The sequence below is a fragment of the Parabacteroides sp. HGS0025 genome (genome assembly GCF_000969845.1).
In the GTDB taxonomy this organism is placed as follows: Bacteria; Bacteroidota; Bacteroidia; order Bacteroidales; family Tannerellaceae; genus Parabacteroides; species Parabacteroides gordonii.
Genome location: NZ_KQ033902.1, coordinates 583386 through 698728, shown reverse-complemented (window position 1 = coordinate 698728; position 115343 = coordinate 583386). Strand labels below are relative to the sequence as shown.

The following is a 115343-nucleotide window of genomic DNA, read 5'->3' as shown; positions in this document are numbered from 1 at the left end:
TTTGTTGACGAGAATAAACGACCGTTATTTCTAGTCATGTACTTTACTTCATTCACTCCTTACTTTTCAATATATAATATAGCTTTTTAGTCTAGGTAATTCACAGGAGAATTATCATATGTATATAACAATGTACGTGCGTACATTAATATATAGGATCGATTAATAAGTACTTGTTTTCCAAAGGATTTAGGGCTACTTCTGTTGTTATGGGGAGAACTAAGCATTTAGGGCAGCATTCCTAAGGTTTAAAGACGGGACAATTATTGGCTTTTCTCAGGACTTTTTAAAAAGAAAGGATAGCATTACATATACGCAAGGCATGCCTTACTTTTATGTAAAGTTAGCCTTACATATTCGTAACAATAGCCTTACTTATTTTAATATTAGCACTTTCATGCTTAGATATCATATACTTTGACCTTAAAGATAAGGACGTTTGGGCTTAATTGTTACAGAGTTGATATAAAAAGGACTAAGGAAGTCCATAAGTAAAACAAAAGAAGCCATCCCTGGGTTATGCCCGGGACAGCTTCTTCAGCCATATTTCATTCCCTAAAAGGAGTAAAAGGGAACAAAACAGGATTACTTCTTAATAATACGGACAGTCTTCGCTTCACCGTTATCCAGAACGATACGAACCAGATAATAGCCGCTACGCAGCTGGCTCAGGTCGATTACCTGCTCCGGATTCTTTATTACCTTCTGTATTCTACCGGCCGCATCGATCACGACGATAGCGTCTACAGGAGAATTGGAAACTACTGTTGCATTATTTTCAACCAAAGTAGGATACAAACCTACGCCCTGCAGGGTGATCGATTCGTTACCCACAGTTCCCAGTTTCACATTGAAGGTGACAGAGTCACGATGTGACAGGTGGTTGGTCGACTCAGGCACTGTGATGTACAACTTCGTTAGACCTTCGTTTTTACCGATCACGTGTACACCTTCGATATGATTTCTTGTACCGGCGACAGCTATATTTTCAACAGTATAGCCGATCGTTGCCGGAGATTCACAGGAAGCGTACAGCAGGACGGAGTCGCCCACGGTAATCGATGTAGATTCGACAGACCATTCAAGTCCGGCATCTGCTTTCGCGATATTCAGCTTACCGGGAACCAGGGTTACGGCGTAGTTGTCTTCATCTGAGCTCAGACAGTCGATAACCAGGTCGTAAGCACCTGCGTTAACAGGGTTAACCAAAGTCTTTACAGTATAGATGAAGTTAAGAGCATCCGGATTATCACTGCCTACGAAACCGCTATAAGTAGGTTTCAATTCCGGTATTTCATCTCCGTAAACGATATCTACCGTACCTGCGCTGATCGTCAGCATGGCTTTCGACACGGTCAGGGTTCCGGTTTCACCAACGATTGTATAGTTTTCGCCCGGATCGCCACCATCGATATACAGGGTGTAGTTGCCTGCTTCCGTTATGGTACCAGCTACTTTTACCGAAGGAGCAGAAGCGGCTTTGAAGTCGTCGCTGCCGATGAAGCCCGAATATGTATATTCGAATGGTTCAGGCAATGCTTCGCCATAAGCGATCAATGCGTCTTTCGGTTTTACGATGACTTCACGCGGTTTGATCTGCATCTTTTCTTTGCGGACAAGCAGGTCGGAACCGTTATGTTTTACAAAGATGGAGATGTTGTACATACCGGCGTTGACAGGCAGGTCGTAATCACCGTTGTAAGTGATGATCGGAGTGTAAGTTGTGATACCCTTCAGGTCGGTCAGTTGCACGTCGGCTGCTTTTCCGTTACCGTCATAGTCGAATACCATGTTGCCCAGGATCACGTTGAAGTCTGCTTCATTCTTCAGACGCAATACTTTGAATACTTCCGATTTCAGGGCTTCCTGCTGTCCGGACTCTGCATTGTAGCGGGCGGTGATCGTTACACCTTCGTCGCTCGTCAATGCTTTTGCACGCAGATACCAGATGCTTTCCACCTTCTCCACCTGGATCAGAGCCGGGTTGGAAGATTCGTACACGATCTGGGAGCCTTCGGCAATTACGGTAGAACCTTGCTTAACGACTGCATTCAACCGCACAAGGTCACCTACGATCAGTTCATTCTGTATCGGAGTCCAAACCATTACATAGCTGTTATCCGGATATACCTGATAACGGGGCTTGCCTACAATGGTGATCTCATAATTGGTATTTTCCTTGTTGATGGCAGAGATGCCGGTCAGTTCGTAGGTACCTACCGGCAGCACGCCTTCCGGACGGTTGTTGATAACCAGGTTCTTGATACGGTTGCCGACAGCTACGGTAGCCGTAGAGTCGAGACTGTTGGCCGATTCATCCAGCTTGAAACCTTCGTAAGAGATAAACTCTTTCTGGACGTCGGCTTTGTTGAATTCAGGATCAGCCGAACCAAATGCTCTCTTGATCGTATCCAGACGGATAATCAGCGGAGCTTTCGCCACTTCCAGACGTACGCTGTCGTTCGTCATCGTACCCGGAACCAGTGTATTCATATTGAGTTTATAGTTACGATCCTTTGCCTGGAACGGCGGCTGGATAAACTTGTCTTCCGTAACGACCTTGATATGCAGGGTATCGTTGTATGAACCGGCATGCAAGGTATTGTCGGCGGCAACCGGTTTAACGACTACCTTCGGCATAAAGTCGATGATGTCGTCGGGAGTTGTTGTTGTCTGGTACTTAGAATCGAAGCTGGCGAGGCCACGCTGTTTAGCGGCATCGTTCGGTTCAAATGTCCAAGTAGTATCCTTATCGGCTTCACCGTATACGCGGTCTACGATCACTTTCCAGATAGCCAGCTGACGCTGGTTGATCAGGAATGAACCGTCAACCGTTTTGAATGCGTAGTTCAGAGAAGATACTTTATCGGCGTTGTCCACTTTAGCGACATACACACTGTCTTCCTTCTGATTCGGCTTCTCACGTTTCAGGCTTGCTTCCGTCTTTTCGGTTGCCTTACGGCCTTCATAGTCGAAGTATCCGGCAAGCGGGGCTACCTTGAAACCTCTGTCGCCTTCGGCTGTTGCGGAGATATAGTTCACTGCCTCAGCTGCTTTGGAGAAAGCATAGGAAGGAGCTACCGCCGCCGGTTTCTCTGCTCTCTTCTTCAACCAGAAGAAGCCGTCAGGATTAGCTTCGCCATAGATCTTCTGCATTACTTTCACCGGCTTTCCATCTATGGAAACTTCCGAATAGGCGTCGAATACAGTGATCGTGATCGTATCTTTCTTCACTTCGTATTTACCGGCAGTGATTACCTGGATATCGTAATTCGATAATCTCCATTTAACATCACTTACCGCCGCTTCCGTCAGTTCGTAGCTGTAAGTACCGACATCACTTTTCGGCTTATTCACCGCTGCCGATATTGCAGTATGGGTAACAGCCAGGTTGCCAGTCAGTAATCCGGCCAATGTCTGATCGTTCTTCAGTACACCATCGGTAATAAGAAGCTCACTACCCGGAATAGTCTGGATATTGGCTTCATCATACAGACGGGCACTGTCGGGAACAGCCAGGGTAAGAGGAGCTCTTTTAACTGTAAGCAAACCTCTTCCTTCGGGCCATGTATCCGACCAGACCTGCAAGTTCAGCGTATAGTTAGCAGCCTGTCCCCCACTAAGTCCGATCACAAAAGAACCGGGAAGAGAAGCTTTATTGGCTCCGCCATACGTTACGTCCGGCAGGACATTCACTTGTGAATTGGAAAAGATCGCTTCCGTATCGCCATTCACAAAACCGCTAAACACAAAGTCTTTAGCAGACCAAGGTGTTGCGGGGTTTTCATCCCCGTAGAAACGGCTGGTGTCGCGGGCTGCAATATTCAACGTTGCTTTGTTGACCGTCAACGAACGGGAAAGGGTTGCACCGCTCCGGTTGCTGACAAAGAACACAACATCATTGGTATTAGAAGGAAATTGAAAATAATCTGAAAGATTATTAGCCACGAACCCCAGCGTCTGTCCTCCACCAACAGTAGGTGTAGCAGAGAACTTCAGGATATCGCCGGCAGCCTTACCGGGTTTATAAAGTATGTTTCCACCGGTAGGTGTCTCTTCTTCTCCCGTACTCTTCACATGCCAGTAGCTGAAACTCGATCCGTCTATGCCGGAAGCAGTTATTACCGTATTCAGTTCCTCCCCATAAGTCATGGTGACCGGAGTTGCGGCTGCGAAACTTACATACACAGTATCGGGTACAGCCGTTTGCGCCTGGATGATACCGCCTGAAACAAGCATCAGGGGAAGCAGCATAAGCTGCTTCCTCGATGTTAATATTGATTTAATATATTTCTTCATACTAAATTAGTTTTACAGGTTACTTCTTAATGATCTTCACAGATTTGAAGGTTCCGTCTTCCAATGTGACATTGAGCAGATAGATACCTGATCCAAATGAGGACAGATCAATAACAGATCCCGGTTTGCGAATAACTTTCTGTAATGTTCCGTTCACGGACAGCAACTCTACTTGCTTGATCTCAGAAGGAGCAGCCACTGTTACGTTGTGGGTGAACATTCTCGGATATACATCGATCTGATCAGCTACGACAAGGTTTTCATTGCCTACCGACAGATAGTCGTCGTCTACCATGATCGTCACTGCTACAGGTTCAGCACCGAAGTAGTTCTTGTTACCGTGCTGCATAGCTGTAATCGTTACGATACCGGAAGTAACCGGAGTCAGCCACCAGTTGTCACCAATCTGGTTCACATAGGCAACTGCATCGTTGGATGAACTGAAGGAAACCGGAAGTTTACTTGATGCACTGGCAGTAAGTAATACATCGCCGCCATCCACATCGATTGTTGTTTCCGGACTCCAGCTGATCTTCTGTGAAGCAGGAACAAGAATGTATTTACCGTCAGTGTAAGTCACTTCGTAGTTGTCGGAAGTGTAGTTATCAGCAAATGTGATCGGATAAGTACCTGCATCGGAAGTTCTTGTCACAGTCGAGCTGATACGCGGAGCAAAGCCGAGGTCTTTCAGCGATTCACCGTTCACGAAACCAGTAGCCGTATAGGTCAGGTCTTCCAGATCCTTGCCATACACCGTTTCCTTGTTGTCCGCCACGATAGACAGAGCCGCTTTGCTGACAGTCAGCAATCCGGAAACATAGGTGATCACGTAGTTACGTCCGAAGTCCTGGGCAGAGTACGGAGTCAGTTTATAAGAACCGGCCTTGCCGCTGTATGCTTCCACACGAACCACCGGAGCCTGGCCTACCAGGAAGTCTTCGCCGTTCATGAAGTCATTCTTATTATAATCGTACGCATTTGCATAAGAAGGCATTGCGTCGCCATACTTGATGCTGAAGCTGCGGGCAGTTACCACTACCGGCTTCGGAGCGATAACCATCTTGTTCTTCGCCGTGTAAGCATAAGTTACCGAGCCAAGCGTCGCTTTTACCGTTACATTATATATACCTGCATCCACCGGAGCATCCTGGGTAGAAGGATAAAGTGTCGGAACAGAGCCGAACTGGTCGCCTTCGTAATAGATACTGAAGTCAGGGATCGCCTCACCCGTTTCCACGTTCGTTGCTTTTACGCTTACGGCTCTCGGAGTGGCATCGTAAATGCTGGTCACGTTGGAAACGATTACGTTGATCTTCGCTGCATCCCCTTCCGGAGCGATTACCTTGATCGTACCTGTTACAGGAGTGGCATCTTCGTATGTATCGTCGCCGTCGGCAAATACAGTGATGGTCACAAAGTTGTCACCTTCCGTACGCACATGGCCGGTTACAGAATAAACGCCTTTCGATACTTCAGACAGGATCACGCGTTCGCGATCGTTGCCCGACAGTTCGTAACGGATATCGTAGATAGACGGTTTGCCGTCGGCTTCCGATTTCAGGTAAGCAGACAATTCCACTGTTTCGCCTACCGGGATTACCAGGTTGCGCTGGTCTTCCGGCCAGATGATAGAACGTTTGATCTTATCGATCGACAAGGTTCCGTTTTTGTGGATCACCGTATAGTTACGTGCCTCACCTTCTGTTGTGAAGTAGATGTCGTAAAAACCACGGGAGTCTGAGCGTGCATCTGTCGCCACCTTCGGCATGACAGAGAATACATCCGCCAGATTTTCATATTCATTGTTCTTCAAACCGATATATTCGATCTCAAGATCCGGGTTACCACCACCGTACGGACGGCTGTAGCTACAAGCGCGTACTGTCAGCGGAGCCTTTGTTACCGTCAGGCCTGCATTAACCAATGTAGCACTTGCGATATTGAAGTTCGGCAGCAATGCTGCGATCTGTGCAGCGGCTGAAGAAGTAAAGCGCAATTCGTAAGTACCGACATCCGTTTTCTTATTAACACCGGACAGGTCGAGCCAGCTTGTACGGGTCACCTTATCGGCATTCAGTAATTGGGTGATCTCTGCCTGGAAGGCTTCCGACAATTCACCTGCAACAGCCACATAAACATCGGCATCTGTCGTTTCTTCACCATATTCGCGCACAACGGAAACAGTGATCGTTGCGTCGGTTGCAGTCAGCGGAGCCGGAGTTACCGTTACAGTCGCCTGTGTTTCACTGGCAGCAAACTTAACACCGGTTACCGGAGTAAGCATACCCTTCACCATCGCTTCAACGGCACGGATCTGGTAGTCGCCTACCGGAGCATCCGCTTCGTAGACATTTGCCTCAACAGGCAGGATTGTTTCGAACAGGTCGATCACATTCTTGTCTGCCAGTAATTTAGCGGCAGTCAACTTCGGTTCTGTAGCAAAAACAAGTTTAGCACTCAGGTCGGAGTCTTTTGTTACCTCTGTTCCATATACCTTCGTATAAGTATCCTTCGCAGCTTTCACTTCTACGGTTGCCGGAGTTACTTTGAGGTTGGCCAGATCGGTATCCAGTTGGATCTCGAAGTTACCGATAGCAGCTTTCAGGGTGGAAGCGTCTATGATACGAAGTTTGAATGTTCCCTGGGTTACATTATTCTTAACCGAGTCGACTAATACACTATTCAGCGTATTGCCGTGGAACTGAAGTTTATCGTTGCGGTACAATGCCCAGTGCAGTTTATTCGTACTGAATAGCTTATCCCAACGGACTTTCGTCATTGCAGCGGTCGGGTTTTCCGGATCTTCCACCAGGGAAACCAGGCTAAAGCCGTAATCATCAGCCGCCAGCGTCAGGTTAGTCAGATCGTAAACAGGGGCACCGCTCACAATCGTCCAGATACCTTTAAGCTCTTTCTCGTTGAATGTCACTACAACACCCGGAGCAACAACCTTCACTGCATTAACGGCAGTAACGACTTCCGTATCAGGTTCAGTTGTAACTTCCGCACCTTCAATTGCATAAACGAAGGTATAGTCGGCAGATGTCAGATTGACTGTATAGTTGTAATCACCGATCACCGGATTCTGTTTATCCAGTTGAGCCTTGGTAGTAACCAGGTCGACAACCAAGGTATAGTCACTCTTGATCTTGCTACCGTTCAGAGCCACGATATCATCATAGATCTGCTGAACGATCTGGTCTTTTGTCGCCTTACCGAAGGTGAATACTGCTTTCGCAGCAGTTCCTTCTTCGGCTGTTGCAGCCAGATAAGTAGGCAATGTGATAGTCAGTTTACGTTGACCGATCTGCACAGAGTTCTGTACATTATGGAAGTTGCTTCCGAATTGATTGTCAAGCTGGAAGTTTGACAACAATGCCGGGTCGAGCACATCCACTCTGTAACCGTAATCACCGTTCTTCGGCATCGTTTCCGTTGCTTCCGCAGTACAATCGGCAGTTGTCAGCATCACCTTGAACAGGTCTGCCGGATTTTCGAAACAACTATAACTGCTTAACAAACCTTCGTTGGCAGCCAGGAACTGACTGAGGATGTCTGCTTCGATAGCCGCTTTCCGTTTACCATAACGGTAAGTGATATCCGTCGGGAAGGTGAATACCACCGGAGCTTTGTTTACTACCAGTGTCTTCGTGCCGGTTTCTCTTATTTCGATATTATCGGTTACCTTCTGAACGAATGCTACTGAATAAGTATAGGTCTTAACAGCCGTCGTACCTTCTTCTTCTATATTATTAATGGTAACAGTAAAGCTCTTCAGTGGTTTCACACCAGCTTTAGTTACCAGTTCGAAGAATTCTTCGTTTGCCGGGTCTTCCAATACCGCTTTCTTTACAGAATCGAGCAAAGCTACTTTTGTATTGATGTCATTATAAGTAACATTTACCGTAGGCAAAGTGAGCGTACGTTTCGCTTTCACGATACGCAGGGCCAGCTTGGCAATTACATCGTTACCATTCTTGGTCAGATGGATACTGCTTGGTGCCGTATAGTTTAATGTATAGTATTGTGAGAACTGCGTATTTGAGCCTGTCACCACTTCGTAACCATACAAGTCGGAAACCTGCGGATAGCTTTCGCCGGCAATACGTACCGGGACATCGCCTGTAGAAGTTTCGTTATTGATCAGATAGGTTTTTACGCCCCAGTTATTCAGGTCGGGAACCGTTACACGGTCTGCACCCGGAGTCAGTCTGAAGTCATTTATCAGATCCAGTGCATACTCGTCGGCAGTCTGTCCGAACGGACGTTCCCACAGAGGCAGTTGTACGTTGATCGGCAGCGGATATTCGGCCAATGACTGTCCGTTATCTGTCAACCGTACGGAACGGAGATAAGTAGCGGTTGTATAACCGAACATTGTTATCGGAACGATAATGCCACCATCTTCATTCGTCACTTCAATCTTCTGGATATTATCATTAGGATTGAATACCACCGAATAAGAGTAGAGATCTCTACCGATTGCCGGAACTAATGTTACGCTGGAAATATAAGCCCCCTTCATATCCGGGTTCTTCAACAGCAGGTCAGCCATGATCGCTTTTTCGATCATTTCATTAGAAGCGCCTTCCTTCTTGAACTCATACTTGTAAAGTTTCACTTGTGCGATCGGACGCGGAGTGATGTTTACGGTTCCATTGAATGTAGTCGAGCTATGCGGTTGTCCGTTCACCGTTACTTCCGAGAACAGGAGATCCAGGTCTGCACTTAACGTTACCCGATAAGTAGCCGTACCCATATTTTCCCTGATCCGGTTATTCGTGATCTGTACATTCGTTATGTACTCCGCTATGTACGGATTTGCCAGATAGATGTATTCACGAACCTTATCGGCCACCTGTGCTGGGGTCATATCTTCCACATACTGAACGGTATATTCACCGAATGTGAAATCGATTGTCGGACGGGGAACGATTGCAATACTTCTTGAATAAGTGATCTCGATAGTTGTCCCCTTATCAACGACATTGATACGCTGATTAGCCGGAGTTTCTATTTCCTGCAAAGTTGCGCTCTTTGTGATGATGATCTTATAACCGAACGAGTCGTCCGTTTCCGCTATCGCATTCTTATTACCCAGGTCATTCGTGATCAGGCGAACAACAAATGTTTCATTACCCAAGACACCTGCATTACGAACCAACAGATCGCTCTTGATACGGCGGATAACCGCATTCGGAAGCATATCTTTTTCGTAAGCGATCTGGTAGTTACCCGGATAAGCCAGGGAATGCGTAGTAGGCAATGTAGTTACAAACAACAAAGAATTATTGAATGTACAAACATTACCGTTAACAATCTGGTTGGAAGAGGAAACATTTCCATCTGTAACAAAGTTCAGATTTGTCTTTGTCAGGTCGCCCTGTACAGTTACCTTATATCCTAACTGGCTATTATCGGCCATGCCGGCAGAAACAGTACCACCGGTCACCTCGACCTGAGGAACCAGGCTCTGATCGACCATATCCGGATTTATATCCTGGATCAGTCGCTTCAGCATGGTAGCTACAGCCGCATTATCCGTATAATCACCTATGCGGATCGGACTTGAAACAAAGTCCGGCAATTTAACCGACAATGTATTCTTTTCAACTGTAATCGCATTGACGATATCATAACTATGCTGCGATGTATTAAAGTTTATGGTTGCCCCTCCCACACCGGCAGAGACATTATTTCCTTTGCCATAATTCGGTAAAAGCACAACACGATAGCTATATACCCCTCCCGGAGCCAGTCTGCCGGCTGTTACCTCATTACTGAAATTAGCATCGGAATATACTTTTATCTCCGAGACAAAATCGGAAGGATTAATATTGTTACCGATCAGGTTCTTCGCCCTGTTCAAATTAGTATTGACAGCCATCTTACCCAGGCCGCCCACATCTTCTAAAAATACAGGGAATGTAGTATTAGTGATCGGTTTTTCTTTCACTTTCAGCTTTACTGTCGAGATATAGGAGCCAACAGCCAGCTGTGTACAATTACTTAAAGCCGGAGTATAGGCAAACTGTTCTGTCGGAGGAAACGTAAGTTGCACGTCGTATTCTCCTGCATCCAGACTATTATTACCTGTATATAATATAGACGAACCGTCTTTAACCAGATAAACCGAAGCATCATTAAATGAAACTCCGGCCATACCCAATACCTCAATTTTAGTACTCAGGTCGTTGACCGGCGTACCATACACATAATTCCCCCAGTTTGACGGGAAATTCAAATTACCGACAGATTGCCGGGCTTTGATCTCGATGGCATTTGAAACTACCACCTGTTCATGATCCAGTGTACCGTAAAGCGTGGCGGGGTTTATATTACCCGTACCGATCGCCCGTTCAAAATTCAACGTAATGGTGCTGGTGGAAGTCACTTTAAAGGTATAGTTATAACTTCCGGCAGCCAAATCGCCGGTCTGATCGCCACCACCACCTCTGATAGTAACATCGGATATCGTTGCCGTCTGATCACTCTGGTCGACAGCTTCCTGCAATAAACTTTGGATATGGGATTTCAGCTGCTCCGCATTTGCGTTACTGGTTCCTTCATAAACTGACAGGACATCTTTTACGGGGACATAGATGTCGGCTGCAACTGCTTGTGTGATATACCCTCCCAATAATAGTATCAATATAAGTAGTCGCCTACTCACATCGATTAAGTATACTTTGTTCATACGCAATTATTTTAATTAGTTTATACTTCAATCAATAGACAGTAAGTGCTTATAATCAAGTTGTATAACATAAATACAAACCCTGACAAAAGAAAACTCCGCCAGGGTTTGTATCCGCTTTCATTCTTCACAGAGCTAGGGCGGAAGAATTTATATTTCATTACTTTAGTATTAATACCCGCTTTTTCGTCCTCACGGATTAGTTGGTGTCAGGTAGAGGCATACTTCCGTACGCCTCTACATCCGCCACGCGGTTATTTGAATTTAAATTATTGATTATAAACTTCTTTATATCAATAGTTATTCATCGTCTTACTTAACGATTGCCTTAACAGCTGTTTCACCTTCGATCGTTACAACAACGATTCCAGCAGGAGCGTCGAATGTAACCTTGTCGGATGAAACTACCGAGTTAGCAATAGTCTGACCTAATACATTGCTGATAATAACTTTCTTGTTAGTAGCATTCAGGATCGTTACCTTACCCTGGCCACCCAGAACTGTTACAGCAGTTGTATTGATAGATTCGTTAGAAACCGGATTATGCTCATCAGCTTCATCGAAGTAGATGTCACCCGTAGAGGTAGCAGTCTTAGATGTTGCGAAGTCATAGAAGTCTTCTGACGGAATCATTTCCTCACCACCCACACATTCGTTGAATGCACGTACACGAGCCGTGTAAGCTGTTTGCGGGATCAGGTTATGAACAGCTATTGAAGTTGAGGAAGGATCAACCTTGAACGACTCTTCACCGTCGAAGTTGATATCATCCTGCCATTCGTAATAAGCAGTCGGCAATGAACCTACTTCGGTTCTCCAGTCACCTGTATTGAACTCACCACCGTTGATTGGCATACCCTGAACAGGTTTTCTAACCATCCATGTTGCAGGAGTATCGAACAGATAGATATCGATCTGGTGTTCGTCAGTCTGGAATCCTTCCATCAGGCGGATCGTATATTTAACCGGTTTCGTGATGTCGGTAGTCAGTTCCATGTTGTCCATCTGGTGGGCAATCGGAGCATAACCCCAGTTTCTGTCGATCGGTTCAGTATTACCCTGCAGTTTGAAGTTGTCTACGCTAACCTTAGTAACTTCTTTCTGCGGTTTACCTGCTGCATCTGTATATTCTTTAGTTACTTCCAACCAGTAGTTCACTTTGTTATCACGGTGGATCACATCGCCTGTTGCGTTGAACAATTCAACCCAGATAGTCTTGCTAGCATCGTCGGCACGAACTTCAGACATGAACACATCTTCAGAAGTGTACTTCGGAGTGAAGCGACCTACAGCAACCTGATAATATTGAGCACCCGGAGTGGCTGTCCACTTGATACGAGCATCGCTACCACCTACGTCACCCGGTTCCATATCCTTGATATAAGGCATTTCAAGACCGGCAGTGAATGCCAGCGGCAAGTTTTTCTGTACATCACATACAGCAGCCAGAGACAATGCGTTTTCTACATCGCAAAGGTCTTCTACGTTCGGAGTTGCACGAACATCGATCTTAGCAGCTACGTCACCACGAAGAACATTGTTCACCAGGTCGTTTTCGCCACCTTTATAAGTATAAGGAGCTTCTTCTGCTGTTGCAGCCAGTTCCATAGATTTCTCACGGATGAACAGTTTCACTTCTTTTGCTTTGTTTGTTCCGAATGTGAACAAGTCAGAAGCGCTCAACAAGTTGATTTCCTGTTCAATCTTAGATTCTTCACCATCAACAGTAGTACCGTAATGCGGCAGGTCACGACCCTGGATATAGAATACAGAATCTTTAGATGCGCCACCGTTTACAACACCGAACTGGAATGCTTCGATCTTATTCTTACCTGCTGCGTCAGAGCTGAACCATACTTCAGGAACTTTCACGTCACCCTTGATACCGGCTGTCAGCGTATCGTTTACGTTGATTCCGTAAGGAGCCCAGATACCGAATTTCGCCCATCTTTCGTCATTGAAAGTCAGATTACGTTTGTAATCATCCAAGTCGAAGAAGTATACGCGGTTGTAAGCTTCTGCTTCAGCAGCACGCTGTTGCGGAGCCAGACGGATAGAGTCTTTCGCATAGTAGCGAGCCCACATACCCTTTTCAGAACCACTAGTGATTGTATCGATAGTCATTTCAATACCGTCGCGATCTTTCGGATCGAACTTTGCAGAAACAAGAGCCAATACTTCACCGTATTTGTTCGGAGAAATCTGAACCTTTGTACCTACTGTATCTACCTGACCATAAGCTTCACCGTTCAGGTCGCCCAGAACTGTTACTTCATAACCGAATGCACCGGCCTTGTTAGAGAATACTTCCATATCCACCGGATCAGTGATGTTCAAACCAGCGATGATGAACTGACCGTCGCGTACCGGATAGCAAGTATTTACATAACGAGTCTTGTAATCCTTACGGAACATTTCGTTATAGATGAAGTTAGGAGCAGGAACCCAGTTTTCGCTTGAGCTACCACCATCCGATACATAAACATTAGGAATGCTACCGCCACCGCAAGAGTTGCAGTTACCGAACTGTTGAGTCAGGAATGAATAGAAGCTAGTATAAGAACCGATGATCTTATCTGCATTCATTGTAGTGATCAAACCTCTGTCAGTAGTACCGAATGTATAGAATTCGTTCCAACCTTTATTGTTAGCTGTAGTTGCACCGAACTGAGCTACGTGGTTGAATACATTAGGAGTACCTTCGAAACAAGAATTCCAGCTTTCAGCTACGATCGGAACCAGGTTCACGTCATTGTAAGGAACATACTTAACAGTCATTTCAAGACCGTTTTCTTCTACATACTGTACAGCATAGTCGTCATCCAGATCAACCTTGTAAACCAAAGTATCACCAACGCTCATACCGATAAACTTACCGAATGTAGCACCGCTGTATTCTTCGATCGGTTTTTCCTGAGTACCTTTCTTCACATATACTTTCGCAAAGTCAAGGCTTTCACCTGTGAATACGAATGCATTTGTATGATAAACTGCATCGTCTACACCTTCAAATGTCTTAGAGAACTGTTCTTTGAAGATCTTGATAGAAGCAACTGTTCCACCTTCTACGTCCGGTTTCAAACCTGTAGCAAATACCTTCACTGTGTGAGGTCTTGACTCATATTTGTAATTATCCCATTCGTCATACGGAGCGAAGAAGAAGTCCTTACGGTCGATCTTTTCGAAGTATTTCAGTAATTCAGAGCTCATTACGCCCATAGCGTGGCTTAACAGAGACTGGTCGGTATCCTGGAACCATACGAATGTATTGTTTCCGAAGATCTTGATCGGGCCTGTATAAACTGCGTCACCTACTTTGTTGATCAGATCCTGACCGCTGTAAGTATAAGTCGTACCAGACAGTACATCTTCATTTACATTATATCTTGCAACAGAAGCATCGTAAACCAGACGCGGAGCGATTGTATATGTTTCGTTTACATATTTAGACTCGTCGTCACCGATGTTCACATCACCACGGTGATATTTGAAGATTGCATTGATACTGATGATATCCGGATTGATATTACCTGCGCAATCAATTACATCAAGTTCCGCATAATTACCAACTTCTTCAGGGTAATCACTAATACAACATTCAGCACATCCATTTTCTTCCAACCATGATTTCCAGTCGGTATAGCTATATCCTGTAAGTGACATCGGCAAGAAACGTCCTGCATAATAAGTTGAGTCTTTCGAACCTCCTTCATTTACAAACACGATCTTCCAACCTTTGATATTCACATCGTCATCATAACGTCCTGTTGACTGTTTCGGAGCTTTGGTACGATTTTCCAAAGTCAGACCACCAAACAGAGATTCCGGCAATGTATAAGTAGTTGTACGACCAATTACCGAATTGAAGTAAGGCAAGTTCTTGAAGCTAACCTGTGCAGTCTTGAAATCCAGATATTCGTCGAAATGAAGATCGTTCAATTCGTTATATTCAGGAATAGAAGTAGCCTGAAGTTCGTAACGAGCTGTGTCTGAAGCTTCAGCAGTGATTGTAGACCAGATATAATTATCTTTGTCAAATGCTTTAACTTCCTGCGGAGCGAAGAAATAAGTAAAACGAGCACTTGATTTGCAATCGCGGTCGTCTGTAGCATCTGTCTGAACGAAATATTCACGAGGAATCAGATAAGTAACTTTCTTATCCTTACCAGGTGTACCCGTTCTACCGATCTTACCGTCAGCAACCATCTGATCCAAAGAAACCCAACCCTGAACTTTTGTCAAATCGCTTTCCTGAGAAATTTCCATTTCGTCAGCAATAAATGGATATTCAACATTCAATTCGTAATATGCCAGTTCTTCTTTCGGATCTCTGTCTGCTGCATAAAGACCATCACGATCAACACCACTGAAAGTAGCCGTATATTCATTGTTAGTCTTATTATTTTCATACAATGTGTTCCAGAACTCCACATTTGTAACCAACGTGTCAGCAGCACAAGCTGTATTACGTCCGGCACCCGCTTCAAACACTTTCGTATTTGCAGCACCAAAAGCAACATCAGGACGATTGAACGCCAAACGAGCATTTGTAAATACTGTCAATGGTTCTGTGTTCTTTGAGCCTGTAGAAGAAACTGCATCGTCAGCAACCGATTTAGCTCCCTTGAACATAACAAGAATGATCTTGTTATCCAGAGAACCTTGTTGCCAGGAATTAGCATTTGTATTATCAGCATCAGAAACATGCGCTTTAATATGATGTGTATGCGCTGTAACTACTTCATGATTGCTTGCCGTGAAAATTGCACGGTCACTAACCATCTGACCTACATATTCACCAGACATATCATAAACATATACGTCATATGTCCAGTCGATCTTACGATTCACCAGATCAATATTACCAAAAGCACGAACGTCCATTTCAACACTTTCAACACCTGTCAAGCCTTTAGTGCTATACAGAAAGTCTACACGTGAACTGGCTGTCTGATTCTGATAAATACCCAAACCGGTATTGCCTTTATCATCTGTAAATTTCAGATATTCGGCAGTGTTCATTTCTTCGTGATTCTTAATATCCGAATAAGCCATTTCCAGATACTTTCCGGTAAATGGTTTCAAATAGTTAGGAGTATCACTGTCATCCAGGTTAAAGAAGGTAACAAAAGCACCATTCATTAAACCTGCATCCATCTTTGTGAAATCGATCAACGACTCATAGTTACCATAAGAAGTTGAGTTAGCTTCCCAATGATTGTGCACATTTACCTTGTCGAGTGGCTTGAAATTATACAAACCGTCACCAACCAGTGTCGCTTCATCATCCCACGCGGCTTCGGTGCTCACACCTTCATACCATTTTGCTTTTATATTAGCATAGTCTTCCCCTGCTGCATTCAGCATCGGAGACAAGCCATAAAAAGCCATAGCACATAAAAGAGCGGCCGACCCGCCTTTTACCAAAGTACTTTTTCTCATACGTAAAACATTTAATTAATAAAATTATGATCTATACTCAAATTGATTATCATCTCATCATTTAGCCCATTTCAGCGATCTAACTGTGTAAGCCACAGGAAAAAGTCAATTAAGGGAACCGGTAAAAGCCTGTAAACAGGCATTATTTTAATCCTCAGCCAACCCAAATGGCGAGTTTAAAGGTTCCTTTTTTCTAGTCATGCGTTTAAGATTTGTTCACTTTTGTAACGAGAAGCGGGGATTTTGTCCTCATTTCCGTATCGTACTGATAAGAAAGCAGATAGAAAAGTGAAAAAAGTTCTGAAAAGGATTGTAGGTTCGAAAGGAATGCTTATTTTTGCTGCATGGAAAAAAGGAACGTTTTTTTTAGTCAGTCCATAATGCACCTCTCCTGTTAATTTTCAAAGCATACATAATCATTCGGATTACCAGTTAAGTGGGGTAGAAAATAGGTACTGCTAGCGGGCGAAAGGTCTTTATAATAACGTACCTGTACATTAATATTAATAAATAGAAATCCAAATTTAGCCAATTAGCCAATCCGCTTGTTCTAAACTTTCTTAGAATTATATAATCATAAGACTGCCATCTATTCATTTTCAAATCATCTGTCCCTTATTTTCCTATTGCCCCAATCAAAATTACATGCCGAAGTAAATAGACATGTATATTTAGATACGTTTTTTAACACCCCCCTCCGCACCCTTATAAACCATCTTTCCTGACAATGTGAAAGCCGGAAAAAGCCGTTTTGGAAGATTGCTGTTGTTTAATACAAATCCCTTTCGTACTTTTGTATTCTACTAGAAGGATAAAAATGAAACAGTATTTAGATTTGCTAAATCGCGTATTAGCTGAGGGAGTTAGGAAGGAAGACCGCACAGGAACAGGTACCCAAAGTATTTTTGGTCATCAAATGCGATTCAATCTGGAAGAGGGGTTTCCTCTCCTTACGACAAAGAAGCTACACCTGAAGTCAATCATATACGAATTGCTCTGGTTCCTGCAAGGGGATACGAATGCGAAGTATCTGCAGGATCACGGCGTACGTATCTGGAACGAATGGGCGGATGCAGACGGAAACCTGGGACATATCTACGGATTCCAGTGGCGTTCGTGGCCCGACTACAAAGGCGGCTCCATCGACCAGATCAGCGAAGCCGTTGAAACGATCAAACATAATCCTGATTCACGAAGGATCATTGTCAGTGCCTGGAATGTGGGCGACCTCGGAAATATGAATCTTCCGCCCTGTCACGCCTTCTTCCAATTCTATGTGGCGAACGGACGCCTGAGCCTGCAAATGTATCAGCGTAGTGCCGATATATTCCTCGGTGTTCCTTTCAATATTGCTTCTTATGCGTTGCTTTTACAAATGATGGCACAAGTTACAGGACTTAAAGCCGGAGATTTTGTTCATACGCTGGGGGATGCCCATATATACACTAATCATTTCGATCAGGTAAAATTGCAGCTTACCCGCGAACCGCGTCCTCTTCCCCGGATGGAGATCAATCCGGATGTAAAAAGCATCTTCGACTTTCAATTCGAAGACTTCAACCTGACCGGCTACGACCCTCATCCGCACATCAAGGGAGAAGTGGCCGTTTGAGATGTTGAAGATTAAAGACTGAGTATAATATTACTATATAAATTGATAAGTTTATGAGTACAATTTCAATCATTGCCGCTATTGCAGAGAACAACGCGATTGGTAAAGACAATAAGTTGTTATGGCGTCTGCCTGCAGATATGAGACGTTTTAAAGATTTGACAACCGGCCATGCCGTGATCATGGGACGTAAAACGTTCGAGTCGCTGCCAAAGGGCCCGCTTCCCAACCGTAAGAATGTAGTCCTGACAACTTTGCCGGAAGCAGGTTTTATAAACTGTTTCGCTTGCGAGTCGATGGGTTCGGCTTTGGATATTTGTGAAAAAGAAGATGAAATATTCATTCTGGGTGGTGCGTTGGTTTATCGCCAAGCCTTACGTATCGCAGATAAAATGTATATCACACGTGTACACGGAGAGTTTAAGGATGCAGATACCTTCTTTCCGGTTGTAAACTGGGATTTATGGGAAGAAGTAGAACGCCAGGAGTTTCCTGCCGACGCAAAACATGCTTATCCATATACGTTCCTGACTTACGTTCGTAAAAAATAAGTTTATCCCGTATTAGGGTTCATGGGTTCATATAGTAGCATAACCTTCTGGTTGTATGCATCTTACTATATGAACCCATTTTCTTTTGCCTTCATTCCGCTTTCATAGTGCTTTCATATCCATCCTGGCCTGTACCTTCGTTACGACACATGATCCATCTATATTATCAAGAAAAAAAAGAATATCTTTCCAATTGAACAATCCCTACAACAAAAGTTTTTCAAAATAAATCCTTCAATCCTTCAGCATTGCTGTTATCTTTCTTATAATCATTATTCTACAGCTGAAGGATAATAGTTTATATGAAGGATTTATCTTGAATCTTGAATTTTGACTTTTTGCATACTCAATTCTAACACATGAGTGCAGGCCTTTTAGTTCAATAGTCCTTTCTTCTTTTCTGTTTGTCAATTGTCGAACGCTTGTTTGACATATGTCAAACGCTTATTCGACAACTGTGAAACAAGCGTTCGACAGTTGACAAATAATAAATAGGTTATATCTTTCATGTTAACAGGTCGTTATGTACCTCATTCTTACTTATTAATCCTACTCTTATTCTTTGCCTGAAAGAGTGGACTAAAACAAGTATTAATTTCAGACTGGAGTATGAAGCATTTATCTGAAAATGCAAACAGCTTCCTTCATACAGTAGAAAATCATTCAGCCGTAAACATTAGATAATCAAATATATAGCCTTACACTGAAGGATTGAAGGATTTATTCTGAAAAACTTTTGTTGAAGTACTTAGGGAAAGGATGTATGCCAACTCCACCTGTGACACTATAAACAGACTCAAAACTAGGAAGTTTTGAGCTATCTGATTAGTGACTGATGGTAACTGGCTCCCCTCTTGAGAGGGGGTAGGGGGTGTGTAAATGCCAGTAAATAAAACCGGCAAAAAACATATGTATGGCTTAAATATATGAATGTGTTATTAATTAAGGCCCGTTTATAGGCGGGATTATAACACACCCCCTTCCCCCTCTCAAGAGGGGAGCCAGATACAACCGGTCGCTATTATCAAAGACTCACCTCTGTCAAGAACTGAAACATTAAGTGAAAACCTTGAAAGCTAAATGAAGCCCCTATGAAGGCTGAACGGCTTTCAGCACACTTTTTTCAATAGTTATTAATCTGAAAGAAATGCAGGAGAAGTCGTTTTAATGTTTTAGGATTTGTCCTTGTGTCCCAAGCCATAACAATATAGACTTTATCATTTCGGATATAATAGTAAATCTTATTCTTTTTGTTTACCACTAACTCACGTATAACTATATCTAACGGTTTATTGGCCAAATATACCTGACCGATTTCAGGAAAACTCTCTAGCAAAGCTATATCTTTCTGAATATTCCCCCAGGCAGTTGCAGCAATCGTATCTCCCCAACATTTCCTGATAAAAAGGAGTAAATTAAGCACACTCTCTTTTGCAAAGTCAGTCCAGATTATTTCCATCCCATCTTCTTATCTATATAATCCGTCACTTCAGTTGTGGAATACAATGGGCCTTCACTTTCTGCCACCTTCATTGTGTACTCGGCTACAGATTGTATCAAATCATCAGGCATTACATATTCTTTCGCCTCTACTTCTTTCTGGGAAGTTAAAGCTTCAATGTAATCATGTACTTTCCGAAGCTTATCCTCACTTAGATTCATTACTTCCCGGAAAATACTTACTTTTAACGCATCTGTATTCATTACATCCATTCTATTTTGGTTCTATATCTACAAAGATAGAGATTATTTCTTTTCTACTCCATTATCGATTGAAACTTTAAGCAACTCTTTATCATAAGGGAACGCCCCTTCCACTATTACACCTTATTAACGATCACTTTACAACTTTTTACTCTTTCTTTGTATCTATATAGCAAACGATGTTGTTTAACAAGTAAATCCGTATAGATATGAAGATAAGAGCAATTTTGATTTCCGCGCTGATCGTATGTTGCATTTCGGCAGCGTTCATGTACACAAGAGCGGCACAATCAACAAATGAAAGTAAAATGATTGAAAGAGCCATTCAAGGCAAGAATACATCCCAACTGATCAAAGCATTGATCGGTAAAATGAAAGACCAGTTAGAAGTGAACGATGATGACTTCCCTGCGCTTATCAAAGAAGTGGAAAACTATGCAGCCGAATGTAAAGCCCCGGCTTCCGCAGCCGTATTGCATTCGATGGTAGCGGAAATGTATAACAACTACTACATGCAGAACCGTTGGAAGATCAACCAGCGGACAGACCTGGTCGGTTACGTTCCCGAAGATATACGGGAATGGACTTCCAATCTTTTCACCCAAAAGGTCAAAGAAGAGCTAACCGCCTCCCTGCAACCGGCCGAGCTGTTACAGCAAACGCCGGTATCCGATTTCAAGGCAATCCTCGAAACCGGGAAAGACACCCCTACCCTGCGCCCCAGCCTATACGATTTTCTGGCATTCCGTGCACTGGATATAGCTCCCTCGACAGAGATATATGAAAAGCTGATTGCCTGGCTGAATACACAGCCGGATAAGAAAGCGGTAGTCCTTACCACTCTCGATTATCTGCAATTCAAATATTCTTCCCTGCAACAGGATAAAGAAAGAAAAGAATATCAGGCCGCCCTCGACAGCCTGATGAAAGTATATGCCGATAAAGATTATTCGGTGGAGATCGTGGCTGCCCGGTTGAATTCATTTGGATTTGCCTACAACTATAACGATCCCGAAAAAATGGATTCTATCAAGGCAATAGAATACAACCTTTGTAAAGAAACAATCGCCCGTTTTCCGAACTACGACCGGATCGGCCTGATAAAAAACAGACTGGCACAAATGCAAAATCCGTCACTGCGGATCAATACGGAAAATAATATCTATCCAGGAAAAGAACTGACTCTTAAGGTGAATTACAAAAATGTCCCCGAGATCACAGTCAGTATATACAAAAGCCTGAAAACACCTCAGCAGACAACATATTATAATGAAGCAGATACGAGTAAAGCGCTGGGTGCACTCGTTAAAAAGGTCACTTTCTCTTTATCACAACCGAACACATACACCGACTTGGATACAACCCTTGTTATCCCGATGGAACACATGGGGCTCTATGAATGTATCGTCACCGTACCCGGCAAAGGGCTAAAGACAAACAATCTGTTTAGTGTCAGCCGCCTGGCTGCTGTTTCACGCAATATGCCGGATGGTTCCACAGAAATACTGGTGACGGGCTATCTGAGTGGCAAACCGGTAAGCGATGCTTCCGTGACTTACTATTCCGGCAAACGCCGTAACCTGCAAAAGCAGGGTAGCGTAAAAACAGACCGCGACGGATTAGCCGTTCTTCCCCGTCAAAGTGATATGATGGCTTATCAGGTCACACACCGCGAAGACGCCTATTCCATGCTGACGCTTTTTTATCCGAACAGTCGGGAAATGCAGAATAAAACAAAAAAACGTCCTCAACTCTCACTGTTCACCGACCGGGGTCTATACCGTCCGGGACAAACATTATATTTTAAAGGTATTGCTTACGTCAACGATACGCAAACACCTTATGCCGTTGAAGGAGAAAGCTATAAAATAACTTTACGGGATGCCAACTGGAAAGAGGTGGCTACCAAAACACTGAAAACAGATAAGTTCGGTTCCTTCAACGGAGAGTTTACACTGCCGCAGCAAACACTTAGCGGAATGTTCACGCTTTCCACCGAATATACAAGTACCAGCGTTCGTGTGGAAGAATATAAACGCCCGACGTTCTTTGTCGAACTGCTTCCGATTAAAGGTGATATCTCTTTCGGCGACCGGGTAACGATCGAGGGTAAGGCACAAACCTTCTCCGGCGTTTCCCTGCAAAGCGGTGAAGTGACTTACCGTATTAATAAGCGACCTTTCTGGTTGCGCGGTTATTTTGGAGGAAACACGAACGAGCAAGTGGCAGAAGGAACTACAACCATCAACAGTGACGGCACATTCTCCGTTGATTTCCGTCCGGAGAAATCAACAGATGGATACAGCTTCTTCCCCTACCAGAGCTATGTCGTTACAGCAACCCTGACCGACAGTAACGGAGAGACACAGGAAGCTACATACACTTTCTCTGTTGGTGAAACCGGTATCGTCCTGAGCACCAATATTCCGTCGCAGATAGATAAAGATTCTGTCAATGCAACCGTTTCGGCACAAACCCTGAACGGGGAAAAGCTGACTGTCAACGGTACTTATACGATCTATAAACTGGGCGATACTGGCAAAGAGAACCGATACGGACAGGAAGAATATAAAGAAGAGCAACAAGTTGGAGCCGGTAATTTCATTTCCGGTCAGACGATCGACAAAGAAGTATTCAAAAAACTTCCGGCCGGCCGTTATCGCATCAAGCTGGAAGCAAAAGACAGTAAAGGCCGTCCTGCCACTGCACAAGACGACTTTATCCTATACAGCCTGCGCGACAAAAGACCGCCGGTATTCACTCACCTGTGGTTACTGAATGAAAAGACAGATTGCCAGCCGGGCGAAGAAGCCCGAATAGTGTTCGGTACATCGGATAAAGATGCACATGTGTTATACGAACTTTACCAGAACGGCAAATGTATCTCACGCAAACAAATGGTATTGAATAATGAGAACCACCTCTTCCGTATCCCATTCCTGGAAAGTTACGGGGAAGGTATTGTTGCCAGCTTCACCTTTGTAAAGAACGGTAAGCTGTATACTACACAGTCGCAGATCAAACGTCAGCAACCGGATCGTCGCCTGACCATCCGGCCGACAACATTCCGTGACCGTCTGCTGCCGGGTAGCCAGGAAACATGGAAGTTCCGTATACTGGATGCCGACTCTGTTCCCGTAGCCGCCGAAATTCTGGCAAGCATGTATGATGCTTCACTGGACAAGATACTGCCGTTCAACTGGTTCTTCAATCCGGAACGTTTTGTTTATCTGTATGCTCCAACCTTTAATACAGGCACAAGCATGGATCAGCGGACAATGTATGATGCCGGAGAGCTGAAACTAGCCAATATTCCTGATTACCAGTACGACCGTTTAAACTGGCAAGGTATTATGGACTTCAGAAACTATAGGATCCGTGGCGGAGGTATTATGATGAAATCTGCTGCCGCTCCAATAATTGCAGAAGAGGAGGTTGAATCAACAGGAATGGCAACCTACTCTCGTGCTACCGATAGCATGCTGGCAGAAAACACCGTAGAAGCATCGGCCGACATGGCTGCCCCAGGTGTCGATAACGGCAATAACCTACCACAAACTTTACCTGTTCAGCAAATTCGTGAAAACTTCAACGAAACAGCCTTCTTCTATCCTTCCCTGCTGACAAATGCAGAAGGAGACGTTATGCTGCAATTCACATTACCCGAAAGCAATACGACCTGGAAATTCCAGGCTTTGGCTAACACTGCCGATATGAAATATGGTATGCTGACCAAAGAGGTGATCAGCAGTAAGCCGTTGATGGTACTGCCGAATCTTCCACGCTTTATGCGCCAGGGCGACGAAGTATCCGTCAGTACACAGGTGATAAACAACTCGAAAGAATCTATCTCCGGACGCGTTAGCCTCGAATTGTTCGATCCGGCAACAGACCAGCCTGTGATCTGCCTTACCAAATCGCAGAAGGCCTTTACATTGTCGGCCGACAGCATCACGACTGCTTCATGGACATTCCGCGTGCCGGAAACGATCAATCTGATCGGTTGCCGTATCATAGCCGACTCTGACTCCGGCAACGATGGCGAACAACATTTAATCCCGGTTCTCTCCAATCAGATACTGATCACGGAAAGTACTCCGTTCTACCTGATGGGAGATAACGAACAACAGATCCGTTTGTCAGGAAACAAGGCTACCGGAACCCGTAAGCCGTTCAGCATGACACTGGAACTGACCGCCAACCCGATCTGGTATGCCGTACAGGCGCTGCCGACATTGACACAGCCGGAAAACGACAATATCATTTCCTGGTTCGCTTCTTATTACAGCAATACGCTGGCTAATTACATTGCCACAGCCAACCCGCGCATCCAGCAGGTGATCAGCCAGTGGAAGGCACAGGGAGGAACAGCATCCACCTTATATTCGAACCTGGAAAAGAACCAGGAACTGAAGAATATCCTGCTACAGGAAACGCCGTGGGTATTGGCTGCCGACAACGAAACAGAACAGAAACAACGCCTGTCGTTGTTGTTCGACATGAACCGTGCCGGCCAGCAACGCGAACTGGCTTTGCAACAGTTGCTGAAACAACAGAACGAAGAGGGTGCCTGGGGCTGGTTCAAAGGTTTCTACCCGAGCCGTGAAATCACCCTGCATATCCTGAAAGGTATGTCGCAACTGGTCGAACTGGGTGCCGTTCAATACGGACAGGAAGAAAAAGAAATGCAGATGAAAGCATTGAAATTTCTGGATAAACAGATGCAACTGGATTACGAACGCCTGCAAAAAGCCGATAAGAACTGGCAGACAAGCGTACCTAACTCCCTGCAACTGGAATACCTGTTCGTCCGCAGTTCCTACCGCGATATCCCGGAACTGGGAGACGCCCGCGAAGCGATCCGTTTCTATACGGCACAGGCAGAGAAAACATGGAGCAAACAGGGCCTTTACGGTAAAGGTGAAATTGCCCTGCTGATGCAACGGAACGGAAAGAAAGAAGTGGCAAACAATATCCTGGCATGGTTACGCAAAACGGCAACCGTTTCCAACGAACAGGGTATGTACTGGGCTAACAACCGGAGAGAAAACAGTTTCTTTATCTCTCCGATCGATACGCACTGCCTGTTGATGAAAGTGTTCAATACGTTATCACCGAACACCAAAGATACCGACCGCCTGAAACAATGGCTGCTGAACCAGAAGCGTACCCAGAACTGGGAATCGGTTCCCGCCACGATAAACGCAATCTATGCATTGCTGCTGACCGGAAGCGACTGGCTGAATGAAAACAATACCTGCACCGTCAACTGGGGAGGTAAGACATACAGCACCGCCGAAGGTGAAACGGCAACAGGTTATCTGAAGGTTGTACTGGGTGAAAAAGAAATTTCTTCCGAAAGCAATTCCGTTTCCATCCGGAAGGAAGGAAATGCGCCTGCCTGGGGAGCTGTTTACGAACAGTATTTCGAGAACATCAATAAAGTGGATAAACAACAGGGTGTACTCAATGTGGAAAAGAAATTATTTATTGAGAGCAACAGCGGAACAGGCCTGCAGATACAACCGGTAACAGAAGGCAAGCTCCGTGTGGGTGATAAAGTGGTTGTACGCCTGACCATCCGCACAGACCGCGAAATGGATTATGTATTCCTGAAAGACCTGCGGGCAGGATGTTTTGAGCCGGCCAACCAGATCTCCGGTACGAAGTTCAGGGATGGAGTGATGTACTATCAGTCGCCGACGGATGTATCAGAAAACTTCTTCTTCAACCGTTTGCCGGCGGGAACCTTCGTGATCGAGTATCCGGTTTACGTAACACGCACCGGTGATTATGCCGGAGGATTCAGTACAATTCAATGCCTGTACGCTCCCGAGTTTGTTTCACATACAGAAAGTGAGGCAATATCTGTCAGTTTTTAATTCTTATTCTCTATCTTTGTAACATAAACAATAGCTAAATAAAAAGTAAAATGAAACAGATTATTTTTATTTTTATGGCAATCCTGCTTGCTACAGGAATGGCTTCTGCTCAGAAAAAAGCAGTTATTTCTGCAGAACAAACCTCTCACGACTTTGGACAAATTAAAGAAGCCGACGGAAAAGTATCTGCAACATTCGCAGTCAAAAATACAGGTGATGCTCCGCTGGTTATTACTCGCGTAATTGCTTCCTGCGGATGCACGACACCGGAATGGACTAAAGAACCGATCGCTCCCGGTCAGAGTGGAGACATTAAGATTACATACGATCCGAAAGGACGTCCCGGCCCGTTCTCTAAAACGATTTCAGTTTACAGCAACGGTAAAACGGGTAGTTTTATCCTGACCATTCGGGGAGAAGTTCTTTAATACCAAACAAGCAAAACTAAAAACAAAGAATGCTGAATATAAAAAGACTGTGCTTTATTCTGTGCTGCATATTCCTGTTCACAGCGAATATAGCCGCACAGAACGGAGCTCAGATAAGTGCAGACGAACTGACTTACAACTTCGGAACGATTGCCGAAGCGGACGGATTGGCCAGTCATACTTTTGTCGTTAAAAATACGGGAGACAGCCCATTGGTCATCACCCGTATCACTGCATCCTGTGGTTGTACGCAACCGGAATGGACAAAAGCACCTATTGCCCCGGGAAAGACAGGAAACGTGAAAGTAACCTACAATCCCAAAGGACGTCCGGGCCCGTTCTACAAAACTGTTTCTATATTCAGCAACGGTAAAAAAGGCAGCTACACGCTGGCTATCAAAGGGAACGTTACACCTAAACCGATTCAGCCCGCATTTATCTATCCCTACTCGATCGGTGACCTGAAGTTGCAGACCAAAACGGTTCTGTACAGCAGTATCCGTCCGGACGAGACATTGGGCGAAAAGATCAGTGTAAAGAATGAAGGTAAAACCACCCTGACTATCCAACAGGGAAAAGTTCCCCATTTCCTGACTGTGGAGATACGTCCTACTCAACTGGCTCCGGATGAAGTCGGTGAAATAACCTTATTGCTGGATGCCAAAGCAACCAAAAGAAAAGGACGGGTTACAACAGAAATTCCTTTAACGGTTGAAAGCATCGGACAAAAAGAAATTTCCGGCAAAATACATGTTGCTGCCAATATTATCGATAACTTTGGAAAATTATCGGCTGCAGAAAAGGCGCAAGCTCCTGTTGCACAGTTATCGGGAACATTGCTCGACTTCGGTAAACTACCGGAAAGGGGCGGCTTCATCCCATTGATCGGAGGAAAAGTGACCGGAACTGTCGACATTACCAATACTGGGAAATCACCATTGATTATCCATAGTATCACGTGTGATAATGAATTGGTAGATATCTCCGGAGGTAAGAAAGAGATTAAACCGGGAGTAACTGCAACTTATAAGATTTCAGTCCGTCCGAGAGAGATCAAGACGAAACTGGAAGCGCTTATCAATGTTGTATGCAACGACCCGAACGGCCCTGTTCGCCTGATAAAAGTAACAGCAGAAAAATAATTATTCATTATGGAACATCCCGAAAACGACGATCTTTACAGAGGATTAAAGGTAAACAAGGGAGTAGCCGACGTACCGACTGTAAACCCGTATCTGAAAAAGAGACTCCAACGTAAAGAATATACCCCTTCCGAATTTGTAGAAGGGATACTGAAAGGTAACATAACCATTCTCAGCCAGGCAGTAACCCTGGTCGAGAGCGCTAAATACGAGCATCAGCAACTGGCTCAGGAGATTATCGAAAAATGTCTTCCTCATGCCGGTAAATCGGTGCGTATCGGTATTACCGGTGTTCCCGGTGCCGGAAAAAGTACTTCTATCGATGCGTTCGGTATGCATCTGATCAAGGAAGGACGCAAACTGGCTGTATTGGCCATCGACCCGAGTAGCGAACGTTCCAAAGGCAGTATCCTGGGAGATAAAACCCGCATGGAAGCCCTTTCACGGGAGAAGAATGCGTTTATCCGCCCTTCACCCTCGGCCGGTTCGCTGGGTGGTGTTGCCCGCAAGACACGCGAAACGATCGTACTGTGCGAAGCTGCCGGCTTCGATACCGTATTCGTTGAAACAGTGGGTGTCGGACAGAGTGAAACGGCCGTACATTCAATGGTCGACTTCTTCCTGCTTATCCAATTGGCCGGAACCGGGGATGAACTGCAAGGTATCAAGCGCGGTATCATGGAAATGGCGGATGGTATCATCATCAATAAAGCGGATGGCGATAATATCGATAAAGCCAAACTTGCAGCTGCACAGTTCAAGAACGCTCTGCATCTTTTCCCGCCTGCCGACTCAGGCTGGTTCCCGAAAGTGTTGACTTATTCCGGTTATTATAATCTAGGGATCAAAGAGATCTGGGACATGGTCGGTGAATACATGGAGTTTACTAAAAAGAACGGTTATTTCAATTTCAAACGAAATGAACAGGCCAAGTATTGGATGTATGAAAGCATCAACGATACATTACGTGAAACATTCTATCATAATCCGGCCGTAGAAAGTATGCTGGCACGGACAGAACAGCAGGTGCTGAACAACGAGATCAGCTCGTTCGTTGCTGCCAAACGGATGATGGATTTGTTCCTGGAAAATTTATCAAAGAAATAAGGTTTACCCTAAAACGAATAAACCCCGCCGGATCATTTCCTGCGGGGTTTATTTATGTCTGACAACCGGATGTTTAGATAGAAGACACGCGAAGTGTATTCAGTAAATCACGGTTGATCGGTTTATCATTCTTAATGGCTTTCGAGAACGGAACATATACGATCTGGTCGTTCTGTATACCCATCATGACATTACGCTGGTCGTCCAGCAATGCATCGATCGCGGCAACTCCCATACGGGTTGCCAGAATGCGATCCTGAGCCGTAGGCGATCCACCACGCTGCAGGTGTCCCAGAATAGAGACACGGACGTCGAACTGAGGATATTCGTTCTTTACACGTTCGGCAACTCCCATTGCGCCACCGGTCACTTCACTTTCAGCCACCAGAACGATACTACTGTTCTTCGACTTACGGAAACCGTTTTCGATCATTTCGGCCAACTGGTCTTTTTCCATAGAGATCTCCGGAATAATAGCCGCTTCAGCTCCGGAAGCAATCGCACCGTTCAATGCCAAGAAACCGGCGTCGCGTCCCATCACCTCGATGAAGAACAGACGGTCGTGCGAAGTGGCTGTATCGCGGATCTTATCCACACACTCCATAATCGTGTTCAAAGCGGTATCGTATCCGATCGTTACATCCGTACCATACAAGTCGTTATCGATCGTTCCGGGAAGACCTACTATAGGATAATTAAACTCCTGTGCGAAAATACGAGCTCCGGTCAATGTACCGTCACCACCGATGGCGATCAGTGCATCGATTCCTTCTTCCATCAGCTTATCGTATGCCTGCTGACGGCCTTCGGGAGTTTTGAACTCCATACAACGAGCTGTTTTCAATATTGTTCCACCACGCTGGATGATGTTACTTACATTCTGAGTCCTGAACTCTTCAATTTCACCTGTAATCAATCCTCTGAAACCTCGGAAAATACCTTTAACCTTTATCCCGTTATAAATAGCGGAACGCGTCACTGCACGGATGGCAGCGTTCATTCCGGGAGCATCACCTCCGGACGTTAAAATGCCAATACATTTAATAGTAGACATAGCGTCTTTATTTTATATTATTCGCGGCAAAAATAGTAATTATTTGCCAACAACCTTTCATTTTCTCTTAAACTTAATGAAATCTTAATCATTCTATCAACGACCTGCATTGAGCTCCTGAATACGAACAGCCACCTCTTCCATCAACCATTTCGGAGTAGAGGTCGCTCCACAAACACCCACCCGGCGCACTCCGGCCGGAAGCGGTTCGGTGATCTCCTTCACTTCCGATATAAAGATGGTATTGGGATTTGCCTTACGGCATTCTTCCAGCAACATTTTACCGTTCGAACTTTTTTTACCTGCCACAAAATAAATCCAGTCGTGGCTGGATGCAAACGCTTTGATATTGGGGAGGCGGTTGGCTACCTGACGGCAGATCGTATCATGATATTCAAAACGGGCATTTTCTGCCTTCCGTCGATATATCTCTTCCACGATCTTACGGAATCCGTCCAGCGACTTGGTAGTCTGGGAAAACAGACAAATGTCGCGACCAAAATCCAGGCGATCCAGGTCTTCTATCTTTTCCACCACAATTGCCGTACCTTCAGTCTGTCCCACCAGGCCGTTCACTTCGGCATGTCCTTTCTTTCCGTATATGACCAGCTGGGTATTATTAATACGGCTTTCCTGATAGCTTTTATGTATTTTACGTTGTAATTGAAGAACTACCGGACAAGTGGCGTCGACTATTGTAATATCGTTCTGCCGGGCAACTTCGTAAGTTGAAGGAGGTTCGCCGTGGGCACGAAGCAAGACCTTTTTTCCTTTTAATGCAGAGAACTCACGATGGTCGATCGTTCGCAGGCCATGTGCCTGTAGCCGTTCAACCTCCAGGCTATTGTGTACGATATCACCTAAACAATACAAAATATCCGTATTGTTCAGTTCACGTTCGGCACTTTCAATAGCTGTCACTACCCCGAAGCAGAAGCCGGAGCCTTTATCTATTTCTACTTCAATCATTGTAACTGTTACCTAATTAGAGATAGCTCTATTGTATTGAACAAGCAACCAGGCTTTTTGTTCAGCAATGGTCATGTTCGAGTTATCCAGCACCAGGGCATCATCCGCCCGTCGGAGAGGGCTTTCCTTACGTGTGGAATCTATATGATCGCGGGTCTTGACATTCTCCAGCACTTCTTCATAGGAAGCAGCTTCTCCCTTTGCTTTCAGCTCGTCCAAACGACGTTGTGCACGAACTTCCGGACTGGCGGTTACATAGATCTTCAGTTCGGCATCCGGAAAAACAACTGTTCCGATATCCCTGCCATCCATGATGATCCCTTTTTCTTTCCCCATTTCCTGCTGCATTGCCACCAAGGCACGGCGCACAAATCCTAATGTAGCCACAGGGCTTACCCAGCTTGCCACTTCCATTCCACGGATTTCTTTTTCTACCTTAACGCCGTTCAGATAAGTATCGGGGCGTCCTGTCTCCGGATTAAAGCGGAGCGAGATATGGATATCACCCATCGCCGCCTGCAATTTTTCCTCATCGATCTGATCTCCTTTGAACAGATTATGCTGAATACAATATAATGTTACCGCGCGATACATGGCTCCCGTATCTATATAAGTATAGCCAATTTCTTTTGCTAAGTCTTTTGCCATAGTGCTCTTCCCCGTAGAAGAAACACCATCTATTGCAATTACTATCTTTTTCATTCTTGTCTTAATTATATTTTCAAGGTTTAAAATCGGCCAACGTAGTTGAAACACTAACCATCATCGACATCGCCGAAGGATGGTATTTGGCGAAAGAGACACCAACATCAAACATTTTGATCTTTACACCTGCACCGGCAGAGAAACCGGACAGTCCGCTACCTCCTCCCTGCAGTTTCATATCCATCTTGGTTTTCGGGTTAAAGCCTACGCCGATCCAGAAATTTTCACTGGGTATATAATCTACACCAAATACAAAATGCTTAAACAAGGCCTGAGCGAAATTATCTCCCTTATAGTCGGGATCCGCCTTGTCGATATAATCGAATTTCCAACGGTTCAGATGCATGGCTGTAACAGACAAACGGAAAGGCGCATGATTCATCTTCTTTGAAATTCCCATCTGGATGTCCCAAGGCATCTTCTGACGATCATCGTTATAAGGCTTCAACTGTGCACCGATATTTTTGAATACAAAACCAAACGAAAATTCCTTTTCCGAATTGTAATAGCTCAAACCGGCATCTACCGCGAGCCCTACTGAAGTATAGATATCATAATTGGAATAAAGGAACTTCATAGAGACACCACCACGCCAGCGCTCCGACAGGTCATAAGAGAAGAAACCGTTCACTGCAATATCGTTCGCAGTAAAATCGGCTGTCGGCTGATTATTCTCATCCATCCCTATAAATTTACCATTATGGAAATAATTGACCCCGACACCCCAGGCTCCGCGTTCACGGAATGCCTTCGTGAAAAGGGCACTTCCCACATTCACATCAGCTATATAATTCATATAGTTCAAGTTTATCATACCGTCCATTTCACCACCCAGTAAAGCCGGATTATGAAAAATAAGGGAAGGGTCTCTTTCTATCAGGGACACGGTATGTCCCCCAAGAGCATTAGCCCTGGCTGATGAAGGATAATTCAAAAACGTAAACACCTGCTCTCCGGTTTGTGCCGCGACAGACTGCAAAAAAAACGAAAGGAACAGTACAGATAATATATTTCTCATATTTTTCAACAAAATGCGTACAAAGATATTAATACGGTTATAACATATACCATAAACAGAAACGGAAAAAACAAGAAAAAGGTATATAATCGCTGTTATTTTTCTTCCGGTTCAAAAAAAAATGAAAATACAGAAGTATTTTTCCCTGTTTTTTATTGATATATAAAATAATTTGTATTTTTGCGTACTGGAAAACACATATTTAAACATTATAAAGAGTATGGAAATTAAGAAATCACCGAAAGCGGACTTAGAAGGGGGCAAAACACTCGGTATCCTGATGGGTATGGTTGTTGGTCTGGCCGTTCTATTCGTTGGGTTCGAATGGGGAACCCGTGATATCCAGATCGTCCAAACAGAAGGCGTAGCAGATATCATCGCTGAAGAAGAAATTGAAATTACAAGACCGGAGGACACACCTCCTCCACCTCCTCCACCACCAGCACCTGCTGCAGTAGAACAACTGAACATTGTGGAAGATGATGTCGAACTGGATCAAGTGGATCTTATCTCATCTGAGGACGACCAGAGCTCAGCGCAGGTTGAAGCTTACGTTGCACCCGCAGTTGTAGAAGAAGAAGAAGAATCCGCTCAACAGATCTTCACCGTTGTAGAAACAATGCCGGAATTCCCAGGTGGACAAGGAGAATTATTGAAATACCTTGCAAAATCAATCAAGTATCCGGTTATTGCACAGGAAAATGGTATTCAAGGTCGTGTAACTTGTTCGTTCGTTGTAAACCGTGACGGTTCTATCGTTGACGCAGAAGTTATCCGTGGTGTAGACCCATCTTTGGATAAAGAAGCCTTGCGTGTGATCAACAGTATGCCGAAATGGTCTCCTGGTAAGCAGAGAGGTAAACCCGTACGTGTAAAATATACAGTACCTGTAACCTTCAGATTACAATAATAATTTTTAAACATATTAAAAAGGCTGCTGTAAACTTGCAGCCTTTTTTTATTTTGTCTTATCCATAATTCAATATCTATATGTTATCTTTCAACGAGATCCTGCAAAAAATAGAAAACGAAATCTCTCAACTCAGTTTCGAATATCCTCCTAAAAGCTTATATGACCCGATCGAATATATCCTGTCATTGGGGGGGAAAAGGATCCGTCCGGCATTAGCATTAATGGCCTGCAACTTATATAAGGAAAATGTAGACAATGTGATCAATCCGGCATTGGGAATAGAAGTATTCCATAACTTCACCCTGTTGCATGATGATTTGATGGATAAAGCGGATAAAAGAAGAAACAAACCGACAGTTCATAAAGTATGGAACGACAACACAGCGATCCTTTCGGGAGACGCTATGTTGATTGCCGCTTATCAACTGATCGGAAAAACAAAACCGGAACACCTGAAAGAAGTGTTCGACCTGTTCACTGCCACAGCTCTCGAGATCTGTGGAGGTCAGCAATATGATATGGAGTTTGAGTCACGGGCTGACGTGACCGAACCGGAATATATGGAAATGATCCGGTTAAAAACAGCTGTTCTGCTTGCTTGCAGCTTAAAAACAGGAGCCATCATCGGAGGGGCTTCTAAAGAAGATGCGATCCATCTTTATGAATTCGGAATAAACATCGGCTTGGCTTTCCAGTTACAGGATGATCTGCTGGACGTTTATGGAGACACTGCCACATTCGGTAAAAATATCGGTGGAGACATTATCTGCAACAAAAAGACATTTATGCTGATACATGCCTTCGAACTGGCCTCTGCCGGGCAAAAAGCAATTTTAAACAACTGGATCAGCAAAGATACATTTGTACCTGCTGAAAAAATCGAAGCTGTCACTACTATATATAATGAATTGCTTCTGAAAGATATTGTCACTGCTAAAATGCAGAAATACTACGACAAGGCTATGGAACATCTGGCAGAATTAAATGTACCAGCTGAGAAATTAACGATATTAAAAGAAGTTACTAATCATTTAATGTATCGCCAGTCTTAATCGTATGAAGTTAATTGATACGCATAACCATCTGTACCTGGAGGAATTCGACCCGGAGCAAGATGCACTGGTTGACGCTGCCCTGAAGTCAGGTATCGACACACTGCTTCTGCCGAATGTAGACCTCACAACAATAGACCGGATGCATAATTTATGCGACCGATTCCCCGGTTTCGCCTATCCTATGATGGGATTACACCCGACAAGTGTGGACGAACACTATGCCGAAGCCCTGAAAAAGACAGAATCATATCTCGGTAAACGGCCTTATTGTGCTATCGGAGAAATAGGGATCGACCTGTATTGGGACAAGACATACCTGAAAGAGCAGAAAATTGTATTCGAAGAACAGTTGAAATGGAGTATTGACCTGAGGCTTCCGGTGGCAATCCATACAAGAGACGCCTATCCGGAAGTGCTGGAAAGCATCCACAAAGTCGGAGCCGATAAACTGACAGGAGTTTTCCATAGTTTTACCGGAACAATTACAGATCTGGAAGAGATTAAGAAATTGAAAAAATTCAAATTGGGTATTAACGGGGTAATCACCTTTAAAAACTCAAAACTGTCGGACACAATTTTATCTACCGACATTAACAGCATAGTACTCGAAACAGACGCTCCATACCTGGCTCCCGTCCCCTACAGAGGGAAAAGAAATGAGCCTGTATATATATGGAAAACGGCTGAAAAGGTAGCGGACACATACGGCCTGACACTGGACGAAACAGTAGAATTAACAAGAAAAAACGCGCTGGATTTATTTAAAATTACTAATAAACATGCATAGTTTGACTTTTTCAGCCGATAGACAAAATTTATTCTGTCAGATATTGTGTATATGTCAAGCAAAAACTTTAGATTTGTGCACTGAAACGTTTGGATATGCGATTTTTTTCGTATTTTGCGCTCGTTTTAGAGGAGGCAGGGGCTGAAAATTGGAGAGATGCTCGAGTGGTTGAAGAGGCACGCCTGGAAAGCGTGTAAACCCCTAAAGGGTTTCGCGGGTTCGAATCCCGCTCTCTCCGCTTTAAATACCATGAGGATATTATTAACAACAAAAATAAAAACAAATAAGAGAATTATTAATCTTAAAAATTAAACACACAATGAAAAAGTATTTTGCAAAAACATTCTTGGGTATTTGCGCCCTTGGAACTTCTACCGTAGCATTCGCTCAGGAAGCTACAGAACAAGTTGTTGAAGGTGGCATGTATCAGGCTTTAAAAACAAAGTTTATTGAAGGTGGCGCCGACTTCATGAGTTTGGTTGCTATCGCTTTGATTTTCGGTTTGGCTTTTTGCCTTGAAAGAATTATTTATCTTAATTTGGCTGAAACTAATGCAAGTAAATTATTAAAAGGTATTGAAGATGCACTTGACAAAGGTGATGTAGAAGGAGCAAAAGCTATCGCTCGTGACACAAGAGGTCCTATCGCATCTATCGCTTATCAGGGATTAATGAGAATTGACCAGGGTATCGACGTTGTTGAAAAATCAATCGTATCTTACGGTGGTGTACAGGGTGGTCTTTTGGAAAAGAACATGTCTTGGATCACATTGTTTATCGCTATGGCTCCATCTTTAGGATTCTTGGGTACTGTAGTAGGTATGATCATGGCGTTCGATAAAATCGAACAGGTTGGTGATATCAGCCCGACGGTTGTTGCTGGTGGTATGAAAGTGGCCTTGATCACAACTGTAGGTGGTTTGATCGTAGCTTTGATCCTTCAGGTATTCTATAACTATTTGTTGAGCAAACTGGAAGCTATCTTAAACCAGATGGAAGATGCTTCAATCACATTGATCGACATAGTTATCAAATACAACCTTAAATTCAAAAAATAATTTAGAATTATGGCAGTTACTAAAATAAGAAAAATGTCCAGCTGGACACTGTTAATCGTTTCGGTTATCAGTCTCGTAGTACTGGGTATGTTCTATGCAGGGGGCGTTGTAGACGCATCTGTAGAAATGAAAGAACCGATTTACACCGGTTTATTGATTAACTGGACATCTGTATTATTCTTTGTCACAATTATCAGTACAATACTATTTGCATTGTGGCAATTTATAACTCTGCTTCAGACAAATGCAAAATCAGCTATAACATCTTTGGTTGTTGTTGTTGTTTTTGCAGCAATTCTATTCATTACTTACTCTATGGGAGATGCAACTCCGCTGGGAGGAATGAATGCAGATTCTCAAAAATACAACATCCCTTTGTGGTTAAAAGTAACAGACATGTGGATTATGTCCACTGCAGTTCTGATGATTTTAATCATTGCTGCTGTAGTTTGGGGTTCAGTAAGAAAAATGCTTAATAAATAATAGTAATAACGAATTGATAAAACAAGAAAGAAATGGGTAAAAAAAGAAAGACACCGGGAATCAATGGTTCTTCTTCAGCCGATATTGCTTTCATGTTGCTTATCTTCTTCCTTATTACTACTTCAATGGATACAGATAAAGGTTTGGCAAGACGTTTACCACCTCCTGTACCCAAAGACCAGAAGAAAAACGAAGAAATGGATATCAAAAAGAGAAATATCATGGTCGTGCTGATCAACAGTAACAACCAGATTCTCTGTAATAATGAATTCATTGATATTAAGCAATTGAAAGATAAAGTTAGAGAGTTCATTGAGAATCCTTATAACGACGAGCATAAACCGGAAAAAGTAGAAGTAGATGTACCGTTCTTCGGAAAACAAATGGTAACGAAAAATCACGTTATCTCTTTGCAGAACGACCGTGGTACTGAATACCAAGCTTACATCGACGTTCAGAACGAATTAGCAAGAGCCTATAATGAGCTGAGAGACGATGTTTCAAGAAAGAAATTTGGTAAAGCTTTCGCGGATCTGGAAGAAGAACAACAAAAGGCTGTGCAGATGATTTATCCTCAAAAGATATCTGAAGCAGAACCTAAAAATTATGGAGGCAAATAATAATGGGAAAATTTAGTAAAGCAGGCGGCAGAGAGATGCCTGAATTAAACACCTCATCATTACCTGACTTGGTATTTGCCTTCTTGTTCTTTATCATGATGGTAACATCTATGCGTGAAGTAACTTTGAAAGTAGTATTCCAGGCTCCTCAGGCTACAGAGCTTCAGAAGTTGGAAAAGAAATCATTGGTAACATTCATCTATGTAGGTAAACCGACTCAGGAATTGAGAGCTAAAATGGGTTCTGAAACCCGTCTACAGCTGAACGATCAAATCGCAGACGTAGATGAAATCCAGGACTACATCGCTCAGGAAAAGTCAAGTATGAAAGAAGAAGACCAGCCGTTTATGACTGTATCTATCAAGGCGGATAAAGAAACCAAGATGGGTGTTATTACAGACGTAAAACAAGCGCTTCGTGAAGCATACGCATTGAAGATTAGTTACTCAGCAAGACAAGCGGTGGATTAATTAATTCAATAATAAACAAAAAAGGCAGGACTTTACGTTCTGCCTTTTTTATTGGAGTAAACCGACCTTGATCTACTTAACACCATATACATACCGGTGAATACAAGATTTCACCTCTTCGAAAGCATCTTGTAGATCAATATTACCATAAGTCATCAGACGCATTTCCAGAAACTCCTCTCCCTGGCGGTAAGGCGGCTGATAGTAGACATGATTATCCAGGACATACCCCAGGCGCTCATAGAAGCCGATTCTGCGCTTACTCATCTCCTCCGCAGGCATTTCCACCTCCAGCACAACCGGAAGATCACATAAGGCCATAAACTGCTTCATTGCCTCTGCCCCTATTCCTCCGTTGCGAGCAGACTCGTCAATGGCAAAATGTTCAACATAAACAAAAGAGTCAAATTGCCACGCAGTAATAAAGCCTGCATAAACCTCATTCCTGAATAATGTGTATACAATAAAACGAGACTCCGCCTTCACCAGCTCTCTTACCAAAGAGAACGCTCGTCGTTCGGCCTCCGGAAAGGAGTCATTATATGTCTTTTCTACTTTATCCAATAAAGGATCGGAAAAATCTTTCACCGGCCTGCATTCGATTACCCTACTTAAACTCATACTCTTATAATATTGATTGATTAATAAAAGAAAACTTACGAAATAAAATAATTGGGCGAATTATATCGCCTAATCATTATAGTTTGACTATATTTGTATCTAATTGTAATTTACATAAAAAACAGAAATACAAATATACAGAAATTATGGCACACCATCAACTTGATGAATTAGATGAAAAAATATTGAAACTGATCATAGGAAATGCCCGAATGCCTTTCCTTGAAGTTGCCAGAGAGTGTAACGTATCAGGAGCAGCCATACACCAGAGAATTCAGAAACTTACAAATCTGGGTGTCATCAAAGGTTCTGAGTTTATTGTTGACAACACAAAAGTCGGATATGAGACTTGCGCTTATATGGGATTATTCCTGAAATCACCGGGACAATTCCCCTCCGTAACAGAAGCATTAAAAAAGATCCCCGAAGTAGTGGAATGCCATTACACCACAGGACAATATGACCTGTTCATCAAAATATACGCTAAGAACAACCAGCATTTGTTGAATATCATACACAATAAACTTCAACCTCTGGGATTGGCCCGAACAGAATCGCTGATCTCTTTCAAAGAGGCTTTTAAAAGACAGATCCCTATCGATCTGGATGACGAATAGATAATAAAAAAGGGCTTTTCAAATTGAAAAGCCCTTTTTTATTAGGAAAAACTCCCGACATGAAAGCCGGGAAGTTCTATTTAAAATTCTGCATTGTTCGGAGTTCTCGGGAAAGGTATTACGTCACGAATGTTTGTCATACCTGTTACGAACAGCAACAGACGCTCAAATCCCAGACCAAAGCCCGAGTGAGGCGCTGTACCGAAACGACGGGTATCCATATACCACCAGATATCCTTTTCAGGCACACCCATTTCAGAGGCACGTCTGGCCAACTTTTCATAATCCTCTTCACGCTGAGATCCACCGATGATCTCCCCGATCTTCGGGAACAGTACATCCATAGCACGAACAGTCTTTCCATCCTCATTCTGCTTCATATAGAAAGATTTGATCTCTTTCGGATAATCGGTCAGGATTACAGGACATTTGAAATGTTCTTCCACCAGATAACGTTCGTGTTCTGAAGCAAGGTCGGCCCCCCAAAATATCGGGAATTCGAACTTGTGTCCTTTTGCCACTGCCTCTTCGAGGATCTTAACACCTTCGGTATAAGGCAGACGGATAAAGTTATGTTTCAGAACGAATTGCAGACGCTCGATCAGCTCTTTATCAAACATATTGTTCAGGAACTGGATATCATCCATACAGTTATCCAGAGCCCACTGTATACAATATTTGATAAAGTCTTCAGCCAACTGCATATTCTCTGCAATTTCATTGAAGGCAACTTCCGGTTCGATCATCCAAAACTCGGCCAGATGGCGTGGTGTATTGGAGTTTTCAGCACGGAATGTCGGCCCGAATGTATAAATAGCTCCCAAAGACATGGCTGCCAATTCACCCTCCAACTGACCAGATACTGTCAGGCTGGCCTGCTTTCCAAAGAAATCGTCTTCGTAGACGATAGAACCGTTTTCATCTTTCTTCAGGTCATACAGATTCATTGTTGTTACCTGGAACATCTGTCCGGCACCTTCACAGTCTGAAGCAGTAATGATCGGAGTATGGAAATAGAAGAACCCTCTCTCATGAAAGAACTTGTGGATAGCGATCGCCATATTATGACGGATACGGAACACAGCACCAAACGTATTGGTACGTGGACGTAAATGAGCTATCTCACGCAGGAATTCCAATGAGTGTCCTTTCTTCTGCAACGGATAAGTAGCAGGATCGGCCGTACCGTAAATCTGAATTTCAGTAGCCTGGATCTCTACATTCTGTCCCTGTCCCTGAGATTTTACCAGTTCGCCGTTCACACTGATACAGGCACCGGTAGTGATGGGCTTCAGATATTCTTCACCCAGTTTTTCCACATCCACAACGATCTGAACATTATTTATTGTAGAGCCGTCATTCAGCGCGATAAAGCTGACCTGTTTACTACCACGACGGGTACGTACCCATCCTTTCACGTTAACGGTTGTACCGTAAGCTTCACTTTTCAGTACATCTACAATTTTTGTTCTAGTAATTGTTTCCATGTTTATATGTTTATTCTTAGATAATCAAAACAAGATAGCCGGTATTGACTACCGGCTAATCTTACTATTATTCAAAAGCACCCATTCGGAGTGCGTTCACCTCACGTTCGTTCAGGTAACGCCATTTACCTCTTCCCAGGTTTCTTTTTGTAAGTCCGGCAAAGTATACACGATCCAGTTTCGTCACATGATATCCCAGTGATTCGAAGATACGGCGTACGATACGGTTGCGGCCCGAGTGGATTTCGATACCCACCTGGCTCTTGTCGTCTTCGCTGGCATAGCTGATTGCATCTGCATGGATTTCGCCGTCTTCCAGCTCCAGTCCGTTAGCAATCTTTTCCATGTCTTCGATAGAGACATTCTTATCCAACCATACGTGGTAAATCTTCTTTTTCTTGAATGACGGGTGAGTCAGCTTGGAAGCCAGGTCACCATCATTAGTAAGAAGCAATACACCGGTTGTGTTACGGTCCAGGCGGCCTACCGGATAGATACGTTCCTGGCAAGCATTCTTCACCAGATCCATTACGGTAAGACGTTCCTGAGGATCGTCGGATGTAGTTACGCAGTTTTTCGGTTTATTCAATACGATATATACCTTGCTTTCGATCTGCACTGTTTTTTCGTTGAATTCCACTTTGTCCTGACGAGTAATCTTAGTACCCAGTTCAGTAACTACCACATCATTTACTTTTACATTACCTGCTGTGATAAATTCATCAGCCTCACGACGTGAACAAACACCTGCATTAGACAAGAACTTGTTCAGACGGATCGGTTCGTTAGGGTCAGCCAGTACTTCTTTATACTTCAACTGTTTCTGGAAGTTGTACTTGGCATTCGGGTTGTAATCGTTAGTACGGCGCTGCTGGCCACCCGGACGTCTGTTTCCATATCCGCTGTTGTTGCCATATCCACCGCCACGGTTATTATTACCGTACGAAGGTCTGCCGCCACCGCGATTGTCGCGAGAGTCGTAAGAGTTGACACGAGTGTCGCCTACTCTCGGTCTTCTTTTCTTCATGCCGTCGCCTGCAGCATCCCCTTCCGGAGAAGCAGAATAGGCTCTGCCCGGTCTTTCGTCATAGTTAGGACGAGAAGGACGGTTGAAACCACCGCCACCGCCATAAGAACGATCGTTGTTTCCATAAGAAGAGCGATCATTGTTTCCGTAAGAAGGACGATTGTTGCCATAAGAAGGGCGATTGTATCCGCCCTCACGGTTAGAACTATAGCCTCCTTCACGATTCGAATTATAACCTCCTTCACGGTTATTGCTATAACCACCACGATTATTGTCGCGATTATTGTAAGAAGGTCTGCTGTTATAACCACCACCTTCACGGTTGTCATACGTACGAGGACGACTCGGACGGTCTCCGTAAGATGAGCGGTTATCCCCATAAGAATTATAACCGCCGCGGTCATCCCGGCTTGGGCGGTTATATGGTCTCCGTTCATAGTTGTTTCCCTCAGGTCTGTTGTAACCTTGATTGTAAGGTTTTCTTTCACCTTCCTGATCTGTGTTTTCCCGTCTGATACTTGGTATCACCTTTCTAGGACGCGGTTGAGATTCATCTCTTTCTTCTGTGCTCATTGTTGTAAATTAATAATAATTAATTAATTGGTAACCTCACGGCTACACTTTCTTTCTCACACTAAATACCTGTATAATTATGCGGCGTAATCGCCTTTAATTCAGCTTTTACTGCATCACTAACCTGCAGCGTTTCAATAAAGTCACTGATTGATTTTTCAGTGATTCCTTCATTCGTACGGGTTAAGGCCTTCAGGGCTTCGTAAGGTTTCGGATATCCTTCGCGACGTAATATCGTTTGGATACCTTCCGCTACCACCGCCCAGCAATGATCTAAATCCCGATATAAAGCGTTCTCATTTAATAACAGTTTACCCAGCCCTTTTGTTAAGCTTTTGAATGCGATTTCGATGTGAGCCAAAGGCACACCAACGTTGCGCAACACGGTAGAGTCTGTTAAATCGCGCTGTAAACGGGAGATAGGCAACTTCGTAGCCAGATGTTCCAGGATCGCATTTGCCATGCCCAGGTTACCTTCTGCATTTTCAAAATCGATCGGGTTTACCTTATGAGGCATTGCAGATGAACCGACTTCACCGGCTTTGATCTTCTGTTTGAAGTATTCCATCGAAATATACTGCCAGAAGTCGCGGTTCAGGTCGATCAATATCGTGTTCACCCGTTTCAAACCATCGAAAATAGCAGCCAGATTATCATAGTTTGAAATCTGCGTTGTCCATTCCTCACGGCTCAGACCCAGTACTTCGTTCACAAAGTTATTACCGAAAGCTCTCCAGTCGTAGGCCGGATAAGCTACGTGATGTGCATTGAAGTTGCCGGTTGCACCCCCAAACTTGGCAGAAACAGGAATTGATTTCAGCAAAGCCACCTGCTGTTCCAGACGATAAACGAACACCATTATTTCTTTTCCCAAACGAGTAGGAGAAGCCGGTTGCCCGTGTGTCTTAGCCAGCATAGAAACATTGCTCCAGTCTTCGGCATATTTTTTCAGCATGTCGATCACTTCCTGGATGCCCGGATAATACACTTCATTCAAGGCATCTTTGATAGACAAAGGCACAGAAGTATTATTAATATCCTGTGATGTCAACCCGAAATGGATAAATTCTTTGTATTCCTGCAAAGCCAGCAGATCAAATTTTTCTTTGATAAAATACTCAACAGCTTTTACGTCATGGTTGGTTACGCTCTCGATCTCCTTGATACGATTTGCATCTTCTACTGAAAACTCCTGGTAAATTTTACGCAATGCTTCCTTGTTTTCCACTGTAGCCAGGCTATTCAATTGTGGAAGAAACTCAGCAAGAGTAATAAAATACTCTATCTCTACCTGCACTCTATACTTGATAAGTGCATACTCCGAGAAGTAAGCCGCCAGGTTTTCGGCTTTATTTCTATATCGTCCATCCACGGGCGATATGGCAGTTAGTGTCGAAAATATCATATTCATTTAGTTTATACACCGATAACCCTGAGTGTACGGGCGATATGCCAGCCATATCGATTACTTCATGTACATTAATAATATAGAATTGCAAAGTTACTATATTTCTTCATACTAAATGGCAGTAATGAATTTTTTTTCGACTTTTTTGCCGAAATGTTTGGAGGTAATAAAAAAAGCCGTATCTTTGCAGCGCTTTAGAGAGATAAGGCGTACAAAATTTACTGAAGTAATGAAAGGGCGTTTAGCTCAGCTGGTTCAGAGCATCTGCCTTACAAGCAGAGGGTCGGCGGTTCGAATCCGTCAACGCCCACTAAATAAAAAGTCCGTTAGTCGAAAGATTAACGGACTTTTCTTTTATATCACATTTATACATCACCTTCTTTTCGACAGAGGCACAGAGATAAACCTGTCTATCGAGAATTTACCCGGCCCGGTTATATACATTAATATAAATACGACCAAATAAATAAAGGCAAGCTCTTTTACCGCAAAAGCATCATTACCGTGAATAACGAAAAATGCCATACACATGGTAAAGATCATCGGGATCATAGCCAGGCGGTACAAGGCACCAAAGATAAATCCTATCGAACAAGCCAGTTCCCCAAAGATAGCAAGCCCCAGTGAAACCTGGCTACCAACTCCCAGCGGATCAGGGAATACAGCCGACATTTCCGAATAGTTAGTCCATTTCTGGATACCATGAGTTAATAACAATCCTCCGAAAAGGATACGTAACGCCAATAACAACAGTGAAATAGTTGTTCCGTCCGGCTTAGACGGGAATAAAAATCTGTATATCGCCAACATATTATCTAGTTTTTACATAAGATTAATAACTATATATAAAACAAAGGAAGTAAAGAAATGTTCATTGCTTCCACTCCTTGTAACCTAATAGCTTTCTAACTACAAATGATACACTATAAAATACAAAAAGCGACACCCTGTTAAAGATGTCGCTTTTGTTTACTGCCGTTTAATGTGACCCGGGAGGGATTCAAACCCTCGACCTTCAGAACCGGAATCTGACGCTCTATTCACTAAGCTACCAGGCCAAAGACGGTGCAAAAGTAAATATAATATCGCAGGAAAGCAAATGTAGGGGCTAAGAGTTTTTGCTTTCTTTCTTTTTCTGTTGCACAACATATGTTTTGATATTTTGCAACTCTCTTAGCCATATATCCTGCCATTTTGCAAATAAAAGAGACATCTACATTGCTATTTTGCCATTAATCATTATCTTTGCCACGCATAATTTACAAACACAAAGCACAACAAGTATATGAGCTATTTAATTAAACCTGCAGGATATAAAGCTTTGCTTAACCTATCCCAAACAGAAATGGGGATCAAGAAAATCAAAGATTTTTTCCAGCAAAACTTATCTTCCGAACTACGGCTGCGCCGTGTTACGGCACCTTTGTTCGTACTTAAAGGGATGGGTATCAATGATGACCTGAACGGTACCGAACGCGCCGTAACATTCCCTATCAAGGATTTGAACGACTCCAAAGCCGAAATCGTACATTCACTGGCCAAATGGAAACGTCTTACGCTGGCCGATTATAATATAGAAGAAGGTTACGGTATTTACACCGATATGAACGCGATCCGTTCGGACGAAGAACTGGGCAACCTTCATTCGCTCTATGTCGACCAGTGGGACTGGGAACGGGTTATGAGCCCCAGCGAACGCAATATTGAATACCTGAAAGAGATCGTACGCCGTATCTATGCCGCTATGGTGCGCACGGAATATCTGGTTTACGAAATGTTCCCCAATATCAGGCCGACACTTCCCCAGCAGATTCATTTCATACACTCCGAGGATTTGTTACAAAAATATCCTACCTTTACACCGAAAGAACGGGAAGACGCCATTTGCAAGGAATACGGAGCTGTATTCATTATCGGTATCGGATGCAAACTGAGCAACGGGGAGAAACACGACGGACGTGCTCCGGACTACGACGACTGGTCGACTGTGGCAGAAAACGGTCAAACCGGACTAAACGGCGACCTGCTTGTCTGGGATGAAGTACTGAACCGCTCGCTGGAACTATCTTCTATGGGTATCCGTGTAGACAGGGAAGCGATGGAACGTCAGCTTGCGATCTGCAATGCCGAAGAAAAGAGAGAACTATACTTCCACAAACGCCTGCTGAGCGGCGAACTGCCTCAAAGTATCGGTGGTGGTATCGGACAAAGCCGACTGTGTATGTTCTATCTGCGCAAAGCTCATATCGGAGAGATCCAGGCAAGTATCTGGCCGGAAGAAATGCGTCAGGAAGCCCGTGCTGCTGGTATGCACTTGATATAATATAAAACTATGGATGTAAAGATTGAAGAAAGCTGGAAAGAACGGTTAGCTCCTGAATTTGAGAAAAGTTATTTTAACGAGCTGATCAACTTTGTCAAACAGGAATATAGCCAGGGAGCCGTATATCCTCCCGGCCCTTATATCTTTAATGCTTTCGAGCATTGCCCGTTCGACAAGGTCAGAGTGGTTATATTGGGACAAGATCCTTACCATGAACCGGGACAGGCGCATGGACTTTGTTTCTCTGTACAGGATGGAACGCCTTTCCCCCCTTCTCTCCTCAATATATTCAAGGAGATAGAAAGCGACCTGGGAAAACCGATGCCTACCAGTGGAAACCTGTTGCGCTGGGCTGACCAGGGAGTGTTACTACTGAACGCTACGCTGACTGTGCGTGCCCACCAGGCCGGTTCACATCAGAACAGGGGATGGGAGACATTTACAGATGCCGTTATCCACAAACTGGCGGAAGAACGCAGCCATATCGTTTATATCCTTTGGGGATCGTATGCACAGCGTAAAGGGGCGTTTATCGACGCTTCGCGTAATATGATTTTAAAGTCGGCACACCCTTCTCCCCTTTCCGCTTACCGCGGGTTCTTCGGGAATAAGCATTTCAGCAAGGCGAACGATTACCTGATAGCGACAGGCCAGACACCGATTGAATGGTAAAAGGCTAACAGAATATAAAAGAAAAGGCGATGAATAGTTTTCATCGCCTTTTCTTTTATTTCTAGGTTATGTGATCAATACCAGGTTTGTCCTTCACGCACATTACTGCTCTGGTTATACTTCAGGTCTTTCAACAGGGAAGAACTTACCGCAATAGAGAAGGTGTACGATTTATACGGCCCTACCGGCACGAAGCTCGCCGACATCTGGAAACAGTGCAGGTTACGTGTCACATTACATGTCATGTACGAGATCTTTTTATTGTCAAAGTCGTAAGTAGCATTGAAGTTGAAACTCCAGTTCTTGGTCGGCTGGATGTTTCCGTTAAAGCTCAAGGCATGCGTTAATGCATATTTATATTCCAATTTGTTCGGATCGAAATCTCCGTAACGCAACTGCATGCTATAGTTGAATGACAAGCTCCAGGGGATCTTACTGATCAGATAGCCGTCCGCGTCATATTCACCGGTATCTTTCTTCTTTCCACGCAAACGGCCGCCTTCTTTCTCTTCCGGCACGGTGGCGTCATTCGGGTTCTCGGCGGTCAGGTCTTCCAGTTCGCCGTCGCCAATATTCTCTTCCGGTATGTTGCTATCCGTTTCTCCTCCGAACCATTTCCTGAAGGTATCGTTGTTGAAGGTATAGGAAAAGCTTGTTCCGGTAGAACGTAAACGCCCGATACCTTTACCTGCTTTCCAGCGTGGAACATCGACCCTGATAGGATTTCCTTTGCTGTCAGCCTGATAGGTGTATGTATCGAACTGCCCATTCAGGTTCAAGGTATAATTCTTTGAGAACTTCAGACGCAGACCGACAGAAAGGTCGCTCCATTTGAATGAGTCGGCTGCCATATTATAACTCATACCCAACGACAGCTTATCGATCAGACTAATCTTACGGATACCGGTACTGTCCTTATCCGATTTGATCTTCATTTCAACGTTGTTATCCAAAGAGAAGTTCAAACTTCCCTGCTTTCCGCCGGGAATAGAGCCGTTATGTGCGAAAGGAGAATATACATAATCGACCTGTTCGCCGTTAGCATCGATATACTGATAATGATCGTAGAAACCATGAATGCTACTTCCAAAGTCAGGAGCTGCACTGATACTGATAGATGGCTCCATACGGTGACGGATTGCCTGCACCTTGTCTCCCAGGAAAGGAAGCGGCTTATACATACCGTATAAAGTAGTTGATGCAGAAACAGAGGCATTATAGTTGTAGATACGATAAAAACCGTAGGTAGTATCACGGTCTACCAGTCTATTCAGTTGCGGGTCGAACTGTTTCGTTATCTTGCTTGTATACCAGCTTTCCTTATAATTGAATGAAGGGGAGATATTGATATACTTGAATGCAGTAAAAGTAGCACTGACCGGAATACTATGTTCCATCGAGTTCTTCCAGTCCTTGATCAGATTCGACTTGAACAATAAGTTTTCCTTTGTAGTAATACTATTTTTGAAATATCCCGAATAGCTCATCGAGATCTTTTCGTACCAACGCTCTTTTCCGATCGGATTCTTACGCTTGAACGGATAAATACGGCTCAATGTAATCGTCAAGTTAGGAAAAGTGACAGCGACAGAAGAGTCGCTCGACCGCTGGTTGACGTTCATTGTAGCTGAAAGCGACAATGGAGCATTCGGGAAACGCTGCGTAATATTGACACTCGAACCTTTCGTATTCGAGATAGCGTCGGAGTTATTGGGATTCAGGAAACCACTTGCCTTATTACGGTCGAAACTACTGGTCGAGAAGTTCACACTAGCAGAGAATGTACGGTACGGATTCGCCTTGGGATCCTGCGAATGTGTCCAGTTCAACCGGAAGTCTTTATTCAGACTATAATCGGGAAGTCCCTTGTCACCAAACTTCGTGACCTGATAAGCGGCATTAAAATTACCGGAGAACCGGTATCTTTTTCTATAGGAAGATTGCGTCTGAAGCCCCCACGACCCTTTCGTATATATTTCCCCCGTTACAGCCAGGTCGACATAATCGCTTAAAGCGAAATAATATCCACCGTCACGCAAACCGAACCCCCGATTGGAGTCGTCGGTATAGGTCGGCATGATCACACCGGAAGAATAAGTGCTCGAAAACGGGAAGAAACAGAAAGGCAACCCGATAGGATACAGCGGCACATCTTCGATAACCATATAGACCGGCCCGGTAACGATATTCTTTTTAGGCCGAACCTTCGCTTTGGTCATCTGAATATAAAAGTGGGGATGGTCGTGCTCATCGCAGGTCGTATATTTACCGCCTACCATGTTCATTACATCGTCCTCCATCTTCTTCGTGCGGCCGGCTGTTACATAACCTTCTCCCTGCTGGGTGATCACATCCGTAATATATCCTTTCCGGGTAGTAAAGTTATAGCGCATCGTTTTCGATTCATACTCCTGGTCGCCGTCCTTAAACAAAGGATAACCGAACTCCTCACCGATAGAGTCGAGACCGAATTTGGCGAATACCAGACTGCTGTCCATATTCATCTCGATCACTTCAGCCTGCAATCCGATTTGCTGGTATTTTACATCACCTTCACCGTACAGATAAGCCCAGTTACCGGCAGTCATGACAATAGAGTCCTTTGCTTGATAAGCAACAGGTGCGTCGAGACCGGTCTGTTTTTTAGGAATGGAATCAGAAGCCAGTGCCGTACTGTCAGTTGCGACCGGAACTATCGTATCCCCCACAACAGCCAACACAGTATCCGTCGGGGCAACCAGCTCCTGCGAATACATCATCAAAGCCCCGGCGAGGAAATATAATAGGATAATTAAACCTCTGTATTTCATTAATTAAGTTGACAAGTGCCGGTTGAGCCTCAACCGATCCGTTACAGCTTGCAAATGTATAACAAATTAATGAGCCCTTCAGCTTTTATTCCCCTAAAAAGAGTTTACACCAGTTATCAAAACGTATTACAGTCTCCTCGCCATACTTTACAAGACCCTGTTTTACCTTCTCGACCGGCTTCTCTTTGTCTAATTTCGTCTTACTGTAAAATTTGTCGGCGAAGCAAATCAATTGCTCTTCCAACGAAACCGGCACCATTATCCGGTGGGGCAACGGAAGATGCCTTTGTTCTATCATATCCAAGGTGATACCGGTTCCTGTATGCCGTTCGCAAACCAGGGCATGACGCGGGAAACCTTCTTTGCGCATCAGGTCGGCACCTAAATAGCCATGACAAATGTATTCTGCGGAACCGTGGCAATCTATCTCCGGTGCATTGCACAGGAATATACCGATATCGTGAAGCATAGCCGCTTCCTCTATAAACGGAAGATCGAGCTCCATTTCCGGATGCAGGCGGGCAAGGCTCAAGGCTTTGTCTGTCACGCTGCGGCTATGTGTTACTAAAATATGCCAGGCTTCCGACTCCGCCGGATAATATTTTGAAATAATATCAATAGGGTTCATTTTTATTTATGTTTTGCATTCAGACCGCAAAGATATATAATTTACTCTTTGACATCCCCAAATATTTCCCCTGAGATCAGTGCTTGCTTCTCCCTGACATAATTTTGTTTCACCTAGGAGAAACAGTTGTTCCATCAGGGTGAAACAGTTGTTTCACTAGCATGAAACAAAATCATCCCCGGCAGCCCAGACTATCTTCGTCCGGATTTATTTCACGTACAGCTTCTTTTACTTCCTTTTTTGTTATTTCCCCTTTGGTAGCCACCTGCTGCACCGGATAACGTTCTTCCTTGTGATCCAACACTAAAGCTTCTGTCTTCGCTTTTTCCTTTATTCTTGGTAATTTCGTTGCCATATGATTCTTTATTTATGTTTATGCCATTTCAACACTGCCAAGAAGCGGATGGTTCATGCGAAACATGTTAAATATAAACACTTTTAATTCTTTCCATAGCTTTAATGATGCGAACATTTGCTACTTTTGCATCCAAGATACATTAGGAAACAGATTATGAAAACAGTTTTCAGACTTACACTTTGGCTACTTGGCATGATACTTTTGCCCGAAATTCAGGCTATTACACCGCAGGCTCCCTTGGTACTCGGAGCTGAAAGAATGGACGTAGTGACCCGCCTGTTGCAGGACAAACAAGTCGGACTGGTCGTTAACCAAACTTCTATCCTCGAGAAACAACAGAAACATTTGCTGGATGCTTTGTTGGAGAAAGGGATCCAGGTAAAAAAGGTTTTTGCCCCGGAACATGGCTTCAGAGGTACGGCAGATGCCGGAGCCGATATAAAAGACAGTCGCGACCTGAAAACGGGTATTCCTATTGTTTCTATCTACGGAAAGAATAAAAAGCCGACAGCCGAGCAATTGCAGGGACTGGATGTGGTCGTATTCGACATACAGGATGTGGGGGTACGTTTCTATACCTATATAAGTACCATGCATTACGTAATGGAAGCATGTGCCGAAAATGGTGTAGAGTTCATCGTGCTCGACCGTCCGAACCCGAATGATTTTGTAGACGGCCCGATCCGTAAAAAAGGCTTTGAATCATTTGTAGGTGTAGATCCTCTGCCTATCCTGCACGGACTGACAGTCGGCGAACTGGCCTGGATGATCAATAGCGAAGGGTGGCTGAAAAGTTCGCCCGACAGTTGCAAGCTGCATATTGTCAAAATGGAGAACTGGCGGCATGGCGATCCTTACTGGTTGCCGGTCAAACCCTCTCCCAACCTGCCTAACGACCAGTCGATCCGCCTGTATCCCTCGTTATGTTTCTTTGAAGCAACGAATGTCAGTATCGGACGGGGAACTTATTATCCGTTTCAGGTAATCGGCTTTCCGGACAGGAAATATGGAGATTTTTCTTTCACACCGGTATCACTTCCCGGATTCGATACGAATCCTTTGCAAAAAGATAAAGAATGTTATGGAGTAGATCTTCGGGAATATCCTTTCGAGGGTGGGTTGAGTTTACGCTTCTTCCTGGATTTTTACGAGAAAGCCGGGAAAGACCAGGCCTTCTTCTTCTCCCGTCCCCAATGGTTCGACTTACTGGCCGGAACAAAAGAACTCAGATACCAGATCGTGAGGGGTTTAACGGAAGAAGAGATACGGGAAAGCTGGAAGCCGGAACTGGATACTTACAAGCAAATGAGAAAGAAATATTTATTATATCCGGATTATCCCGTTAAAAAATAACTATTTCTTAAGATCCGTTGATTTTGTTAGCCTTTTAATTATCTTTGCGTGCGATTATCGAAATAAGCAAATTAACAGAAAAGGGTATAATAAATTAATAGGAGTATTCCTTGAAAAACGTTCTACAGATATTATTTTTCCTGCTTTTACTCATTCCAGAAACAAAAGCCGGGGTATTTAAGACGCATACGAATGAGCCTGTATACAAGATACTGGTAATCCATTCTTATACGGAAGAACTTGTCACGTACTCCAAGTTCAGCAATCTAATCGGAGAAAAGCTGGAAGACCAAGATATCCGGACTGATATCCGTACCTTTTACCTGGATAGCGAACGCTATAACGAAGCGGAAGAAAATGCCAGGATGTACCACTACCTTGACTCGATCCAAGGCTGGAATCCGGATATCATACTCGTCAACGACGACCAGGCCACCTATACCCTGATGGCTTGTAACCACTCGCTGGGAAAAACCAAACCCGTCGTCTACTCGGGCGTAAACTTTCCAAATCAGCTTTTGCTGGAACAACACCCGAACTTCACCGGATTCTGGGATAAGCCGGATTACATAACGACTATCGAACTGATAGAGAAATTATACGGTTCCTCCAATATACTTTTCTTCAAGCATCTACGCTTCATGGGGCGCGAGTCATTCAAGACTATCCAGAAAGAAGTGAAAGGCACGGGCAGAACCATACGGATCGGCCTATACCATCAAAAGAAAAATGAATATCCGGAAGATATTTGTCCGGGGGAGCCGGGAAAGTCTATCCTGTACACTACTGAAACGGCTTATCTTTCGGCAAAAGGATTGCTGGCTATTTTCGAGAGCAAGCCATACACTGCCTGCTTGCAGATCATTCTTGACTTTGATGTGTTAACCATCGGACGCCTGGCCAATGTACCGAATTTTACGGTGATCAATAACGGATTTAATGATGGGAAAGGAATTACAGGCGGCTATTTCACCACACTGGAAATACAAGCAGAAATTGTAGCGGAAAGAGCTGCCGCCATAATAAACGGAAGTAAGCCTTCAGACTTTCCTATGGAAGAAAGCCCGAAGGTATATGCCTTTGACTGGGATGAAATGCAGCGTTTCAATATAGAAAAGAAAGATCTCCCGGCAGGTAGTGTCATCTATAATATGCCCCTTTTCGAACGTTATCATAAAACAATGATGATAGGTGGCATTCTGTTTTTAGTCCTGGTAATCTATATCATCACCCAGTTATTATATTTGTACAGGAGTGAATACAAGCGCAAACGACAGGTACAGATAAATCTGATACAAGAAAGGCGCTTCCTCCAGCTCGCAATGGAAGGCGGAAATACGTATGCCTGGCGACTGGAAAACGGGGTATTCATTTTTGAGAATGACTTCTTTACTGCCAATCAGATCATGCCTCGAAAAATGTCGCTCGACGAACTGTTATCCATGACCCACCCGGACGACCAAGAGCATTTGAACAAGCATATCCAGGATATCAACTCCAACATCTGGGAAGATACGACCATCCAATGCAGGTTCAATTTCAGCGGAAAAAAATATAGCTGGTGGGAGTTACGCTACAACCGGGGAGAAGATAAAACAGAGCCAGACCAAACAGTGTTCGGTCTTTGCCTGAACATACAGTCTTTCAAGGAAAAAGAACAGAAACTCATCATTCTTCAGGAGAAAGCGGAAGAGGCCAATAAGATGAAATCGGCTTTCCTGGCCAACATGAGCCACGAAATACGGACACCTCTGAATGCGATAGTCGGTTTCTCCAACCTCCTGCAGGAAGAAAAAGACTTGGGAGAAGAAGAGAAAGAGTTATTCAAAGATACGATCAATAAGAACAGTAACCTGTTGTTGAAGCTGATTAACGATATCCTGGAGCTGTCGCGCATCGAGTCCGGCCGCATGAGTTTTACTTTCGAGACTCTTAAACTGAATGATTTAGTGGAAGAGCTTTATCAGACACATCATCTGCTGATCCCTCCCCATATCCAATTTATAAAAGATATTCCAGAAGTATCCATCGATGTGCACGTAGACCGTTTCCGCTTTACGCAGGTTATCACAAACTTTATAAACAATGCCGTCAAGTTCACCAAGAGCGGATATATCAAGCTGGGGTATACATATAATGAAGACGAAAAGCAGGTTTACATTTATGTGGAAGATACAGGTATCGGTATGTCGGAAGATGCACTCGAGAAAGTATTCGAACGTTTCTACAAACAGAATGAATTTGCACAGGGCACCGGTCTCGGACTCTCTATCTGCAAGACCATCGCCGAACAGTTGAAAGGGGACATCCTGGTCAGTTCGAAAGAAGGCAAAGGTAGCCGCTTTACACTAAAGATTCCCGGCAACCGGATATAAAGAAGAAAAGCGATCCCATTACAGAACCGCCTCCCCAACGTTTTACAACATTACTTATTTCTTTTGAATAACCATCAACTTTCCATTGTCGGTACCATAGAGAGCAATCGTATTCACCGGTTTCACATTTCCTTCAGCCTGGAAACGTACCACCTTGTTCAATGCTTCCAGAAACTCCTGTTCACCTGCCAGATTAGGACAAGCCATACGGGTAGTTGCAACCTGCGGGAACTTGATTATGTTTTTCTGGGCATCCGTATACTCTATATTGCCATTCATCCGGTTACAGCCGGCGTTACCTGACAAGTGCTTACGGGCAACATCTATTACAATCAACTGTTTACTGTCTGCCGGATCCAGCTTCTTTCCGTTCAGTTCAACCACACTCCATTCACCGTCCAGGTCAGAGAACGATGCTACCACCGCTTTCTGCGACTTACAGGAGGCAAATACGGCAATACCTACCACAGCCAGACAGAGAAATAAATACTTCTTCATCTCCGATTAGTTTTTAGACAGAACCAATAATGTATTACCGTCTTTATCTACCAGCAGCATTTCGCTTTCAGAGCTACCGGCTTTTACGGCATTCACGTCACCCATTGCCTTCATTATGGCATCTTCTGTTGCCATATCCGGACAGGCCATCATAGTAGCTGCTCCCGGCGCAATTGTGATGGAAGACACATTGTTGTCATCCAATGTAACGGTAGTATTGAACATGTTGCAGCCTGCATTTCCGTGCAGTTTCTTCTGTGCCATATCAAACTCCATATACGGTAGTCCTTCTTTCAGGATCTTTTCACCCTTTACTTCTATTACATTCCATTTGCCTTCCAGATTCTTAGCGTCTACTTTTGCTTCGGAGCAAGAAATCATCATCCCAAGTACCATCGGGAGCATCATTACATAAAAAATTACTCTTTTCATAAATCTATACTATTTGTTATATCACTTACAGGAATAAGACGTCAAATCCGTCCAAATTGTTCCGCAAAAGTACGCTATTTAGTTAACATTAACAAACCGGTACAAAGCAGGCAAACATACCCTATAATTCTTTTCCATATTTTCTGTAAGTTTGTAGCCTGACGGATAAACACTAAATGAGGATATAATGAAGAGATTCAGCATTGCACCTATTTTGATCTTATTATTCATATTAGGTCTCTCCTGTAAAAGCACCCCCGAACAAACCGAAGAAGAAGTCGACAGCGAATGGATCGACAGCCAGCAACGCGCTTATCAATATGGTGTCTGTATCGACACACTGGATGTAAAAGACTATAAGATGAAGAACGGGGATAATCCGGCATCTATCTTTTCAGGCCTTGGTTTCTCAGCTTTGATGGCCGACAGCATCAGCCGTTCATCGACCGAAGTTCTCGATCCGACCAAGCTACAGGCCGGTATGCATTATTACACATTCACCATGCAAGACAGTACGGCACAGATCCGTTATATCGCTTTTGCCAAGTCGCGTACGGATTATGCGGTGATCGATCTTACGGGCGATACGATCCGTGCCTACGAATTTAATAAACCGATCACCTTGAAAAGACATTATGTAGAAGGAACATTAAATTCTTCCCTTTGGAATGTTCTCCAGTCGAACGGGGTCAATCCCCTACTGGCTATCAATATTGCCGACGTGTTTGCCTGGCAGATAGACTTCTATGACGTAAAAGAAGGTGACTCGTTCCGCGTCTTATATGATATTGCTTATATCGACGATACGACAGCGTTGAATATAAACGGTATCCAGGGAGCGGTTTTCAACCATCAGGGAAAAGAGTTCATTGCCATTCCTTTCACCCAGGACAGCGTATTCGAATATTTCGATCAGGACGGGAATAGTCTGCGCAAGGCTTTCCTGAAAGCACCGCTGGATATATTCCGTATCACTTCGCGTTTCACCAATGCCCGCTTCCACCCGATACTGAAGCGTTACCGTGCGCATCATGGGGTAGATTATGCCGCTCCTGTCGGTACGCCTGTCAAAAGTATCGGTGCCGGGACTGTGGTTGCCAAAGGGTATCAGAACGGAGGTGGTAATTTCCTGAAAGTAAAACATAATTCGGTCTATACGACCACTTACATGCACCTTAGTAAGTTCGCCAAAGGCATACAAGTGGGCAGTCATGTACAGCAGGGAGAAGTGATTGCCTATGTCGGTTCTACCGGGTTATCGACAGGCCCTCACCTGGACTTCCGCGTACATAAAAACGGTCAGCCGATCAATCCGCTGAATATGGAAGCTCCTCCTTCGCTCCCGGTCAAGCCGGAACTGCGCGATAGCTTCGCCATTGTAAAGCAACAGGTATTTGCAGAACTGGATAGCATGCAAAAAATGAAAACAGCAGTACCCGATACACTTCCGGCGACGAAGTAAAACGTGCTGCAAGGGAGGTTTCAAATGGGTGCCTACCCGTCGATGAAGCAGTGCCTACCGGTTTCTGCTCCGATAACTATTGCTTTTAACCGGAATAATGTTACATTTGTGAACAAGATAAAATCGTTTGCGTATGAAATTTTTAGGTAATATCATTTGGTTAATTTTCGGAGGAGTGGTTACCAGTATCGAGTATTTGATCTCGAGCCTGTTGCTGATGGTTACCATCATCGGCATACCGTTCGGGCTACAGACAATGAAACTGGCTTTGCTGGCTTTATGGCCTTTCGGCAGTAAAGTGACGGATAACGGCAATTCGGGTGGCTGCCTTTCTATCTTGATGAATATACTTTGGATTATATTGGGAGGTTTCTGGATCTGCCTGACTCATCTGGGATTCGGCCTGTTATTGTGCATCACGATTATCGGCATCCCCTGGGGCAGACAGCATTTCAAGATGGCAGCACTGGCACTGACACCGTTCGGTAAAAATATCAGTTAATCCAGCACAGGATAACTTTGCCGGGCTTCGGCCCGGCTACAAGCATTAAAGTGCCACCATTCGTAAGGGATCGTACGAAAGCCGGCACTCTTCATTATCCGGCGAAGCAAACGCCGGTTGTCGAATTCTTTTCGGGTGATCTTCCCGGAAGCCAGCAGCGCTTCCTCATTATTGGTATGGGCTTCTTCTCCAAAGAAATCGAAAGGGGTACCCATTGGCAGCGGTTCTCCTGTCGGATCAAGGATAGTCACATCCACTGCCATTCCGTAATTATGTAATCCTCCCCCATTCGACGGGTTACTCACATAATTCACTTTATCAGTTCCACGTACCAGCCTCCACATCTTCCGTTGTACCGACATCGGACGGGCGGCATCGTAGACTACCAGCGTCAGGTCGGGGTGTTCTTTCTTCAGCAATCGCTGGGCTGTAACTAATTTTTGAGCGGCATCGGGATGCAACCAGGCACGGGTTATCCCGGTATAAACCGTCTCCCCCATAAAGTTTTCAGGAGTGGCATACACCAGATGTACACGGATCGTTGAGTCCAACACGGAGATATCGACCAATCCTCTGTCATGCAACCAGGTATCCAGTTCTTCCGCATTACTTCGCAAGTTACAAAGCAACAGCAACAATAGAAAGATATACCGGGTTTGTCTCATGATTTCTTAATCAATAGAGATTTGTTCCACTTCTATCGGATCATTCAAAAAGACAGAGGCGGCCTCTGAGAACTTCCCGGCAGACTCGGTAGTCAGGAAGCGGCATTTACCCTGATGGGTTAATCGGCTGTCCATTTCAGGATGCCTGTTCAGATAGTCTTTCAGGCTCTCTGCGACATATTCTCCCTGGGCAAAAACGGTGATGCCGGACGGCAGATATTGTTTGATCTTATCGATCAGTAACGGGTAATGGGTACATCCCAGAACCAATGTGTCAATCTCCGGATCGAGGGAAAGGATATGATCCAGATGTTTCTTCACAAAATAGTCGGCACCGGGAGAATTGAACTCGTTATTCTCTACCAAAGGAACCCACATCGGACAGGCTTCGCCTGTAACTGTAATATGGGGAAACATCTTCTCTATCTCAAGCGAATAGGATTGTGAAGAGATCGTACCTGAAGTACCCAAAATACCGATATGTTTCGTCGAACTGATCCGGTCCATCATTTCAACCGTCGGACGTATGACTCCCAGCACACGACGGGACGGATCCAGCTCCGGCAGATCGCGTTGCTGAATAGTACGCAAGGCTTTCGCCGAAGCCGTATTACAGGCCAGAATAACCAGTTGGCAACCTTCGGAGAACAACTTCATCACAGCCTGCCGGGTAAACCGGTATACTACCTCAAACGAGCGCGGCCCATAAGGAGTCCGGGCATTGTCGCCGAGGTAAATATAATCGTAGTCAGGCATTGCCTCACGGATCTTATTAAATACGGTAAGTCCTCCATAGCCGGAATCAAAGATCCCGATCGGACCCGGTTGTTGTGAAAACATATTCTTCCTTATTTTTATAATACAACAAAGGATGCCCTCCATAGAAAGGCATCCTTTGTTGTATCTGTACGTTAGATTTTATTATTTCAAACCTAATTTAGCTTTTACAAGCGGAGTTGCATCGATTGCAGCGTTACCAGTGTAAAGAACCATACCCGGATTAGAATCGAGAATATAAGCATATCCTTTTTCATCCCCTACAGCCTTGATTGCATTTCTTACTTTCTCCTGGATCGGTGCGAACAACTCCTGTTGTTTCTTATCCATATCCTGACGAGCTACCTGAGTAAAGTTAGTAACACGCTGTTCGATATCTGAAAGTTCCTGCATTCTTCTCAGTTTGATATTTTCAGTTAATGAGTCCTGCTGAGCGATATAGTCTGCGTATTTCTTTTGGTACTCATCTTCCATGGTCTTCATTTCGCCCATGTACTTATCGTTCATCTGTTTCAAAGTTTCCTGCATAGCAGTTACTTCAGGCATTAAAGGAATAAGCTCGTTTGTATTAACAATTGCCACTTTCATGTCCTGAGCAAAAACTCCTAACGGGAGGATCATCAACAATAAAATAATCAGTTTCTTCATTTTCTATAAAATATTACTTGTTATTAATCAATTATATTTTGTGTGCATAAAGCGCACAAATGTAAGCATTTATTTTGAATATCCTAACTTTAACAGCACTTCATTGCTGATATCTATCTTTGGAGAAGCAAAAATAATGCTCATAGCCGAAGCCCGGTCAACAACAAGCTGATACCCCTTGTCTTCCGATATTTCCTTCACTGCATTATATATTTCATCCTGTATAGGCTTCATCAAGCTTTCACGCTTTTTAAATAATTCGCCTTCCGGTCCGAAATAGGTGCGTTTCAGGTCTTGCGCTTCCTGTTCCTTCTTTACGATTTCTTCCTCACGTTTTGTCTTCATTTCAGCAGACAGGAATACTAAGTCGCTCTGATAGGTCTTATACATATTCTGCGCTTCCTGCTGGATTGCTTCCACCTCATTCTGCCATTTCTTCGATACCTGGCTTAATTGTTCGTTTGTCATCTCATAAGCCGGAATATTCTTCAGGATATATTCCATATCTATCAAAGCAAACTTTTGCGCCATACCGGCAAAAGAGCAAAGGAGCATCATACAACTCAAAACAATAATCTTCTTCATACACTTTCTTTTTATAGTTTCACTCTCTGACTACAAATATAGCGGAGGGTTTACTTTGTTCCAATGAATTATGGTTAATGCTTAACGCAGAATTGTTAATTTTCAATTAATCCCCCATTTATCATTAGAACTCCTGTCCGATGATGAAGTGGAAGTTGCTACCACCTGCACTACGAGAGCCGTCAACCTTGTCGAAACCATACGCCCATTCGATACCCATCAAACCGATCATCGGAAGGAAGATACGAACACCGACACCGGCAGAACGTTTCAAGTCGAAAGGATTAAAGCTCTTCAAATCTTTCCATGCGTTACCTGCTTCAACAAATACAAGACCGTAAATAGTAGAAGACGGTTCCAACAGGAACGGGTAACGTAATTCCATTGCCAGACGAGAGTAAGCATAACCATAAGAGTTGTAGCCACCGTTACCGGCGATACTACCGTTTTCGTAACCTCTCAAACCGATTGTTTCAGTAGCATAGGTACTTGAATATCCACTCATACCGTCACCACCCATATAGAAGGTTTCAAACGGAGAACGTTTATGCTTGTTGTAAGATCCCAGGAAGCCGTATTCTACACGTGTCATCAACACCGGTGTACGCTTAACTGCGGCAGGTGCCAACGGAGAGAATAATTTAGCTTTGAATTTCCACTTGTGATATTCAATAAACTTGAACTTGTTCGGGTCGTTATCATCCATGTTGGCATAATCCTTTCCATCCCACAAAGAATAAGGAGGAGTAGCACTTACCGACAGAGAGAACTGTGAACCGCGACGAGTGTACAACGGGTTATCGATAGAGTTACGCTGTAACATCAATTCAAGGTTTATGTTATGGCAAGTACCGTTCTGTACCAGGAAGTATGCCCAGTCATGCATGATATACATCTGATAGTTCAATGTAGCCATGAACTGGAAGTAGTCATCCGGCCAGTTCAGACGTTTACCGTAACCGGCAGAAAGTCCTAACATCATGATAGACTTATCCGGGTCGTATGCCAATTCGTAGTTGTTATTATAGTAGTTGTTATAACCACCGTAGCCACCATACATACCACCATAACCATAACCGTAACCAGGATAATAACCGCCGTAATTCGACATGCTGTTATTATAGTAGTTACTACTGATATCCGTTTGTTTAGAGAAGTAAGCACTTACAGAGAGTGTATTCGGACGTCTTCCACCGAACCACGGATCCATGAAAGAAATACTGTAAGCCTGATAGTAACGTCCATTGGTCTGGCCGCTCAATGTAAGCGTCTGGCCTTCACCCTGCGGGATGATACCTTTATATGTTTTCGGGTTCAGGAAGTTCTTCATGGAGAAGTTCGTAAACTTCAAACTCAACTTTCCGATCACACCTGTCTGTCCCCAACCGGCCGAGAATTCGATCTGGTCGTTCGCCTTTGATGTCAGGTTATACTGGATATCCACCGTTCCGTTCTCCGGGTCGGGAAGCGGTTTCGGATCCATGTTTTCCGGGTCGAAATGTCCCATCTGGGCAATTTCACGAACGGAACGCATCAGGTCTTCACGGCTGAACAACATACCCGGTTTGGTACGAAGTTCACGACGTACGATATCTTCATACAAACGGTCGTTACCATTAATGATTACACGGTTGATGGTAGCCTGCGGGCCTTCCTGGATACGCACTTCCAGTGAGATGGAGTCGTTGTCCACATCCACTTCCACCGGGTCGGCACTAAAGAAGATGTAACCGTTGTTATAATATACGTTAGACACGGCATCTTCATCTGTCGACAGACGCTCAGTCAATTTCTTCTGGTTGTAAACTTCACCCGGCTTCATACCCAGAATAGCTTCCAGATAATCTGAAGCATACTGTGTGTTACCCACGAAGCGAATATCTTTCAGATAATATTTGTCTCCTTCTTCCAGCTTCAGGAAGATGTCCACCTTCTTTTCATTAAAGTTGACAACACTATCGGAAAGCAGTACGGCATCACGATAACCATGCTCATTATACTTGGCTATAATGTTTGCTTTATCTTTTTCATATTCTTCGGTAGTGAATTTCTTTGTACTGAAAGCCTCCAAGATACTGGTCTTCCAGTCGTTCGGAATACTGAACTTTTCGTTCGTCTTCTTCATCGCCTTCTTCAGGTCTCTGGCAGACAATGCTTCATTACCTTCGAAATAGATACGGTGGATCTTAGTCTTTTCATTCTTGTCGATATTGATATCTACGATCACCTCGCCTTCATGGGCCAGGTCGTCGCGTTGAACGATATCCACATCCACGTTCTTAAATCCTTTGCCGTCAAAGAACTTCTGAATAACGATCTTCGCACGGTCCATCAGGTTCGGAGTTACCTGGAAACCCTTCTTTAAGCCCAGTTTGGCTTCAAGGTCTTCCCTTTCTCCTTTCTTGATACCATGATAATTGACTTCCGATATACGGGGACGTTGCTTCAGCTGAATTTCCAGCCAGATCTCGTCACCTTCAATCTTGGTTGCCAGGATTTTTACATCCGAAAACAATCCGTGCTTCCAAAAACGCTTTACCGCTGTTGTAATCTCATCCCCGGGGATAGTGACCATGTCACCTACCGATAGTCCCGAAAAACCGATTAACACGAAATCATCATAATTCTTAATACCCGTTACCTTAATATCGGCAATCTTATACCGTTTCGGCGATAACGAATAATTAATGACCGGCACTTCTGCCGGTGCTTCAACCTGGGTAGTGTCACTTTCCTGGGCAAATGCTCCGCAGGCAAAGCCAAGGAAAATAAAAAACAGCACTATTCTTTTGTACATATAACAGCTATTGTTTATAAGATTAATTGCTCACTTGTCTTACCGAAACGACGTTCGCGTTGCTGGTAATACAATATAGCTTCATACAACTCTTCTTCTCTGAATGCCGGCCAATACACATCGGTAAAGAAGAATTCGGCATAAGACGCCTGCCACAGCAGGAAGTTACTGATGCGTTTTTCTCCTCCGGTACGGATCAACAGATCCGGATCGGGAATGCCTTTGGTCGTCAGGTGGTCCGAGACAACTGCCTCGGTTATATCGTTGGGGTTTATTTTCTTTTCCTGTACTTGAACAGCGAGCTGTCTGACAGCTTCCGTTATCTCCCAGCGGGAAGAATAACTGAGAGCCAACACGAGGGTGGTACCTGTATTGGCAGATGTTTGTTTTATACAATCCAGCAAAGTGGCATGTGCATCTTCGGGCAAACGATCCAGATTACCGATAGCCATCAGACGAACATTATTCTTCATCAGATCCGGCGTTTCACGATGGATGGCCGACACAAGCAGGCTCATCAGCGCCTTCACTTCAGCTTCCGGACGGTTCCAGTTTTCTGTTGAAAAGGTGTACACTGTAAGGTACTTCAGTCCAATAGCCGTTGCCGCCTCCACTACTTTACGTACGGAAACAACGCCCTCCTGGTGTCCATAGCTCCGGTCTTTCCCCTGCGCTTTGGCCCAACGTCCGTTTCCATCCATAATAATCGCCACATGTTGCGGCAAGCGATTTTTGTCTATTTCCTCTATCAATGACATAGTGTTTTCAGTATCTAAACGTACTGTTGCTGTTTATACTATTACATGGTCTGTTACGCGGGCCAAAGTCCCAGGTAACAGAAAGCAGTAAAAATGAATACCAATCTTTGTTCTTCAAAAAACTGCCACCGGTCTGATAAGGATTATCCAGCATTGCATTGCTATCGTCCGTCACATCGAAATTATCTCCGAATAACTTACGGAACGAGAACTCGCAACCCAGGTTGATCCTGTTCTTAACCTTATATTTCACTCCTACCCCTAACGGGATATTCGGCCCGAAAAACATCTCATTCCCTGTACCCACTGTGACACCCAGTCCCAAGAATACATACGGAGTAAAACGCTTCGCTCCTGCATAAGCAAATTTATCACTGTACGGCATGAAGTTAAACTCCATCTGGCCACCCAGTTCTATCAGGCTACGGCTGAACGATGCTTGTGCATTGTCCGGAAAAACATTTTCCAGCCCTTCCGTGCTACCCGACACCTGTCCCCACATCAGATTACCTTTAAAAGCCCATCTGAAGTTGGGATTATAGCGGAATACTGCTCCTACAGCGGGATTCATCCCTTTAAAGAAAGCATTCTTGTTGGCATCCCCCATATAGAAAGCGCCCCCTGCCATTCCGCCTATTTCGTATTTATATTCCTGTGCGTGAAGACCGGTAAATGAGCCGGCCAGCAGTATCAGTATAAGAACCCGTTGAAAAAAAGTTGAAGTCATAAGCTATGCTGTTATATTACTACACCTCTTTTCTAACGCTAAATTCCTTCTAAAATTATACTGCCCTCCACGAACTTTATTGCTTGTCGAAACCCAGTCGGTTGATACGACCACGCCAGATCTGATCCAGCTCGTTCGCATTAGTATTCTCTTTACCGCCGAAAATCAACATATATTTCTCTTTATCCACCTGAACAGAAGCAAAGCCTCTGGCTTTATAATCTTCCGGCATAACAGTCAGCGTATCCGACAATGTCCACGATACACCACCGTCTATGGAGAAATAAATATCTTTATGTGCTTTATTGGCTTCATCAATACCGCCGACCATACAGAATTTATCATCATAAGCTGAAAGCATAACGCCCTCTCTCTTATCAAAATAGTCAGACTCCATATCGGTCAGGAGCACCCAGGAAGTAGCGGTCATCGTACTCCAGGCTGAATTCAATAATTTACCATCTTTATCTTTTCCGGCAACAACCGTAAGACTCTCACGGAACATATTCTGGCTTGACAGAGAACCGAAACCGCTAACAGGGAAACCTGCCGGAACAGCCTCGCCTGTCGTCCATTTCATATCTTTATCCATAGCTGCATAGTTCAGCGTACCGTTATTATCAACGATGGTAGCCAAAGCCGAAGACTGATTTAAACCTCCCTCTCTTACAGCACCCAATATTGTTTTCACAGACCAAGGCTGATCGACCAGCGTCCACTTCTGTCCGTCTACTGACTGATAAAGCGCACCCTTCGTAGTCGGTACATATAATGCATTATTATACTCGGTCATCTGCGACAAACGAACTTCACCGGCAGGCAATCCTTCCAGCGGGAGAGTTGTCCAGCTTCTTACGTTCGATACGGAAGAGCTCTGCAATGAATAACCTTTGCTTGCATCAGCCGCTTGTACGTACATATAATAGTACTCGTCATTTTCTTCTCCCCATGTGATCACTTTCTGTTCCTTCACAGGGAAACCGAATACGTTATTGGCATACAGATCCCACGACATAGAGTCGGGCACGACCTGATGCACATTCACCTGGGCTATATACGTTTTCTTTGTAATCCCGTCATAGGCTGTCGTTACCATTTTAACGGGTTTAGAGAAATCCAGAGAATCTTTAGTATCCCAATAGAAAGTAGAATCAGGCAATGCATCCTGAGTAACTTCAACTGAAATATAACTATTCGCTAATGAAATTGTACAAACGACTTTTTCAATAACAGTTCCAAAAGGCAGAGAGTCCGGATTAAAAATACGTCCGTTTATCTGATCAATCACAAACTTCACTGTATCCAACTGTCCACCAAGAATTGAATCATGATCCACTTTAAACGAAGTTATCTGACAATCCTTTGGCATCTCATACTCATTATCATCCGATCCCAAACAGGAAGACAATAACAATGCAATACATCCCGCTACAAATAGTACTATTCTATTTTTCATCCAAAAATAAGTTTGTTGCATATAAAGCCACAAAAGTAGAAACATTTTTTGCTTTATTCCCAATATCGGCTAATATTTATAATATTTTAGTTCCGTTAAACTACTTCGCTCACTGATTTTTCCGCGAAAAAACGGATATTACATGATCCTGACGTTTAATCACCTCCGTTAAGGATAAAGAGGGAGCCAGATTTATATCCGGCGCTTTCACTCCCGTTCCCAAATAAACCGGAGCCGTTTCGACAAACATCTGATCCCAGAGATCTTCCTGCAGAAAATGCCCAAGAAGATTGGCGCCACCTTCTACCATCAGAGAATTCAATTTACGGATATATAATTCGTGCAACACCTGCGGCAAGACAGGCTGAGAAAAGTCAATCGTTATATATTCCACCTGCTGACGGCTGACAGCCTTTTCGGCAGTAAAGACCAATGTCTTCACCGCCCCATCCAGCAAATGATAGCCGGACGGTATGCGCAATGTCCTGTCGAGTACCACCCTTACAGGCGACTTACCCGCCCAATGACGCACCGTCAGCGAAGGGTTGTCCAACAAAGCCGTTTGTGTCCCTACCATAATAGCCGCCACATTGGCTCGCATCCGGTGTACCCGGCGTAACGTCTCGGACGACGACAGGACGACTGCCGGCGACGAACTGTCCGTCCGCACCTTGTCCATGAAACCATCGGCACTCTGCGCCCATTTCAGATAGACGCAAGGACGTCCCAGTTGCTGAAAAGTCATAAAATCGCGGTTCAGCTCCCAGGCTTCCCGTTCCATCACCCCGGTCACGACCTCCACACCTGCTTCACGGAGCATCCTCACCCCTCTTCCCGATACTTCCGGGAACGGGTCGAGACAGCCCACCACCACACGCGGGATCTGCTTCCTTATGATCAGTTCCGCACAGGGCGGTGTCTTCCCATAATGCGAACAAGGCTCCAGGCTAACGTACATCGTCGCCTCTTTCAACAAAGACTCATCCTTCACCGAAGCGATAGCATTCACTTCGGCATGTGCTTCGCCGCATCTCCTGTGATACCCTTCACCGATAATTTTACCCCGGTGCACGACCACGGCCCCGACCATCGGATTAGGCGCCACATTTCCTGCTCCTCCCCGGGCCAGTGAAATACAACGAGCCATATATTTATTCTCAACCTCGACCATTTTCTTTGCTTATAAATGGTTTTTACATTACTTTTGCACTAAAATTAAATTATCATGACTGAGACCGTCGCTTATATACAAAACACGCTGAAAGACTATTATCCGCTAAGTGAAATCAAAGCATTCACCCGCTTGATAATGGAACGTGTATGCGATATTCAGCCACATCAATTCTTACTCTGCAAAGATAAAGAATTATCCGAGAAGGAAAAATCGCAGATTCATAATATCGTAGAGCGGCTTACAAAATACGAGCCGATCCAATACATTTTTGGGAAAACCGATTTCTACGGATTTGAATTTGAGGTGAACCCTTCGGTGCTGATCCCGCGTCCGGAAACGGAAGAATTAGTCGAATTGATCGTCCGCGATTATCCCAAAAGGAAAGAACTGGAAATACTCGATGTAGGAACCGGTAGCGGCTGTATTGCCATTACCCTGAAAAAACTGTTGAACAAATCGCAGGTCTACGCGCTCGATGTTTCGGAAGAAGCTCTGAAAACGGCCAAACGAAATGCCATACGCAACAGGGCTCCGATCACTTTCTTCCAGAAAGACATCCTGACCCCGTCGGAAACGGCCGACTCCATTGAAGAGGAGTTCGACATCATCGTCAGCAACCCTCCTTACATCATGGAGAAAGAGAAAGCGGATATGGAAGCGAATGTACTCGATTATGAGCCTTCGCTGGCTTTATTCGTTCCCGACGACAATCCGTTGCTATACTATCACCGCATCACCTTGTTTGCCGAGCAGAAGCTGAAGAAGAAAGGGTACCTTTACTTCGAGATCAACTCGCAGATGGGAGAACAGGTTGTCAGTATGCTGCGTATGATGGAGTTTAAGAGCATCGAACTGATACAAGACCTGTCCGGCAAGGATCGTTTTGTTAAAACACAGACATGGAACCGGTAACCGAGGGTGAAATGCTGCGCCGTGCCGCCGCTTATTGTTCTACTGCCGAACGTTGCATACAGGACGTACAGAAGAAGATCAAAGCGGCCGGACTCACCCGGGAGGAGGGCGAGCGGATCATTGCCCGCCTGCTTCAGGAGAAGTTTATCGACGAAAGCCGTTTTACCCGTTACTTCGTGAACGACAAATTGCGTTTCAACAAATGGGGACGCATCAAGATCGCTTACGAGCTACACAACAAAAATATCCCTGCCTCCATCCGGTCGGAAGCATTGGAAGGGATCGACGAAAAAGAATACGAAGAGATCCTCCTCTCTCTGCTGAAGGCAAAGAAGAAGTCAGTCAAAGGCAAAGACGAAAGGGATGTCTACACCAAACTCCTCCGCTTTGCCGCCGGCCGTGGTTTCGAGAGCCGTGAAGCAATACGTTGCCTGAAACAATTATTCAAAGGGAACGATTATGAGGAAGACTTTGAATAACCTGCTGGATCTTTTCTTTCCCAAGCTATGCCTGTTATGTAACGACCCGCTTATGGGAGGTGAAAATCATTTCTGCCTCAAATGCCTGTGCAACCTGCCACACACTGGGTTCGACTACCTGAAGGAGAACCCGGCCACTCATTTATTCACCGGCAAAGTGATGATCAGCCATGCGGCAGCTTTCCTGCATTACGAACGGGGCGGACATGTGCAACAGCTTATCCACGAATTGAAGTATAACGACAATAAGGAGATCGGTTTCCGTTTGGGACGTATGGCCGGACTGGATTACCGGCAGGCCATCCTCTCCGACCTTCCCGACCTGATCCTCCCTGTCCCCCTCCATCCCCGAAAGAAAAAGAAACGCGGCTACAACCAATCGGAATGGATCGCCCGGGGAATAAACAGCGTACTGAAACTCCCTGTCGACACCTCCAGCCTGTGCCGCATCAAACAAAATGAAACCCAGACAAAGAAACCGGTATACGACCGCTGGCTGAACGTGCAGGAAATCTTCACCGTCGCCAATCCCCAAGCCCTCGAAGGCAAACACATCCTGCTAATAGACGATGTCATCACAACAGGCTCCACCCTCGGTGCCTGCGCCGAAGCGCTATTGACTGTACCGGGGGTTCGGGTAAGTGTACTGGCGGTAGCGATAGCATAAAAATTGCAGATATAAAGAATTATACATAACTTTGTTTCAACTAAATACAAACGAATAAAAAAGAAACATGGACATATTTGATTTATTCTTTAGAACAGGGCCTGCCATTAAAGTGATTTTCAAGCTGGGGTTTATGCCCGGGGAGAATGAATTCTATGAATTGACTTGTCAGCAGTACCAAGATTACTTTGAGACGTTCGGACATACGGATGAAAAAGTCTTTATCTTACTTCCTGAAGATAAAGATAAATATAAAGAATTCGCTGCCGGAGATACTTTTTGTATGACGGAGTCGGAAAAAGACAGCCTGAAGGATGGAATAGCCGTCATCGAAAAATACTGTCAGGAGAGCGGCAAGCAATTCAACAGCGTGCATGAAAAACTATCCTATGTCGCTTCACGGCTACCCGATGCGTTCAGCAAAGGGACACCGTTTGCTGTAGAGAAATAACGACGAGATGGTCACCCCCCTTGGGGACGCACGGGGGTACAAGTGAGTGTGCTGACGGTGACGATAGCATAAAAACATAACTTTCTAAACATAAATCAAGAAGAAAGTAAGATACAATAAAAAAAATTGTATTTTTGCTAAACTGAAACCATAAGAATATGATTATTGAATTTGAAAAAGAATATCTTTCAGAACTTTATCACAGAGGTCAAACCTGTGATAAAAAACATAGATATCAGCCTCAAGTAATCAAAGGCTTTATTAAATGTGTCATAGCTCTGGCAGATGCAGAACAGTTAGAAGATCTGTTCCGGTATAATTCTCTCAATTACGAAAAGCTATCTGGTAATAAAAAAGGATTATCTTCTTTAAGAATTAACAATCAGTATCGACTTGAATTCAGGGAAATAGAAAGTACTAAAGGCGAAACGATAGTAACTATCTGTTCATTAATTGATATTACAAATCATTATAAATAAAACAATATGGGCAACTTAGGTTATTCTTTTATCCCTTATCATCCGGGGGAACTTTTAAAAGAAGAATTGGAATGCCGAAAGATTAAGCAAAAGGATTTTGCACTCAAAATAGGCATTTCGACAACTCTATTAAATGACATTTTAAATGCAAAGCGCCCGGTTACTGCAGAATTTGCATTGCTGATGGAAGCTGCACTAGGTATCAATGCCGATTTATTAGTAAAAATGCAAGCCCGCTATACCATGCAGGTTGCCAGAGCTAATGAAAAGAATCAAACGCGTTGGCAAAAAATCCGTGAAATTTGCGCTTCGTTATTATAAGACAAACGTTAAATTTATTTCTTTTTTATACGAAAGCCCGGCAGATAAACTCTGCCGGGCTTTGTTTTTGTCTGTTTTTGCTCTTCACAGAGATCGAACAGAAGAACTTTATTTCATTACTTTAGTATTAATAATTACCGTTTGTTCGCCTGTCGCAGGGTAATTGGAGTCCGATAACACCGCACGGTAATAAATTTAGAATTATTTGATTATAAATAATTGCTTCTTATTTTACGATTGCTTTTACAGCGGCTTCACCTTCTACGGCTACGATTACTACACCTGAAGGAGTAGCGATTTCAGCCTTATCAGAAGAAAGTACTGCATTAGCTACAGTCTGACCAAGTACGTTACTGATAGTAACTTTCTTGCCCTGTGCACCGGCGATGATCACTTTACCTTCTGTTGTTGTTACTTTTACAGTTGATGTTGTGATATCTTCGTTGGCTACAGCCTGACCGTCGTAGTTTTCTTCCATGTTGAATGTTTCACCGTTTGTATAGCTGTTTGTTACAACAACTGTACCGTTCACCCAACGCAGGTAACCTTCGTTATCAGCTGATTTTTCGAATGCTTCTTTGCTAGTAGCTTCGTACTCTTTATACTGTGTCTGGATCTTGAATGAACCTTCAGCATTGTTTACATAACGGAAAGCGAACTTAGCAACATTGAATTCAGGAGAATCCATAGCCAACTTAACAACTTCACCACCCTTGCGAGTAATATACAGTGTATCACCAACGTGGATACCTTCTACGAATGACAACTTAGCCTTGTTTTCGTCTGCTTCAACCATATTGATATACGGGTTGTTGTGCAGGTGATCCTGTTTGTAAGCATAAGCAGTGTCGATCAGGTTGATCAGGAAGCGGCCTTTAACCATTGCCGGGTTTTCTACTGCATCAGGACAAGGTTTGCCACCATTGAATTCGTCTCTCCATGCCTGAGTATCGTGCAACGGATTAAGAGGACAATGATAAGTATCATCCTTGTTTACATTTACAGCCAACAGATACTGGTAGCAAGTGTTTTTAACACCGTCAGCATCAACACGGTTTACATAAGCTGTATCAACGAACAATGCAGGGTTTGCACCGGTTACACTGTTGTTTACATTCAGGAAGCTCAAAGTATCTTTATCTACAACAGACTTAGCGTCACGTTTTTCGAACAATACTTCTGTAGGATATTCTTCACGGAAGATCTTAACGATATCACCCCATTCTTTTGCTACCTTGCGGTATTCAGGTCTGTCGATCGGTTTAACAACCATGATAGAGTTATCATCCGGTGTGTAGCTAGCCACTTTCTTCAGGTTACCCCATTCGTCGCTGTTACCTGCATAGATTTTATCGCTACCGAGTGTAGTTAAAACAACTTTATCTGTTCCGTTTCCTGACAGAGCTACAATGTTGAATCCGTTCGGTTTCATCTTCAAAGCGAAACGATCTGCATTTGCTTCAATATTTGCTTTGTCGTCACAAACATAGTAATTCAGGTTTGTTCCTGTTGCATACTTCACATATTCCAAGTTTCCTTTGTTCTGGAACTGGTACGGAAGAACTGCCAGACGGCTAACAACTACATCTTTGTCACCTGCTGCACCTTGTACTAATTTACCTTTCTGGTAAGTAGCCATAGGAGTTGCGATAAAGATAGTATCGACTACATTTGCAATTTCCTTGCCTGCATTTGTATTACCGTTAGCATAAATTCTCTGGTCTAATCTCAACGCCCAGTTAGTAGCCTTAGTCGTATCGGCAACAACACCTAATTGGTGAGAAGCGTTGCTCTGGTGATTTTCAGCCCAGTAAGCTACAGCATTTTCTGTTTCGTTATGATACTGACCGATGTTGAATACCATATTTCTCAACTCGTTCGGAGTGTATGTCTGGAAACCGTCGAACATTGTGATGTTCTTGTTGTCGAACAAGTACACTTTAACAACGTCACCGATGATACCTTCATTGCCTGATTTATCTTTCAATGTTTCAACAATCCATTCACCAGCTTTGTCAGTCTTACGGAAGCTAACACCTTCAAGTGTCTTTCCACTTTCACGGTTTGTTAAAGTGAACAGACCAGTTGCTTCGTCTACAGAAGAGATAGCCCATTGTACTTCAGGAGCGTTACTCAATACAGTGCTGTTATCTACATAGTCAGCCTTTGCTTCAGTATCACTAGCATACTGAACTGTTGATAAGATACCGTTTCTCTTATAAACGATGTCTTGAGGTTTAGCTTTAGCTTCTGCTTCATCCTTAACGAAAGAGATGCTCATGAACTGACCTAACAAATCTTTAAAGTCAACCATATCTGAAGCAGACAGGGTGATGATAGGAGCTTCTTCTGTTTTAAAGTTTGCAGCAGCAATTGTTGTCAATACAGCTGTTTTACCATCTTTACCTTCAGCTACAGGGATGTATGCATATCTTGCATCTACCATAGTGCTAGCTTTGGCAACTGTCAATGTACCAACTGCACTTGTTGCCTTACCTGCGTTTCTGGTAATCTGGAACCAAGACAAGTATTTACTTCCATTATCTCTTAGTTCATCAGCAGTAACCTTTACAAATTTACCTTTTGCTCCGGTAATACCACTTGTCAGGGATGTTGCAGCTTCCAGAACAACGTAATCGTCACCAGACATGATCTGATAAGCACCAGCTGTTTCATTAGCTGCTTTCAACTTACCATCAAATGCAGATGTATAATCTACAGTGATCTTACCGTCTTTGTCAGCTTTGAAGCTCAGGTTGAAGCCATTGTTCAATAATTTGTTCAGATCAGTAGCTGAAACAACAGAGTTAGGTGCAGAGTAAAGACCTACAGCAACTTCAGAACCTGCAGCACCTGCTGCCAAGTTTGCAACAATTGCACTTCCACCACAAGTCAAGTTGAAACCTTTATTATAAGGATCTGTTGAAGAAAAAGTTGTATTTGTGCTAGCTGTTATATAAGCATACAATTCAGGATATTCCTTATTCACAAACTTATACTGATAAACACCATTAACCTTGTCCAGTTCAACAACTTTCCACAAAGCTTTTGTCAAATTAGCAGTAGTAATACCACCTAAACTAGCAGTTGCTGCAACAGTCGTTTCATTAGTAGCATTCAAATAATAACCACTTTCCTGCGCAATAAAGTAATAATCATCAGTATTATACTTTTCTACAGCATTAACTGTTTGACTACCGAAGTTTGTTAATGTAATCTCTTTATTAACTTCGAAAGTTGCTACAGCGTCAATATTATTAGCACTTGTAGCACCACATTTTAGTGCCTCAGTAGCAGTAGCACCACCTAGCTGCAAATAATTACCAACTGCAACAGTAGTCGCCGTTGAAGTTCCTGCTGTCACAGCTGCCACTTTAAAACTTGTTCCATCTAATTCAAATAAAAGAACATTCTGAACAGTTTTATCAACAACTAATTCAGTAGTTGCTGCACTAGCTGTTCCGGCAAGATACTTACCTGAACTCTTCTGCTTCAAATAAAATTGTCCATCTGCTTCAGCAGCTTCCAAAATCCATTCATTTCCAAAAGCGTTGACAGCAACCTCTGCATCACCTTTAATAGCAGAAACACCTGCTACCAATCCTGTTAGACCAGCCTCTGATGCAGCTGTTCCCAACATATAAGATCCGCCAATTTGCGGGGTAGCTACAGTAACCACCTTTGCATCCAGCGTCGTCCAAGCACCGGCTACCAAGAGGGCAGCCACTAACGTAGAAAACTTTTTGTTCATAATCAATAAATTTAATATTAATAATAGTGTTATAAATAACCTCTACAGCCTGCTCTCGGCAGGGTTGCTAGTGTTAATGACTAGCTAAAACGATCGTTTTAATTAGTCATTTCTTGGAAGGCATTTTGATTTGATAACAAAAAGCAGTATTTTCGTACTCGCTTTGCTATTCTCTTGATAAGAAAGAAGATAGGAGAAGAAAAAAAATTGGAAGAAATGATTGGTATTTCAAAATGATAAAGTACCTTTGTGACGAGAAAAAACGATCCTTTTTTTTAGTCAGTCTTTTTTCGACCTCTCGCCTTGCTATTCATAGCTTAGAGTTCTATTCCCAACAAATGTTAAACAAAATCGGCTTCCGGATGGATAACTATCCGTTCCACCATCGATGCCTACCCATTTATTTTCGGTAGTTAGCCGTTTGAAAAGGAGTAGTTAGCGACCCGTGCAACTGCCGTAGGAGTGTCACGAGTGTCAAGAGTTTCACCCCCCTTTTTCAGTTTTTGACATTTTTGCCTTTATCCGTTTTCGCATAGCAACCAACTGATTCTAAAATCAATAAGCCATACACTTGCGCTTTCTTCAACATACGGAACACACTCGAACGGCTGATTCCCCGGACAGAAGCCACATCGAGCACTTCCGCCGTTTTGAACCTGTCGGGCATCGCATCAAACAGATCCACCTGCGCTTCCGGTAGCTTATGATGCTGCCCCGTATCGCTATGCTTCAACGAAGTGCTTACCACCAGCGAATGGCGCAGACAGCAGGTACCGATATGGAAAGCGATGTCGAAATCTTCGTCCGAAATGGCGATGTCTTCTTCCGGCAATTTCCCGTCCCGGTTTAAATGCTCCACTTCTGCGGCTCTCCTCCGCTCTTCCCCCTTGCGGATTCCCGTCAGCGTCATCGCTATACGGAAGATGATCAGGCGGTGGCGAAGCACTACCGAAGCCACGTCGTCGTTGCCGAATACGCGTACATTATTATATTCACGTTCAAAGTAACGATCCAGTCGTTTGCGCTGCTTGTCGGTGAAGCTGACAAACGTAGGTGCATGTTCGAGATAGATCGCCATATCGAGCACGCGCTGAGCCAGGCTGTCGAAATAACGCAGGCTGCTCTGCGAATCGTCGCCCGATGTGAGGGGGTGATACTCGGTGCGTCCGGCAATACGGTAAATCATCATACGACTGAAAAGCCCGCTCTCGGTAGAGGGAATCAACAGGGGAAGCATGGCAGGGGTGCCGGTGGCCAGGAAACCCAGTTCGGGAGATTCTACCAGCGCGGTACCGTTCGTTTTCGACGAGCTGCTGATCTGCTCGTGATGAAACGCCTGGTTGAGAATATACCCATACCCTCCGAAATCCTGCATCAAGGTGTTGTTGACCGACTCGAGTTCGGTTTCGTAGAGCAACGAGGCATAGGGGCTGTTCACTTCCAACTGCTCGATCATGCGGGCGGTAGAGGTGTAACCACTGATATGCAAACGTTTCAACCGTACAGGTTCGGGGTCTTCGGGAGGAATGCCCGCCGGAGCCTTTCCTTTCGAAACACGCTGCTGCGCCTTATACAGATCGGAAGCCTCTTTCTTCTGCAAATAGTCCTTTACCTCGGCTTTCGAATTATCGCCTACATAGGTTTGCCAGGCTTTTGCAATCCGGTAGACGATATTGATGCATCCCTTGCCGCTTCCGGAAGGGCCGATAATGAGGGTATAGAAAGAGGGCTTGTAGGATTCCTTTTTCAACATACCGCTCACACCCGGCATGATGGTGCTGAGGATGGTGAGCGAGGAGATCAGCATGAGGTCGTATTCGCGATCGTCGGAAGCAGTCTTCAGGATGTCACCGATCAGTCCGGGAAGACGACTTAAGAGCACCTTGTCGAAGTGGGGCAAACCGGCCTCTTCGGGTTCTATATCAAAGCCCAGAGGCGACTCTTCGCCAGGGGTGTGATTTCCGGAAAGGGGGGTGGCACTCCTGACACTCTTGACACTCGGAAGGCCATCCGGAGCCACCGGCGGACACCAGTTTTTGCTGCCATGCGCTGTGCGGTAGCGGCGGTAGATGTCGCCCACGGTCGTGAGGATTTCTTTTTCACCGAAGCCCGGAGCGGTGTAGCGGTAGAGGCATTCGGCCGTCACTTCGGCCTGGCTGAAACCGGCACTGTTGAGCGCCGAAGCGAGTCGCACCACATAGCTGTGGCGGTAGCCGTCGGTGAAGGGGTTGTTCATTTCAAACTTATCGATGTAGTTCGACAGCGAGCGCGGTTCGGAGGGCGAGAAAACATCCGTCTGATCGGGAGCCACAGGGATGTTTACCACTTCGGCCACTTCCTTATAAAAGGCCGTCGGGTCGTAACTAACGAAACAACCGCGGTTGGGGTCTTTGCCCGAAGGGTCTACCTTCACGCCCGGCAGGTCGGCTTCAAGCAGTCGGCTGACCACAGTAAAGGCCTGTTCGTGGTGTTCCATATCGCTGTCTACCAGCACGAAGAGTTTCAGCCCGGTGCCCGAAGGGCTGATATGGCCGGCTTTCACATATGCCAGTGCTTTGGCCCGGGCAAGCAGTTCCGCGGGTGATCCGGGCACATGGTCGAGGTCGCCCGTTACGCAGCGGGAGTAATCTGCCAGGTGCTCGCGTTTGCGGCCGCCCTCCATGCGACCACCCGCCACCAGCAAAGGCAGGTTCTTTTTGCAGGCATTCGCTTCTTCCTGCTGGCCGGAGGCTACCAGGGCGCGGACGTTTTCTACCGGTTGTTTGTACTTACCGTTCACCACGTCGGCGAAATAGTTTCCGAGTGTGGCCGGTGTGTAAGAAAGGGTGTCGAATGCTGTTCTGAACAGGGTACATTCAACGTCTTGATTAATTTGATTTCTCATACTAAATTATAATGAGGTTTATACTGTCAGGGTTCCCCCAGATGTTCGATCAGTACGCCTACTTGCTTCGGCGTGTAGAGTTTCTGGAACTTCACCCACCCGGCGGCTTCGAGCTTGGCTTTCAGTCCGCGCGAGGTGCGTATCCATTCCCACATTCGTTTATAGGCAATCACCGGTGTGTGGCCGGGAAAATAAAGTTGGGCAAATTCCGTTACCCCATACGCTCTCCCCCAGGGAGACAGTTGCGTTTTTTTGTCTTCCATATTTTTTTGATATTTAATTATTTATTACACCACAATGTAGGAATTAAATGAATACGTTGTTAGCTTTTCAATGGATATTTATCGAAAAAATAATACATACTGATTATCCTACACCTTTCCACAGTATCCTTTCGTTGGCAACGCGTGCATTATCTTTGTAATGTAATCAGAAATAAAGATTTTAATACACTAACCCTTAAACATTTAAAGTTATGTCAGTAAAGTACAAGCTGGTCTTGAAAAAAGACCTTACGAAAGGTGCGGCAGAAGGTGCGAAACGTCATTATGCATCTGCCCCGGTAAGCGGAACGATGAATTTTAATTCGATCTGCGATGTGATAGCCGACCGCTCGACGGCGAGCGACGGTGATGTGGCGCTGGTGGTGCGCGGACTGCTACGGGCAACGGAGGAGGCGTTGCTGCGTAATGAGGTGGTCGAACTGGATACGCTGGGGCGTCTCCGCCTGTCGATCGGCAGTTCGGGCTCGGTGCTCGAAAAGGATTTCCAGGCGGGCATGATCCGCAAACCGAAAATCATCTTTACCCCCGGCGCCCGGTTGCGTGCCATGCTCGATAAAGTCAGCTTCGAGCGTATCGGCAAAGAGCCGGAACAGCCGGATGCCGGCGGCGAGGACGACCGACCCGTCATCGAGTAGTTATTAGGTGCAGCCTGGTATGCAACGACAAGACTGTCCGGGCGATTATCGAATTATCCACCCTATAAATAATAATTATCCTATGGCAAAAATAAAAAAAATCCTCGAGTTCATTCTCGCTTTGCTTAATTTTCTGTTTCACTTTAAACCCACCCCGGATGAAGAAACAATTGCTCCTGTTGAAAACTATCCCCGCCCTGCTTCGCCGCCTGGCCAGGAAAGGGCTGAACCTCTATTTGAAACTATCCCTTAGGATACGTCTCAGATTCTGACGAAAGCCAGCTCCGTACGGGTAGTTCACGGACTGCCCCGCAAACAGCCTGCCCCCTCTTTCCAAGCCTGCTCTGGAAGAAAGGGCGGGCTCTTTGTTTTAAATAACATCTTTTCAGGCATTCATTTTTTTCAGTATCTACAAGGTTATATCATTCCGATTGCCTACTTTTGCACTTTGATATAAATATATATGTAGGATTGTATGAAAACACTGGAAAGATTAGTTGCAGAGAAATTATTAAAAATTAAAGCCGTTAAGTTACAACCGGCCAATCCGTTCACATGGGCTTCCGGCTGGAAGTCGCCGATTTACTGTGATAACAGAAAGACGCTTTCTTACCCGGCTGTTCGTAGCTTCATAAAACTGGAACTGGCACGTGTTATCAGCGAGAAATACGAAAACGCAGACGCCATCGCAGGAGTTGCCACAGGAGCTATCGCACAGGGTGCATTGGTTGCCGACCTGTTGGGATTGCCTTTTGTTTACATCCGCGCAACGCCGAAGGATCACGGACTGGAAAACCTTATCGAAGGTGAATTGAAACCGGGTTCTAAAGTAGTAATCATCGAAGACCTGGTATCTACCGGCGGCAGCAGTTTGAAAGCTGTTCAGGCTGTACGTAACTTCGGTTGCGACGTGGTAGGTATGGTAGCCATCTTCACACACGGTTTCCCTGTTGCAGCACAGCAGTTCAAGGATGCCAAGGTTACATTGACTACGCTGAGCAATTACGATGCCGTTATCGAAGAGGCTGTACGCACAGACTATATCGACGAATCGGAAATCGCTACCCTGCAGGAATGGCGTAAAGACCCCGCAAACTGGAATCCCGAAGCTTAATCAGACAATAGCAGGATGACAGAATTTGTTAGTGAGATCAAAACGATCCCCTATAACGAGGATCGTGTCTATGCAATGCTGTCCGACCTTTCCAACCTGGAACGGGTAAAGGACCGCATTCCGCAGGACAAGATAAAAGACTTTGAGTTCGACAGCGACTCCTGTAGTTTCGCTGTCGATCCCGTAGGTAAGATACGCTTCGAGATCGTTGAGCGCGAACCGAATAAAACGATCAAATTTACTACAACCAATTCGCCCGTTCCCCTCTTCCTCTGGATCCAACTGAAACAGATGGAGGAAAACGACACGCGGCTGAAGATGACGATCCGCGCCGATCTGAACCCGTTTATCAAACCGATGGTATCAAAACCGTTGCAGGACGCTCTCGACAAGATATCGACTGTGATTGCCGGCCTGCCTTATTAATCTCCGCATTATGGCTCAGAAACTTTGGGAAAAAAATGTACAGGTAGACAAGGAAGTCGAAACCTTTACCGTAGGCAAAGACCGCGAAATGGATCTTTACCTCGCTAAGTACGACGTTCTTGGCTCGATGGCTCATATCACGATGCTTGAAAGCATCGGGTTGCTCACGAAAGAGGAACTGACAGCGCTGCTGGCAGAACTGAAAAACATCTATGCCGTTGCCGACAGCGGTGAGTTCGTGATCGAAGAGGGCGTGGAAGACGTCCATTCGCAGGTGGAGCTGATGCTGACACGCCGTCTGGGCGATGTGGGCAAGAAGATACACAGCGGACGTTCGCGCAACGACCAGGTGCTGCTCGACCTGAAACTCTACACGCGTGCACAGATACAGGAGCTGGTGGAACTGACGAACGGCCTGTTCGAGGTACTGATCAGCCAGAGTAACCGCTATCAGGAGGTGTTGATGCCGGGATATACCCATTTGCAGGTGGCGATGCCTTCGTCGTTCGGCCTTTGGTTCGGTGCATATGCCGAGAGCCTGGCTGACGATTTGCAGATGATGCAGGCGGCCTACAAGGTGTGCAACCGCAATCCGCTGGGTTCGGCTGCCGGATACGGCTCGTCTTTCCCGCTGAACCGCAGCATGACTACCGACCTGTTGGGCTTCGACTCGATGGATTATAATGTTGTGTATGCGCAGATGGGACGCGGCAAGATGGAGCGCACGGTGGCTTTTGCAATGGCGGGTATTGCCGCTTCGCTTTCGAAGCTGGCGTTCGATGCTTGTATGTTCAATAGCCAAAACTTCGGTTTCATCAAGTTGCCGGATCAGTTTACGACGGGTTCCAGCATCATGCCGCATAAAAAGAACCCGGATGTGTTCGAACTGACGCGTGCGAAATGTAATAAGATACAAGGATTGCCGCAGCAGATCACGTTGATATGCAACAACCTGCCGTCGGGTTATTTCCGCGACCTGCAGATCATCAAAGAGGTGTTCCTGCCTGCTTTCGACGAGCTGAAGGATTGCCTCCGCATGGTTACGCATATGATGCGCGAAGTAAAGGTAAACGATCATATCCTGGATGACGATAAGTATGCCCTGCTGTTCAGTGTAGAGGAGGTGAACCGTCTCGTGCTGGAAGGTGTTCCTTTCCGCGACGCTTATAAACGGGTCGGTCTGGAGATCGAAGCGGGTAATTTCACGCCGAATAAGGCTGTGAACCATACACATGAGGGTAGTATCGGTAATCTGTGCAATGACAGTATTTCCGCCCTGATGCAAAATATTATCGACGGTTTCTCGTTTAATAAGGTAAACGAAGCTGAAAAGAAACTGTTAGCATAATAAGATGAAAAGGATATTTTTTTGTTTGGTGGTGTTGCTGGTGATGTCGTGCAATAAGGTGAATGTGTCGAACGTGCCTTATGCACCGGTATACCTGGAATTGGACTTGCAGTTCAAAGACAAAGACCTGGTGGGTTCTCTTAACTTTAAAGAGATCACAAGCGAGGCAGGCCAGAATTACGGCACACGGCTCGGTTATTCGGGCGTGCTGGTCGTAAACGGCTTCAGCGCCACTACGGGAGGTACACAATATTATGCTTATGATTTGTGTTGCCCCCACGAAGGAAAAAAGGATATCAGGGTAAAAGCTGATAATACAGGGTGGGCACAGTGTCCGGAATGCGGAACGAAGTATGAAATAGCCTACGGGTCTGGTACTCCGTCAGATGGCCCGTCGGAATTTGCACTTACGAAGTTTAATGTCACCCAGCGCGGGAGTGAATTATTAATCCAGTATTAAAAAAATCAGCCCTTGCGGTAAACTTTTTTCTCCAATTATTTGCAGATATAAAAAAGTTATCTACCTTTGCACACGCAAACGCAAAGAACGCGAAAGTAGCTCAGTTGGTAGAGCATAACCTTGCCAAGGTTAGGGTCGCGGGTTCGAGTCCCGTCTTTCGCTCATCTCTTAAGAGAAAGGGATGCTCGAATGGTGGAATGGTAGACACGAAGGACTTAAAATCCTTTGGCCATTGCGGCTGTGCGGGTTCAAGTCCCGCTTCGAGTACAAAGGATGTATTTTTCGGGTTCATCCCTTTCGATTTGCGAAAGTAGCTCAGTTGGTAGAGCATAACCTTGCCAAGGTTAGGGTCGCGGGTTCGAGTCCCGTCTTTCGCTCGCTTCCAAAAGGCCTCGGTATTGCTTGCAATATCGGGGCTTTTTATTTTATACAACTTCCTCCTGTTGTCCGTTTAAAGAATAATATATACCTTTGTTATAACTAAAGACAAAGGATATGAACTTCTTCAGCAATTACTTACCCGGAATTATTGCTTTATGCAAGAAGCATAAAGTAAAAAGAATGTTTGCTTTCGGTTCTGTACTGACAAATCGCTTTACCGACAAGAGCGACATCGATTTATTGGTAGACTTTGAAGGCGTCACACCGGAAGATTACGCAGACAATTACTTTGATTTAAAAGATGCATTATCCAATATCTTCCGCAGGGATGTAGATTTACTCGAAGATAAAGCTATACGAAATCCTATTTTACGAAGAAACATTGACTCGTCAAAGCAATTAATATATGGATGAGTATATTGAAAAACATCTGTACGATGTGCTTCTTTCTATTAATGAAGTGGAAAGCTATTTTCCTGAAGGGCCTAAACTATTCGAGGAATTCAGGAAAGAGATTATTCTCCAAAGAGCCGTTGAGAGAAACGTTGAAATAATGGGAGAAGCAATCAATCGAATCCTCAAAATAGATCCGACTTTTATATTGCCTAACGCCAGAGCAATCGTCAATACAAGGAACAAAGTAATACACGGTTACGACAGTGTCACTACCGAATTTCTCTGGGGGCTCATTATAAGACACATCCCGGCTTTAAAGAAAGATGTTTTAGACTTACTTAACCACCCTAAATAAACAAATAGGGCTGCAACACACCTGTCGCAGCCCCTTCATAGACACACCAATATTTATAACTGTTGTATAAATATCTTCTTTACCTCTCTTTTATGTCTGGTTCCGTTTGATACGGTAAACGCAAATATAAGAATAAATTTATCATTACAACCTTTTTTTGCAAGGAAGCATTGAAAAATCAGAAATAGCATAGATTTCATCCTGTTCCGGCAATAAAAAAGCCCGACCTCAATGGCCGGGCTTCTCGCTTTATCTTAATTTCAGATCATTTTCCCTGCAGGCTGGCATCCATAGCGGCAGCCGCTTTACGGCCATCACCCATCGCCAGGATCACGGTAGCACCGCCACGTACGATGTCGCCTCCGGCATATACATCCGGCAAAGCCGAACGCATCGTATCCTGGTCGACTACGATTGTGCCCCATTTGCTCACTTCCAGGCCGCTGAAGGCACGCGGGATAAGCGGGTTGGGAGAAACACCGACGCTGACGATAACTTCGTCTACGTCGATCGTATCGATGGCTCCTTCGATGGCTACGGGACGGCGACGTCCGGAAGCATCCGGTTCGCCCAGTTCCATCTTCTGCAGACGCATCTGTTTTACACGGCCTCTTTCGTCACCGATGTATTCGACCGGGTTGTGCAGGTTCAGGAATTCCACGCCTTCTTCCTTGGCATGTTTCACCTCCTCGATACGGGCAGGCATTTCCTCTTCGCTCCGGCGGTAGACGATCATGGCACGTTCGGCACCCAGGCGGCGGGCGGTACGAACGGAGTCCATCGCGGTATTACCTCCACCGATCACGGCCACCTTCTTGCCTTGCAGCACAGGGGTATCGCTTTCGGGGTTGGCCGCGTCCATCAGGTTGACACGTGTCAGGTATTCGTTGGACGACATCACGCCGATCAGGTTTTCACCCGGTATGTTCATGAAGTTGGGCAGGCCGGCACCGCTGGCGGCAAAGAAGCCTTTGAAGCCCTCTTCGTGCAGGTCGTCGTAACTGATCGTCTTGCCGACGATACAGTTGGAAATGAATTTCACGCCCATCTTCCGAAGGCCTTCAATCTCCACATCCACGATCTTGTTAGGCAAGCGGAATTCGGGAATACCGTATTTCAATACGCCGCCGATCTCGTGAAGCGCTTCGAATACAGTTACATCGTATCCGCGCTTCGCCATATCTCCGGCAAAGGAAAGGCCGGCAGGGCCCGATCCGATCACGGCGATCTTGATACCGTTCTTCTCAGCGATTTCGGGGACGGATATCTGTCCGCTTTCACGCTCGTAGTCGGCAGCGAAACGTTCGAGGTAACCGATAGCCACCGGTTCCTTTTTCATCTTCAGATGGATACATTTGCTTTCGCATTGTTTCTCCTGAGGACAAACACGGCCGCAAACGGCAGGCAACGCACTGGTTTCCTTCAGCACTTTGGCTGCTTCGAGAAACTCGCCGCGTTCGATGTTCTTGATAAATGTCGGGATGTTGATGCTCACCGGGCAACCTTCCATACAGGTAGGGTTCGGGCAGTCGAGGCAACGTTGCGCCTCCTGCATGGCCTGTTCCTTCGTCAGCCCCAGGTTCACCTCTTCCAGGCGGGTGTGGCTGCGGTATTCCGGATCGAGTTCGTTCATCTCTACACGGGGGATATCCGTGCGTTCTTTATTCTTCTTGCTTTTGCGCAGTGCTTCCCTCCAGGGCTCGGCACGGCGGGCAGCGATCAATTCTTCTGTTGTCATTGTATCTCGGTGGTTACTTCTTTTCAATATCTTTATAAGCGCTCAGACGCATCAGCATCTCGTCGAAATCAACCTGATGGGCGTCGAATTCGGGGCCGTCCACACAGACGAACTTCGTCTTTCCGCCCACCGTGATACGGCAGGCACCGCACATACCGGTACCGTCTACCATGATCGTATTGAGGGAAGCGACAGTAGGTATCTCGTATTTCTTTGTAAGGGCTGAAACGAATTTCATCATCACAGCCGGGCCGATGGTTACACACAGGTCTACCTTCTCACGGTTGATCACGCTTTCGACGCCGTTCGTCACCAGTCCTTTCGTGCCGTAGGAACCGTCGTCGGTCATCACGATCACTTCGTCGGAGTTGGCCTTCATCTGGTCTTCGAGGATCACCAGGTCTTTCGTACGGGCAGCCAGCACGACGATCACGCGGTTGCCGGCCTTATGGAATGCTTCAACGATAGGCAGCAGCGGAGCTACACCTACGCCACCTCCGGCACAGACCACCGTACCTACCTTTTCGATATGGGTAGCTTGTCCCAGGGGGCCTACCAGGTCGGTGATATAATCGCCTGCGTTCAAATCGCAGATCTTCTTGGACGAACCTCCCACGGCCTGGATCACCAGGGTGATGGTTCCTTTCTGCGTGTCTGCTCCTGCAATGGTTAAGGGGATACGTTCGCCTTTCTCTCCCACTTTCACGATCACGAAGTGACCGGCCTTGCGTGAGCGGGCAATCAGAGGAGCCTCAACTTCCAGCTTCACTACGTTGGCAGAGAAATGTTCTTTACTTACAATTTTATTCATTCTAATCGCTACTGTTGATAGTTTGTCTTGTTGATTTGCTTGCAAAAATACATCAAAAATGTGAATAGATTAGTATTTTGCCAAAGAAAAAGGCTTTATTCGAACAATCCTTCGTCGCGCATCAGCATTAAAATGGCAGAATGCGGCACGATCAGGAACTTCTCGTCGTTAAAGTTAATCTCATAGGCGGCATTTTGCAGAAAGACAGCGAGATCGCCTTCATGCGCCTGCAGGGGCAGGTAATGCACCTCTCCTTCCTTCTTCTCCCACACTTCATGCTCTTCGCTCTGGGAGGGCAACGGGAAGCCGGGGCCTACCTTGATGATATAACCGCTTTGTATCTTCTCCTGCTGCACCGTGGGCGGGAGATACAGACCGGACTTGGTCTGGCTCTGCGGGTTCTTGGGTTTGATAAGCACTTTATCGCCTATCATAATGAATTTGTCTATGTCCTTCTGGTCTATCGATAATTGCATAATCGTTATGTTTTATTAGTTGTGATGCAAAGATATAAAAAAAGAGACGTCGCAAAGCAACGTCTCCCTTTCGTTCAGAGTATATCAATTATGTTTAAATGGAGCGTCCCTTAAACACGTTGGACTGTTCCGTCGGATAGAGTGAACCGGTGAACGAGATACGGTTGCTGTTGAAGTTCGGGCTTACAGTAGCCGTACATTTGTTGCTGCCCTTCACCATCCGGAAGGTTACGTTGGCCGATACGGCAACGCCCTGTACCATCATACTGAAAGTGACATTACCTTTCTTATCGGTCTTCATCTCTACGTTTGAGGCGTTACCATCGACAGTGATACCCCCTATTCCGTTAGGGCCTGCATAAGCTCCGTTGAATGCCAACTGGATCGTTGCCCGGTTGCCTTTCATCGATACGAAGTTAGTGCTGGGAGTTACATAAACGAAACGTCCGCGTTTAAATTCCACACGGTCTGCTTCGAGCACAAAGTCTTTTGCGTTAAGAGCCTGTACGGCCAGGTCGAACATAGCCATGTTCTCGGCTTCTTCCGCTGCTTTCTTTGCTTCTTTCTCGGCCTTTTTTGCTGCTTTTTCAGCTGCTTTATCCTGTTGTGCCATCATCGTTCCCGTACCGAGGCCAAATAACAGGACAGCTAGCAATAATAAAACTCTTTTCATACTTCTATTCTTTATAATTAATACGTAGCGAACCACTTTTCATATAATAGACAAATAACTCGCCTGGAAGTTCAATTTAACGTTTCACTTTTTATGTTTTTAACATGGTACCACAGGAAAGCCCAGGCAGTTACGGCTGCGATGAAGTCCGAAAAAGGAGACGCGTACCATACGCCGTCCAATCCCCAGAACTCAGGGAACACGAGCAGAGCCGGAATCAGGAACAGGCATTGCCTGCTCAGGCTAAGGAACATCGCTTTCCAGGCAATACCGATACTCTGGAAAAACTGGCTGATGGATATCTGCGAACCGACAACGACGAACACCATCAAACTGATCCGCAGGCCGTTGGCCGTCACCTCGATCAACTCCGGATCGCTGGTGAACGCACGGGCTATCAACCGCGGAAACAAGACGCTCGCCAGACAGCCCAGCCCCATGATAATTGTCGCAGTGATGATGACCAGCCGCAAGGTGTCCTGCACGCGCTTATGTTGTCCGGCACCGTAATTGAACCCGACGATAGGCTGCATCCCTTGCGCGATACCAATAATAAGCATCACCAGCAACATGCCGACACTGGTTATGATGCCGTTGGCTCCCAACGCCAGGTCGCCCCCGTGCACCTTCAAGGCATAGTTCTGGATAACGACGACCAGGCTGCCCGCCAGCTGCATGGCAAAAGGCGAGATACCGATGGTGAGGATGTTCCACACCACATGCCCCTCCAGTTTGAACGTTCCCTTATGGAAACGTACGATACTGTCTTTCTGGATGAAATGGTTCATAACGAACAGGGCGCTCAGCAGCATCGAGATAATGGTCGCGATGGCCGCTCCCCGGATGCCCATGTCTAGCCAGAAGATAAAGATCGGGTCGAGAATGACATTCACCACCGCCCCGATCAGCATGGTAAACATGGCTTTCTTCGGATAACCGGAAGCGCGCATAATCGCGTTGAAGCCGAAGCTGAGCGAGGTCAGGATCGTTCCGGGCACGACGATATTCAGGTAGTCGCGGGCATAAGGGATGGTCTGTTCACTTCCCCCGAAAGCCAGCAGCAGGTCGTCCATCCAGATCATACAAGGGACGACGGTGACCAGGGTGATAATAAATGTCAGCGTAAAAGCATTCCCCAGCACCTTCTCCGCCATCTCGTTCGCCTTCCTTCCCAAATGGATGGAGACACGGGTGGCGGCTCCCGCACCAATCAGCATACCGAAAGCCTGCAGGAAAAGCAAGATGGGAAACGTCAGCGTAAGGCCGGCCATCGCCAGCGCACCGACTCCCTGACCGATAAAGACACGGTCGACAATGTTATACAACGCATTCACCATCGTCCCGACCACGGCCGGGATAGCATATTGTAACAACAGACGGGATATCTTCTCTTTCTCCAACCGTCCGATTATTTCATTTGCCATAATTCATCTATACTTACTGTTATTCTATTGTTTCGTTCCTTATGCGGGTGTGTCAAAACGACCTTACCCCCTTATCATATCCCCGAGAGAGAGATAGTGCCATACCCTGATATGACAGTTTACCATATCCCGGTGTGGTAATATACCATATCCAGATGTGTTTGCTCACCATATCCCGGTGTGGCACCTTACCTCATCCGGGTGAGGCAACCCCCTCCCTTACCGCAGCGACCAGTGCCGCCACATCGGGAAGCTCCTCCTCCTCACCGCCAGGCCATGTAAGGTGCAGGCTGCCGGAGGCAAGGCAGTTTATATTCAATTGCCCCGGCTTTACGGGCGAGGGGCGGTAACCGTTCCGTATCAGGGCATTGCCCACCCAATAGGAGACAAGGAAGTCGCCTTCCACTCCAACGGGGGTGACCGGGGCTTCGGTATTCAGCTTGCCGGTCGACGGGTCGAAGACGATACCTTCTTTTCCGAAGAAAGATTCGAAGGCACCGCTCAGGATCAGGTCTTCGGGCGTACCGCAAGCCATCGGGCGGCCTTTTTCCTGGAGCCAGAGACAGTCGCCCATCTGGATAGCCAGGTCGAGGTCGTGGGTGGAAAGCAGAATCGCTTTCTGCTGTTCCATAGCCAGGCGGTGCAGCAAAACCATCGTTTCGATGCGGCTCGTTACGTCGAGGAAGGCCGTAGGTTCGTCCAGCAGGATGATGGGGCATTGCTGCGCAAGGGCTTTGGCGATCATGGCTTTCTGCCGTTCGCCGTCGCTCAGTTCGGATACATAGTTTTGTGCTTTGTGGGCAATGCCGGCTGCTGCAAGCGATTGCTCGATGATCTCCCTGTCGGCCGCCTTCAGTTGTCCGAAGAAGCCTGTGTAAGGGTGGCGTCCCAGCGAAACAAGTTCGTAGACGGTGATGCCACCCGCGTTCGTCTTTTCCGTCAATACAACACCTACCGTAAGGGAAAAGTTGCTTTGCGAGTATGACGACAGGGGTTTTCCCATCAGGGAGATATCGCCGCCCAACGGGGGCTGGAAACCGCAGAGGGTACGCAGCAGGGTCGATTTGCCGGCTCCGTTCAGTCCCAGCAGGCAGGTCACTTCACCGGGGAAGAGCCTGAGGCTGAGGTCGTCATGGATCACCTTGCGCTTGCCGCCTTTCAGGGGATAGCCAATACTGAGGCGATTGGTTTCTATTACAGGTGTCTGTCTGTTCATCAGTCGAAGTATTGGATATTCTTACGGTTCACGATCACATAGATGATAACCGGGGCTCCGAGCATCGGCGTCACGGCATTGAGCGGGAGGATGTTGTTGGTTCCGGGCATCACCATCAATATATTACAGAGCAGGGCGATGCAGGAACCGGCCAGCATCGTGACGGGAACCAGCATCTTATGGTTCGAGGAGCCCAACATCAAGCGGGCGATATGCGGAACGGCCAGTCCGATGAAGGAGATCGGGCCACAGAAAGCGGTCGTCGTAGCGGTAAGCAGTCCGGTACAGAACAGGATCAATATGCGGGTGCGTTTGATTCGGATTCCGAGGTTGGCAGCATACATTTCCCCCAGCAGCAGGGCGTTGAGGGGTTTTATCAGCAGGATGGCCAGCAGCAGTCCGGCGAGGGTGAAGAGGAGGAAATAAGGCAGCTGCATCAGGGAGACGCCTGAGAAGTTACCAAGGCCCCACATCACGAAGGCATGGACTTTGTCGGTCGAGGCGTAATAGTTGAGTACCGATATCAGGGAGGAGGCGAGATAGCCGATCATGATACCGATGATAAGCAGCATGACGTTGCTTTTCACCTTGGCCGAGAACCAGATGATCAGTCCCAGTATGCAGGCTGCCCCGGCAAAGGCGGCGAAAATAACAGCGAGATAGCCGCTGATAGGCAACTCAGTGACCATACTCAGCGTACCGCCGAAATAGAGCATGATGGCAGCCACTCCCAGGTTGGCTCCATCGCTGATTCCCAGGATGGAAGGGCCTGCCAACGGGTTACGGAACAGGGTTTGCAACAGCAATCCGCTGGTTGCCAGCGAAGCACCGGCCAGCAGAGCCGTAACAGCTTGCGGGAAGCGGCTTTGCAGGATGATATTCTGCCAGGCGGGACGACCGACGTCTTTCCCCATCAGAATATCGATAACGCTCTCCAAAGGGATGGATACGGCACCGTATACCAGCCCACCCAGAAATAAGAGAACCATCAGGGCGGTTAGCAGTAAGGGAGACCAGGTTATTCGTTTTTGCATATAATTAATTCTGTTCTTATTTTATCTTAATATTACTTTTCTCTTGAAAGAAAAGTAATCAAAAGTTCAAGGCTGCACCGGCTTCGCTGCTACGGTGAAAGACTACGCTGTCGTCTGCGAACTCGCTTTGCTCAAACAGCGCAGCCTCCTGACGCTTCGTCTTTCCCCTTCGCGGACGCTCATCCGCTGAGGCCTTTTCAAGAACGCTTCGCGTTCTATGGGGATGGCCGATACTGTCTGTTATAAAGGTATCGGTATCGGCCATCTCCAAAGGAAGCGAAGCTTCCTATGACAGGCCTCAGCTGGTGAGCGTTAAGCGCAGCAGCCGGAGTGAGCGGCCGGAGCATCCGCTGTTTGAGCGAAGCGAGTTCGGAGGCGACAGCGAATGCAGGATGCGGAGTAGCGAGACAGGTGCAGCCTTGATCTTTTGGCTACTTTTCCATCAAGGGAAAAGTAGTTTATCCTTTTCCTTGATAAAGCCGTTGCGGTAAGCATACAACAGCTTTTCCAGATCATGGATCTGGCGTTGCAGGTCGGTGCCTTTGTCGGTATCCTTTACCATCTGACGGTGGGAACTCAGTTCCACTACGATCGTGGTGGAACGGATATCACGCCCCTCTTTGATGGCCTGGTCGGTCGACAGGAACGGCTCATGCTGTACCAGCTGGAAACCACGGGAGTGATACACCAACGTATAACCGGCAATCCCCGTTTCGGCATGATAAGGCCGCGAGAAACCACCGTCGATCACCAACAGCTTGCCATTGGCTTTGATGGGGTTTTCGCCTTCGATGGAACGGACAGGGACGTGCCCGTTGATGATGTGGCGGTGCATACCCGTTACGCCGAACTCATCCAATAACATATCGCATACCTTCTCTTCTTCGCGGAGGGTATAATAAGCGCCTTTCTCTTCCTTCTGTACCGCCTTATCGTCGATAAAAGCTCGCTCGAAGGTAGCCATCTTGCTCTTATCGAACAAGGGAGAGTCTTTTCCTCCCCAGAGATACCAGATATAATCCATCGCAAAGTCCTTTTCAGGAGAGTCCTCCGAGTCGAAATAGGCGGTGCGGATCAACTGGTCTACTTTATCGAGCAGGCTTTTACCTTTGTATTCCTGCCCTTCTATACGGATGCTTTTTAGCGTCCCGTCGGCATTCATCGGGACAGAGGCATGAAACAGCAGGTTGGAATTGCATACCTGGTACATGCTGCCGTGACGGAAGAGACAACGCATATGTTTCTTCAGCTTCTCACTGTACTCGAAAGAGTGCTGGATGCGGCGGATCAGGTCTTCCTCCTCGATCGACAGGGCATAGGGGTCTTTCGGGTTGATGGTCGGCCAGTTCTTATCTTTCAGCTCGAACTCTTTTCCATCTAAAGTGATGGTTCCGCGTTTCAGGTCGATATGGTGGAGCAGCAGGCGGTCGTCCATCTCGAACTCGGGACGGCGGCGGATGATCTCGCCTTCGAGCTTGAACTGGATAATCGTTATCGCCTTATGCATCTGCGAGATCAGGCGGATCGTCTTTTCATCGAACGTGGAGTCGGATGCATTCGTCTTCGGCATGAACAGGTCGCAGGGATCATCGCCGTACACATCCATTGCGAACGTGGCCAGCGGAAGGAGGTTGATGCCGTAGCCGTCTTCCAGCGTCGCCAGATTACCGAAACGCAGGCACATACGGATCACATTGGCAATGCTCCCCAGGTTACCGGAAGCCGCTCCCATCCACAGCACATCGTGGTTGCCCCACTGGATATCGAAATGGTGGTAATCGCAAAGGGTATCCATGATGATATGGGCACCCGGGCCACGGTCGTAGATGTCGCCTATCACGTGCAATGTATCGATCGCCAGACGTTGTATCAGGTTACACATGGCGATAATGAAATCCTTTGCCCTCCCTGTGGATATGATCGTCTTAATAACCTGATCCAGATAGGCCGATTTATTCGGTTCATCCGACGACTCGTGCAATAGTTCCTGAATGATATAAGAGAACTCCTTCGGAAGTGCCTTACGGACTTTCGAGCGTGTATACTTCGACGATACATTCCGGCAGACGCGCACCAGCTGATTCAACGTGATCAGATACCAGTCGTCCAGGTCGGGCTCTTTGCACCTAACCAGTTCGAGTTTCTGTTCCGGGTAATAGATCAGCGTACACAACTCTTTCTTCTCGAAGTCGCGCAACGTGTTACTGAATATCTCATTCACTTTCCGTTTGATCGCACCGGATGCATTCTTCAGCACATGGTTGAAAGCCTGGTATTCCCCGTGGATATCGGACAGGAAATGCTCCGTCCCCTTCGGCAGGTTCAGGATGGCCTCCAGATTAATAATTTCGGTACTCGCATCGGCTACAGTAGGAAAACTACGCGCCAGCAATTGCAGATAACGCAGGTCACCAAGCACGTATTCAGGTGTTATATCTTTCGTCATAAAATGTATACTGTCTTTTTCCGTGCAAATATAAGCAAATACAAGGAGACAATCCTTCTCAAAAGTATTATTTACGGGAGGTCACCCGGTCATATACGAACAAAAGGAGGGCAGTTCCCATGCCAATACCGAATATGACCATCCATAAGCGGGAAGGATCGTAGAGTTCCCAAAGAAGGTTTGTCAATGCCTGGGGCGTCAGATCGACTTGCCGGGCGACTTCGGCGAAATAGGCGTTATTGGAGAGTCCTTCGGGTATTTGCAGCCCTTTCTCCGCCACGAATTGCTGGACGATCATCACCTTATCCGACATCTGCTGATACACGACACCGGAAATGATCCCGGCCATCACATTCCCCAGAAACACGGGGATAAAGGAGTATCCCATATAAAGCGCTTTCTTATCTGCGGGGGCAATACGTCCGATATACTCGGTGATCTTCGGCGATCCGGCCATTTCCCCCAACGAGAAAATCAGGATAGCCACCATCGTAAACAATACATTCTGCGAAACAATAGTCAGCGACATACCGATCGAGCAGACCAGGAAACCGGACATCATGGAGCGCAACGGTTTCATCTTCATCACGATACTTGAAACAACCAACTGGAAAGTGATGATGTAGAGTGCATCGATATTCGTCACGAACTCCGCATCCATCACACCGGGCGCCTCGCTGTAATTCTCGCTGAAGAAAGGCATATAGGCATGGAAGAAGTTATACAGCACACTGGTGTCCACCCATTGCGAGATAAAGACCGGCAACGTAAAGAACAACTGGTGATACATCGCCCAGAAGCCGGCCACAATCACCAGAAAGAGGATGAACTTAACGTCTTTCAATATATATCCCATATTGGTGAAGATAATGCGGAAGGTTTTCAGCAAAGGGTCTGTATTCTTTTCCGCGTCTTCCCGTCCCGGCTCCTTGTAGAAGAACAGCAGAATGAAGTTGAGCGCGATAATCCCCGCCGAGACATAAAAGATAAGGTGGGACGATCCTTTGAACAACAGGGTGACCATCGGCCCGAAGAAAGCCCCGATATTGACCATCATATAGAAAATACCAAACCCGATCGAAGCCGTCTCGTCCGTTGTCGTCTTTGAGATCGTTGCCGAGATAACGGGTTTAAACAGGGCTGCCCCCACCGCCAGATAGAGATACATAAGGAAAACTCCGGTAAAGGTAGTGAACATCGGAAGGAGAATGAAAGCGGATGTATAGATCAGAAAGGCGAGAAACAATACTTTCTTATATCCGTAGCGGTCGGCGATGGCTCCCGTCAGCACCGGCAGGAAATAGAGGATGCCTGTCCCCACTCCCATCAGAAGCCCTTTCTGGCTTTGCGAGAATTCGAGTCCCCCGGCATCCGACGAGCCGGTCAGGTAGTTGGCAAACAACATAAAGAAACCGTACCACGCCCAACGCTCAAACAATTCAATTACATTGGCCACCCAGAATGTGCGTGGGAAGCTGCTAAAGACGCTCATAATAATATTTGTTTTCTGATTAAGTGTTGTAAAGATACGATAAATACAAATACGAGGGAAATTTAGTAAGCCTTAAATAGCAAGCCCCGGAAGACGAATCTACCGGGGCTTGTTTTTTTGTCTGTTTTCACTCTTCACAGAGGTTGAACAGAAGAACTTTATTTCATTACTTTAGTATTAATATCTACCGCTTGTTCGCCCTTCACGGGGTAATTGGTTCATGACGGAACCGCGCGGTAAACAATTTAGAATTATTTGATTATAAATAATTGCGTCTTATTTTACGATTGCTTTTACAGCTGCTTCACCTTCTACGGCTACGATTACTACACCTGAAGGAGTAGAGATTTCAGCTTTATCAGAAGAAAGAACTGCGTTAGCAATAGTCTGGCCAAGTACGTTACTGATAGTAACTTTCTTGCCTTGTGCACCGGCGATAATCACTTTACCTTCTGTTGTTGTTACTTTTACAGAAGAAGTAGTGATATCTTCGTTTGCTACAGGATTACCCTTGAAGTTTTCTTCCATGTTGAATACTTCACCGTTAGTATAGCTGTTTGTTACAACAACTGTACCGTTTACCCAACGCAGGTAACCTTCGTTATGAGCAGATTCATTGAAAGCTTTCAAATTAGCAGCATTGTAATTCTTAGACTGAGTCTGGATCTTGAATGAACCAGCGTTGTTATCTACATAACGGAATGCGAACTTAGCAACGTTGAATGCAGGATCAGTCATACCTAATTTTACAACTTCACCACCCTTGCGAGTAATATACAATGTATCGTTTGTATGAATACCTTCTACGAATGACAACTTAGCCAGGTTTTCGTCTGCTTCAACCATATTGATATATGGGTTGTTGTGCAGGTGATCCTGTTTGTAAGCATAAGCTGTGTCGATCAGGTTGATCAGGAAGCGACCTTTTACTACTGCCGGGTTTTCTTTTGCGTCAGCACAAGGACCACCATGTTCTTCTCTCCAGGCATCTGTATTATGTTCAGGATTGTAAGGACAGTAAACTGAATTTTCTTTATCTACGTTTACAGCCAACAGATACTGGTAGCAAGTGTTAGCAACACCATTTACTGTACGGTTTACATAAGCTGTATCAACAAACAGAGCAGGGTTAGCACCGGTTACACTGTTGTTTACATTCAGGAAGCTCAAAGTCTGACCGTCTACAACAGACTTAGCATCTGCTTTTTCGAACAATACTTCTGTAGGATATTCTTCACGGTAAATTCTTACTGTGTCACCCCATGCAGCAACTACCTTACGGTATTCCGGAGCGTCGATAGGATCAACAACCATCAGAGAGTTGGCATCGTCTGAATAAGTTGCTACATTTTCCCATGTACCTTTGTTTGCACTGTTTTTCAGGTATACTTTGTTAGCACCGTTAATAGCAGCTACAGGAACAACATTACCGTCTGTATATGTATTATTAAGAGCCAGAGTTACATAGTTATATGTATTACCCGGTTTCTTCTTCAATGCAAAGAACTGAGCTCCACGAGGAGTAATCTTATTATCCTTATCGCAAATGTAATATTCAAGATTAACTTCATCATTCATCTTTACATATTCGCGATTTCCTCTGTTCTGGAATACATACGGAAGAACTGCCAATGTACTCTTTGCTTCAGTTGTAAGACCAGTTGTTGCATTATAAGTATACAATTTACTGTCTACCAATACAGAGTCGATCTGTGTATTGTAATCTGCAGCAACTTTCTTGATCAATTCTACATTCCACTGAGTAGCTTCTTCCTGATTTACAGTTGCACCGATCTGGTGAGTACCGTGATTTTCAGCCCAATAAGCAGGAACGTCACCGTCTGCATTGCGACGAGATTGACCCAGATAGAAAGTTGAATTCTTCAATACTTGATCTGCATATACTGCGTAACCATCAGTATTAGTAACAGAAGCAACAGGAGTGATTGTAATCAGGTCACCATCTTCAATACCATTACTTGAACCACCAACGATAGTAGCTTCATAACCACCTTCAACAACACGCAAAGAAGAAAGAGTAACTGCAATAGCTGTATTTTCACGGTTTGTCAAAACCAAGTTACCGCCAACGATGCTCGGAGCCCACATTGTAGAAGGATCTTCAGCTACAAAGTCTACAGCTTTTACGAAATCATCTTCAACAGCAGCACCAGCAACATCATATCTCAAACCTAACACGCCGTTGATTTTGTATGCGTTATTCTGATCTTCTTCACCTGTCTTCACATAGTTAACCTTAACAAACTGACCAGTAAGTAAAGTCTTGAAGTCAACAGTGTTTGTTCCACCTAAAGCTGTTCCAGCCCAGTTTGCAGCATTTAAGCCTAAGTTTGCAGGATCAAGAGCTGTCAATACATTAGTTCCGTTTGATACGTTAACATACAAACGCTGTCCACCAGCAACTGTTACTTCTACTGCTTTAGTTCCATTATCGGCAGCTTTGATTACAAAAGTAAGATTAGCTGTCTTACCGTTAGTAATAAGCTTTTCTGCAGCTGTTGCATCCACTAGCTTAAAACCACCCTTAACAGCATTGGTACTGTTCATTGTTTCATCAAAAACAAGGTACTTATCACCTTTTTTCAAAGCGTATGATTGATCTGCTCCAACAGCGGGAAAAGTAGTAGCAGCCTTCACAGCAGTCACTTTACCAGCAAACAACTCTGCACCTGTAAGAGTTTTATCCCCATAAGTAACAGCTACGCTAAAGCCATCTTTCAATTCCTTATTCAAATCTTCACCTTTAGCAGCAGTAGTAAATGCCGTTTCTACCGGTGAAAACAGAGCAGCAGTAGCAATGTTAGCAGAATAATCTGCATCAGAACTAGCTGAAAGAGACAGATCTGTACCATCATACTCTACATAAGCGACCTTTCCATCAGTAGCTTTTACAGCCAATGCAAAGAAAGTTCCGTTGATTGATTTAGCACCATTGCCTTTTACAGGAACAACTTCGAAATTAGAGAAACCACCTACACTAAGCACATTACCATCCTGGTTTTTAATCTGACCGTCTACGGCTACAGACCAATAAAAAGATGTTGCATTACTATATGCATCACCCTTAAATGCGGTATCATAAGTTAAAAACTTATCGGCAACAGCCGCTGTTGTTGCATTCTGAATAAGATACAAACGAGAATCGTTTGCAAATGTAGATAACAACTGTCCTTCAACACCGGCAGTTGCATCCCAACCATCCTGAGCGTCAAGGTCTGTTTCTACAGCTGCCACAGTAGCACGAGTAGAAACTACAGCTGTAGGAGCTGCAGACATTGGAGCTGCTGTACCTGCGAATGCTGAAAAAGCTGATGCAAATAACAAGCTAGCTACAAGTGTAGAAAACTTTTTGTTCATAATCAATAAATTTAATATTAATAATAGTGTTATAAATAACCTGTTCATTGCCTATTCCTGATAGGCCTGCTAGTAGTAATGACTAGCCAAAACGTTCCTTTTTTCTAGTCATTTTTTTTCGACCATTCTCCTTGATACCTAAAATGAGGCTTTTTGTACTTGTTTTGCTATTGTGTTGATAAGAAAGGACATATAGAAAGAAAAAAAATAAGAGAAAAGATTGGTGGTTAAAAAGATTGTCGTAATTTTGTAACTAGAAAAAAGGAACGATTTTTCTAGTCAGTCGTTTTTCCCACCCTAAGCATTATAAATCAATAGACATATAGTCATTTTGACAACCTAACCCGAAAGGTAGGAATATAGTGCCTTATATATAAGGTACACACGCGTACATTATATTATTAGTTACCTGGACGAAAAAAAGCAAGGTTTTTGCAGAAACAATTGTTAACAGAGCTAAAATGGGCTATATTTACCCTTGTTAAGGACTTTCCGAAGGCGCTTCTGTTTCATCTTCCACATCATTTTATTAGCATATATTGTGTTACTGCAATGGCATATATTGCGTCACCGCAGTATCATATATTGTGATACTACAGTGCCATATATTATGACAATGAAATTTCATAATATATGAGAATACAGTATCACAATATATGAGAATGGCGGCATCTCCCAGGGAAATGCCGCCAAGTCAATAACAAGCTGTAAATCAATACCTATCCGAGATCGTAATACTCCTGGTACTCGTCATATCGAGGTTCGGTAGAAATGCCGTGGGCAAGAAAGAGTTTTTTGATATAGGCCTGCTCTTTCGGTCTGATCAGGCGTCGCTTCTGCTTACAACGGTAATAGGTGCTGCGTCCCAGGTGGGCTATGATCTGCGATTTGATTGCCTCCGCTTTTCGCAATGGCAGGTCATCATACAGCCAAGTGATACCTTTGGCAAACTTTTGGGGTTCATCCAGTACAAAGAACGGACACTCTTTATCACCGAGCGCATCGAGGTAAGCCGGGTTAAGAATGTATATTCCTCCACGATCCTTCGGGATATGGAGAGCCATCTGGCGGCGTAAACATTTGTCACCATGCGGACATTGCTCGCGGAAGCAATTGGCAAAAGAAGCAGGAAAATCGTTATAGTTGAAATCTGGTTTCATAATGCGTATAAGTTTATTGGTTGCTTATAGGACAAAGATACCTATTTATATGCGCTACTGCACTAAATAATTCCGGAATTTATCATTATCTTCGCCATCAAATAGTGTAAAAGCCATGAGAAAACTGATCATCCTTTTCATCTTCCTGAACACCCTCTCTTATGCCTTCCCTATCTATTTCAAGCATATCGGGACAAAAGAGGGGCTCTCGCAATTATCGGTCATGTCTATTTATCAGGACGAACTGGGACGGATGTGGTTCGGGACGGAAGAAGGGCTGAGTGTTTTCGACGGCGTTCATGTGACCGCATACAAGCCGACACTGGCGAATGAGAACGGGAATGAATTTCCGGTAGGAAACAGTATCGATTTTATCACCGGAGATAACCGGGGGAATATTTATTTCAATTCGGACAACTCGCTGGTATGCTACAATCTTCATTCCCAGGAGTTCTCCTGCCTGAAGAAGTCGAAGGTCAACGCAGTGGCTTTCGGCGACGGGCAACTTTGGGTAGGCGTCGGCGACTCTATCTTTACCCAGGAGAATGACACCGGAGAACTGCAATTCCGTTTCAAGCTCGAATACACCTATCAACATGCCACCTGCATCACGGTAGACAGCCAGAAACGGTGCTGGATCGGTACGAACAGCGGATTATATATGCAGGAAGGAGATACACTTCCCACCTGCATCATTCCGAATGAAGATATCTACGCCCTGTTTGAAGACTCTCACGCAAACCTTTGGATCTCGGCACGTATGAACGGGCTTTACAAAAGAGAACCGTCCGGCAGTTTCAAACGTTACCGTTATGATCCACAGAAACCGGATAATATTTCCAATAACCAGGTGAGAGGGATCGTTGAAGATAATTTCGGGAACCTGTGGATCGGAACGTTCACCGGGCTCAACAAATACAATCCGCATGACGACAGTTTCCAGGTCTACACCCGCGACCTTCTGCCCGGCAGCCTGGCGCATTCGTCCGTATTCCCCGTTTATAAAGATCATCAGGGAAGTATCTGGCTGGGGACTTACTATGGGGGCGTGCATTACTTCAACCCGGAAATGGACTTGTTTACCGTCTACACGGCCGACAGTTCAAGAAAGGATTGTCTCAGTTTCCCTTTTGTCGGGCATATGACGGAAGACAAAGACGGAAACGTCTGGATTTGCACCGAAGGGGGCGGTCTCAACCTCTTCGACAGGAAAACAAAAACCTTCACCTATTTCATGGCCGATCCCAACAAGAATTCCATCGCCCATAATAACCTGAAAGATATTGCTTACAGCGAAAAGCGGAATAAGCTTTACATCGGGACGCATACCGGGGGATTATCCATCTTCGACCTTTCCCAAAAGCGGTTCCGCAATCCTTATTTCGAAGACCCGTCGTATGCGGTAAAGGCGGGCGACCGGATCAACCAGATGCGTATCTGGAAAGACAAGTACCTGGTATTCATGACCCAATGGGGCAATGCGATGATGGATCTCGACACCGAGCAGATACGCCCGATATTCAGCAGCGGAAAGTCTTATGGAAATCATTGTTTCCTGATAGACTCGCAGGATTATATCTGGATCACTACCGGATACACTCTTTACAGAATCAAGATGAACAACGAGCAAGACCTGCGCGTGTACCGTTGTGGTGAGGACGGTCTCGGCAAACAACCGATATCTTCTATTTTTGAAGACAAGGAAGGACGTATATTCCTCGGTACACAAGGGTCGGGTTTATACAAATTCGAGGAAAAGAATAATACGTTCAAAGGGTATACGACCGACAACAGCCTGATACTAAGTGATTATTGCTATGATATAAAAGAGTCGACGCAAGGTTACCTGATCATTTCCGGAGACAAAGGGCTCTCTTTCTTCGATCCTGTGCAGGAGCAGTTTAAGGTGGTGGAGCTGGGAACGGCTCTCCCTGTGTCGGGTATCAATAAAGGGTGCGGCCTGCTGGTTTGCAGGAACGGCGAGATATTCGTAGGCGGCATAGACGGAGTCAGCACGTTCTTCGAACAGGATTTGTTCCGCCCGGCCAAAGATTACCAGTTATACTTCTCCGATCTGTATATCAACAACGAGATAGTACGGCCGGGCGACCGGACACATATATTGTCCGAGGCCTTGCCGTACACCCCTGAAATAGACCTGAACCACAACCAGAACAACCTGATCGTGACTTTCAACTCGAACAACTATATCAACACATTGAAAGAAACGGCCTACGAATATATGCTGGAAGGGTTCGACGACAAATGGATCAGCAACTACGACAACAGCATCCAATACACCAACCTCAACCCCGGCAAATATACACTGACCGTACGCGAGAAGCAATATGATCCCAAGGTGGAACCGCAAACGATCCGGATGGGCATCGTTATCCATTCGCCGTTCTACGCCACTCCGCTGTTCTACCTGTTGTACGTATTGGTTGGCGGCGGACTGATTTACGGTTTCTTCCGTTTCAAGCAATCGCAGCTGCTTCTCCGGACATCGCTGGAGTTCGAACGGAAAGAGAAAGACAGGATCGAAGAGCTGAACCAGGCGAAATTGCAGTTCTTCTCCAATATCTCACATGAGTTCCGGACACCGCTTACACTGATCATATCGCAAATCGAATTGTTATTGCAAAGCAGTTCGCTGGCGCCATCGACCTACAACAAGCTGTTGAAGATATACAGGAACACGCACAACATGCGGACACTGATCAGCGAGTTGCTCGACTTCCGCAAACTGGAGCAAGGCCATGTGAAACTGAAAGTATGCGAACAGAATATCATCCCGTTCCTGAAAGAGATCTATCTGTCTTTTTATGAATACGCATCCGGCCGTTCAGTGACGTATCATTTCAGTACACAGCAGGAAGATATCAGGTGCTGGTTCGATCCCAAGCAGATGCAGAAGGTCTTCTACAATCTGCTGTCGAACGCATTCAAATATTCGAAGCCGGGTGCCGATATCGAAATGGTGGTCGAGGAAGACGAACAAACGATCATTGTCAAAATCATCGACAACGGGATCGGTATCAGCAAAGAGGATATCGACAAGATATTCGACCGTTTTTACCAGGCGGGCAACAACACTCCGGGACTGTCGCAACCCAGCACGGGTATCGGCCTCTCACTGACCAAAAGTATCGTGGAGCTGCATCATGGTAAAATACAGGTGGAAAGTACGCCGGGATACGGAAGTATATTCATCGTCCGCCTACCCAAAGGCCGGGCGCACTTCAAGGCGGATGAATGCAAGTTCGTCGAGCCGGAGAATGAAATGATACGCAACGAAATACAGCCGGAGACAATTATGAACGACCTTCCCGAAGAGACTTCCGAACTGTCGCTGGCCGAAACCGGTGCCACTTATACCGTCCTGCTGGTCGATGATAATGAGGAATTGCTTCAGATACTGAACTCGCTTTTCTCTCCGGTCTACAATGTCCTGCTGGCGCGGAACGGCAAAGAGGGATTGGAAAAGGCGAGAAACGAGAAACCGGATATTATCGTTAGCGACATTATGATGCCGGAAATGTCGGGGACGGAGATGTGCCTGAAGATCAAAAACGATTTCGATATCTGCCATATTCCGGTGATCCTGCTCACGGCACTCGGTTCCGCAGAGCAGAGTATAGAGGGGTTGCAACGTGGTGCAGACGATTATATCAGTAAGCCTTTCAATGCGAAGGTGTTGCTTGCCCGTTGCAACAACCTGGTACGTAACCGCATCATCCTGCAAAAGAAGTTCAACGAACAAAGGGATTTCGATACACAATCGCTGGCCAGCAACCCGATCGACCAGAAATTCATGGATACGGTCAACAAGATCATCGAAGAGAACCTCAACAATATGGAGTTCGATATGAATACGCTGGCCAAGGAATTAGGACTGAGCCGCAGCTCGCTGTACGCCAAATTCAAAGCGCTGACCGGAATGACCCCGAACGACTTCGTCCTCAACTGCAAACTGAAACGGGCAGCCACCCTGTTAATAAGCCGCCAGGATCTCCAAATCGCGGAGATCTCCGATTTGCTGGGCTTCGGCTCCCCCCGCTACTTCACCCGCTGCTTCAAGGCACAGTTCGATACGACACCGGTGGAATACAGGAAAAAGCAGACTCCCGATAACGGATAGGCACCGAAAAAAAATGGACAGGCACCGCTTCAACGACGAGTGCCTGTCCATTTCCTGTCAGATAGTTATCTGTTTATTTCCCTTCTATCTCCTTTTTACGTTTCAATGCTTCCATAAAATAGTAGTCGGCATAGTTCAGCGGAACATCTATTTCCGAGTTATGCGGGATACTGCCTACCGAGTGCATCAACAGGAAGTTTCCGTTTGTACCCAGGGCGGCACGATAGGCCGGAGAAGCCAGCGAAGTCATTATGCTGTCGGCATAAGCCTTATAATCAGCGGGATTCTCTACATCCAGCGTACTGATCTCATATAAGGCAGCAGCGATACAGGAAGCAGCCGAGGCATCGCGGGGTTCGTTCGGAATATTCGGGGCATCCATATCCCAGTAAGGAATAAGGTCGGCCGGCATAGCCTTATGGTTCTTCATGAAATTGAATGTTTTCAATGCCTGATCCAGATATTTGCGATCGCCAGTCTCACGATAACAAACGACAAAGCCGTAGATAGCCCAGGCCTGCCCGCGGCTCCAGGCCGACTCATGCGCATAACCTTGTGCCGTGTGGCGGTGACGTACGGAACCGTCTTTCAGGTCATAATCGATCACATGGTAACAGCTACCGTCCGGACGGAAATGTTCCTGCAACGTACGGTCGGCATGGGCGATAGCTATTTTGTAGAAAGAAGAGTCGCCAGAGAAGCGGGTTGCTTCGAACATCAGCTCCAGGTTCATCATATTGTCGATGATCACCGGACATTCCCAGCCACGCTCCGACTGCCATCCGCGATCCACATTCCACGACTGGATCACCTGCGGAGCTTCACGGAAGCGGGTAGACAACGATTTGGCGGCCTGCACCATCACATCTTTATAAGAAGGATCGGCCGTCAGGCGCAATCCGTTACCGAAACTGCAATTGATAATAAAGCCGATATCATGATGCCAGGTAAGGTTCTTGGCCTCTTCTATCGCCCAGGTATATTTCTGTGCCAGCGGAAGCAGAGCCGTATCACCGCTCAGTTCATACAGATACCATACGGAACCGGGGAAGAAGCCGCTGCGCCAGTCGGCCGGGCCACAGTAATACACGGAACCGTCGGTCTTCAATGTCACCGGGTTCATGAATTTACCACTGGCTTCGATAACTTCTATTTCTTTACCGATCTGGGCACGGGCGAAATCGACATTCTCGTCAACAAAGCTCTTTTCTACAGTTTTAGGTGTTCCCCCGCAAGAGATCAGGAATGCGGAGAAAGCTAAAGCGATCCAATTTTTCATTCTTTTCTATTTATTGATTTGTTTGATTGTGTACACATACGTTCCGGACAAGGTCTTTTTCTTTGCTGTCAGAGAAAGACGGTAAATCTCTTTTCCCCATACAGTAGATAAACGCGGATCGTCCAGCGCAATTGTCTCGATAGAGGGTGTAAAGCTATTTTTATCATATTGCAGATTTGCCTTTTCACCGTTCACTTCGATGGAGACAATACCCGGCGTTGCTATATCTACGTTTCCCCAAGTCAGGAAATTAATGCGGTTGAAGTCTTTCAGTTCATCTAGAGAGAACGAGTCTTTGATCTTCAGTTCTCCTTTATTCAGGACATAGGAGCGAACCCATTTCTTTACCCCGGCTTCTTCCGGATAGGCCGTAGCAATATTGGCGGAAAACGTACTGCCCTTCGGATGAAAGGAAACGTCTGTTGCCTTATATTGCGAGCCGAATGCCTGGGGGACACCGTTTATCATCGGCAGGTTATGGTAATTGCTCTGCATCGTCCAGATCGTATACCGCTCGTTACTGAAGGTCTGACGGGTATAAGTGCCTACACCGGCATCGATAATAATCGGGGTCGTATGCTGATAAAGCGAGAAAGTTCCGGCATCGTTATGGTTATGGCTTTCGTTGTTATAGCCGCCTTTTGCCGCAAAGAAAAGGCCGGACTTATTGGCCATATAGCAGAACTCGGTTTCAGGATACCAGGTATAAGCAGGTGATTCGTAGACGGGCTCGACCTCTTTCATTTCTTCCGCATAGAGAAGGCTTTGTAACGTACGGAAGATATCTCTCCCGGAAGAAGGCGCCTTCTGCCCCGACAGGCTATTCAGGTAGGCTGCATACTGCATCATCACCTCGCTGCCTACCGCTTTTCCGTAACGGAAGATAATCTGTGCATCTCCTCCCCCTTTCGCGGAAGCATCTGCAAAGTTTACGACCCAACCGTTCCCTACGTACGAACGGGCGATGTATTCACCCATGTTCCTGATTATCGGCTGGTCAAAGAGGCTTACTTTCCCCCCGGTTCCATCGTAGAGCAACTGGAGATAGTCGTACATCTTCCCGGCGGCATGTCCCCAGTAGGAAGGGCCTTCCTCGCAGGCTCCGTCGGAGTGGGTGTAGTTGATGAATTTATCGACAGAGGTCATCGTACGGTAAACGGCTTTCGCCAGTTTTTCCTTATCATTCTCCAATAGCAGGAAGCATTGCAGCACATTGAAATTACACCAGGGGTTCCAGTTATTCACCAACATACCCGGTTTGTAGTTGAAGGCCATCCACCAGAAGCGGTCTTCGTTCATATAAGTATCGAGAATCCGTTCCTGCAACTCATGGTGTAGACGTTCGGAGATAACAGGATTTACCTTGTCGAATTCAGTATGGAAGAAGTAGTACGTCCATGAAAGCAGCGATCCCAGGTCGCCGGCCGTCAGGTCGATCACATGTTCTTTATAATCGGGCAAGGAGCGTGTAGAATGTTGTGCACTCAAATGGGCGGATAACACCCAGGAAGTCATTTCGCAGGATTGATACACCCCATTGATCAACTGGTCGATAAAGCGCCCTTTTCCCTCGGCCAGTTCCGCCATCAGCAAGTCGGCAATAGCGGTATTATTACTGCCGAACGGATCTTCCATGATCCGGCGGTTGCCGCTACGTTCGTATTCGATATAATCGGTTGCCTTTACGACTTTCCATTCGTAACCGAGCTGCTTCTCGCCTTGTTTGATATAGGCATCTTTGTTGTTGCCCAGTAGTTTATCCCAAGCGGCACGGTCGGTATAATCAGGGTAAGGAACCCATTGCTGATCGGTGATCAGTGTTGATTCCAATTCAGACAAACCAGCAGATTGCTGCAATAAGTTACGTTCCACATAGGCATACATTTGTGTGGTTGCCAGGAGTAACAGGCAAAGGATGATCCGGTACTTTCGTGTTTTCATAGGTATTGTATTATCTCTTTTGACAAAAATAGGAAGATTAATCAGAAAAGAGCAGGGCTTTTTGTCCATTTCATAGGCATAAATAGTCCAGAACCGTATGTTTAAGTAATAAAGAAGGCCTTAACTCCGAATCCGCAGATTCATCATTAAGACCTCCATAATATATATCAGAAGAATAAAATCAATCTACCCAGCCACTATTCTGTGTCAGGTTGTTGTTCATCTGGATTTCAGATCTCGGAATAGCCCAGTTATACAGATAATCGCCACCCCAAGTGTAAGAAGCCTGCATCGATCCCCAGATTTGTTTCAGGCCGGCATTCTTTTTGAACTTAGTTTCATGCCAGGTCTTCCAGCGCATTTCGTCGAAGAAGTTAACACCTTCACCGGCAAATTCCCAACGGCGTTCGTTACGGATACGTTCACGCATATTATCCTGACCGGATACCTGGGTATACTGGTTGCTGTTCAAAAGAGCGACCTTGGCACGGGCACGCACCTTGTTCACCCATTCTACCGCTTCACTAGTCTTGCCCTGTTCATTCAGACATTCAGCCAGCGACAACACCACATCCGCATAACGGATAATAGGGATATCGATCGGAGAATATTCGCGGTTCGGTATCTCCGAAGCCCCTTCGGCAACGAACTTACGGAACAGATAATAGTAACGGTTGTTCGTATCCGTCTTCAAGTCGAACGGATCGGCGGTATCAAAACCTCTGTACGGCCAACGAAGCGTATAAGTATAGGAAGTAGCACCATTCGCCCCGAAATATTCGGCATACGGAGTAATAACAGTAGCCATCAGGCGCGGGTCACGGTTTTCGTAGGCTGCTTTGATTCGTGCCTCATTACCTGTTGCCAGATATTTGGACAGGTCGGCACCGTCTTCCGCCATCTTAGCCTTTTCAGTCTCCGTCATATCATCACGTAGGAAATATACAGATCTTTTTGCCAGATCCATTGAATTATACCCCGGTAAATAATCATCCCAGTTGAACGGCTTTCCGTCTGCACATTCGTATGTTTCAACAAAGTCCGTGCTTACCAAATATGTATTCCAGCAGGAACCGAAAGAACTACGCGTACCATAGCGGAAAGAGAAATTGTTACCATAGCCGCTCTCACCGATACACTGTAAAGAGAAGATCATTTCTTCGCACTGCTCGTTCGCTTCTTTGAACAACTGTTTGTATTCACCCTGGAACAAGCCATAGCCCAATTCCCCTACTTTACGGAGATCGGCCTCAGCTTTCGCCCATTCGTTCATCCACATATAAACTTTACCGCGTAAAGCATAGGCAGCCCCTTTGGTAACACGTCCATAACTGGCATCACCGGCAGGATATTTATCCGGTAGGTCGGGTGTATCGATAGCCTCTGTCAAATCGGAGATCACCTGAGCCCATACCTCAGCTTCAGTATTACGACCTTTCACCAGTTCATCCAATTCAGCCGGTTCAAGATAGATGGGGACTCCTTTATACATCATGTTCAGTCTGTAATAAAAGAAAGCACGCATAAACTTGGATTCAGCAGTCAGACGGGAAAGCTTCTCCAACGACAAAGGTGCTTTCGGTAAATTGGTAATAGCGTCATTACAACGGCTGATACCTTCATAATTGATTTTCCAGTAACCGGAGAACTGTCCGTCGCCGGTAGTTGCATTCCCCCTCAACAAGGAGTAGTTGCCATCACGGTAATCGGCCGAAACACCATAACTGTCAAATTTGTGCAGGTCACCGGCCACGTTCTCGGAACGAAGAACATTATAGATACCTGTCACACCCATATCCGCCAGATTTTCTGTCGTCCACATGTTACCGGACGCAATCGAGTCGTATGGGGTCAGATCCATCAAGTCGCTGTTACACCCTGTCAACAGAGCGATAGAAGCGCCTAACAAACAAATATTCTTTATTAATTTCATAACTCTCTACGCTTTAAAATGAAATGTTAACACCAAATGCAAATTGTCTCAATGAAGTATATTCAGGGGTAGCTCCCAGTTCAGGATCCTGTCCCGGATATTTCGTAATATTGAATACGTTTTCGATAGAAACATACGCACGAAGGTTATCCGTAAAAAACTTCTTGGAAATGTGCGCCGGCACTGTATAACCGAAAGTAAGGTTCTTTAATTTCAGATAGTTACCATTGTACAAATACAAGGAAGATGTTTCCACATTCTGATAACCGCTTTCACCATTCACCAGACGGCCATACTTAGCGGCCTGATTGGTGCGCGGATCAGACGGGTTCTCCGGGTTATAGAAATAATGGTTATTGGCGATATCAGTGCCCAGCGCCACACCTACACGTGTAGTCGGTGAGTTATAACCGGTAGATGCCCCCCAATACAACTTGAATCCGGCAGCACCGGCCCAGTTCATAGAGATATCAAATCCTCTCCATGCGGCAGACATCTGGAAACCGAAATTGAATTTCGGGTCGGAAGATACTCCCTGGAATTCCTTATCGTCCGAACCTCCGTAGATGCCGTCACCGTTGGCATCGGCATAGATATAGTCGCCATACCAGATCTTATCCTTCGCAACCGTCTTGTTCGGCATAAAAGTATGGCCTGCATCGATCATCGCTTTCAGCCATTCCATATCGCTTTCCGTACGGATCATACCGTCTGTCGGGCCTCCGTTCACTCCGTCGGTCGCATATCCTTTTCCGGAACCTTTATATGGATTACGTACGTAGTATTCTTTCATGATACGGTCTTCAATAACCGGATTCACGGCAGAAGTACTGGAAGCTACATCTCCGATATTACTCTTCCATTCGCCGTTCTCATCATAACCGGCTACTAATTCTCCTTTATATTTCTTTATCTTATTTGGCGTGTAAGAAAAGTTTCCGCTAACGGAATAGCTGACTTCTTCAATCTGGTCTTTCCATCCCAACGACAGTTCGACACCTTTCGTGCTCATCTCCGCTATGTTCTTACGGGGAGCCCCTTTATTACCGGCTGTCAGATAAATAGAAGGCGTAAACAAGATACCGGTCGTATTCTTAACAAACGCATCCATCGTGAACGACAGGCGGTTGTTCAACGCATTCAGGTCGATACCGACATTGGTCATTTTGGATGTTTCCCACGACAACATAGAGTTGGCAATGGAGGTAGAAGCCAGACCGGAGATAAGTTTTCCTCCGAACGGATACTTACTACCGCCGTAGGTAGACTGATATTCATATTCCCCTACATCATCTCCCCCGTTATTACCAACCGATCCGTAAGAGACACGAAGCTTCAGGTTATCTAGCCAGTTCTTGGTGTTTATCATAAAACTTTCTTCCGAAATACGCCAGGCAGCCGAGAAAGAAGGGAAAGTACCCCAACGGTAATCGCTATGGTAACGGGCATTACCGTCATGACGCAAATTCGCTTCAAACAAATATCTGGACTTATACGCATAATTGATACGTCCGAAGAAGGAACGGCTGGCACGGTCGAAAGCACCACCACCCACACTGACCATTTCCGTAGCAGAACCGGGCGTATGGATACTCGAGTCGATCAACCCTTTCTTTGTTGCATTACGGGTATCCCGTTTGTAGTAATACTCTTCATAACCTGCCAATGCGCCCAGATCATGATCGTTATTGATCGTAATGTTATAACGCAATATGTTCTGCAATGTATAGCTATAATCAGCACGGTTATAGAAATAAGTAGTCATTTCAGACGGTTCGGTTGCCGGAGACATAATAGTGCCGTCGCTAAACTTCACCTTTTCATACGGATTCGTCCAGGTCTGGTTATCTTCCCAATACCGCTTATAGTTCAGGTTGAAATCCCATGACAACCCTTTTATCGGAGAAATACGCGAATACAAGGTCGTGTTGAAGTTCGTCTTCTGCTTTTTACCATCCTGTGCATTCAGGAAAGCCAGGATACTGTTGGCAGTGGCACTTTCTTCCGAAGCTTCCGGGTAACCATACTGTCCGTTCAGTTCCGGATACAGACCGGGAGTTGTCTGACGCAGGTAGTTGTTGGCATTGTCGAAGTTTCCGGCTTCTTTATCTTCCTGGGAAGCAAAGGTACGTGTTCCCACTGTCAGCCATTTAGTGACATCCGCCTCTATATTGGCACGCAGGGAATACTTTCTGATACCGGTATTATCTACCAGACCCGGATTATCCAGATAACCGGCAGACATCAAAATACGAAGCTTCTCCGTACCACCGTTCACAGATACATTATGATCGTTTATCAACCCATGCCCGAACAAAGCTTTCTGCCAGTCGGTATTCGGATAAGCGATGTAATTAGGTACGCCGTTCTCGTTCAATCCATTCGGATCTTTCGACTTTTCGCGCCACAGGTCGATCGTGCTCTGGGCAAAATGGTTCGGCTGGCCGATGTTTTCGAACGACTCGTTCAGCCATTCCATGTAATCGGCATAATCGGTCACTTGGTCGATCAGGTTCGTCGGCTGTGCATAAGAGATACGTCCTGAATAAGAAACAGACAGCTTACCGGCTTTCCCTTTCTTGGTTGTGATCAAAACGACACCATTCGCTGCACGTGATCCATAAATAGAAGAAGAAGCGGCATCTTTCAGGACTGAGATCGACTCGATATCCTGCGGATTAACAAGGTCCATAGAACCTTCGACACCATCGATCAGCACCAGCGGATCCTGATTGTTCAACGTACCGACACCACGGATACGGATCTTCGAACCGTCGCTACCCGGCTGTCCTGAATTTTGCATTACCTGCACACCGGCACTCAATCCGGCCAGGGCATTCGATACGTTCGTGATCGGACGCGACAAAGCCTGATCCGCGAAATCGACGGAAGAGACAGAACCGGTCAGGTTCACTTTCTTTTGTGTACCATAACCCACGACAATCACTTCGTCCAAAGCCTGTGAGTCTTCCTTAATCTGAATAGTAAAAGAGGTTTGGTTGCCTACCGGAATTTGCTGCTCCGTGTATCCGATAAAAGATACCACCAATACAGCGTTCGGAGAGACATCTAAGGTGAACTTACCGTCCATATCGGTAATCGTTCCGTTCGTTGTTCCCTTCTCTACAACGTTGGCACCGGCAATCGGGCCCATGGCGTCTTCAACTGTTCCGGTTACTTTCTTTGTTGCTTGTTGTGGCGAAGCGACAAAAACACCGGACTCCGGTACTTCTTTCCCCGGATTAGCAGGATCGGCCGAAGCCACTCCTACCGATGTCAGGAACATAGTAGTCCCTATGAACATCTTAGATAAATAAAAACGATTAAAATCCTTTGTCATAATAACACCAGATTTAGTTAATGAATAAAATGTGTTTGCGCACACCGATACCGGTCAAATACCGCCGTGCATTACTCTTGGTTTTGTTCGTTACTATGCATAAAAGGAAATAGTTCTTAGTGAACTCAATCATTTTTATTCCTATACATCGATTAAGAAGCATTATCAATTCGAAGAGTGCCCTAAAGACAAAATAATCATAGTTTCAAGGTGATTCTAAGACGTATTTATTCAGCATTATAGATGGACAGAAAAGAAAAAGACAACCTATGCTTTGGCTTGATAAATTAAGGTATTCTTACATTTTCATCGGTTGAAAAAAAGGAACTGAAGGATGATTTGGAAGATAAAAACAGACAATCTTTTCTACCCGGCATCCGAACGCAGGTAGAAAAAGCGGTAAATTGAAATAAACAGGAGATAATAAACCATTAAGCAGGCTATCTTGTAGATTATTAGCAAGAAAGACACGATTATTCATTATGTTAAAACTCTATCTGTGGACAATTAGTGCACATCAATCAGACTAATTTATGTGCTCCCCAACTCCATGATACCTTATTTTTGCGTCCGTAATGTTCGACTTGCTAAAAGATCATAGTTCACTAAGAACTATGATACCAAATAAAAAAGGAGTAAGGCGTCATTTATCGGACACCTTACTCCTTAAGTGTTTACGGTCAAAAGAAAGTATGCTACAAATATATAAATCTCCTTACTTTCTTGACCGGGATATCATTTGAGTAGAAAATACCTCTCTATTTGCAGTTCCAGATCACCTGATCCGTTATACTGTTTTTCTTCTGTACAGACCGAACCTCAATCGTATTATCGCCTTCCGCCAGGTTCACGCTATTCCAGATGAATGTGGCATAATTGTCCGGCCCCTGCCTGCCGATGCTTTTGCCGTTTACGAACAGTTCCAGTTGCTGCAGGTTTGAAAATACCATTATATCGGTCACTTTTGTATCGCGGTCACGATGGCGGCGGTTAGCGATATAGACGAACTGGTCGTCTTTGTTCCAGTTTGCTTTGTAATAATAGAAAGCATCCTTTTTCACCTTACGGTCGAAAGTAACCAGTCCTTTGTCGTTGATCCCCGGACGGTCGCCTTCTGTGCGGTGAGCGGCACCGAAGTCAAACAGGTTCCAGATAAACGAGCCCCAGACAAACGGGCGTTCGGCAATCGCTTCCCAGTTACCCATGTGATAGAACGTCTGGAAGTTCTCCGGATGCCACCAGCCGGAAGCAACGCCCGGCTTAACAGAATCCTGCTGGTGATAGATACTTGCCCCTGCCCCGTATTCGCTGATACCTATCTTATATTCCGGATGCGCGGCATGGTTGGCATCCAGCCATTTTCCCATATCGGAGGGCGAACCGCCGTACCAGCCGAAATACTGGTTCCAGGCAATCACATCGGTGATCTTACTGATATCGCTATCGTACGACAGGAAGCTGGCAGCCGTAGTCGGGCGTGTCGGGTCTTCCTGGTGTGCCAGGTCGTTCAGTTCCTTTATATATTCGATAGGGTTATCACCGATTGTCTTCAGTTCGTTAAATAATCCCCAGAAACAGATCGACGGGTGGTTGTAATGCTGGCGGATCAGCTCCTTCAGCTGTTCTTTTCCGTTAGCACGGAAAGCAGGCAGGTCGTTATAGCCTCTGTCCAGATAACCGCCCGGACCGATAAAAGGTATTTCCGCCCAAGTCACAATTCCATATGTATCCATCAGGCTGTAGAAATAAGTGGCTTGCGGATAATGTGCCAGGCGAATGGCATTCGTTCCCATCTCAGCAATGATCGCTGCATCCTCTTCGTGATGTTCCTTATATAAGGCGTTTCCTCTTTCGGCACGATCCTGATGACGGCACACGCCATGCAGCTTCAGATGTTCCCCGTTCAGGAAGAACCCTTTTTCCGCATCCACATGATAGAAACGCAGGCCGAGGGGCTGAACGACCTTGTCGATCACCTTTCCGTCTGCCATCAACGTAACTTCCGTCCGATACATGAACGGATCTTTCCGTCCGTTCCACAGGTGAGGATTCTTTATGGAGAAGTCGAAACCGGCCGTATGCGTCTGTTTGGCGTCGACGGTAATGTTCATATCCTGTTGTTGTACGATCTTATCGCCATCCAGTATCTTTACATTTACCTGCACCGGTCGCCCGGCAGACAAGCCGTTCGACAGCAGTACTTTCGCCCGCACATCCGCCTGTTCCTTCGTCACCTTGTTCTGTATGAGATAGACACCGGGAGATGCATAATCGGTCAGCGATATATTGACGGGGTCGGTAATGATCAGATTAACATCGCGGTAGATGCCTCCGTAGAAGTTAAAGTCGCCCACCAGCGGCATAATGTCCAGTTGCAGGGCGTTGTTTACTTTCACAAGGATTTCGTTTTCAGCACCATATTTCACATGGTCGGTGATCTCGAACACAAACGCTCCGTAACCGCCACGATGCTCACCCAGACAAACCGAGTTAACGAAAACGGTAGCGATGGTGTTCACCCCTTCAAAGCGCAGAAAGAGACGTTTGCCTTCCCACTCCGGCTTAACAAATAGTTTTTTATCGTAATTGCCCATTCCGCGATAATAATCCTGCGTACCGATAAGGGCATCGCCGCTGTTCCATGTATGGGGCAGGTCGACACGCCGACCGCTGTTACGCTGTACCTGATGCGAGAAGCGGAAGTTCCAATCATTATTCAATAATATTTCTTTACGCGAAGCAAAGAGAGATGTACTAAATAGCAATAGTACCAGACAAAAGACAGTGTTTCTCATATTACTTATTTCTAATTCGTATCACAAAGATAGGTTCTAAAACGGAATTCTATTGGCACAAATAGTCTAAGATGAGGTATATTATTGTCCATCCCCGATGATTTAGGGCTTTTCATTGAGGGAACTGCGCCTCTTATGTATGTATCGGCAGTTTGTTTCACTATGAAGAAACACTTGTTTCTCCTAGGTGAAACAGTTGTTTCACTACTATGAAACACTTTCAGGGTACATACTTTTACCACTCATTACAGGCATCCGGTCGAAAAGGAAACGGCGATGGTTTAAATTAGTTGCCGGGTAAAGCAAAAAAGGTCCGGCAGGAAAACCTGTCGAACCTTTAAGTTTATATCATATGGCCAATTACATACTTTGTTCTCCGCCACCACCTTGATTGTTTTCACCACCACCTTTCGAGTCGTCATTGCTGATACCACGGCGTACTTTCTTGATCTGTCCCTTCATCGTACCGAAGCGGTAAGAGATGCTGAAACGGAATTCACGGGCGCTACGCCAGTTGGTCGAGACATCGCGGAAATCAGCACTAGTTGTTGTCGTTTCCATCTTCATAGTCTTCCAGAACGGGTTATTGGCCCCTACTGAAACAGAAAGTTTCTTTTTCAGGAAATCCTTGCTAACATTCAGACCGGCAAAATAAAACGGAGATCTCTCACTTTGTAACTGTATCCACGGACTGAAATAACCACCATGTACGTTGATACGAAAATCTTTCGGAAGCGTAAACTGTGTTCCAGCAAAAACACGTCCACTAACACCATCTTTTTGGAGATTCAAAGTAGGAGCTTTCAAATCCGTATAATCAATTCCCCCGTTCATATAGATACGGAACCAGGTATTCGGCGACCAGTTTCCATACAAGAACATACCTACCTGTTGCTTTTTCCCGATGTTCTTATAGGTATTCCACATGGCACCATTATATTGTGAACGAGGATCGTCAGGCAAGAAGTCTGCCACGAATGAATGCCTTTCAATCGGATTATTAACAAAGGTATAGCTTAAGCTAGCATTGATACTGAACTTCTGAGTAAACTTGCTGAAGTTCAGGTTCACGTTATTACTCTTTTCCGAGTCCAGATTAGGATTACCCTGAGATATATTCTGTGGATTAGCATCGTTGATATACGGGTTCAAATACCAGATACCCGGTCGCTGAATACGCATATTATATCCTAAACGGATCTGGGTCGACATATCTAATTGATAGGTCAATGTTGCATTCGGAACCAGATCAAAATAGTTTGAGTCGAAATTCAAATCCGGCTTCAAGGCATACTTGGCATTCAGGCTTGTGCCTTCACCACGCACACCGGCTTTGATACCGAACTTATCCAAACGCACCAGATAACCCAGATAAGCTGAATAAATATGCTGCGTATGACGGAACTGACTGTTGTCTTTTTTCTGGTCTACCCAAATATCGGTAGCATCGTCATAGATCTGCTCCAATGTGTTACTCTTATTCTGGCGGTTGATATATTTCACGCCGGCTTCAAGGGTTTGCTTCTCGAAAAGAGGAGTTGTATAATCCACCTGTCCGGTATGCTCAATAGTAGACGCATCGTTAATGTTCCATTTCGGATAATCATCTTCCAAATAATAGGTGACAACATCCGAAAGCTCCGTACGACTTTCATTATCATTCGGCGACTGGCTGAAACGATAAGAAACAGTCAGCAATTCGTCTTTCTTGCTGGTGGAGTGCTGGTAATCGACATTGACATCGGTCGAACCGAAAGTTCCTTCCGATACACTGTTACGATGGTACTTATAGATCGGTAGATACTCTGAAGACGGTGACCAGCCATACGGATCAAGCACCGCATTAAGTTCAGATAAGCTTTTATTTTTACCCCGGAACAAATTAGCACCTACACTGATCAAATTCAAAGTATCTATTTCATAACTAGCTTCCAGGTAACCGTATTGAAACGGACCTTTATCCTTGGCACGACCATCCTCTGTCAGCTTGGTCGG

The 115343-nt window shown here is 45.3% G+C and carries 82 protein-coding genes and 6 tRNA genes (1 of these 88 only partly in view); 39 read left to right on the top strand and 49 right to left on the bottom strand.

The window, feature by feature from the left end:
• Positions 1-585 precede the first annotated feature (585 nt).
• The 3 genes from HMPREF1212_RS02455 to HMPREF1212_RS02445 form a co-directional block, all read right to left on the bottom strand.
• Positions 586-4299, bottom strand: coding sequence for an MBG domain-containing protein (locus HMPREF1212_RS02455; RefSeq protein ID WP_046148308.1), 3714 nt, complete (start codon positions 4297-4299; stop codon positions 586-588).
• Between the two features lie 19 nt (positions 4300-4318).
• The gene (locus HMPREF1212_RS02450) at positions 4319-10996 is read right to left on the bottom strand and encodes an MBG domain-containing protein (protein ID WP_046148307.1); all 6678 of its coding nucleotides are present in this window, start codon (positions 10994-10996) and stop codon (positions 4319-4321) included.
• Positions 10997-11308: 312 nt separating this feature from the next.
• On the bottom strand, positions 11309-16438 hold the full coding sequence (locus tag HMPREF1212_RS02445; RefSeq protein ID WP_046148306.1) for a DUF6383 domain-containing protein: 5130 nt from the start codon (positions 16436-16438) through the stop codon (positions 11309-11311).
• Between the two features lie 817 nt (positions 16439-17255).
• Here HMPREF1212_RS02445 and HMPREF1212_RS02440 point away from each other — a divergent pair.
• Together HMPREF1212_RS02440 and HMPREF1212_RS02435 are read left to right on the top strand one after the other, a co-directional pair.
• On the top strand, positions 17256-18050 hold the full coding sequence (locus HMPREF1212_RS02440; RefSeq protein WP_046148305.1) for a thymidylate synthase: 795 nt from the start codon (positions 17256-17258) through the stop codon (positions 18048-18050).
• Positions 18051-18103: 53 nt separating this feature from the next.
• A complete protein-coding gene (locus HMPREF1212_RS02435) occupies positions 18104-18601 on the top strand; it encodes a dihydrofolate reductase (RefSeq protein WP_046148304.1) in 498 nt (165 codons plus the stop codon).
• 1123 nt (positions 18602-19724) lie between these two features.
• On the opposite strand, the gene HMPREF1212_RS02430 is transcribed toward HMPREF1212_RS02435, so the two are convergent.
• Both HMPREF1212_RS02430 and HMPREF1212_RS02425 read right to left on the bottom strand, forming a co-directional pair.
• Positions 19725-20060: a type II toxin-antitoxin system RelE/ParE family toxin gene (locus HMPREF1212_RS02430; RefSeq protein ID WP_028729623.1), complete on the bottom strand. Its 336-nt coding sequence runs from the start codon at positions 20058-20060 to the stop codon at positions 19725-19727.
• The gene (locus HMPREF1212_RS02425) at positions 20051-20314 is read right to left on the bottom strand and encodes a hypothetical protein (RefSeq protein ID WP_046148303.1); all 264 of its coding nucleotides are present in this window, start codon (positions 20312-20314) and stop codon (positions 20051-20053) included. Before HMPREF1212_RS02425 ends, HMPREF1212_RS02430 begins: the two co-directional genes overlap by 10 nt.
• Before the next feature lie 200 nt (positions 20315-20514).
• Here HMPREF1212_RS02425 and HMPREF1212_RS02420 point away from each other — a divergent pair, with 200 nt between their 5' ends.
• The 4 genes from HMPREF1212_RS02420 to meaB are packed head-to-tail and all read left to right on the top strand — an operon-like array spanning position 20515 to position 28864.
• Positions 20515-26187 carry an alpha-2-macroglobulin family protein gene (locus HMPREF1212_RS02420; protein ID WP_046148302.1) on the top strand — a complete coding sequence of 1891 codons (5673 nt, stop codon included), beginning with the start codon at positions 20515-20517 and terminating at the stop codon, positions 26185-26187.
• 50 nt (positions 26188-26237) lie between these two features.
• Entirely contained in the window at positions 26238-26615 is a 378-nt protein-coding gene (locus HMPREF1212_RS02415; protein ID WP_028729626.1) for a DUF1573 domain-containing protein, read from the top strand.
• Between the two features lie 29 nt (positions 26616-26644).
• The gene (locus HMPREF1212_RS02410) at positions 26645-27757 is read left to right on the top strand and encodes a DUF1573 domain-containing protein (protein WP_046148301.1); all 1113 of its coding nucleotides are present in this window, start codon (positions 26645-26647) and stop codon (positions 27755-27757) included.
• A 9-nt stretch (positions 27758-27766) separates the two neighbouring features.
• Positions 27767-28864 (top strand): methylmalonyl Co-A mutase-associated GTPase MeaB, encoded by a 1098-nt coding sequence (gene meaB, locus HMPREF1212_RS02405; RefSeq protein WP_046148300.1) that lies wholly within the window; start codon positions 27767-27769, stop codon positions 28862-28864.
• 73 nt (positions 28865-28937) lie between these two features.
• Here the strand turns inward: meaB and pfkA are convergent, their stop codons facing one another.
• The 4 genes from pfkA to porQ all read right to left on the bottom strand — a co-directional run bounded on the left by pfkA (position 28938) and on the right by porQ (position 32610).
• A complete protein-coding gene (gene pfkA / locus HMPREF1212_RS02400; RefSeq protein WP_028729629.1) occupies positions 28938-29918 on the bottom strand; it encodes a 6-phosphofructokinase in 981 nt (326 codons plus the stop codon).
• Between the two features lie 96 nt (positions 29919-30014).
• Positions 30015-30887 (bottom strand): 4-hydroxy-3-methylbut-2-enyl diphosphate reductase, encoded by an 873-nt coding sequence (locus tag HMPREF1212_RS02395; protein ID WP_046148299.1) that lies wholly within the window; start codon positions 30885-30887, stop codon positions 30015-30017.
• A 12-nt stretch (positions 30888-30899) separates the two neighbouring features.
• Positions 30900-31589, bottom strand: coding sequence for a (d)CMP kinase (gene cmk / locus HMPREF1212_RS02390; protein WP_046148298.1), 690 nt, complete (start codon positions 31587-31589; stop codon positions 30900-30902).
• Positions 31590-31608: 19 nt separating this feature from the next.
• Entirely contained in the window at positions 31609-32610 is a 1002-nt protein-coding gene (porQ, locus tag HMPREF1212_RS02385) for a type IX secretion system protein PorQ (RefSeq protein ID WP_046148297.1), read from the bottom strand.
• A gap of 220 nt (positions 32611-32830) precedes the next feature.
• Here porQ and HMPREF1212_RS02380 point away from each other — a divergent pair, with 220 nt between their 5' ends.
• From HMPREF1212_RS02380 to HMPREF1212_RS02345, 8 genes are all read left to right on the top strand, one after another.
• Positions 32831-33520: an energy transducer TonB gene (locus HMPREF1212_RS02380; protein WP_028729633.1), complete on the top strand. Its 690-nt coding sequence runs from the start codon at positions 32831-32833 to the stop codon at positions 33518-33520.
• A gap of 80 nt (positions 33521-33600) precedes the next feature.
• On the top strand, positions 33601-34575 hold the full coding sequence (locus tag HMPREF1212_RS02375) for a polyprenyl synthetase family protein (RefSeq protein ID WP_046148296.1): 975 nt from the start codon (positions 33601-33603) through the stop codon (positions 34573-34575).
• Between the two features lie 4 nt (positions 34576-34579).
• Positions 34580-35365 (top strand): TatD family hydrolase, encoded by a 786-nt coding sequence (locus HMPREF1212_RS02370; protein WP_046148295.1) that lies wholly within the window; start codon positions 34580-34582, stop codon positions 35363-35365.
• 150 nt (positions 35366-35515) lie between these two features.
• Positions 35516-35603, top strand: a tRNA-Ser gene (locus HMPREF1212_RS02365).
• An 81-nt stretch (positions 35604-35684) separates the two neighbouring features.
• Positions 35685-36422, top strand: coding sequence for a MotA/TolQ/ExbB proton channel family protein (locus HMPREF1212_RS02360; RefSeq protein ID WP_046148294.1), 738 nt, complete (start codon positions 35685-35687; stop codon positions 36420-36422).
• A gap of 9 nt (positions 36423-36431) precedes the next feature.
• On the top strand, positions 36432-36905 hold the full coding sequence (locus HMPREF1212_RS02355; RefSeq protein ID WP_046148293.1) for a hypothetical protein: 474 nt from the start codon (positions 36432-36434) through the stop codon (positions 36903-36905).
• 32 nt (positions 36906-36937) lie between these two features.
• The gene (locus tag HMPREF1212_RS02350; RefSeq protein WP_046148292.1) at positions 36938-37525 is read left to right on the top strand and encodes a biopolymer transporter ExbD; all 588 of its coding nucleotides are present in this window, start codon (positions 36938-36940) and stop codon (positions 37523-37525) included.
• A gap of 2 nt (positions 37526-37527) precedes the next feature.
• The gene (locus tag HMPREF1212_RS02345; RefSeq protein WP_046148291.1) at positions 37528-37995 is read left to right on the top strand and encodes an ExbD/TolR family protein; all 468 of its coding nucleotides are present in this window, start codon (positions 37528-37530) and stop codon (positions 37993-37995) included.
• A 72-nt stretch (positions 37996-38067) separates the two neighbouring features.
• Here the strand turns inward: HMPREF1212_RS02345 and HMPREF1212_RS02340 are convergent, their stop codons facing one another.
• Complete coding sequence (locus HMPREF1212_RS02340; protein WP_046148290.1) at positions 38068-38616, bottom strand: GNAT family N-acetyltransferase; 549 nt, start codon at positions 38614-38616, stop codon at positions 38068-38070.
• A 146-nt stretch (positions 38617-38762) separates the two neighbouring features.
• Between HMPREF1212_RS02340 and HMPREF1212_RS02335 the strand changes: the two genes are divergently transcribed.
• On the top strand, positions 38763-39233 hold the full coding sequence (locus HMPREF1212_RS02335; protein ID WP_007654892.1) for an Lrp/AsnC family transcriptional regulator: 471 nt from the start codon (positions 38763-38765) through the stop codon (positions 39231-39233).
• Between the two features lie 80 nt (positions 39234-39313).
• On the opposite strand, the gene asnS is transcribed toward HMPREF1212_RS02335, so the two are convergent.
• The 3 genes from asnS to purB form a co-directional block, all read right to left on the bottom strand.
• Positions 39314-40720 (bottom strand): asparagine--tRNA ligase, encoded by a 1407-nt coding sequence (asnS, locus tag HMPREF1212_RS02330; RefSeq protein ID WP_028729641.1) that lies wholly within the window; start codon positions 40718-40720, stop codon positions 39314-39316.
• 67 nt (positions 40721-40787) lie between these two features.
• A complete protein-coding gene (locus HMPREF1212_RS02325; protein WP_046148289.1) occupies positions 40788-42320 on the bottom strand; it encodes a pseudouridine synthase in 1533 nt (510 codons plus the stop codon).
• Positions 42321-42381: 61 nt separating this feature from the next.
• Positions 42382-43725 carry an adenylosuccinate lyase gene (gene purB, locus HMPREF1212_RS02320; protein ID WP_028729643.1) on the bottom strand — a complete coding sequence of 448 codons (1344 nt, stop codon included), beginning with the start codon at positions 43723-43725 and terminating at the stop codon, positions 42382-42384.
• Positions 43726-43963: 238 nt separating this feature from the next.
• Here purB and HMPREF1212_RS02315 point away from each other — a divergent pair.
• Positions 43964-44038, top strand: a tRNA-Val gene (locus HMPREF1212_RS02315).
• A 62-nt stretch (positions 44039-44100) separates the two neighbouring features.
• Here the strand turns inward: HMPREF1212_RS02315 and HMPREF1212_RS02310 are convergent.
• Both HMPREF1212_RS02310 and HMPREF1212_RS02305 read right to left on the bottom strand, forming a co-directional pair.
• Positions 44101-44538 (bottom strand): DoxX family protein, encoded by a 438-nt coding sequence (locus tag HMPREF1212_RS02310; protein ID WP_028729644.1) that lies wholly within the window; start codon positions 44536-44538, stop codon positions 44101-44103.
• 175 nt (positions 44539-44713) lie between these two features.
• A tRNA-Arg gene (locus HMPREF1212_RS02305) sits at positions 44714-44786 on the bottom strand.
• Positions 44787-45013: 227 nt separating this feature from the next.
• Here HMPREF1212_RS02305 and asnA point away from each other — a divergent pair.
• Entirely contained in the window at positions 45014-46051 is a 1038-nt protein-coding gene (gene asnA, locus HMPREF1212_RS02300; protein WP_028729687.1) for an aspartate--ammonia ligase, read from the top strand.
• 9 nt (positions 46052-46060) lie between these two features.
• Positions 46061-46723, top strand: coding sequence for a uracil-DNA glycosylase (ung, locus tag HMPREF1212_RS02295; RefSeq protein ID WP_046148288.1), 663 nt, complete (start codon positions 46061-46063; stop codon positions 46721-46723).
• Between the two features lie 74 nt (positions 46724-46797).
• Here ung and HMPREF1212_RS02290 read toward each other — a convergent pair whose 3' ends face one another.
• The 3 genes from HMPREF1212_RS02290 to HMPREF1212_RS02280 form a co-directional block, all read right to left on the bottom strand.
• Positions 46798-49533 carry a putative LPS assembly protein LptD gene (locus tag HMPREF1212_RS02290; protein ID WP_046148287.1) on the bottom strand — a complete coding sequence of 912 codons (2736 nt, stop codon included), beginning with the start codon at positions 49531-49533 and terminating at the stop codon, positions 46798-46800.
• 85 nt (positions 49534-49618) lie between these two features.
• Complete coding sequence (locus HMPREF1212_RS02285) at positions 49619-50161, bottom strand: HDIG domain-containing metalloprotein (protein ID WP_046148286.1); 543 nt, start codon at positions 50159-50161, stop codon at positions 49619-49621.
• Between the two features lie 172 nt (positions 50162-50333).
• Entirely contained in the window at positions 50334-50516 is a 183-nt protein-coding gene (locus HMPREF1212_RS02280; RefSeq protein WP_044193338.1) for a hypothetical protein, read from the bottom strand.
• A gap of 156 nt (positions 50517-50672) precedes the next feature.
• Between HMPREF1212_RS02280 and HMPREF1212_RS02275 the strand changes: the two genes are divergently transcribed.
• Together HMPREF1212_RS02275 and HMPREF1212_RS27250 are read left to right on the top strand one after the other, a co-directional pair.
• The gene (locus tag HMPREF1212_RS02275) at positions 50673-51872 is read left to right on the top strand and encodes an exo-beta-N-acetylmuramidase NamZ family protein (RefSeq protein WP_028729691.1); all 1200 of its coding nucleotides are present in this window, start codon (positions 50673-50675) and stop codon (positions 51870-51872) included.
• Positions 51873-51982: 110 nt separating this feature from the next.
• On the top strand, positions 51983-54247 hold the full coding sequence (locus HMPREF1212_RS27250; RefSeq protein WP_052724902.1) for a sensor histidine kinase: 2265 nt from the start codon (positions 51983-51985) through the stop codon (positions 54245-54247).
• Between the two features lie 54 nt (positions 54248-54301).
• On the opposite strand, the gene HMPREF1212_RS02265 is transcribed toward HMPREF1212_RS27250, so the two are convergent.
• Both HMPREF1212_RS02265 and HMPREF1212_RS02260 read right to left on the bottom strand, forming a co-directional pair.
• Positions 54302-54745 carry an META domain-containing protein gene (locus HMPREF1212_RS02265; protein ID WP_046148285.1) on the bottom strand — a complete coding sequence of 148 codons (444 nt, stop codon included), beginning with the start codon at positions 54743-54745 and terminating at the stop codon, positions 54302-54304.
• Positions 54746-54751: 6 nt separating this feature from the next.
• Positions 54752-55177: an META domain-containing protein gene (locus tag HMPREF1212_RS02260; RefSeq protein WP_046148284.1), complete on the bottom strand. Its 426-nt coding sequence runs from the start codon at positions 55175-55177 to the stop codon at positions 54752-54754.
• A gap of 187 nt (positions 55178-55364) precedes the next feature.
• Here HMPREF1212_RS02260 and HMPREF1212_RS02255 point away from each other — a divergent pair, with 187 nt between their 5' ends.
• Positions 55365-56639, top strand: coding sequence for a M23 family metallopeptidase (locus HMPREF1212_RS02255; RefSeq protein ID WP_046148283.1), 1275 nt, complete (start codon positions 55365-55367; stop codon positions 56637-56639).
• A 133-nt stretch (positions 56640-56772) separates the two neighbouring features.
• Entirely contained in the window at positions 56773-57141 is a 369-nt protein-coding gene (locus HMPREF1212_RS02250) for a YccF domain-containing protein (protein ID WP_046148282.1), read from the top strand.
• Here HMPREF1212_RS02250 and HMPREF1212_RS02245 read toward each other — a convergent pair.
• The 9 genes from HMPREF1212_RS02245 to ribD form a co-directional block, all read right to left on the bottom strand.
• Complete coding sequence (locus HMPREF1212_RS02245) at positions 57138-57806, bottom strand: M15 family metallopeptidase (RefSeq protein ID WP_046148281.1); 669 nt, start codon at positions 57804-57806, stop codon at positions 57138-57140. The two genes, HMPREF1212_RS02250 and HMPREF1212_RS02245, sit on opposite strands and share 4 nt — an antisense overlap.
• A gap of 6 nt (positions 57807-57812) precedes the next feature.
• Positions 57813-58646, bottom strand: a complete 834-nt coding sequence (gene murI, locus HMPREF1212_RS02240) for a glutamate racemase (protein WP_046148280.1) — start codon at positions 58644-58646, stop codon at positions 57813-57815.
• Positions 58647-58727: 81 nt separating this feature from the next.
• Positions 58728-59231 carry an OmpH/Skp family outer membrane protein gene (locus tag HMPREF1212_RS02235; RefSeq protein ID WP_028729698.1) on the bottom strand — a complete coding sequence of 168 codons (504 nt, stop codon included), beginning with the start codon at positions 59229-59231 and terminating at the stop codon, positions 58728-58730.
• A gap of 69 nt (positions 59232-59300) precedes the next feature.
• Positions 59301-59816, bottom strand: coding sequence for an OmpH/Skp family outer membrane protein (locus tag HMPREF1212_RS02230; RefSeq protein WP_028729699.1), 516 nt, complete (start codon positions 59814-59816; stop codon positions 59301-59303).
• A gap of 124 nt (positions 59817-59940) precedes the next feature.
• Entirely contained in the window at positions 59941-62613 is a 2673-nt protein-coding gene (bamA, locus tag HMPREF1212_RS02225; RefSeq protein WP_046148279.1) for an outer membrane protein assembly factor BamA, read from the bottom strand.
• 14 nt (positions 62614-62627) lie between these two features.
• The gene (locus HMPREF1212_RS02220) at positions 62628-63371 is read right to left on the bottom strand and encodes an isoprenyl transferase (protein ID WP_028729701.1); all 744 of its coding nucleotides are present in this window, start codon (positions 63369-63371) and stop codon (positions 62628-62630) included.
• 7 nt (positions 63372-63378) lie between these two features.
• Entirely contained in the window at positions 63379-64098 is a 720-nt protein-coding gene (locus HMPREF1212_RS02215) for a type IX secretion system protein PorG (protein ID WP_028729702.1), read from the bottom strand.
• Positions 64099-64174: 76 nt separating this feature from the next.
• Entirely contained in the window at positions 64175-65554 is a 1380-nt protein-coding gene (locus HMPREF1212_RS02210; protein WP_232430036.1) for a DUF6242 domain-containing protein, read from the bottom strand.
• A gap of 109 nt (positions 65555-65663) precedes the next feature.
• On the bottom strand, positions 65664-66725 hold the full coding sequence (ribD, locus tag HMPREF1212_RS02205) for a bifunctional diaminohydroxyphosphoribosylaminopyrimidine deaminase/5-amino-6-(5-phosphoribosylamino)uracil reductase RibD (RefSeq protein WP_046148277.1): 1062 nt from the start codon (positions 66723-66725) through the stop codon (positions 65664-65666).
• Between the two features lie 54 nt (positions 66726-66779).
• On the opposite strand from ribD, the gene prmC reads away from it, so the two are divergent.
• The 6 genes from prmC (at position 66780) to HMPREF1212_RS02175 (ending at position 70037) form a co-directional block, all read left to right on the top strand.
• Positions 66780-67640, top strand: a complete 861-nt coding sequence (gene prmC / locus HMPREF1212_RS02200) for a peptide chain release factor N(5)-glutamine methyltransferase (RefSeq protein WP_028729705.1) — start codon at positions 66780-66782, stop codon at positions 67638-67640.
• A complete protein-coding gene (locus tag HMPREF1212_RS02195) occupies positions 67628-68119 on the top strand; it encodes a regulatory protein RecX (protein ID WP_046148276.1) in 492 nt (163 codons plus the stop codon). The genes prmC and HMPREF1212_RS02195 overlap by 13 nt, the downstream gene beginning before the upstream one ends.
• Positions 68100-68786: a ComF family protein gene (locus HMPREF1212_RS02190; RefSeq protein ID WP_046148275.1), complete on the top strand. Its 687-nt coding sequence runs from the start codon at positions 68100-68102 to the stop codon at positions 68784-68786. The genes HMPREF1212_RS02195 and HMPREF1212_RS02190 overlap by 20 nt, the downstream gene beginning before the upstream one ends.
• 67 nt (positions 68787-68853) lie before the next feature.
• The gene (locus tag HMPREF1212_RS02185; RefSeq protein WP_046148274.1) at positions 68854-69237 is read left to right on the top strand and encodes a hypothetical protein; all 384 of its coding nucleotides are present in this window, start codon (positions 68854-68856) and stop codon (positions 69235-69237) included.
• Positions 69238-69395: 158 nt separating this feature from the next.
• Positions 69396-69716 carry a type II toxin-antitoxin system RelE/ParE family toxin gene (locus tag HMPREF1212_RS02180; RefSeq protein WP_046148273.1) on the top strand — a complete coding sequence of 107 codons (321 nt, stop codon included), beginning with the start codon at positions 69396-69398 and terminating at the stop codon, positions 69714-69716.
• Between the two features lie 6 nt (positions 69717-69722).
• Positions 69723-70037 (top strand): HigA family addiction module antitoxin, encoded by a 315-nt coding sequence (locus HMPREF1212_RS02175; RefSeq protein ID WP_046148272.1) that lies wholly within the window; start codon positions 69723-69725, stop codon positions 70035-70037.
• 226 nt (positions 70038-70263) lie between these two features.
• Here the strand turns inward: HMPREF1212_RS02175 and HMPREF1212_RS02170 are convergent, their stop codons facing one another.
• The 3 genes from HMPREF1212_RS02170 to HMPREF1212_RS02160 all read right to left on the bottom strand — a co-directional run bounded on the left by HMPREF1212_RS02170 (position 70264) and on the right by HMPREF1212_RS02160 (position 76935).
• Positions 70264-73788 carry a DUF6383 domain-containing protein gene (locus HMPREF1212_RS02170; protein WP_046148271.1) on the bottom strand — a complete coding sequence of 1175 codons (3525 nt, stop codon included), beginning with the start codon at positions 73786-73788 and terminating at the stop codon, positions 70264-70266.
• Positions 73789-74284: 496 nt separating this feature from the next.
• On the bottom strand, positions 74285-76672 hold the full coding sequence (locus HMPREF1212_RS02165) for a DUF3987 domain-containing protein (RefSeq protein WP_046148270.1): 2388 nt from the start codon (positions 76670-76672) through the stop codon (positions 74285-74287).
• A 26-nt stretch (positions 76673-76698) separates the two neighbouring features.
• Positions 76699-76935, bottom strand: a complete 237-nt coding sequence (locus HMPREF1212_RS02160) for a DUF4248 domain-containing protein (protein ID WP_046148269.1) — start codon at positions 76933-76935, stop codon at positions 76699-76701.
• A gap of 212 nt (positions 76936-77147) precedes the next feature.
• On the opposite strand from HMPREF1212_RS02160, the gene HMPREF1212_RS02155 reads away from it, so the two are divergent.
• The 10 genes from HMPREF1212_RS02155 to HMPREF1212_RS02110 all read left to right on the top strand — a co-directional run bounded on the left by HMPREF1212_RS02155 (position 77148) and on the right by HMPREF1212_RS02110 (position 82071).
• Positions 77148-77591 (top strand): HU family DNA-binding protein, encoded by a 444-nt coding sequence (locus HMPREF1212_RS02155; protein ID WP_028729715.1) that lies wholly within the window; start codon positions 77148-77150, stop codon positions 77589-77591.
• Positions 77592-78066: 475 nt separating this feature from the next.
• Positions 78067-78705, top strand: a complete 639-nt coding sequence (gene pyrE / locus HMPREF1212_RS02150) for an orotate phosphoribosyltransferase (RefSeq protein ID WP_046148268.1) — start codon at positions 78067-78069, stop codon at positions 78703-78705.
• Positions 78706-78720: 15 nt separating this feature from the next.
• A complete protein-coding gene (locus HMPREF1212_RS02145; RefSeq protein ID WP_046148267.1) occupies positions 78721-79131 on the top strand; it encodes an SRPBCC family protein in 411 nt (136 codons plus the stop codon).
• A gap of 10 nt (positions 79132-79141) precedes the next feature.
• Positions 79142-80479: an argininosuccinate lyase gene (argH, locus tag HMPREF1212_RS02140; protein WP_046148266.1), complete on the top strand. Its 1338-nt coding sequence runs from the start codon at positions 79142-79144 to the stop codon at positions 80477-80479.
• A gap of 4 nt (positions 80480-80483) precedes the next feature.
• On the top strand, positions 80484-80939 hold the full coding sequence (locus HMPREF1212_RS02135) for a Rieske (2Fe-2S) protein (RefSeq protein ID WP_046148265.1): 456 nt from the start codon (positions 80484-80486) through the stop codon (positions 80937-80939).
• An 89-nt stretch (positions 80940-81028) separates the two neighbouring features.
• A tRNA-Gly gene (locus tag HMPREF1212_RS02130) sits at positions 81029-81101 on the top strand.
• Positions 81102-81122: 21 nt separating this feature from the next.
• A tRNA-Leu gene (locus tag HMPREF1212_RS02125) sits at positions 81123-81206 on the top strand.
• A gap of 37 nt (positions 81207-81243) precedes the next feature.
• A tRNA-Gly gene (locus HMPREF1212_RS02120) sits at positions 81244-81316 on the top strand.
• Between the two features lie 118 nt (positions 81317-81434).
• The gene (locus HMPREF1212_RS02115; protein ID WP_028729720.1) at positions 81435-81734 is read left to right on the top strand and encodes a nucleotidyltransferase family protein; all 300 of its coding nucleotides are present in this window, start codon (positions 81435-81437) and stop codon (positions 81732-81734) included.
• Positions 81727-82071 (top strand): HepT-like ribonuclease domain-containing protein, encoded by a 345-nt coding sequence (locus HMPREF1212_RS02110; protein WP_046148264.1) that lies wholly within the window; start codon positions 81727-81729, stop codon positions 82069-82071. Before HMPREF1212_RS02115 ends, HMPREF1212_RS02110 begins: the two co-directional genes overlap by 8 nt.
• A 265-nt stretch (positions 82072-82336) precedes the next feature.
• Here HMPREF1212_RS02110 and gltA read toward each other — a convergent pair whose 3' ends face one another.
• The 11 genes from gltA to HMPREF1212_RS02050 all read right to left on the bottom strand — a co-directional run bounded on the left by gltA (position 82337) and on the right by HMPREF1212_RS02050 (position 97919).
• Complete coding sequence (gene gltA / locus HMPREF1212_RS02105) at positions 82337-83809, bottom strand: NADPH-dependent glutamate synthase (RefSeq protein ID WP_028729721.1); 1473 nt, start codon at positions 83807-83809, stop codon at positions 82337-82339.
• Positions 83810-83822: 13 nt separating this feature from the next.
• Positions 83823-84620, bottom strand: a complete 798-nt coding sequence (locus HMPREF1212_RS02100) for a sulfide/dihydroorotate dehydrogenase-like FAD/NAD-binding protein (protein ID WP_028729722.1) — start codon at positions 84618-84620, stop codon at positions 83823-83825.
• A gap of 95 nt (positions 84621-84715) precedes the next feature.
• Positions 84716-85096: a co-chaperone GroES gene (locus HMPREF1212_RS02095; RefSeq protein ID WP_028729723.1), complete on the bottom strand. Its 381-nt coding sequence runs from the start codon at positions 85094-85096 to the stop codon at positions 84716-84718.
• Positions 85097-85190: 94 nt separating this feature from the next.
• Entirely contained in the window at positions 85191-85769 is a 579-nt protein-coding gene (locus HMPREF1212_RS02090) for a DUF4251 domain-containing protein (protein ID WP_028729724.1), read from the bottom strand.
• A 71-nt stretch (positions 85770-85840) separates the two neighbouring features.
• The gene (locus tag HMPREF1212_RS02085; RefSeq protein ID WP_046148263.1) at positions 85841-87193 is read right to left on the bottom strand and encodes an MATE family efflux transporter; all 1353 of its coding nucleotides are present in this window, start codon (positions 87191-87193) and stop codon (positions 85841-85843) included.
• Between the two features lie 193 nt (positions 87194-87386).
• Positions 87387-88409: an ABC transporter ATP-binding protein gene (locus tag HMPREF1212_RS02080; protein ID WP_046148262.1), complete on the bottom strand. Its 1023-nt coding sequence runs from the start codon at positions 88407-88409 to the stop codon at positions 87387-87389.
• The gene (locus HMPREF1212_RS02075) at positions 88409-89443 is read right to left on the bottom strand and encodes an iron ABC transporter permease (protein ID WP_046148261.1); all 1035 of its coding nucleotides are present in this window, start codon (positions 89441-89443) and stop codon (positions 88409-88411) included. The genes HMPREF1212_RS02080 and HMPREF1212_RS02075 overlap by 1 nt, the downstream gene beginning before the upstream one ends.
• A 442-nt stretch (positions 89444-89885) precedes the next feature.
• Entirely contained in the window at positions 89886-91889 is a 2004-nt protein-coding gene (locus HMPREF1212_RS02065) for a fructose-bisphosphatase class III (protein WP_046148259.1), read from the bottom strand.
• A 67-nt stretch (positions 91890-91956) separates the two neighbouring features.
• Positions 91957-93381 (bottom strand): MFS transporter, encoded by a 1425-nt coding sequence (locus tag HMPREF1212_RS02060; RefSeq protein ID WP_046148258.1) that lies wholly within the window; start codon positions 93379-93381, stop codon positions 91957-91959.
• A gap of 276 nt (positions 93382-93657) precedes the next feature.
• Entirely contained in the window at positions 93658-96759 is a 3102-nt protein-coding gene (locus HMPREF1212_RS02055) for a DUF6383 domain-containing protein (RefSeq protein WP_046148257.1), read from the bottom strand.
• Between the two features lie 719 nt (positions 96760-97478).
• Positions 97479-97919, bottom strand: a complete 441-nt coding sequence (locus tag HMPREF1212_RS02050) for a DUF6078 family protein (RefSeq protein WP_046148256.1) — start codon at positions 97917-97919, stop codon at positions 97479-97481.
• Between the two features lie 115 nt (positions 97920-98034).
• Between HMPREF1212_RS02050 and HMPREF1212_RS02045 the strand changes: the two genes are divergently transcribed.
• Positions 98035-102060 carry a hybrid sensor histidine kinase/response regulator transcription factor gene (locus tag HMPREF1212_RS02045; protein ID WP_046148255.1) on the top strand — a complete coding sequence of 1342 codons (4026 nt, stop codon included), beginning with the start codon at positions 98035-98037 and terminating at the stop codon, positions 102058-102060.
• A 73-nt stretch (positions 102061-102133) separates the two neighbouring features.
• On the opposite strand, the gene HMPREF1212_RS02040 is transcribed toward HMPREF1212_RS02045, so the two are convergent.
• The 6 genes from HMPREF1212_RS02040 to HMPREF1212_RS02015 all read right to left on the bottom strand — a co-directional run.
• Positions 102134-103339 (bottom strand): glycoside hydrolase family 88 protein, encoded by a 1206-nt coding sequence (locus HMPREF1212_RS02040; protein WP_082099808.1) that lies wholly within the window; start codon positions 103337-103339, stop codon positions 102134-102136.
• A 6-nt stretch (positions 103340-103345) separates the two neighbouring features.
• The gene (locus HMPREF1212_RS02035) at positions 103346-105280 is read right to left on the bottom strand and encodes a heparinase II/III family protein (RefSeq protein WP_046148254.1); all 1935 of its coding nucleotides are present in this window, start codon (positions 105278-105280) and stop codon (positions 103346-103348) included.
• A gap of 181 nt (positions 105281-105461) precedes the next feature.
• On the bottom strand, positions 105462-107213 hold the full coding sequence (locus tag HMPREF1212_RS02030; RefSeq protein WP_046148253.1) for a RagB/SusD family nutrient uptake outer membrane protein: 1752 nt from the start codon (positions 107211-107213) through the stop codon (positions 105462-105464).
• A gap of 13 nt (positions 107214-107226) precedes the next feature.
• Entirely contained in the window at positions 107227-110553 is a 3327-nt protein-coding gene (locus HMPREF1212_RS02025) for a SusC/RagA family TonB-linked outer membrane protein (RefSeq protein WP_028729736.1), read from the bottom strand.
• A gap of 758 nt (positions 110554-111311) precedes the next feature.
• Entirely contained in the window at positions 111312-113348 is a 2037-nt protein-coding gene (locus HMPREF1212_RS02020; protein WP_046148252.1) for a beta-glucuronidase LacZ4, read from the bottom strand.
• Between the two features lie 360 nt (positions 113349-113708).
• Positions 113709-115343, bottom strand: partial view of a TonB-dependent receptor gene (locus HMPREF1212_RS02015; protein WP_046150198.1) — the 3' portion only. The gene runs 909 nt beyond the window's last position; 1635 of the gene's 2544 nt are visible here — the last part of the coding sequence; its start codon lies beyond the right edge, outside the window; it ends in the stop codon at positions 113709-113711.

What these genes read in the sequence shown, in the direction of transcription:
- HMPREF1212_RS02265 (WP_046148285.1), bottom strand. Translation starts at nt 54,745, where the DNA reads ATGAAGAAGTATTTATTTCTCTGTCTGGCTGTGGTAGGTATTGCCGTA.
- HMPREF1212_RS02160 (WP_046148269.1), bottom strand. Translation starts at nt 76,935, where the DNA reads ATGGAAGACAAAAAAACGCAACTGTCTCCCTGGGGGAGAGCGTATGGG.
- cmk (WP_046148298.1), bottom strand. Translation starts at nt 31,589, where the DNA reads ATGAAAAAGATAGTAATTGCAATAGATGGTGTTTCTTCTACGGGGAAG.
- HMPREF1212_RS02050 (WP_046148256.1), bottom strand. Translation starts at nt 97,919, where the DNA reads ATGAAACCAGATTTCAACTATAACGATTTTCCTGCTTCTTTTGCCAAT.
- purB (WP_028729643.1), bottom strand. Translation starts at nt 43,725, where the DNA reads ATGATATTTTCGACACTAACTGCCATATCGCCCGTGGATGGACGATAT.
- HMPREF1212_RS02035 (WP_046148254.1), bottom strand. Translation starts at nt 105,280, where the DNA reads ATGAAAACACGAAAGTACCGGATCATCCTTTGCCTGTTACTCCTGGCA.
- HMPREF1212_RS02030 (WP_046148253.1), bottom strand. Translation starts at nt 107,213, where the DNA reads ATGAAATTAATAAAGAATATTTGTTTGTTAGGCGCTTCTATCGCTCTG.
- ribD (WP_046148277.1), bottom strand. Translation starts at nt 66,725, where the DNA reads ATGGTCGAGGTTGAGAATAAATATATGGCTCGTTGTATTTCACTGGCC.
- HMPREF1212_RS02310 (WP_028729644.1), bottom strand. Translation starts at nt 44,538, where the DNA reads ATGTTGGCGATATACAGATTTTTATTCCCGTCTAAGCCGGACGGAACA.
- HMPREF1212_RS02080 (WP_046148262.1), bottom strand. Translation starts at nt 88,409, where the DNA reads ATGAACAGACAGACACCTGTAATAGAAACCAATCGCCTCAGTATTGGC.
- gltA (WP_028729721.1), bottom strand. Translation starts at nt 83,809, where the DNA reads ATGACAACAGAAGAATTGATCGCTGCCCGCCGTGCCGAGCCCTGGAGG.
- HMPREF1212_RS02045 (WP_046148255.1), top strand. Translation starts at nt 98,035, where the DNA reads ATGAGAAAACTGATCATCCTTTTCATCTTCCTGAACACCCTCTCTTAT.
- HMPREF1212_RS02425 (WP_046148303.1), bottom strand. Translation starts at nt 20,314, where the DNA reads ATGGATGTAATGAATACAGATGCGTTAAAAGTAAGTATTTTCCGGGAA.
- HMPREF1212_RS02325 (WP_046148289.1), bottom strand. Translation starts at nt 42,320, where the DNA reads ATGAGCACAGAAGAAAGAGATGAATCTCAACCGCGTCCTAGAAAGGTG.
- HMPREF1212_RS02380 (WP_028729633.1), top strand. Translation starts at nt 32,831, where the DNA reads ATGGAAATTAAGAAATCACCGAAAGCGGACTTAGAAGGGGGCAAAACA.
- HMPREF1212_RS02230 (WP_028729699.1), bottom strand. Translation starts at nt 59,816, where the DNA reads ATGAAGAAGATTATTGTTTTGAGTTGTATGATGCTCCTTTGCTCTTTT.
- HMPREF1212_RS02060 (WP_046148258.1), bottom strand. Translation starts at nt 93,381, where the DNA reads ATGAGCGTCTTTAGCAGCTTCCCACGCACATTCTGGGTGGCCAATGTA.
- HMPREF1212_RS02420 (WP_046148302.1), top strand. Translation starts at nt 20,515, where the DNA reads ATGAAGATAAGAGCAATTTTGATTTCCGCGCTGATCGTATGTTGCATT.
- HMPREF1212_RS02235 (WP_028729698.1), bottom strand. Translation starts at nt 59,231, where the DNA reads ATGAAGAAACTGATTATTTTATTGTTGATGATCCTCCCGTTAGGAGTT.
- HMPREF1212_RS02175 (WP_046148272.1), top strand. Translation starts at nt 69,723, where the DNA reads ATGGGCAACTTAGGTTATTCTTTTATCCCTTATCATCCGGGGGAACTT.
- HMPREF1212_RS02355 (WP_046148293.1), top strand. Translation starts at nt 36,432, where the DNA reads ATGGCAGTTACTAAAATAAGAAAAATGTCCAGCTGGACACTGTTAATC.
- HMPREF1212_RS02345 (WP_046148291.1), top strand. Translation starts at nt 37,528, where the DNA reads ATGGGAAAATTTAGTAAAGCAGGCGGCAGAGAGATGCCTGAATTAAAC.
- HMPREF1212_RS02245 (WP_046148281.1), bottom strand. Translation starts at nt 57,806, where the DNA reads ATGAGACAAACCCGGTATATCTTTCTATTGTTGCTGTTGCTTTGTAAC.
- asnS (WP_028729641.1), bottom strand. Translation starts at nt 40,720, where the DNA reads ATGGAAACAATTACTAGAACAAAAATTGTAGATGTACTGAAAAGTGAA.
- HMPREF1212_RS02285 (WP_046148286.1), bottom strand. Translation starts at nt 50,161, where the DNA reads ATGAACCCTATTGATATTATTTCAAAATATTATCCGGCGGAGTCGGAA.
- HMPREF1212_RS02025 (WP_028729736.1), bottom strand. Translation starts at nt 110,553, where the DNA reads ATGACAAAGGATTTTAATCGTTTTTATTTATCTAAGATGTTCATAGGG.
- porQ (WP_046148297.1), bottom strand. Translation starts at nt 32,610, where the DNA reads ATGAGAAATATATTATCTGTACTGTTCCTTTCGTTTTTTTTGCAGTCT.
- HMPREF1212_RS02090 (WP_028729724.1), bottom strand. Translation starts at nt 85,769, where the DNA reads ATGAAAAGAGTTTTATTATTGCTAGCTGTCCTGTTATTTGGCCTCGGT.
- HMPREF1212_RS02055 (WP_046148257.1), bottom strand. Translation starts at nt 96,759, where the DNA reads ATGAACAAAAAGTTTTCTACACTTGTAGCTAGCTTGTTATTTGCATCA.
- ung (WP_046148288.1), top strand. Translation starts at nt 46,061, where the DNA reads ATGGATGTAAAGATTGAAGAAAGCTGGAAAGAACGGTTAGCTCCTGAA.
- HMPREF1212_RS02155 (WP_028729715.1), top strand. Translation starts at nt 77,148, where the DNA reads ATGTCAGTAAAGTACAAGCTGGTCTTGAAAAAAGACCTTACGAAAGGT.
- HMPREF1212_RS02445 (WP_046148306.1), bottom strand. Translation starts at nt 16,438, where the DNA reads ATGAGAAAAAGTACTTTGGTAAAAGGCGGGTCGGCCGCTCTTTTATGT.
- HMPREF1212_RS02290 (WP_046148287.1), bottom strand. Translation starts at nt 49,533, where the DNA reads ATGAAATACAGAGGTTTAATTATCCTATTATATTTCCTCGCCGGGGCT.
- HMPREF1212_RS02135 (WP_046148265.1), top strand. Translation starts at nt 80,484, where the DNA reads ATGAAAAGGATATTTTTTTGTTTGGTGGTGTTGCTGGTGATGTCGTGC.
- bamA (WP_046148279.1), bottom strand. Translation starts at nt 62,613, where the DNA reads ATGTACAAAAGAATAGTGCTGTTTTTTATTTTCCTTGGCTTTGCCTGC.
- HMPREF1212_RS02335 (WP_007654892.1), top strand. Translation starts at nt 38,763, where the DNA reads ATGGCACACCATCAACTTGATGAATTAGATGAAAAAATATTGAAACTG.
- prmC (WP_028729705.1), top strand. Translation starts at nt 66,780, where the DNA reads ATGACTGAGACCGTCGCTTATATACAAAACACGCTGAAAGACTATTAT.
- HMPREF1212_RS02275 (WP_028729691.1), top strand. Translation starts at nt 50,673, where the DNA reads ATGAAAACAGTTTTCAGACTTACACTTTGGCTACTTGGCATGATACTT.
- HMPREF1212_RS02440 (WP_046148305.1), top strand. Translation starts at nt 17,256, where the DNA reads ATGAAACAGTATTTAGATTTGCTAAATCGCGTATTAGCTGAGGGAGTT.
- HMPREF1212_RS02435 (WP_046148304.1), top strand. Translation starts at nt 18,104, where the DNA reads ATGAGTACAATTTCAATCATTGCCGCTATTGCAGAGAACAACGCGATT.
- pyrE (WP_046148268.1), top strand. Translation starts at nt 78,067, where the DNA reads ATGAAAACACTGGAAAGATTAGTTGCAGAGAAATTATTAAAAATTAAA.
- HMPREF1212_RS02370 (WP_046148295.1), top strand. Translation starts at nt 34,580, where the DNA reads ATGAAGTTAATTGATACGCATAACCATCTGTACCTGGAGGAATTCGAC.
- HMPREF1212_RS02260 (WP_046148284.1), bottom strand. Translation starts at nt 55,177, where the DNA reads ATGAAAAGAGTAATTTTTTATGTAATGATGCTCCCGATGGTACTTGGG.
- pfkA (WP_028729629.1), bottom strand. Translation starts at nt 29,918, where the DNA reads ATGTCTACTATTAAATGTATTGGCATTTTAACGTCCGGAGGTGATGCT.
- HMPREF1212_RS02450 (WP_046148307.1), bottom strand. Translation starts at nt 10,996, where the DNA reads ATGAACAAAGTATACTTAATCGATGTGAGTAGGCGACTACTTATATTG.
- HMPREF1212_RS02085 (WP_046148263.1), bottom strand. Translation starts at nt 87,193, where the DNA reads ATGGCAAATGAAATAATCGGACGGTTGGAGAAAGAGAAGATATCCCGT.
- HMPREF1212_RS02455 (WP_046148308.1), bottom strand. Translation starts at nt 4,299, where the DNA reads ATGAAGAAATATATTAAATCAATATTAACATCGAGGAAGCAGCTTATG.
- HMPREF1212_RS02395 (WP_046148299.1), bottom strand. Translation starts at nt 30,887, where the DNA reads ATGATTGAAGTAGAAATAGATAAAGGCTCCGGCTTCTGCTTCGGGGTA.
- HMPREF1212_RS02340 (WP_046148290.1), bottom strand. Translation starts at nt 38,616, where the DNA reads ATGAGTTTAAGTAGGGTAATCGAATGCAGGCCGGTGAAAGATTTTTCC.
- HMPREF1212_RS02280 (WP_044193338.1), bottom strand. Translation starts at nt 50,516, where the DNA reads ATGGCAACGAAATTACCAAGAATAAAGGAAAAAGCGAAGACAGAAGCT.
- HMPREF1212_RS02180 (WP_046148273.1), top strand. Translation starts at nt 69,396, where the DNA reads ATGATTATTGAATTTGAAAAAGAATATCTTTCAGAACTTTATCACAGA.
- HMPREF1212_RS02020 (WP_046148252.1), bottom strand. Translation starts at nt 113,348, where the DNA reads ATGAGAAACACTGTCTTTTGTCTGGTACTATTGCTATTTAGTACATCT.
- HMPREF1212_RS02350 (WP_046148292.1), top strand. Translation starts at nt 36,938, where the DNA reads ATGGGTAAAAAAAGAAAGACACCGGGAATCAATGGTTCTTCTTCAGCC.
- HMPREF1212_RS02250 (WP_046148282.1), top strand. Translation starts at nt 56,773, where the DNA reads ATGAAATTTTTAGGTAATATCATTTGGTTAATTTTCGGAGGAGTGGTT.
- HMPREF1212_RS02375 (WP_046148296.1), top strand. Translation starts at nt 33,601, where the DNA reads ATGTTATCTTTCAACGAGATCCTGCAAAAAATAGAAAACGAAATCTCT.
- HMPREF1212_RS02095 (WP_028729723.1), bottom strand. Translation starts at nt 85,096, where the DNA reads ATGCAATTATCGATAGACCAGAAGGACATAGACAAATTCATTATGATA.
- HMPREF1212_RS02215 (WP_028729702.1), bottom strand. Translation starts at nt 64,098, where the DNA reads ATGACTTCAACTTTTTTTCAACGGGTTCTTATACTGATACTGCTGGCC.
- murI (WP_046148280.1), bottom strand. Translation starts at nt 58,646, where the DNA reads ATGTTTTCACAACAACCGGGTCCGATCGGGATCTTTGATTCCGGCTAT.
- argH (WP_046148266.1), top strand. Translation starts at nt 79,142, where the DNA reads ATGGCTCAGAAACTTTGGGAAAAAAATGTACAGGTAGACAAGGAAGTC.
- HMPREF1212_RS02190 (WP_046148275.1), top strand. Translation starts at nt 68,100, where the DNA reads ATGAGGAAGACTTTGAATAACCTGCTGGATCTTTTCTTTCCCAAGCTA.
- HMPREF1212_RS02410 (WP_046148301.1), top strand. Translation starts at nt 26,645, where the DNA reads ATGCTGAATATAAAAAGACTGTGCTTTATTCTGTGCTGCATATTCCTG.
- HMPREF1212_RS02415 (WP_028729626.1), top strand. Translation starts at nt 26,238, where the DNA reads ATGAAACAGATTATTTTTATTTTTATGGCAATCCTGCTTGCTACAGGA.
- HMPREF1212_RS02110 (WP_046148264.1), top strand. Translation starts at nt 81,727, where the DNA reads ATGGATGAGTATATTGAAAAACATCTGTACGATGTGCTTCTTTCTATT.
- HMPREF1212_RS02165 (WP_046148270.1), bottom strand. Translation starts at nt 76,672, where the DNA reads ATGAGAAATCAAATTAATCAAGACGTTGAATGTACCCTGTTCAGAACA.
- HMPREF1212_RS02170 (WP_046148271.1), bottom strand. Translation starts at nt 73,788, where the DNA reads ATGAACAAAAAGTTTTCTACGTTAGTGGCTGCCCTCTTGGTAGCCGGT.
- HMPREF1212_RS02220 (WP_028729701.1), bottom strand. Translation starts at nt 63,371, where the DNA reads ATGTCATTGATAGAGGAAATAGACAAAAATCGCTTGCCGCAACATGTG.
- HMPREF1212_RS02040 (WP_082099808.1), bottom strand. Translation starts at nt 103,339, where the DNA reads ATGAAAAATTGGATCGCTTTAGCTTTCTCCGCATTCCTGATCTCTTGC.
- HMPREF1212_RS02255 (WP_046148283.1), top strand. Translation starts at nt 55,365, where the DNA reads ATGAAGAGATTCAGCATTGCACCTATTTTGATCTTATTATTCATATTA.
- HMPREF1212_RS02115 (WP_028729720.1), top strand. Translation starts at nt 81,435, where the DNA reads ATGAACTTCTTCAGCAATTACTTACCCGGAATTATTGCTTTATGCAAG.
- HMPREF1212_RS02195 (WP_046148276.1), top strand. Translation starts at nt 67,628, where the DNA reads ATGGAACCGGTAACCGAGGGTGAAATGCTGCGCCGTGCCGCCGCTTAT.
- HMPREF1212_RS02075 (WP_046148261.1), bottom strand. Translation starts at nt 89,443, where the DNA reads ATGCAAAAACGAATAACCTGGTCTCCCTTACTGCTAACCGCCCTGATG.
- HMPREF1212_RS02185 (WP_046148274.1), top strand. Translation starts at nt 68,854, where the DNA reads ATGGACATATTTGATTTATTCTTTAGAACAGGGCCTGCCATTAAAGTG.
- HMPREF1212_RS02210 (WP_232430036.1), bottom strand. Translation starts at nt 65,554, where the DNA reads ATGAAAAATAGAATAGTACTATTTGTAGCGGGATGTATTGCATTGTTA.
- asnA (WP_028729687.1), top strand. Translation starts at nt 45,014, where the DNA reads ATGAGCTATTTAATTAAACCTGCAGGATATAAAGCTTTGCTTAACCTA.
- HMPREF1212_RS02360 (WP_046148294.1), top strand. Translation starts at nt 35,685, where the DNA reads ATGAAAAAGTATTTTGCAAAAACATTCTTGGGTATTTGCGCCCTTGGA.
- meaB (WP_046148300.1), top strand. Translation starts at nt 27,767, where the DNA reads ATGGAACATCCCGAAAACGACGATCTTTACAGAGGATTAAAGGTAAAC.
- HMPREF1212_RS02430 (WP_028729623.1), bottom strand. Translation starts at nt 20,060, where the DNA reads ATGGAAATAATCTGGACTGACTTTGCAAAAGAGAGTGTGCTTAATTTA.
- HMPREF1212_RS02100 (WP_028729722.1), bottom strand. Translation starts at nt 84,620, where the DNA reads ATGAATAAAATTGTAAGTAAAGAACATTTCTCTGCCAACGTAGTGAAG.
- HMPREF1212_RS02145 (WP_046148267.1), top strand. Translation starts at nt 78,721, where the DNA reads ATGACAGAATTTGTTAGTGAGATCAAAACGATCCCCTATAACGAGGAT.
- HMPREF1212_RS02065 (WP_046148259.1), bottom strand. Translation starts at nt 91,889, where the DNA reads ATGACGAAAGATATAACACCTGAATACGTGCTTGGTGACCTGCGTTAT.